Here is a 115,343-nt window from a genome sequence, read left to right on the forward strand (position 1 = left end):
AATCGCTGGAATTGTTCATTATTTTTTCGGGTTAAGATGATTCGGTTAAAACCATCTTAATGCGAGATCTTTAGGTTTAAAAATCTCGCGGGTCACGCTACTCTATATGTTTTCAAAGATCTTTTAAAGATCCCCAAAGGAACTCTCTCTCCCGAGTCGTTCTCCTTCAGGCGTAAAAACCACATTAATTACGTCACTCAACCGGTCAAATAACTTTTGTATTTATTTCTCTGAGTTTTTCCCTTTTTTTCGAACTTTTTATTCTTAGTTTTTAGGTGTAAATAGCCTGAATATAAGGTGAAAAGCTCTAAAAGATGAACTCACTTTTTCTCCAGCTTATGACCATTCTTCTGTCGCATAAATAGATTTCCAAGAGATGATGATTTTATTATTTTAGAATTATAAAGAGAAGTTTGCTGGATTGGGAAAGTATTCTACGGACTTAAAGATAGGAGAATTCAATTGGGACCGGCAAAAGAATACATAGATCAATATTTAAAAGAAAACATTCTGCAATCGGAAACGATTCATAGAATGAAACATGTGATCCGTGAATTTAGTTTAAGAACTCCTAAAGTATTAGTTACTAAGTGTATAGATGGAAGAGTTCATGGAAGTAAATTAAAGGGATATCCTGTCACTACTATACGTTTTGGTAGAACGGATGGAAACATTGTTTCTACTAACTTAAATAACTTTTGGTTCTGGAATCGCATCGATAGAGTCGTAAACGATGCGTTATGCAATACTCCGGGAATGCCTGCATTGTTTATCGCATACATGCATAGATCCGATATTCCAGGGCTTGGTTGTGCTGCTCACGGCGGAAATGAAGAAGCCGCACGCGCAGCAATTAAAAGTCAGACACAAGCTGTTAGAAAAGTTTTTCCGAAAGAACAACTTTATGTGATCGAGGGGATTACAAATACGGACTTGATGTCTGAAACTTTAATCTTTGATGATGGAACTATTATTGATTCTCAGGAAATAGTCGCAAACTTCGGATTTAATGAACCTTCTGAAATCTTTCATTCTGCTTTTTTAAAATACCAAATTAAGGATCCTGCAATTTCCAAAAATGTGGGGTTTAAAACACCTGAAGAATTATTTTCAGGAAAAGTTCCTGATTTTTATGCAGATTTCCAGACTTCTCTTTCTCTTAAGTCATTCTTGATTCGAGAGATTTCTGCGATCATTTCCGCTGGAGAAATAGAAATCCAGAAATTGATTCAACCGGATCTATTTCATGCTGTTTATCAGAAGCTTTCTGGGATCAAAGATTTGCCTTCTACACTTCTTCCCAGCTTATTATACCAGATCATCTGGAACGTGGCTTATTCTTTAAATCAAAAACGTAAACTTTCCAAATTAGCTGCGGAGGAACGTTGGAAACATTTGGATCATGCAGAAGAACTGATCTGCTACGGCGAAGGTTTTGAACTTTTACAAAGAAATAAAGCAGTTCTTGTAAAAACGGGAAGAGGTGACGACACAGATGCACTTCTCGTTGCCAAAAAAGTTTTGGATAAAAATAGGCAGAATGATCCTAAACCCTACCCTTCTATTGTTCATTTGAATGTGGAAATCTCGGGAGAGCTTCGGACTTGGGAAGATTTTAATGAAAACGTATCTTCTCGCGTAAATACAATGGTCCGTAATTTAGAAGCGGTCTTTCAAAACCAAGAAGTGGTGATCTTGACCACATATTCTTATTTGGATCAAAAAAGATTTTATCCGATCCATACAAAATTAGATCCAAGGATTTCTTATCCTACAGATGTGATTTCCGATATAAACGGAGAAGATAAATTTTCAGGAATTGGTTTAAAAACGAAGGAAGCGTTTTACGCAGGTGAAATGATCACTATTACGTAAAAGCTTCCTGATGAGATTAGGATTTAGAGCGTCGTTCTGCAATGAATTTAGAGAGTTCTTCCCTGAAGGAGAACTTCTTCTTGCCCATCAAATAACGGAACGCGCTTACGATTACGTCAGGTCTTGGAGGGTCTCCTCCAATAAATAGGTCCGGCTCTTTTGGTAATTTTCCCCTTTGGAATAATCCACCAGAAACGGCTTCAGTTCCGCAGGCGATCAGTGCCTTCGGTCCTGGAGTTGTATCCCATGCAACTTGAAGGGGAATTTCCATATTTGGTCCAACTGGACCAGCGAATACAACTGCATCTGAGTGTTTGGGAGAAGCAACCACTCGTACCATACTTGCTTCGCTATCAAAGACGGCATTAAAACTCGCATTGATTTCAGCTTCTGTTGCATTATTCCCACTTGCAGCAACTTCTCTGTATTGAAAGCCGGTGTTTTTGGTAATTTTGCGGAATTGTTTTATGTTTTCGGATACTTCTTCCTCGTAAGATGCTGGAATTCCATCTATATAACGTACTTTTAATGCTTCTCTGTCTACGGAATATACGTGAATAAATCCTGAATTTTCTAATTGTCCTGCAGAAGCTTCTACACAATGACCACATTGCAGGCAAGCTCCGTAATCAAATGTAATATCTTTTGATGAGGATACTTTTAATCCTCCAGTCGGGCAAACCTTCTCAATTGATTTATCTAAATGGAATCCTTTCTTAGAAGAAGGAACAGGTATACCTCTCGCATTTGGATTAGTGGGACCCATTTTTTCGAAATTTAGATTTTTTGCCGGACGGAATATATTGATGATTTCTTGGATTTGTTTCATAGATCCACTCCCACATAACTGAGGTTGAAAGATTTATTATTCAGAGGAAAATCTCCGATATTCTCCCCTCTTACCGCGAGTTCCAAGGCATGCCAGTTTAGAACGGAGGGATCTCTCACATATGCTTCTGAAATATCTCCGGAAGAATTTAAGGAGAAAGACGCTAAAACTGGACCTCTCCATCCTTCTGCAGCACCGAAATATATTCCCGATTTCGCTTTAGAAACTTTCGTTTTTTCTAAACTTTCATAAGCTTTATGAAAGTTTTTTAATGATGGGATTGCTTTAGTTAGCCAGCGCCCGCTATTTTTCAATTCTTCATAACGAAGATAAAATCTTGCCCAGGCATCTCCCTTCATTTGGCCTGCATCCAGACCCAAATTGATGGACTCTCCTGCGAGAGAATAACTGGAATCATGGTGGCGAAGATCTCTAGAATGGCCTGTACATTTTTCTACCATTCCAACAAAGCCCAAGTCCTTGAGTTGTTTATGCGTGATTACCCCGCAGATCTGCAACCTTTCTCTGTTTGTAGATTTGTTTGCAGCTCTTTCGAAATGTCCTGCTACATCGGATGTAACGTCCTGGATCCTTTTCGATAGATCGTCTAAGAATGATTCAGTGAGTTCTTTTTTGAGCCTTACTTTGCCAGGACTTAAGGTCCCTCTTCCAAAGCGAGAACCTGTTAGTGCTTCCATGACTCCGAGAGGAACCCCTCTTTGCATTGCGCATACACCTTGGAGTGGATAATAACCTACGTCACCAGCAATTGCTCCCATGTCTCCTATATGTATTGCGATCCTTTCTATTTCTAAAAGTACAGTTCTTGCGAAATTTACCTCTTCAGGAACTTGAATGCCGTGGGCCTCTTCGAATGCTTTACTGAATGCAATTGCATAAGCGATTGTAGAATCTCCTGAAATTGCTTCCGCATAAGGAGAAATCGAGTCCTTGTTCTGACCTTTCATTTTTTCAAGGAGGCCTCTTTTTTGAAAACCTAGACGAATATCCAAATTTTGGATCTCTTCTCCTTCTACAATAAAACGAAAATGCCCAGGTTCGATTACTCCTGCATGGATTGGTCCTACTGCATGTGAATAAAAAGAATTTGGAACTGGAACATTGATCCCTCTATAAACTAGGTCTTTGATACCGGATTTGGTCAGGAATTTTTCGAGAAGATGTTTTCTATCTTGAGATAGATATCTCTCGTAATCCATGGAAGAGTAATCTTCAGCTCCTTGGTCCGTACCGAGGCTATGCCTGAGGACCCAGATTGGATTGGAATGATCCTCATATAAACGTTTTTCTGCGGATTTAGTAAGAGTTTCTTTCTCTATTCCATCCCGAGTTAGCCAGAAACGATGAGTTTGTTTCGTTTCCGAAGTGTGAAAAATTCCGGTAACGTTTTTCATAATGCACCTTGTAATAACAGGTAAAATCCCCAGCAGCCCGTGCTGAGAAGAAGTAGAAGTAGGAAAAATCCGTTAGTCATTCTGATTCTGAGAATGGTAGAAAGATCTTTTGAAAATGGTCGTCCTTTAATATTCAGTAAAGGTGCGAGTTTATACAGCATTACTCCAAAGAATACGATTCCTAAAATTGGAACTAGTATCACGAATGATTTTCCGCCTATTTGGCCAGCTTTGATCAATATTATATCTGTAACGAAGATTGGTGATCCGGGCATAACGAAGGCTAAAAAGAGAGCTAAGATGAATAGAGATAAAGCCGGTTTGTTTATAGAATCTGCTTGGATAATCTTATGGAGTTCTCTTTTTCCCGCATCCATTCTCACAATTCCCATGCTGATGAATAAAAGTGACTTCACTACTAAGTTAGTGGCCATCATGAATAGGAAAGCTGTATCACTTAAATCCATCCAAAGGAAAACAGCCAAGGCTCCAGTATGAAAAAGAGCGACTTTCGCTGAAATCCTTCTGATATCGTCACGATCGTATACTGCAAAAATACTTAAGAAAATCGTTAATATTCCTAATACTAGCAAGCCATCCGCACCACTGAATGTATGTGGGAAAAGTTGATGATCTAAATGTACAAAAGGTCTAAGCGCAAAACAAACCGAAACAGGAATGAATGACGAAAGTAAAGAGGAAACTTGTGTAGGACTTTCTCCATATGTATCTTCTATCCACACGTGATTTGGAAAAAGTCCTAACTTTGCAGTATATCCAAAAATCGCAAGCCATAGGCCGATCTCCACCCAAATGATCTCCGGATGAGAAGCGGAATTTGCCGCCAAAAATTCGATAGGTTGATTGATCACATGCAAAGAAGAGCGGATGAGTATGATGCCTAAGAATGCGATACCTAAACCGAATGAGTTTATCAGCAAAAATTTCCAAGCGATCGGAAAGGATTTAACTGTCCTGCTTGAAGAGATGAGTAACGCACCTACGAATGTGGTTGCTTCTATCAAAACCCATTGTAGCGTAGTGCCTTCTTCATTCCAATCTCGTATAATCCAGACTGCAAAGTTGATCGCTGCGCAAATAATAAGTAATACTGACCAAAATAATAAGTTGGTCTGGTTCTTTGTAGGAGCTAAAACATAGGTCAGAAAAATTAGGACAAAAACTCCCGCTCCGATCCCTAAAAGAATATCGAAGTTCATCTAGTTATTTCCCCCTTATATTGCTCACTGTTGATTCTAAGAGCTGCACCTGCTCCAATGATCAAAACAGCATCCAAAAAGGATCCGAATTCGCTTCCTATTGGAACTCCTGATTTTAGAAGTAGAGTAAGTAAGAATGTCCCGTTCTCAAAGATGCTGAAACATGCGATTACACCTATCCAGTTCCTTCTAACTACAAATCCGATCACTCCAATGTATATTAAAAGAAGCACATATAGTAATCCATACTGATGTGATTTCCCAAAGAATGCCGAAACTATATCCATGAAGATGTAACATGCTGCCGCACCTGCAAATAAAAGTGCAAGTGTTGGAAGATATCCTACTTTAGGAAAAGTTGATTCTGGTGAATGTATCCTTCTCGCGGTCCAAAAAAGAATAATAGGAGTTAATATTCCTTTGAAAACGATTACCATTCCTGCTAAAAATATAGAATGGAAACCGTCTCCGCTTTCTTCCTGGTACAACGGTAGAAGTAAAAGAAAACCTTGGATCCCCAAAAGGATGACTACCCTTTTGAGTCTGTTTTCTAAAAGAATGACCACTCCGGTCAGTAGTATAATGAGATAACTAACGTCTGCGCTCATATTTATTTACCTAGTTTCAGAAGAATTCCCAAGATCAGCATGAAAATAAAATTCAAGCCGAGTAATTCAGGGATCCAAATCCATTTTCGTCGAGTGCTGTTTGCTTCCCAATATCCGATTAACGCGGAGAGAAGAATGGCTCCTCCAAACGAAGCTAATTCTTTCCAAATAGGAACGGAAGAAACTCCTAAGAATACTTCTACGTGTTCCAATCCTAATTTGGTAAGAAGTAAGAACAAAGAAGCAGTTTTAAATTGGTGGGCTAACTCAAAGAATGCCCTCGTTCTTCCGGAGGCTTCTAATAACATTGCTTCGTGAACCATTGTGAGCTCTAAGTGAGTTCTTGGATCGTCAAATGGCGGTTTGGCGAGTTCAGAAAGGACAATCAATGTCGCTCCCAGGAAGAATAATATCGCAAAAGAAATATGTGCGAAGTTTTCATGGAAAACTACGTTTGATTCCAATACCACAAGAACCAGGATCAGGATCGGTTCACCGAATATGAAAAGAAGAGTTTCTCTTGCTGCTCCCATTCCACCAAAAGAAGTTCCGTTTTCCACTGCGTAAGCCACAGTAGCGAATCGGATCATTCCTATTAAAAATGGGATCAGTAATAAGGAGGCCCATTCAAAAGAAACCAGAGACCAAAGAACTAATCCGAAAGCAAAAGCGAATATCGCAGAACTTTCTGAGAAAAATCCAGAGAAAGGACCATCTATCGGACTTTTTCTGATCATTCGGATTGTGTCATATAGGATCTGCAGAACGGGTGCACCTCTTCTGCCTTGGGCATAAGCCCTGATCTTTTGGAGAACGCCTCCGCATAAGAAAGGAAGAGATATAAAGGCTAAAATCTGGATCAGAATGCCCAATAAGAAAGTAGCTGTGACCATATGTCTCCCTCCGCAAGACGAACGATGATGATTACGATCAAAATTGTTAATACAGTAAAAGAAGAATAAGTTAAGTCTACAGAGATGGATTCATCATCCGCTCCTCTGATCTTAGCTTTCAAAGAGGAAAGTATTCTTAATAAAATCTTAATGAACCCTTTGTCTAATCTGGAATTGCCCGCTTCATCAGCAAAATATCTGCCTAAAGGAGCGGCTAGCGGATCGGAAAGAGCCGAACTCGTGATCGCTACCTCCGATCCGCCGAATAAGCCGCCGCAATCCCACAGTTTTCTCTCTTTGATCTTATGTCTGAGTCCTAACAACCCTACACTTAACAGTATCACAAGGCCAATTACGTTCAAGATCCCGATCCCTCTGAACCAGGAAAAATCCAACCATTCTACCCTCACTGCATAATAGTTTGTGAAGCTAAGAATGATCAAAGGTGAGATCAATACCAAGGCGCCGGTTAAGAATAAGGAAACGCTGATAGTCGTATTCTTTCCATGGTCTTCGAAATTTGTTCGAGGTCTGGAAAGAACAAGTCCTAGGAATAGTTTTAAATGAGCGGCTGCTCCCACAGCTAAACCTGTACAGACTAAAATTAGAAGCGGAAGAACAAGTGCCGCACTAGTATCGGCAACTTCTAAAACCGCGGATAATAATTTGATAAATGTGGATTCTGATAAGAAACCGGTAGTTCCAGGAATGGCAAGAAAACTCATAGTTCCGATTGCGGCGAGGAATGTAGGAATTCCACTGATCCTTCCTATCCCCGTGTTTTCATCTGCTCCGGATCTACCGGATAATTTAGTTAGATATCCGAAAAATAAGAATTGGAATGTTTTGCTAATGCTGTGGTGAACCAAAGAGATCAGGAAAAGGACCGCAAATGCCTTGCTCAGCATCCTTAAACTTTCCTGTTCGCTATCTTGCCAATAAGCTGAGAGAAGTAAGCTCAACCATAAGAAGTTCATATTCTCAACCGTGCTATAAGCAATGGATTTTTTGACTTCTCTACTGAATAGTGCAGTAATACCTGCCCATAATACTCCAATTCCGGCTAATGGTATAAGGATGGCTGCATAATGGGTTCCGAGTAAAAGTGGAAGAGCAAATTTAGAAAATAATACAAGAGGTAGATTGACTAATAATCCGGAGTAAGCTGCAGAAGCGTGAGCAGGTGCACCCGCGTGAGCTTCCGGTAACCAAAAATGAACGCCGAAAAATGCTGATTTGATCAAAAGTCCCAAGATCAGGAAAAATAATCCGGATCTTGGATCGTTCGAAAAGATCCAGAACGTAAAACAGAAGGCCCCGATCCCGCCTGCAGCAACTAATGCCACGAAACTTCGGATGGAGGCATCATTCCATTTGCCTCCGATATAAAGAAGAAAGGCGCTTATTGTGGACAGCTCCCAGAAAAGAACCAGCCACAAACTTTTTCCTACCAGGTAACAAATCCCTGTGCTTAGAAAAAAAATGGCGTAACCAAAAATGACCAACGCCTTTCTTTCTTTTTCATAACCGTATACATATACGGCTATAAAACTGCCTAGTATCGCTTGGAGAGATAACCCAAGACCGATCGAACTATCTTTCCCGAAAAAATCTACTCCGAGCACATTCCCTATTAGGAAAGGTGCCAGCAGAGAAGTTATGACGGATAGATAAGCCAATACTGTCATACGTATTCCTTTTTTAGAAGCCCGCGTTTACTTGGAAGAAGAACATATGAGCCTGAGAGGCTGTTCCGTTCGCTCCTGTCGCAACTCCTGTGTTTAAATGAAGCCCTACGGATTCTGTTCCGACAGGCTGAAGATTGTAATGATAGAGAGCATTTCTCTGATTTTTAACGGCATTACCTGCTGTAAGGATACCACCACCGATCCAAATGGAAACGTAATCGTTAACAACGTACATCCATGTCAGGTCGAACTCATTGTAAATATTTTTACCTGTTCCACCTACAGAGATAGTGGTTTGTCCAACACCATTACTTTCAGTAGAAGCACCTGTATTCGCGCTACCATTAATTGCATACCAAGCATCCTGGGTTTGGACCTTGTTATTGATTATATAAGCCGCGTAGAATGTTCCGTAATGATCAGTCTTGTAAGAGAAATTGAAATTATAAGAACTTAAGTTTTTAGTATCAATATTCTCAGAAAGACCTGCTACGTTATTCCAATAAGGAAATACTCCAAATCTTGGGTTAGTAAGAGTTTGGAAAGTTCCGTTACTCCCGTCTGTGCGATTATTATCTCCAGAAGCGTAAGTATATTGGAACCCTGCTCTTAATTTTTCAAAGAAAGTGTAACCAGTTTGCAGAATATGCATTGATCCGGAATATCTTTGAGCTTGTGTGCCGTAACTTTGTCCAGACCCGGAAATACCCGGAACATTCTGCTGAACATAAGAATCCAAAAGAGGATCTTTTACGTTTCTCTGTCCAGTTGCACCGCTTTGCCACGCACTTTCAATTGCCCAATCCCAAGCTCCCCAAAGACCATCTTTAGGAAGATTATTATTTGCGGTTCTGTTGGTGATCCTGAAGCCAGTTGTAATCAAATCACTTTGCTGTTTTGCCCAAGAGTTATTATAAAGATCTAGGTCAGATTTAGCTCCTGCAATCGCAGTCTTTTTGGTCAAAAGTCCAATGGAGTAAACGTCTAGAGTAAACCAATCCTTTGCAGTTACGGAGTTATACGTACCAACAATATACTGATCCGGTTGTCCAGGATTCACTACAGTCGTCTTTTTTGTAACTGGATCCGTAATGCTTACAGGTGCGTTAGCCGAAACTACTCCGTTAACACCATTCTGATTGGCTGCAATTTTAGTTCCAAAGAAATGGATCTTGTAATTGTCCTGATCGAACATAATACGTGCTCCATCGTAAGACAAACCGTTCATGGTCCAGTTAGCGCCACCAAGTAGTCTCTGATCTCCATAAGCCAAAATTTGTCTACCTACCTGGACTTTAGCATCCAATGGAAGTTTCTTTAAGATAATAAAAGCTTCACGAAGAGTTGTTTGGCTCGGGATGGTAGTTCCTGATCCTGCAGCAGGGTTACTAGTTGTAGTCGCTCCTGCTCCGTCGAAAACATTTGCACGAACATCACCAACGCTAGCTGGTGTTTCCCCTCCCCATACTCTTGCATCTTGGAAGGTAACTTTTGCAGAGAAGTAAGGACTAGGATCGATTATAAAAAATACCTGAGAGGTCTGCATTGCTCTGGAGGTATAACCTTTATTCGATTTATCAAATCCTAGGTTGTATCTGTCCTCATATCTAGGGCGAACATAGGCACCTATTCTGATCCAGTCGTTCAACCATGCTTTTTTATGGTTCGCGACTTTTTTTCCCAATTCGGGTTCAAAAAAAGTACTTCTAGTAAAATCAGGGGTTAAACCGCTAGTTTTCATCGGAGAAACATAGCTGTCTTCTTCCTCTGCCATAGACTTTTGAGGTGCGGAAACTGTGGCCGGTGCAGGTGTACTCGGTGCTGTTACAGTTTCCTTGTTTGCGGGTTGAGAAAATACGCTTTGAGATCCGACCGCCAAAAACAACAAAATAAAGCTGATTTTGCGAATCGATCGAATTTGATAGATTATCTTTAGTTTCATATGGGTTCTCCGCGTTTTATTTGTCCCAAATATTAGAAATTCATTCTAAAATTTAAAACCGGATACAAAATCCCCAGATTTTGGGGACTGTCCAAAGAATTTTACGTTTTTTTATATTAAGCAAAAATAATCCCTCCGAGATTTCGTCCCGGAGGGGAAAAATACCCTACATGATAGCTTTAACTAAGTAGTGATACAATGGAATCCCGAGGATAATGTTTATCGGGAATACGATGGATAATGCCACCGTAAGATAGATGCTCGGATTTGCTTCCGGGATCATATCCTTCATTGCCGCAGGAACCGCAATATAAGATGCGGAAGCGCAAAGAACTACAAACATTAGCGCATCTCCCTCTGGCATATGAATTACTTTAGTGAGAAGTAATCCTACGCTCGCGTTGATCACCATTAATAAAATCGCTGCAGCGATTAGGAAGAAACCAACGTGAGTAAGTTCTTTGAATCTTTTTGCTGCAGAGATTCCCATATCCAAAAGGAAGAATGTTAAGATTCCTTTAAATAAGTCCTCAGTAAACGGTTTCTCAGCGTTCCAGCCGCTGTCCCCGGTCAAGTAACCTACTATCAAAGCACCTACTAAGAGATAGATAGAAGATCCGAATAGCGCTTCGTGAAGAAGAGCTTTCCAGTTGATAGATCCGCCACCGTTTGCCTTGTTCTTAGAAAGTCTGTCCAGGATAACCGCGATAACGATTGCAGGAGATTCCATAAGAGCCATACCAGCTACGATAAAACCGCCGTATTCAATATTCAAATTATGAAGATAAGCACCAGCAGTTACAAACGTTACTGCGCTAATTGATCCAAAGGATCCCGCCAAGGCGGCGGCGTTATGTTTCTCTAATTTGATTTTTAGAATATAATATGCATAGATTGGCACCAGGGTTGCCATGATACTACATGCTAATAGAGTTAATGCATGTTCGGAGCTAAAAGGGGTCTTGTAAAGCTCATGGCCTCCCTTGAATCCGATTGCGAAAAGTAGATACATCGAAAAGAATTTCGATAAAGCTTCAGGGATCACCAAATCCGATTTGAAGATGATGACTCCCATTCCTAAAAAGAAGAACAGTACCGGTGGGTTAAGTATGTTCTGTATAATCGCCGAATCTGCCATTTGGTTTTTTCTCCTCGGGTTTTGTTGTCCAGGTTTCCCGACTTTTTTAGTTCCTTCCTGAGTAGAAGACGAACTTATTTAATACAAGACCTTCCAAACTTATAAAATTGGACACTAAAAAATTCTGATTTAGGAAAAATTTTCTAAGATTTATACCTTTGGACAATTCGTGCTGAAATAATGAGCAGAAGATTTGAAATATGTGGAGTTAATGACAACCCGGCATCATACTTTAGGCCTAGTTTAAGGATATAAATGTAATTAGTTTTATTTATTGGAATTTTAGAGGAAGGAGGTCAAAATTTTTCTTACGAATACCTTTTCACACTTCGAGGCGATTAGTTTTAATTGTATGGTTCCAAAATTCCAAGATTATAAATTTAGATAGGTTGGTTTAGGTTTTTGGAATTTCTTATAATTTTGAACAATATTCGACCTAAGTATCAATTTGGGCAAAAAATAAGATGACTGCGGAAAAATACCTGGTATCCTACCTGGAAAAGGATTCACTGGTATTAGGCTTAAATGAAACAATCCCGATCAAGAATCCGAAATACTTTCTTCACAAATATCTATTTTCGATTCTTGATCTTGTTCTTCCTAGGTATCATTGGAGCAAATTTTTTAATTGCAGCCCCCACTCTTCCAAACGCGGAGATCATTCGATTAAATCCTTCTTCCCCTGTTGAAAATATTAGCTCTAAAATGGAATACAGGTATAGAGGATACCAGTTCCGACATTGTAAGCCCGAAACAATTTCTTCTCTCCATCAGTTGGAATGGCATCATAATGCGGGAAATGTATTACGTTTGAAAAGAAGCCAATCAGGAAATTGGCTTAGGTTTAAACTTGCGAATGACGGAACGGAACAACTTTACCGGACCTTGGTACTACTTTGGCTGAACGTTCCCGATGCGGAACTTTGTTCAGTTGATTCCAGAGGGAAGTTCGAGGCAGGATTTGCCGGTTATGACCTGGATCCTATCTGGAACGATTTTATTTCTCCACTTCCTCACTTTAATATACGTTTGGAACCTAAGGAAGAAAGGACCTTCTACCTTTACGTTCTGTCCAATGAGGACATTAACTTTCCGGTTCGATTATTATCAGAAGACGATTATATGGTGATCGTTAGATTGAGATCTGTTCTGTTCTTAAGTGTTGGATTTGTGCTGTTCTTAGCATTCGCTTATAATTTATACTTATACTATAAATCAAAAAAGGCTTTGTTTTTGGCCTTACCTCTTCATTTGCTCTCAGTAGGGGCCACTCTCTATTTTTTACATGGAAAAGAATTTGCGTCGATCGTAGGAAATGAGAACAACCTATTTCGTCATAATTACTTCCTGTTTCTAGGGATCACTCATATTGCTTTCTTCTTCTATTTGGCTGCATGGAATAAGGAAAATGCAGGTATAGTTTATAGATCTCCATTTTTCTGGCTGGTTTGTTTTGCAGGGGTTTTATATCCGCTTATTCCACTCTATCAATTCTGGTACGATCATAGAATATTAGTTTTAGTGCTGAATTACGGATGTATGTTATTTTATTTTGGAAAGACTCATATTTCTTCCATTCGAAATAATACGGTCTATGAAATGTTCTTTATCTCTGTCTGGGGAATCTTTCTACTTCTGGATTTGTACAAAACAATTTTCCATTTCGACTTCTATCCTTATAACAGAATGGCGGTTTATGGAGTATTGTATTACCTGCCCCCTTTAACTGTATTCGTGTCTTTACTATCCAGAGAAATATTGAGAAGAAAAGAAGACGAAGGTTCTAATCGTAAAACCCACCTTTCTTCCTTGGATGTAAAGGACTTTGTAGTTAAGATAGAATCATTACTGGAAAAGGAAAAAATTTATCTTACCAAGTCTTTAAAAGAAGAACATATGGCCAAAGAACTTGGGATTACGATCCATCAACTTTCAGAGTTGATTAATACCGAATTCAAAACGAATTTTCCATCTTTGATCAATCAATACAGGGTAGAAGAAGCTAAAGTATTGTTAAATGAGTTCCCGGATGAGAACACAACTGAGATTGGTGCGAAGGCCGGATTTAGTTCCAGATCAGCGTTCTATCTGGAATTCAAAAAGTTAACTGGAACTAATCCTAATTCTTATCGGAAAGAAAGTAGTGGAAGAGGTGCTTAAGCGTTTACTCTAAAGAAAATAACATCTCCGTCTTGGACGATATATTCTTTTCCTTCGATTCTTAATTTACCTTCTTCTTTAACTTTGTTCGGGCTTCCTGTTCTATCCAGGTCTTCGAACTTCATAACTTCTGCGCGAACAAATCCTTTTTCGAAGTCTGAATGGATTACCGATGCCGCGATCGGTCCTGTACTTCCAACACCTGTGGTCCAGGCTCTCGCTTCCACTTCTCCGGCCGTGAAGAATGTTACAAGTCCCAGAAGTTTATAGGCAGCTTGGATCATTCTATCCAATCCACTGCTTGTTTCTCCGATTTCGCTTAAGAACTCTAATTGTTCTTCTTTGCTTAGGCCTGAAATTTCTTCTTCGAACTTTCCGCAGAGAGTAACTACTTCTGCTCCTTCTGCTTGGGCCATTTTTTTTACCGACTCTACAATCGGGTTATCTTTTGCGATCGCTGCTTTGTCTGTAATATTCGCAACATAAAGAACTGGTTTAGAAGTGATTAGGTTGAATGTTTTGACTAATTTTTGCTCTTCCGGTTTGATATCAGCGAGTCTTGCCGGTTTTCCTTCTTTCAAAACTGCCATGATCTTGTCTAAAAGTGCTGTAGCTTCTTGAGCTTCTTTATTTCCGGCCTTAGCGTTTCTGGAAATTTTTTGATATTGTTTTTCTACGGATTCTAAGTCCGCAAATATCAATTCCATTGTAACTACTTGCGCGTCTTCTACTGGATCAATTTTGCCGTGGACGTGTGTAATATTTTCGTCCTCGAAAGCACGAACTACATGGCAGATCGCGTCCACTTCACGGATATGGGAAAGAAATTTATTTCCAAGACCTTCTCCTTGGCTTGCACCTTTTACAAGTCCTGCGATATCCACGAATTCCATGATAGCTGGGACTTTCTTTTGGGGTTTATAAATTTCTACGAGCCTGTCCAGTCTTGTGTCTGGAACTTCCACAATTCCTTTGTTTGGTTCGATTGTACAAAACGGATAGTTTTGCATTTCGGCACCGGCCTTAGTCAATGCGTTAAATATGGTTGATTTTCCTACGTTTGGAAGTCCTACGATCCCGCAATTCAAGCTCATACAGTCAATTTTTGGAAGAAAGAGAATCTGTAAATTCGTTTAGATTTAGATACTGAAATAAGAAGTTCTTATTCTAAGATCCAGGATTTGTTTGATTCTTTAGAATTTAAGGTTTGGACTTCTTCATTAATCCGGATCAATCTTCCATTTCTAAAAAATAACTCTAAAATGCTGATCTTTAAGGAACCAGGAGTCGCCCCGCATCCAAAACTATATTCTCCATTAAAGAAACGCAAAGCTCTTGGAGAAGATAAAAGAACGATAGAAGGTAAACTATCCGAAAGTTCTAATTTGAAATTAGACAAACCTACCGCAATAGGATTCAGATCCTCGTTCGGTTTTTCACTCGGGTCCTGTGCGAGTAAAAAGTGGAATATCTGAGATTCGAAAGTTTTTGAGAACTGGCTTTTAAAATCTGCAATCCAAGGAGACGGATTTTTTTCGTCGTTTTGGATTGATTCTGGAGAAGGAGAATAGAATACAAAGTTCATTCCGCCTTCTTCCTTAACCGTTAAAATTCCTGGTGGGATCACCGGCTGTTTTTTAGCAGAAATTTTAGGTACTTTCTTTTTGCTTTTTTTCTTCTTAGAAACTTTTGCTTTGGTTTCAGAAGTCTGCTCCTTAGGTTTACTTTCGGAGGTTTCTTCTATCGGCTTAGGATCTTCCGGTTTCCTCGGAGTTAACTTTTCTGGCTGTTCAGGATTTGGATTTGTTTCCTTGGACGCAGGTTTCTTTTTCTTTTTTAAAACCTTCTTCTTTTTTACCTTTTTCGAAGGTTCAGTAGTTTCCTTTTTGGGAAGTACAGAATGATGACCGGTGAAGATGATCTCAGCGCCAAGATTTTTTTTCAGTCTTTCGATTTCCTCTGAGGTTTTAGGCAAATAAGGAGCAGAGACGAGTAAGATTGCTCCTCCACCTTCATTGATCTTTTGTTGTTTATACCTTTTGTACCATAGACCTAAGGTTCTTTCGAAATCAAATGGAGTTTCTTTTTCCGACTGCAAAGGACAGTAAACCACGAGTCCGATAGGAGAATCTTTTCTTTCGGCCGAAGAAGATTGGGTTTGGAGAGAAGGTCCTAAAAGAACTAGGCCTGCTAAAAGAATCAGCGCGCCTAATTTTTTGATCTCGAATTTTGGAAAAAAATTCATTTGGATGAAGAGTATTGAAAAACTTCTTTTCTTAAATTTTGAAAGTACTTTTGGAAAAGTTTTTCTTCTTTTTCTCTAAATTCTAATGTTCTGGACTCGAATTTAGGGTCCATTTCGGAAAGTTTAGAATCCATTTCGGATAGATGTGATTCTTCTTCTTTGATGATCCCTTTTACGGAGATTCCAACATTTTTTTGATCTATAATCTGGTCATAAGTCTCGTAGACTAAACCAGCTCTTTCTTCTATTAATTTTGTTACATACAGATAGCAGAGGAACGATTTCGTATGTTTTGGAAAATTTTCCGCTCCGAATGATCTTTCTACGGAAAGATCCAATTTTTGGAAATAGGAAACTGCAGAAAATCCGCAGAGTAAGGAATCCTTTTCGAAGTTTTGAGTTCCGTCGGGTTTAACTTTTAATGCTAATTTTTTAAAATAAGCTGCGTGTCTTGCCTCTTCGGAAGCATGTCTTAAAACCATTTCGGAGAGTAACGGTCCAGATTGGCTTGTATGAATTTTACGAGAACCGATATGTTCCAAAAGAGAAAGAGTATTTAACCATTTAAAATGTAGTTCGGTAGAAGATACGATCTCTGTTAACAGAGAATCAATTTCCTCGGAAGAAACGTTTGGATTTGGCTTGGTATCCGTGTTTTGGATCATAGATACGATGATTTCTCCGGGAGGTCAAAAAATCATCCATTTTCGTTTTGGTTCTAAAAAATCTGCTTTCTAACTAACAGTATTCTATAAGACTTCCTCTGATGGCTTCCAATACTCTTGCTGCTCTAGGTAAATACGGTCGTTTTATAAAATTCTCCCATACTTTATTCGCTCTTCCATTTGCTGGGATCGCATTTGTTCTCGCGATCTTACAAGAGCCAAGTCTTTCTCTTTCTGCTATGGGTCAAAAATTGTTTTGGATCTTGGTCTGTATGGTTGGTGCAAGAAGTGCTGCTATGGGATTTAATAGATGGGCGGATAGCAAGATTGACGCTAAAAATCCAAGGACTGCAAATAGAGAAATTCCTAGTGGTCAAATCTCAGATTTTATGGCAGTGATATTTATCGTAGGATCTGCTCTTGTGTTTTTTATGGGGAGTTGGTTCTTAAATTCACTTTCGTTTTATCTTTCCTTCCCTACCCTATTTCTTTTATTAACTTATTCTTATACAAAACGTTTTACTTTTTTATGCCATTTTTATCTGGGTGTAACGATTGGTCTTGCTCCTCTTGCAACTTGGATTGCTATAAGAGAAGAGTTCTCTTGGATTGCAGGATTTTGGACCCTAGGGCTCGCTTTCAATCTGGCAGGATTTGATATTTTGTATGCTTTACAAGATAGAGAATTCGATAAAAAAGAAGGGCTACATTCTGTTCCCGCTCGTTTCGGGGAAAAAAATTCGTTTATAATATCAAGAATTTCTCATATTCTATCTATTTCTTTTCTGGCCGTTGCTGCATGGTATTCTGGTTTTCAAGGTGCTTTCTGGGTATTTTTAATAGTTGTAGCATATTTACTATTTAGGGAGCAAAAGATCGCATCTGAGAACAAGGACGGAAATTTTCCACCAGGTTTTTATCAAATCCATTCTTGGATCTCTCTTGTTATCTTTTTGGGGATTTTGGCAGAAACCGGTCCTCAGCTCGTTTCTCTATTTTCCAGGTTTTAAAATGAGTGAAGAAAGATCATTGAGACTAGTACTCGCAATGGCTGGAGCAAGCGGCTCCATCTATGCTGCCAGGTTTTTAAGAGCACTTATGGAAATTCCAGGAGAGACTTGGTTTGTTCCTAGCCCTGCTTCTATCCGAGTCTTTAGGGAGGAATACGAGGCAAATGTCCAAACGGGAGAAGACGTCCTAGAGCTTGTGCGTAAAAAATGGAATCCTAAACAAATTCATAAATTTCATCTTCGTAAATTCGAAGATATCGGCGCCGATATTGCCTCCGGTTCAAACATTTGGGACGGGATGGTTGTAGTTCCATGTTCTATGAAAACCGTTGCGGCCATTCGCACCGGTATCACTGAAAATTTAATTGAAAGAGCAGCTGACGTATCTCTTAAAGAAAGAAGAAAGCTCATCCTAGTTCCTAGAGAAACTCCTTATAATCGGATCCATCTAGAGAATATGTTAGCTCTTCATGACGCAGGTGCAATCATTGCTCCTGCGTCTCCTGGTTTTTACCAAATGCCTAAAAGTTTAGAAGACCTGGGAGATTTTATGGCTACTAGGATTTTCAGACTATTAGGAAGAGAGATAGATCTTTATCCGCGTTGGAGCCCTTAAATAAATTTAAGTTCGGGTTTTTAATCCGGACAAACCTTTTGCTTCTTGATCTGCGTTTGTAAGAAGATCCAATAGATCTTTCGGGATCGGCATCGGTTGCATGATAGGTACATTTGCCCCACCAGTGTTTCCTACTGGAATTCGATTCAACCAAGAACCCAACCAACCCAAGGAAACTCTCAAAAGTTGTCCTAAAATTTCCTTTCTATCTTTTTGTTCGATCGCAAATAATAACATCCTGAAATGGCTCCCTGTATGTGGTGCCGGATAATATTGCCCGATCAAGTGTGCCCTTTCCAAATGCCTCCAAGATTCATTTAGATTTCCTTCTTCTTTATATTTTTTAGAAAGATCTAGTTCTTGTTTGTATCTTATCTTCCAATCTTTAGGCATTATCCAATTCATTTCATTCTCTCCGGGGTGATAAGAAGAAGGTAACGTATTTCTGGAATGATATCTTGAATTTAGGGGCTAGTCCGGAAAAAAACGAGGAGCGAAATTTTCTTCTTTTTGAAAAAAATCAGAGGGTCTTAACCCGAATGAATTTTTAAAGATGCGTGTAAAATGTGCCTGGTCTGCAAACCCGCCTTCGAGCGCTGCTTGTACCAATTGGGGCTGAGTTGATAAATACAAGACGGCCTTTCTAATCTTTGTCCAAATTTTATATTCGGAAAAAGTAATACCAGTTTCCTCTCGAAATAAATGCCTAAATCTACTCTGGGATAATCCGAAACCCTTTGCAATTTCAATGAGATTACTTTCTTCTAAACCAATTTTGGGCAAAGAATTTTGGATTCTTGAGTCCATCACTTTTGGTTTCTGAGAAGATCTTACTGAATTTAAAAGTTCTAAAATACGCATTCGGATTCGAGTTGGATTTTCTTCTTTAAATGAATCTCGGATCTCCTGCGCAGGAATTTGATCTCCAACTTCTATCCCTGGTTCTCCCATTTCTATTTTCTGATTTCGGAATATACCTTCTCCAATTCCTAAGGGATCGACCAAGAGTATGATGAATTTTTCAGACGTTTGTTCTGTTCTATGAGATATTCTGGAAGGTACGAATACAGTTTTATATTTTCTCCATTCTCCGTTACCCCCTTGGAGACGGACTTGTCCTTCGTTTAGTGAACAGCAGATCTGGGAGAAAAAATGGCTATGCCTGATTGTAGAAAAGGATTCTCCACAATATACACCTAGATCAGGCCAGATAAAGAATTCTTTTCCCATAGGAAATTATAAGAAGTAGAACACTAAGGAATGGCAAGTAACAAATAAAAGGAAATACTCGGGACCGAACGGTCCCGGATTTTTTAAGGGTTAAACTGATTCTATTGCTTGGATCTTTTTATTCAGATCGGAAGCATCTTCGTATCTTTCGTAAGAGATAGCATTGAATTTTTGCAGATATAATCCAACTAACTCTTCTCCGGTTTGGCCTGGAACTTCCAGAGCCTTGCGGAAATTATGAAGATCGAACTCAGGGTGTTTTCCGGAAAATGTTTCTACTAGTCTCTCCATATGAAGAAGAGAAGCTTCTCTTGCGATCCCGCTAGAACGTCTTACTTTTAAAGAAAGATTTGCTAGGGCATCCAGATAATCTCTAACACCTTCTGGTTCTTTTTCCTGAACAGGGAAAGATCCACCTTCTCTATTCTTACATAGTTCTACATATCGAATTACAACGTTTTCAAAATGATCCATTCTTTCTTTTATATAAGAATTGGAGTCCTCTTGGCCTGCTGGCATCTCGAAGTCCTTAATCTTTACCACATCATACTTGTCATAATGATCTGTGATGATCCTTTTTAGGTCTTCGTAACTGTCTAGAGAAACGGGAGGAAATGTTACAACAGGAAAGTTTTCTCCAATTCGGAGGAAACTAACCACTACGTTGGAAGCGATAATCTTGCCGCCCGGAAATAGCGGATTTTCTCCAACAACATTGCAATATACTATGAGGTTTCCGGATGGATTCTTCTCTGTGCCTTTTTCGAACTTCACGGTTTGCCTCCCTCTGTACTAACTGACTGGCCCCAGAGTATTATTCCCACTTTTTTATCTCTTCAGCCAGATTTTGGAGTATGTTTTTATAGGATTTTGCGATAATTCCCTCAGGTTCTTGAAAAACCAAAGGTTTTCCTGCTTCTCCTGCACTCATTACATCCATAGTAAGTGGGACCCCTCCCAGGAATTTTGTATCGGCAGAATCAGCTAATTTTTGACCTCCGCCCTTTGAAAAAATTGCAGAAGCATGTCCACAATTTGGACACACAAATTCACTCATATTCTCCACTACACCTAGTATCGGTACTTTGACTTGTTGGAACATAGATGCTGCTCTATTTGCATCTAAAAGTGCGACTGTTTGTGGTGTGGTTACCAAAATTGCTCCGTCTAAATCTATGAGTTGGGCAAGAGACAATTGTACATCTCCTGTTCCCGGTGGAAGATCTATAAATAAGAAGTCTAGTTCTCCCCAGACGATATCATACAGAAATTGTTCTACCGCCTTTCCTAACATTGGACCCCGCCACACTACAGGTTGTTTCTCTTCTATTAAAAAAGAGAAAGAGATGATCTTCAGTCCGTCTTTTTCTAATGGATAAATTTTATCTTCTTCTGCTTTGAGCGCGACCTTACCGTTGACTCCGAACATTTTTCCGATAGAAGGTCCATAGATATCTGCATCCATCACTCCCACTTTATATCCCATCGCAGCTGCTGCAGATGCAAGGTTTACTGTGACTGTGGATTTTCCGACCCCACCTTTTCCGGAACCGATCGCGATTACCTTTTTGACTCCAAGGATCTTATTGGAATCGTCCAAGGTCATTTTAGGATCTACTTCGAACTTGATCTTTACTTTTCCGACTCCTTCTTTTTTAGAAAGTGTCTGACGGATTTGTGCTTCTAACCCGATTTGTACCCTTCTGTCTTGGCTAGGGGTTTTTACTATGATACTTGTTTCTTCTTCTCCGATTTCAAGAGAGCCGATCATTCCTAGAGAGACTATGTCTTTTTTTAGCTCCGGATGTTTGATCTTTGTGAGTTCTCTTTGGATATCGATTGGTTGGAGTTTACCGGCCATTTGTTTCCTTTTCTTGGTATGAGATCATTTGTGTTTCTGTGAATTCACCTTCTTCATTGGAAAAAGAGAATCTTTTAATATTTAATTCTGTTTCGTTCCATTCCATCAGATGGAAACCACTTTGGTGTCTCTGGTCTGAGATTCTGGTACTGGATGCGGAATTGATCACATAGTATGGTTTTTCTGGATCCGGATATTTGACCCAGTTCGTATGTACATGACCATGCAAGTAGGCTAAAGGTGGCCTTTTTTTCAGAAGTTCCGCAATTTCTTCCCTATTTTTCATTTTATGACCGGAGCTTTCCTGGCGTTCCGGCGGATTCCAGATTGGATGATGGCAGATTAGAATATACTGATCCAGTTTTTCTTTTTCCAAATATTCCAGCGTAGAATGTACTATCTCTTTTCCCACATATCCATACGCGTTTAGAACGGAGAGCGGCATATTAGAGTCCCAGCCAACGAGTGCTAGTTTTCCTATTTTTTTGATCCGAAGATATCCGTTTTGTAGAGAGACACTTTCTCCCATCCAGGGAGAGAAAAATTTTTCGTAATATGGCAGATCGGATCCTTTTTTTCCTGCAGCTACATGAGTATATCGATCATGATTTCCAGGGATCATGAATGTTTTGTCCCCGAGTACAGGAGTTAGGATTCTTTTAGATTCTTCGTATTCTTTCCAATGAGAGACGTTTGTGATATCTCCGGAGATAATGATCACATCCGGATCTATAGATTGCACTTTTCGAACGATCGCATCCCAGAGATAGAGAGGATACTTTCTCATACGCCGAAAGGTATAGTTCATATATCCCGGGATCATCTTACCCTTCAATGTCATGAAAGGAAGTATTACGGGAAAATGCAGGTCCGATAGATGGACCAATTTCACTCGGAAACTTTCCTCCGGATCATTCCCAAAATTTCTCCTTTTTTGATGACGGAACCTTTCTCTCTGTCGATTCTCGCTAATATTCCGTTAATCGGAGATTCCATCGGGAAGGAAGCTTTGTCCGTGACTAGTTCGCAGACTTCTGACCCTTCATTAATTTGATCTCCCAACTGAAAATTCCATCGAACTAGTTCAATTTTATCGGTGTCTCCCAAATCTGGAGTTATTAGTTCGAAATCTTCGGTTTTTGATGCCATCTCTCTAAAACCAGCTTGCCGTATAGAGTCCACAAGCCAACGTGTACTAAATTTTCTAAGTTCCCTCCTATGGCAAACCAGAAATCTGTTCTCAAAGGGGCTCAAATCCTCCAAAATATAGAAGAACTCAAACAGAGAAGATTCTTCCATTTAGAACTGAAAGGTCTAACTAAACCTACTAGAGATATTCTTTCCGAACTCGTTAACGGTCTTTTAGAAGAGATCGGTGCCAACCCTCTCGCTGCATTTCATCTTTTCAGCGGACTTATGGAGGCATTATTAAACGCGATCAAAGGAAATATCCGCCATATTATTTTCAGAGATGAGCTCCTGAAAAAAATAGAAAGGCTTGGTGAGACTCAAGAAGAAGCAGAAGAACTACTTGAGATCATCATGGATACTTCTCCTCTTCGCGACGCGATGCATCGATATGTGGTTCCTGATAAGATTAAAAAACAGGTTCAGAGCATTCTTCAATTAGAAGATAGGATCCGCGCTAAAAAACAGATCTTAAAAGACGAAGAGAAAGAATTCCTCACGGATATACGTTTTAAACTTAAGAAAAACAGAATGCGAATTTCTGTTAAGATCAAGATCACCAAAGACGAACTGAATTTCAGGATTCGTAATGATTCTCCGATCCATAATATGGATTTTGGAAGAATAGAAGAATCCCGTATTCGCCATAAAGAATTATTCGACCAAGGAAATTCTGCAGATTTCTTCCGTCCTGAATTTTTGGACGAAAAAGAAAGTGCGGGTTTTGGTATCGCGATGATCGACGAAGGTTATTATACTATGGGTTTGAATCCTTTGGATCTTCTGACCATTACATCAGGTAGTCGTACTACCACTGTGTATATGAGATATCCTTTAACTGCACTTCGCGAAATGGCGTTTTAAGGCGCAGAGTTTTCGCACAGAGTTCGCTAAGAACACAGAGATTTTTTCACGCAGATACGCGCAGTCGCAGAGTCTTCTTACCTCTTTAACTCAGTGCTCTCTGTGAACTCCGTGCGAAACTTATAACCTATAAGATATAACGGCTTAGGTCTTTGTCCTCTACGATGCCTTTGAGTTTGGATTCGACAGCTTTTTGATCTATAGTCAGGCTTCTTTGGTTTTCAGGTAAGTCTGGACCTTCGAAGCTAAGATCTTCTAAAAGTCTTTCCATGATCGTGTTTAATCTACGAGCGCCTATGTTTTCATGTTTTTCATTCATTTCATAGGCCATCTTTGCGATCTCTTTGATTCCATCCGGTGCGAAGTCTATTTTGATCCCATCTGTTTCGAGTAAAGCTTGGTATTGTTTTACGAGAGAAGATCTAGGAGCAGTTAAGATCTTTTCAAAATCTTCCATGGATAATTTTTCGAGTTCTACTCTGATCGGAAAACGTCCCTGTAATTCTGGTATAAGATCAGAAGGTTTAGACATATGGAATGCACCTGCTGCAATAAACAAAATATGATCTGTTACGATTGGACCGATCTTGGTGTTTACTGTTGCACCTTCTACAATTGGAAGTAAGTCTCTTTGTACCCCTTCTCTGGAAACATCCGCGCCTGCTCTTCCTTCTCTGCTTGCGATCTTATCGATCTCGTCTAAGAATACAATACCCATTTCTTCTACACGTTTTTGGGCTTCTCTTTGTAATTTGTCCGGATCTAAAAGTTTTTCTGCTTCTGCTTCTTCTAAAATTTTAAGGGCTTCAGGAATCGGTAGTTTTCTTTTTTTCTGTTTTTTAGGCATTAGATCGCCTAAAACATTTTGAATATGATTATCTAGATCTTCCATGTTCCCAGCTCCGAATACTTGCAGCATCGGAAGTCCTTGAGGACCTGCTTGTGGAATATCTATCTCTATAATTTGTTCGTTAAGTTTTCCCGCCTTGAGCTTTTTTCTCATGGTCTCTCTTGTCTCGGAAAATCTTTTCTCTCTTTCTTCTTCGGCTTCGTTTGTGGAAAATCCAATGGAAGGTGGATGAGGATCTGCGATCGAGGTTTTAGCGGGGAAAGGAAGTAGGATATCCAACAGAGCATCTTCTGCCCTTTCTTTTGCTTTAGCTTCTACTTCCTTTCTGAATTCTTGTTTAACTAGATTCAGAGAAACCATTGCAAGATCTCTAATAATACTTTCTACATCTCGGCCTACATAACCTACTTCTGTAAATTTTGTACTTTCTACTTTTAAGAAAGGAGCTCCACATAGTTTAGAAAGCCTTCTCGCGATTTCTGTTTTTCCCACTCCTGTGGGTCCGATCATTATTATATTTTTAGGATAAATTTCTTCTCTTAGTTCAGGATCTAATTTTCTGCGTCTAGTTCTGTTACGAAGAGCAATCGCCACAGCTTTTTTGGCGTTTTTTTGGCCAATGATATGCTCGTCTAGTTTGGAAACGATTTGCCTCGGAGTGAGTTCATCGTCTCCTAATTTACTTTCGCTGGTTGGTGGAAGAAACTCGCTCATTGTCCAATTTCCTCTACGATTATATTATGATTAGTATATATACAAATATCTGCGGCTATGTTCATTGCTTCTTTTACTATGGAGGAAGGTTCTAAATTTGTATGGTGATAGAGCGCCCTGGCTGCTGATAATGCGTAATTTCCACCGGAACCAATTGCTAAAATTCCGTCATCAGGCGAGATTACATCTCCAGTTCCGGAAACTAAAAAGGATTCATCTTTATCGGCTACGATAAGCATCGCTTCTAATCTTCTAAGCGCTCTGTCGGATCTCCATTCTCTGGCAAGTTCGACTGCCGATCTGGAAAGACTTCCTCCGAATTCTTGCACTTTTTTTTCGAATAATTCGAATAAGGTGAAAGCGTCTGCCGCAGAACCTGCGAAGCCAGATACAATTTTGTCAGAGTAAAGTTTACGAACTTTTCTTGCCGTGTTTTTCATGACGGTGTTTCCGAAAGAAACCTGTCCGTCACCTGCGATCGCTACTTTACCGCCTTTGCGGACGCAAAGTATCGTTGTTGCATGTATTTTATTTGGATTTATCGAGTCTTGCATGTGGGTGAGCCTTTCGGTAGACCTCTTTGATCTTTTCCTTACTCACGCTCAGGTAAACCTGGGTGGTGGATAGAGAGGAATGCCCCAATAGCTCTTGGACTGCACGGATATCCGCGCCGGCATCGAGTAAGTCCGTTGCGAACGTATGACGGAATTTATGGGGGGTAATGGGTTTATCCCATCCCATTCGTTTCCTTCTCTCGTTCAAAATATAACGAACCCCTCTGGTCGTCAGTTTATTTCCCTTTTGATTCAGAAAAATTTCATCAGATCTGGGACGGAATCTCGGACGCACATCTAAGTATTCATTTAGACTTTTGATGGCTTCTTTTCCTAAATATACGAATCGTTCCTTTCTTCTTTTACCTAAGACCTTTAAGATAGTATGATCTGCAGATAATTGAACTAGAGTCGCGTCAACTAACTCGAAAACCCTGAGACCAGAAGAATATAGAACTTCTAAGATTGCCTTATCTCTGATGTTTAGGATTTCAGATGCGTTTTCATTTTCGTATTCGTAATCTAAAATACTTTCGGTTTCTTCTATTCTGAAATTTTTAGGGACTTGTTTTCTAGTTTTAGGAAAACTCACAGAAAGGATAGGATTTCCTGGCACTAAATTATCTTTTAATAATACTTTGTAGAATGTTCTAAGGCTGGAAAGTTTTCGGCTCTGGGTCCTTCTGTCCAAACCTTGGTTTTTTGAAAGGAATGCAAAATAAGAACGAACATCAACAGATTCTAATTGGTAAATTTCGATCTGTTCTTGTAGGCAAAATTCGAAGAATGATTTCAGGTCTAGGAGATAAGCGTTGAGAGTATTTTGGGAATAGTTTTTTTCCACTCTCAAATATTCATAAAAACGGGAAGCGGCAGAATTCAGGATTTCAGAAGGAAATTGGGGAAGTTTGACCGCGTATTCGCTCACAGGTTTCTCCGGAGTAAAATCCCCGGAGCGTTTCAACTATCCGGGATAGTTTATTTATCGGAGGCTTTCGAAAAAATGATCTGTCTTTCCCGGACCCAATCTTTTATTTTTTGTTTTGCCTGGTCGAATAATTCGGGTAATTTACTCATTTCTTCCTGGTTAAAATTGGATAGAACATGTCCTGCGGTGAGGGCGCTGTCTCCAGGTTTTCCCACTCCGAATCTAAGCCTGAAAAAATCGGGCGATCCTAATTTTTCAGCGATGTCTTTGATCCCATTATGACCACCGTTCCCGCCGCTCTGTTTGAATTTGAGTTTGGAGAATGGAAAGTCCACTTCGTCATGAATGACTAAGATATTTTCAGGAGGAATCCCATTTTTGCGGGAAAGTTCTGAGACTGCTTTTCCGGAAAGATTCATGTATTCCAAAGGTTTTAGGAAATAATAAGAAACTCCTTCCTTATCCATTTTTCCTTTTTCTTCTTTAGTAGAATGATTTAGGTCCACTCCCCAATCTTTTGCAAGATCGTCGAGGACCAGAAAGCCAATATTATGGCGGTTTCTTTCGTATTTTTGGCCCGGATTGCCCAGACCAACAATCATCAGTTTTAAGTTTGCCATGTAGGAAGAATTAAGTTCAGCATTTTTTCGGTAGCTAGAACTGCAGCTACTGTTTGGTCGCAGTGAATCCCCATGGTCTTGAAATTTTCTTCTTCATGATTTTCCTGTGCTTTATTCCAGGTGATCATTGTTTCTACGAGTGCATCCGTTTTTCCACCGGGTGGGATTCTAACTTCGTAATCTACTAATCTTGGAATAGAAAGTCCAGCTTTGGAAGCGATGCTTGTGAGAGCAGACATGAATGCATCGTAACCACCGTCACCTTCTCCTTCCTCAGAATACTTTTTACCATGATATTCTAATTCTAAACTTGCTTTTGGGCGAATTCCGATTCCTGAGTTAATCTTACAGCCTAGTATCTTGATCGCTTGTACACTTGAATTTCCAGAAACATCTGCGATGATAAATGGAAGATCTTCAGGTGTAATAGTCTTGTTCTGGTCGCCTAGCTCGATTACCTTTTCCAAAACCTTTTTTTCAATCTCTGGAGAAAGTACTAACCCAAGTTGTTTTAGGTTTTCGGAGATGCTTGCTTTTCCTGCAAGTTTACCTAAGGCATAACTTCTTTTTCTACCGAAACGCTCTGGCAGGATTGGATTTGCATATAAATTCCCTTTTTTGTCCCCGTCGGCATGGACTCCTGCAGTTTGGGTGAATACATCTTCTCCCACTACTGGACGGTTTGCAGAGATCCTTTTTCCACTAAAAACTTCTACTAAACGGCTTGCTTCAGAGATTGATTTTTCGTCCACATCTGTGCATACACCCACTTTATCGTGTAATGCAGTGATCACTGCCTCGAGTGGAGAATTTCCTGCTCTTTCTCCAAGTCCATTTACGCTAACGTGTAAACCTTTTGCACCTGCTTTAACTGCAAATAAACAGTTTGCGACGGAAAGATCATAATCGTTATGTCCGTGGAATTCGAAATGTAATTCAGGGTGTTTTTGTGTGAGAAGAGAAATTCCAGAGAATGTTTCGTCAGGAGAAAGAACTCCTAATGTATCTGGTAAGAAAATTTTGCCTAATGGTTCTTTAGAAAGATGAGAAACAAAATCCAAAACATATTCTTTACTGTTTAAGTATCCATTGGACCAATCTTCCAAATAAATATTCACTTCCAGTCCATTCTTCTTAGCATAATGAACGGTTTCGGAAACTTCTTCAAAATGTTCTTTAGGAGTTTTTTTGAGCTGCCCCTCTAGATGTTTTAGGGAACCTTTTGTGAGTAAATTTAAAGTTTTGGCTCCAGAAGCAAGGATCCAATCCACACTTTTATGAGAATCTACGAATCCCAAGATCTCGATCCGTTTTTCCAGACCTTCAGAAGCTGCCCAGGACATGATCCCGCGTACACTTTCCAATTCTCCCTGAGAAACTCGGGCAGATGCAATCTCCACTCGATCTACTTTCAGATTTTGTAATAGAAATTTTGCAATATTTAGTTTTTCGGAAGCTGAGAAACTTACACCTCTGGTCTGCTCTCCGTCTCTGAGAGTCACATCCAGGATTTGGACTTTCGGTCTTGTATTTCCCATTATTTTAAATACTTTTTTAGATCTTCCGAGGAAGGACCCATGATCTCCACAAGTGTGGAACCAGGGTTATTTGCTAGGTGAAGTCCACCATCTTCCAAAATTTTTAGAAAGGAATGTTCTCGGATATAGTCATCGGTCATTTTTTTCAAAATCCCCTCGCCTATCCCATGTACAACTTCTACCAGGGTTTCTCCCTTCATGAATGCGGCTTGGATTTCCCGGTCCAAGAGCCGATACGCCTCTTCATATCTCATTTTACGGATATAAATCGACTTGGGGCCTTTTCGGTTCCCGTCCGAATGTTTCCCTCTCGCCATTCTAAGACCATCCTAGGCGGACCTTTTCTCTCGAAAACAAAGAAATTGGATTTTTGCTTTCCCTTTAGAAGCCCCATGTTAGAGTTTTCCTTTCCCAAAATGTTAAAAAGGAATCCTGCAAGCTTGTGACGGAAGAAACAGAACGCAAAATTTCCAAGAATACGGAAAAACGTAGGGCCGCGATTTGCGGAGGAACTCTCGGAAGAGAAAACCGTTATTATATCCGAGGCCAAGTAGTGGATATCTCGGTCAGCGAAGAAATGACGGATCCTAAAAAATGGGATCTCCTTACCGGCTTATTCCAAGGACAAGAAAAAGAGATCACTCCGTTTTTAGACTACGGACTTGAGTCAGTGCGTAAGCCTATCCTTGTAGCAGAAATAGTGGACCAGTCTGGAAAAGTGTTACATCGTTCTCCCGAGATCAGAGGGGACGAAAGTGGATTTTTCTTCCATGAGTTTACTTTTCCTTTAGCTCCAGGAAATTATACATTTCATATTCATTTCTTAAAACCTGATTCATATAGACAGTTTGGAAAAGATTTAGCTTATTTAAATACTCCCGGTAAACATGAGTTAGTCTCTCAGAGTTTGATCGGAATGGGTGCTTTACGTATTTTATCTGAAGAGTATACAGGGATAGTAACTACTTCTGATATTGATCAGACCTATCTAGCCACGGATATTCATTCAAATAAGGGAAAAATTTCTACATTATTCGAAACACCTGAGCAGAAGTTACCTTTACCGGGTATGCCTACTTTATTCAAGGAATTGAGAGAAGCCACGACAGACTCACCTCTTTGTTTTATTTCCGCAAGTCCTCATTTTTTCAGACGGACCTTACTTTCTACATTCAGAACACAAGGCGTAAAAACTGAATCACTTCACTTAAAGTATTTAGAAGGTACTTTAAAAGGAATGGTAGATAAGTTTTGGGACACTCTTTCTCATCCTACTAGGTTTTTGACAGAAGGTCTTTGGGGAGCAGTAGAGAGGGTTCGTAAATTTGCTGGATCTTCCTTTCAAAGTTTATTCGATCAATTGGCTTATAAACTTACGATCCTTCTCAGAGATAGGATTTATCTTCCTACAAACTCGAAAGAGATTTTGCTTGGGGATAATACTGAAAGTGATTATTTGATCTTTATTTTGTACCAATTTATTCTAACTGGAGCATTGCAAGGTAAAGAATTAGAAGATTATCTATACAAGCTCAACTTTTTAGGAAGAGACGCGATTACACGAGATAATGCAAAACTGATCAGAGAACTTGCAGAAGAAAATCGCAGGACACACGGTGATATCAATCCTGTTCAATTGGTCCTTATCAATAAAACTGAACTCGGGCCCCCTTCTGATGAAATGAAATGGAATGTGAGAAGTGCTCTTCCTACAGGTTTAGATCCTTGGAAAACGGAAGGAATTGAACCTTATATTCCTACAGATGGTGCTTTAGGATTTGCACTTGTTATGGTAGAAAGGGATATTTTAGATCTTTCTTCCGTTCTAAAAATTTCAGGAGATATGGCTGGTCAATGGTTCGAAGGGAAAGTAATAGATCCGAATGTTCTATTGGACCTTGCTAAAAAATTAGAACTTCCTAAAGAAACGGATGCTATTCATAAAAAGTTTGTAAAAACTTTAAAAGAAGTTTTGGAAGCCTAGGCTTCCTTTTTTCTTTCGAAAAACTTTTTGTAGATTATAAATCCTAAAACTACGGTTACGAAAAAGCCTGTAAAAATTTTATTATACAGAGCTAAAAATTCCAGTAACTTCTCCCAATGAGATCCTAGATAAAAGCCTCCGTAGATCAAGATCCCACACCAGATAGTGACTGCCAAAGTAAATGCAGAGAAGAACCAAAGGGGTCTCATCTCTACCATTCCCGCAACTATAGAAACGAAAAATCGTATTCCTGCGGAGAATCTTGAGAAGATCACGACAACGAGGCCGTTTCTGGAAAACCAATCCAAGGTTTTTTGGATGGACTCTTCGTTATATAGTTCTGATTTGAATGGGAAGTTTTTATTCTTCAGCCAATCGAGTAGTTTATGGCCGAATGCATACATCACCCAGGCGCCTGCAAGATTTCCAACTAAAGTGCTTGAGACCAGCTCCCAAAAATTTAAGGCCCCCCTTGCGAGTAAAAAACCACCGAATGCGGTAACAGTATCACCAGGCCAAGGTGGAAAAACGTTTTCTGTAAAATTGGAAAATGCGAAAAAAAACCAGACTAAGGCGCTAGGCAGACCGGATACCCAATCTAATAGAGTTTGGATATAAAAATCGAATCCGGCGAATTGCATCTAGAAAAGGATTGTCAAGGGGGAAGCGTTAGATTCAACTAAATTTCGTGGAAGGCCGTAGTTTCTCGCAAGTCCTCGGTTCGGTTCTAGTATTTTTACTGATCGGGAATCTTTCTCTTTTTGCTCAGGATACCAAATTGCCCGATTTGATGAGTCCTGATCCTGTAAAAACCAAAAAGGTTAAAGACAGACCTAAAATTTTTAGGCATAACCAACTAACCATAGTGGAAAAACCGTATAAGGCACCTTCTTCCATTCCAAGTAATTTTGTTCCGGATGATTCCGAGGTATTGTTTTTTACTGAATTAAAGGCCGATCGTCTTTTGGATAATAAGGAAGCTGTTGTAATTTTTAAAACCCCTCTTCCAAAAACCACGATGGAGAGATATTACGAATATCTGATCTCCAGTTTTGGTCATAAAATATTGCAAAGTCAAAAATCTGAGGAGAAAAGTTTGTATCTGGTGGATGTTCTTAGGCATAAGATACTCGCGATCACTATTCATCCTGAAGAAAAGGGAAGTATTGTAAAAATATTCCAGAAAACCACAAACGGAGGATTTTAATGTCCCCGAAAGAAGGACAGGAAACTAACAGAAAACTTTTTAACCTGATCCTAGGCATTTTTTGTATCGGGACGGGATTTCTACTCTTTGTAGTTTTAAGGCCTTATTTTTATTCCGCACTTGTTGCCTTGATCCTTTACTTAGCAACGCGTAAACAATACAAACAGTTGAGAAGATTGGTAGGTCCAAAGTTTGAGCCATTGGCTCCATGGATCATGATCGGTTCTGTTTGTATGATCGTAATTTTACCTTCTTATTTTATGATCCGAACTTTGATCGACGAATCTCTTTCTATTCTATTTAAGATCAGGATCTCCCTCTCGGAAGATAAGATCATTGATACGATCATGAGTTTGAATATTCTCACCGATCTTTTTACGGATAATCCATTCTTCTGGGTAAAACTTCCTGAAATTTACGGAGATTTTGCTAAAAATTATATAGATATCTTGAACTTGGACAGCTTATACGCCGTTTTAAGTAATGCTTCTTCTTTTATCCTAGGTTCTATCGATCTTCCTGCAGGGATCATCATGAATCTATTCTTCTCTCTTTTACTTTTGTTCTTCTTTTATCAGGACGGAAAAAAAATAGAAAGATTCATTTTGGACAATTTGCCTTTTTCTACAGAGGTAGAAGAACAAGTAGGAAGAAAAATTGCATCTGCTGTGCAGACTGTATTTAAAGGAAATCTAATTGTTTCTATTATGCAGGGAGCTGGAGTTTATATTCTTCTTTTATTTGCGAAAATTTCCAATCCTTTCTTGTATGCAAGTCTTGCGGCATTTTTCTCTTTGATCCCAGTGATTGGAACTTCCGTAGTTTGGTTGCCAATTGGACTTTATTTGATGTTTATTGAGAATAATATCATTGGTGCGAGCTTATTCATGGTAATGGGTCTGACTTTGTATATCGTTCTGGAAAATGTTGTAAAACCTAAGATGTTGGATAAAAAACTTAGGATCCATCCTTTGCTAATCTTCTTATCATTGATCGGAGGGATCCAAGAATTTGGGATCATGGGACTGGTGCTCGGACCAGTTGCAGTCACGATGGTTGTGATCCTTTGGGACTTCTGGAAATTGTACAGAAAAGATTTTTTTGCTAGTTAATTTCGGATGGAAGAAACCAAAACATATTCCGTTTCGGAAATTAACTCTATCGTTAAACAACTTCTAACTGGACCGGACATACTTCGAAATATTTGGATCCAAGGGGAAATTTCAAATTATTCCAAGTCTCACCAAGGTCATATTTATTTTAACTTAAAAGATCCAAAATCTTTAATAGCCTGCACTTTTTTCTCTTATAGTAATGGAAGATATAAGGGAAAACCTTTGGAAAATGGAATGGAGATTAAGGCATTCGGTGCTGTTTCCGTTTACGAACCCAGAGGACAATATAATTTAAATATTTCCAAAATTGAAGAGTTAGGACAAGGGGATCTTTTACTCCAAATAGAAGAACTAAAAAGAAAACTTGCTGCTCAAGGGTTGTTTGACCCGGATAGAAAGAGAAAACTACCTGCATTTCCTTGGAGAATTGGTGTTGCCACTTCGCCTACCGGCGCGGCAATCGAGGATATTATCCGTATTTCTAAACAAAGATTTCCAAATATAGATATTCTTATCTCTCCTTGTCTTGTACAGGGAGATGGAGCTCCAGATTCTATTGTTTCTGCAATCAAAGAATTAAATGATCCTAAGTGGGATGTGGATCTGATCATTGCAGGCCGAGGTGGTGGAAGCACAGAAGACCTCATGGCATTTAATGACGAAAAAGTAGTTCTCGCATTTGCACAAAGTCGCGTTCCAATTATTTCAGCGGTTGGCCACCAGATTGATTCTGTTCTTTCTGATTTGGCAGCAGACCATTTTGCCCCTACCCCTACAGCTGCTGCAGAAATGGCTGTACCTGAAATGGAACTTGTAGAATCAGGACTTGCAGAATTTGAAATTCGACTTAGAACAGCTTTAAAAAATCAATCAAACAATCTAAAAGAGAAGCTTAGGATACTTACTAATAAAAAAGCATTTTTAGATCCAAGATCAATGCTGAACGATAGGATTTTACAGTTGGATGAGATTAATTCCAGAATACATTTATTGGGTAAAAATTATCTAATGAGTGCCCAGAATAAATTTAATCCTGTGTCGACTGGACTACTTACTTCTTTTAAAACACAATTGGAAAGAAAGAAGAAGGAGTTCCAGCTTCTCTCCGGAAAGTTGGAAGGTTTTTCTCCTTTGGGAACCTTAAAAAGAGGATACTCTGTAGTTCGTAAGAAAGGAAAAAAAGTCGTTACATCTCCAACACAATTGGAGAAAGAGGAAGAACTAGAGGTTATATTGGCGGAAGGTAGGATTCGGGTTTCTTACCAAGGTGAAATACAATGAGCAAAAAAACAGAAATCAGTTTTGAACAGGCCTTAACCGAATTAGAGCAGATCGCTGAAAATTTGGAAAGAGGACAATTGACCTTAGAAGAATCGATTAAATCTTATGAAAGAGGAATGGAACTTAGAACTCTCTGCCAATCTATCTTAGCGGAAGCAGAAGGGAAAATTGAATATCTTTCCAAATCAGGCAGTAATGAAACCCAAAAGAAAACTGCAAGCCCTAAGTCTGAAACTTCTGCAAGGGCTGCTACCCCACCCGCAAACGATGATGATGAGTTGTTTTAGATAAAAAATTTTGCTAATCTGTAAAAAGGCGCCGGATCCGGCGCCTTTTTTTATTGGAATTATAATCCAGCTTCTTTAGCCAAAGTGCTATATATATATCCATTAGAAGAGATAACAATCGGTACGAAAGTTACGTAAACCACAAAGAATATTAAATAAGTTAAATATGGACTGATTAAACCTGCTATATAGCCGAGAATAAAAGTCGCAAGGGCTAAACTAATTACTAACGCTACTGTGCCTAAGAATATAGTCCATTTTTTGCCATAAGTGATCTCGTTACTCTTTTTGATGGCTTGGATTGGATCATAACCTTTATCAAATAATAAAAAGGTTGCCTGTCCCCATGCTACTGCAATTACAAATGCTGGAATTATAAAAAATAGAACTCCTGCGTAAAATCCTAAGATTACAAAGCCAGTAGTGAGAAAAAACTCTCCTATGTATTTTCTGTTTTCTTTGTTAAAAATATCAGTAGGTGAAAAAGATTCCCCTTTTCCGATTTTTATGGGAATCAACCAAAAAAGCCCGATGGAAGTTCCTACATTTAGATAAGGGATCCATATTGTTAATACCCAAAGTATGAATGCAATAAACAGGGGTATAAAATTCTTTAATCCCAATTCAATGCTATTTTTGATGATACCTACTATACTTAGTGGTTCGCTTGTTGACATCCGTTTTTGCTCCTAAATGGATTCTGGGAACGGAAAGATATGGTTGGGAATGAGTTTGTCAATTATTTATTAAAAGACTATTGAGAATCACTGAATCGACAAAGTAATCGTTCCAGCATTTGTGACTGGAATCACCAAACAACGGGTGGAACCGTTAGTAGTATTTACTCCTGAATAGGATTCGGTTCCAATATTCTCACTCCTAACTTCTACCTGACTAAAATCCGTTGGGATCAATACAGAGTTTTCTGTTCCGATCCACAAGTCGGCTTCCCCACTTGTAAAACTAACGTTGAAGGTATTTGTTGCGCCGTTTCCGGTAAAAGAATAAAAATAATAGTGATAACTGGCTCCGGAGAAAGTCGCGGTACCTCCTGTTACTATTGTTGGAACTGCTGAGTCTGCACATCCCCCGATCGGAACAGGAGTAAAACTGGCTCCATAAGCGGAATACAATAGACTCGCAGCAGTATCGTCAGTAGAATCTGTGTCCCCGTTGGAACATGCTGCCGTAAATAAAAGGAGTAAGGATATTAAAGTTTTAGGGTTTAATAAAAGCCGCATGTAAAATAAGCTCTTTTTATCTTAGAACCTATTCTTCACTTTTAGTTCCAAAGGCCAAACTTTTTCTTTTGCGGGAAATCGATACAAAAAGGCCCGCTTGGTGGCGGGCCTTGGTTCAATTACTGAATGCTACCGCTCCTATTTACCGCGTTCTGCCACATTGTTGTGAAGAAGTCAGCAGATCTATAGACCGGCTCCAGATCGGAACGTTTCAATCCTTGTTGTCTTAAGTCTTCAAAGAAGTCAGGCATTAACCCTATATGGGACGCACCTTCCGTATTGAAATCGAATGTCCTATTTCCGAAGGAGTATTTACCAAGAGAAGGAGAAGCAGCAAGAGTTGCGGCTAATCTAATGGAAGAATCCGGGGAGAAAGGATATCCTACTTTAGAAGCTTCTGGCTGTGCAATGACTGAAGTTCCTCCAGGACAAGCACGAGTTCCAAAACGAGGTCCAGGCATATGAGCAAATCCGTTAAAATCTGTTCCGATAGCTATCCTTCCATCGTAGGCAGGATCACCTATTAGATTTTTGAGATATTGGTAAGACTGAGCGAATGTTTGGCTGGTTCCACCGCAAGCATGTGCGATATAAGAGCCGTCACTATTCTGTCTCCACTCACCTATTTCTTCCAGATTTCCTTGGCCAGTGATAAGCCCGATCATTCCACCTAAGGTACTGATACGTTTAAGAGCAACTCCAGTTGGGTTTGCTTCATGACGATTTCCCTTATTCGCCATATCATATACACCTGTGTGACCAGTTACGATACCAGGATATGATTGTTGCTCAGCGAAGGTGATAGCTCCATCCAGAGATTTTGCGGACATATGACCCACATCGATGATCATTCCTTTTTTCATCAACTCTCTCAAGACTTTTTGCCCGTAAGTAGTTAAACCAGCAGTGTTACAATCTTGTCCGTAGTGCTTACAGTCGTATTTCGTTCCACTTCCAAGGATATTATAGAGACCTGCTCCACCAAATCCGTTGGTTTTTAAGTGAATTGGGAATACATAACGTAAACCTAAATCATACAACTCTTGTACACCTTGGGTGATCATAGAATCGTTACAGTTACTACCAGTACAATCTACTAAATAGTCTACTTCTGCACCTAAAACCACTGCAAGTTTTCCGCCAGAAATTACACTCTGTGCTTCTGCAGGAGTTTTTACGATACGGAACCAACCTTGTCCTGGGCCCCCACTTTGCGCATCGATCCAAGCTTGCATATCATACACTGCTTGGGTCTGACGACGTAAAGTGTTCATATCATTTAGGTCGTAAACTGGATCGGTTGCGATCGCAATTCCTTTGATAATGTCAGGAAGTCCGTTATCAGTAGCACCGAACATATAGTCACCATTGACCGCAAGTACTACCATGGCTCTCATTCCGCCTTCATAAGCGCGTTTGATCCATTCGTAATACATTGTTTGGTGAGTGTAACTATTATTAGCTGGCCAATAAGGGAAGCCTGCATAACCTCTATTGTCGTGTCGTGCAGTGCCTAATAAGGCCCCTATAATATCATCTTGAACGATAGCTTCTACCCTAGAGTGTCCTGCCGAATGTCCTTCGTCTGAAGTGCTAGGACAATCAGCTAATGCAGTTGTAGCTGGTCCGAATGGAGATCCATGGAAGATAACTCCACCAAAACCTAAATTTGCCATCGGGTGAGTATGAAGATCCACATAACCAGAAAGAGTTCCAGTTCTCTTAAGAGAATCGTTAGCTCCTCTATTATAAGCCTGTGGAGCAGCTTCACAACTTGAATCTGCAACGTACCATTCTCCCCACATTCCAGTGGCTCCACCTGTGTTCACACATCTATGAGGTGTAGTATATGTTTTACCTGCGATTGTGATTGGCATTTTAGCACATGCTTCTTCCCAGCTCAGACCAACTATATTCCATAAACGTGAAGAATACTTTCTTTTGCCTGCGTAAGTACCTGAGGATTGGCAACCATCATTTTTATGAGTGTAGTTATAGATCCCACCTTCGTCAGGAGCAGACCAGTTCGCTTCGCAAGAATCATCGATTAGATCGAATTCTCCCCACATATTGAATCCGGTGTTTTTGCAACGACTTGGCTTAGTAAATACTTGGCCATTGATAGTTGCTCCCATATTGGCACATGTTGTTTCCCAACTCTGCCCAGATGGGATCCCGTAAAGGATCGATGAATATTGACGTTTGCCAGGAAAAATTGCAGTGCAACTGTCCTTCTTAAATGTTCCCCAATATGGATCGCCGAAAACGGACGTACTCGTAGCGAAAACGGCTAGGAATACGACGACTAACGCAGGAGCTCGAAAAGACCGAGTTTTCATACGTTTCTCTCCCTACTTACTATTTTGTATGTTTTTTGTATTCTTCGGTTACGTTTTTCAGCTTTTGGCCGTACAATTCTTTGCCGGCTAGAATCATTCTGCGTTTTTCGTCATCAATGCGCTCTGGATATCTTTCTTCCATTAAGCGCAATAACTCCAGTTGGTCTTCCTGAAGTTTTATCTGTGCTTTATAATATTCATCGATTTCTTTGCGGGTTGCTTTTCCGGAATAAATTTTTCCGTACAATGTAGCCCAACTTTCTAATAGTTCTTCTTGTGCTTTTTTTTCCCCAGCATCTTGGGGAGTAGCAACTGCCACCCAGTATAGATTGTCTGGAGTTTCACTCTTTAAAAGAGAAGCAGATACTACTGCGTTATCTTCGTTATAGGTAGAAGAAGTTCTGGAACCGATAAATCCGGAGAAGATTGAAAACCCTTCCGAAAAAATATTTTTGGAAGAAGATTGAGAAGCTCCGGACTGACTTCTCGTAAAAATAAAAATGAGAACAACTACAACAAAAGCAGAAGAAATCAGTAATGCGTTTTTCTTAGATAGCATCGGCCGAACAGTATATTACATTATGCTCCTTTATGCAAATTCTTTGTAACGATTTATTAGAAAAATGTTATAAATATTTGAAAACATGCTCTAGTAATTTTTGCAAAGCAAAAGAAGAAGTAAAATCAGTACTTAAGTCATAAAATTATAAACTAGAACGAGTAGTGATATGATAATTGCTTGTATTCTTGGAGATAAGTACATTCTTTTTTCTGGAATTTATGGCTTTTCTAATTCATCTTTTTGACAAAGTTTTTTCACTAGTTTTCCTAAATCGAATGATTGGACAAAAAAGGGAGTTTTTTAAAAGGGAAAGGGATAAATTTGGAAATATGCAGGCGTTACTTAGGTTTCTTTTCGGGCTCAATTATCGTTTTGCACTTAGGCAGTATAGAAAAGCAAAGATACTTTCTTCCGTTAATTTTGCTCCTGTATTTACCCGAAATGCATACCTAGAAATTCTAATCGTACTTAGATATGTTTATTTGATCCTGCCGATCATCATTCTACCCTTTGCATTTTATGATTTGGTAGATGCATTTTCTGATGCTAAAGACAATTCATTCGTTCTATTTGATCTTGTATTTTATTCAGTTTTTCTCACGATGAATGTACTTTTGAATTCAGGCCGTCTGCATAGAGCGGATTTGGATCGGATCAAATTGTTTTGTAGGATTGGAGTGCTTCTTCTTTCCCTGACAGGAACATGTATCACAGTTGTGGTATTTCCTCGGCTTCCTGAGATCTCCCTTTTCTCTACTGCAATGTTCAGCGTTGCGATCATGTTCAGATTTCCGGACCATACTAAATATTTTATCTATGCTATCAATTACGCCATCCTTTACAGTTTTATTTATTATAGTGGGAACAGAGAGCCTGTACTAATACAAAATCCCCTTGTGACCTTGTTTTTGATCTTAATTTTTGATCGTGTATCTTTTTTAACTTTGGCGAATACTTATCTCAAAACCCAAAGGATCATTCGTTTGAATGAAAGGTTAAGAGAAGAAGATACGAATAAAAGTGATATGATCAGCATTGCTGTCCATGATCTTAAAAGTCCACTTTCAGGGATCATGAGTATCAGTACGATCCTGCGTAAGAACCTAAAATCATTTTCGGACAAGGAGAAGAAGGAGATCCTTACTGATATAGAAAGTTCATCCAGAAAAATTTTGGGGCATATTGACGATCTTGTTGGGATCGCTGCTTCCGGTTTTGAGAATATTAAAATAGATTATGATATTTTTAATATTAATTCGTATATACGATCAACGATTCAAAATTTTGATTATCAAGCTTCGCTAAAACGTATTCAATTTCATACTCAATTTGACAAAGAGGATCTAAAGATACGCTCCGACAGAAAAGCGGTCGCTAGTATTTTGGATAATTTGGTTTCAAATGCGGTGAAATATTCACCACCGGGTGGTTCAATATTCATTCATTCTAAATTGATAAAAGATAATGGTGATTTTATACAGATCCAAATCAGGGACGAAGGAAAAGGATTCACAGACGATGATAAAAAACTTCTTTTTTCCAGGTTCACTCGTCTTTCAGCTAAACCTACCGGTAATGAACCTTCCACTGGCGTTGGGCTTTATGCAGTTCATAGATTGGTTGAACTATTGAATGCAAAGATCAGCTTAGAAAGTATCCCAGGAAAAGGTGCTACATTCACACTTCTGTTTAATAGAATGAAAATTTCAGATTGACCATTTTAGAATTTTTTATAGAAATCGCTAAGCATGGTGAGAGCTGTTCTAGTCGAAGACGACAAATTGATGGCAAGGACCATTCAGCATTATTGCAGAGAGGCATTCGGTAAAAGTTTAACTTCTCTTAAGACATTCGATGAATTAATTCCTGCTCTCTATAGTATTAAGGAAAACCCGATAGACCTTTTACTTTTGGATATCAATCTGAAAGGACAATCAGGCTACGAGATACTGAAGCTCCCTGAAAAGGATTCATTTTATACAATTGTGATTTCTTCTGACAAACAAAATGCAGTAAGTGCATTTGATTTTGGTGTTTTGGATTTCGTGGCTAAACCATTCACAAGAGAAAGATTTATTGCAGCGATAGATCGTATGAAGTCTGCCTCCGCTTCTAAAGCGGATTCTATGCGCAAAAATAGTATATCCTTAAAGAAAGATGGGATGATAGAAGTGATTCGATTCCAAGACATTCTATACTTAGAAGCTTCAGGTAATTTTACTGAGATCCATCTTAAATCAGGTCGAAAAGAACTGATACGTAAAACAATGGAATCTGTTCTAACTGAACTCAACTCCGACTTCTTTCGTTCTCATAGATCCTTTATTATCAATCTATCCGAAGTAAAGAAGATCCTACATGGAAAAGGAAATCATTTTAAAGTTCTTTTAGGAGATTCTGCAGAAGTTTCGTTATCCAGATCAAATTATAATACTCTAAAAGATTTATTGGGTTGAAAGTCCCCGAAATAGCCTGCGCCGATTTACAATTTTAATTAGGTAAAAAAAAGCCCGCAGGGTTTGGCGGGCTTAAGAAAAATCTATTTCGTTAGATTTCTTTACTGGATACTCGCACCTCTTGTGACTGCGTTCTGCCACATAGTAGTGAAGAAGTCAGCAGAACGATAGACTGGTTCCAAATCAGAACGTTTGAGTCCTTGCTGTCTTAAATCTTCAAAGAAGTCAGGCATAAGCCCAATATGAGAAGCTCCTTCCGTATTAAAGTCGAATGTCCTATTCCCGAATGTATACTTTCCAAGAGAAGGAAGAGCTGAAAGAGTTGCAGCCTTTCTAATGGATGCATCCGGAGCAAATGGATATCCTACTTTTGCGGAATCAGGCTGAGCGATTGTTGACACTCCTCCTGGACAAGCTCTGGTTCCGTAACGAGGTCCAGGCATATGAGCAAATCCGTTAAAGTCGGTTCCGACAGAAATTCTTCCATCATACGCTTGGTCACCGATCAGATTTCTAAGATACTGATAGGATTGAGCAAATGTTTGAGTAGTTCCTCCACAAGCGTGAGAGATATAAGAACCATCAGAATTTTGTCTCCATTCTCCTACTTCGTCTAAGTTTCCTTGTCCTGGGATAAGTCCGATCATTCCACCGAGTGCAATGATACGTTTAAGAGCAGCCCCAGTAGGATTTGCTTCATGACGATTTGCTTTATTCGCCATATCATATACGCCAGTGTGACCAGTTACGATACCTGGATAGGACTGTTGTTCTGCGTAAGTTAGAGCTCCATCCAAGGATCTTGCAGACATATGACCAACATCTATGATCATCCCTTTTTTCATAAGGGCTTTCATGATCTTAGGTCCGTAAGAAGTTAAACCTGCAACGTTACAATCTTGTCCGTAGTGTTTACAATCATACTTGGTCCCACTTCCAAGAATATTATAGAGTCCAGCTCCACCAAATCCGTTGGTTTTTAAGTGGATCGGGAAGATATAACGTAACCCTGCGTCGTACATTTCTTGAACACCTTGGGTGATCATCGTGTCAGTACAAGTTGTAGCTGTACAATCTACGAGGTAATCTACTTCCGCACCTAAAACCACTGCAAGTTTACCAGCAGCGATCACACTTTGTGCTTCAGAAGGAGATTTTACAATCCTGAACCATCCAAGACCCGCTCCCCCACTTTTCTGGTCGATCCAAGTTTGCATATCATATACTGCTTGGGTCTGACGACGTAAAGTGTTCATATCATTTAGATCGTAAATAGGATCAGTTGCGATTGCGATACCTTTGATAATATCCGGAAGACCATTGTCTGTCGCTCCGAACATATAATCACCGTTCACAGCGAGTACAACCATAGTTCTCAAACCACCCTCATAGGCGCGTTTGACCCACTCATAATACATTGTTTGGTGAGTGTAACTATTGTTTGCCGGCCAATAAGGGAAACTTGCGTATCCTCTATTATCATGTTTTGCGGTAGAAAGCAGAGCTCCGATAATATCGTCTTGAACGATTGCTTCTACTCTGGAGTGTCCTGCAGAGTGGCCTTCGTTAGACATACTAGGGCAATCTGCAAGTGCAGTTGCTGGTTCTCCATAAGGCGCACCATGGAAGATCACTCCACCAAAACCTAAATGAGCCATTGGGTGAGTATGAAGATCCACATAACCAGAAAGAGTTCCTGTTCTTTTGAGAGAATCTTGAGCACCTCTTGCATACGCTTTTGGAGCGGACTCACAACTTGAATCTGCAACATACCATTCTCCCCACATTCCTGTGGTCCCGGTGTTTACACATTTAGTCGGAGTAGTATAAGTTTTACCTGCGATTGTGATAGGCAATTGAGCACATGCAGCTTCCCAGGTGATACCTACTACGTTCCAAATACGGGAAGAATATTTTCTTTTGCCCGCATACGTTCCAGAAGTCTGGCAACCGTCATTTTTATGAGTCCAGTTATATCCTCCGCCGTCATCTGTAGCCGACCAGTTTGCTTCGCAAGAATCATCGAGTACATCGAATTCTCCCCACATATTTAAACCGGTGTTCTTACAACGACTAGGCTTAGTAAATACTTGGCCGTTAATGGTTGCTCCCATATTCGCGCAGGTAGTTTCCCAACTCTGGCCCGAAGGGATCCCGTAAAGGATTGCTGAATACTGACGTTTTCCAGGGAAAATCGACGTACAGCTATCCTTCTTGAATGTTCCCCAATAAGGATCCGCAAACACGGATACACTTCCTGCGAAAAACATCGTACATACTACGAAGCTGAATACAGACCTTCGTACTGACCGATAATTCATAATTCTCTCCAAATCTATTTTTGGTTTATGTGTTTTTCATATTCATCTTTTACGTTTTTTAACTTTTTAGCATATAATTCTTTGCCTGCCAGGATCATTCTTCTCGAATCGTCGTTCAAACGTTCCGGATAACGATCCTCCATGATCTTCAATAACTCTAATTGATCTTCATGTAGTTTGATTTGAGCTGAAAAATACTCATCTATCTCTTTGCGAGTCGCTTTGTTAGAGTAGATCTTTCCGTAAAGAGCCGCCCAATCTTCTCTTAGCTCATTTTGGGCTTTCATTTCTGCGGCATCTCTAGGAGTTGCTACAGCCACCCAATATAAATTATCAGGAGTTTCGTTTCTCAAAAGAGAAGCAGGTATAAGTCCCTCTTCATCATTGGATGCGGAGAAGGAACCTTGTTTAAATATATTCGAAATGGATGATAAACCTTCGGAGAAAACATTTTTCTCTGAATTAGAAACGGCAGCATTCTTGGAAGAAGAAGGTACCAATAATAAGAGTAATACACCTGCGATAAGAAGTGATGAAACCAAGATGGTTATTTTCTTAAATGACATAGAAAGGAAAATACTAGGTTTCCTGCCCCCATGCAATGAGTTTGGGATGAAAGTGTATCTAGGTATGATGAACGGAAAAATTCTTATCGGACCCTTATATAAGGGAGATCTTTATATTCTATCCGTTGTTATATAAAAAACCCTGCCTTTTTATCTGAAAAACTAGCGGGTTTCACTCGTTTGCTCCGCGCCTTTGCGCCTCTGCGTGCAAATCTGTAGCTATTTCAATTTTTGACTCACGCAGAGACGCGAAGCCGCAGAGGGAAGTTTGGAAATCATGCAAGAAAACTCTGTGGGCTCCGTGCTCTCGGTGTGAAAGTTTCGAGTCATTTTTGGTTCGCACAGAGAACCAAAGATCACGGAGTTTCTAGATAAAAGAATCTTAAAATGTAGTATCTTCTACACTTAGCGACAGTGATGCGAAGGGCTTTAGTCCGAGCTCTGCTCGGATGAGCGCAAATGCGCGAACCCGCAGCAGCACGTTCCGCAGGAGTCGCCCACCCGTTCTTTGGATTTTCTAAAAATAACGAGAATTCTACTAAAATGACTAAACAAATGTGGATCTACAGGGTCTATTAAGAAGATCGTAAATACATCGAAATATGTTAAGATTGGAAGAAAAGGAAAAGAATGGCTCCCCCTGCAGGGCTCGAACCTGCGACCCAGTGATTAACAGTCACTTGCTCTACCGACTGAGCTAAAGGGGAGTGTCTGGTAGCAGAATCCAGTTTTTAGAAATGAGGCAGGCTGGCAATGAAAAATCTTCGAGACATAGGTATTTTCTGATCAGATCTACATACAATTTTCCGGCGAAAACCGAACAGCTTTTGGAAAAAGTACTATGGGAAAATTTGAAAGCTATAGTAGCGTGACATAATCCAAAAACGCACTATATTTTGCCGGAGTTTCATAAGGAGAATGCTATGAAGCTAAATAAACATTTCACTTCACCTGAAAAGGGATTTTCTAAGGACCTAAACTGGGTTAAGAGGAATTCTAAAATTTCTAACCCAGACGGATCCGTTGTTTTCGAAGCTAAGGACATTCTTGTTCCGGACCAATGGTCTCAAGTTGCAGTAGATATTCTTGCCCAGAAGTATTTCAGACGCAAAGGAGTGCCAAAATACTTAAAAAAAGTAGATGAAAAAGGCATTCCAGAATGGTTACAGCGCTCTGAACCAGACACCGAAAAACTTTCTTCTTTAAAAGCAGAAGATCGTTTCGGTGGAGAGGCTTCTGCACAGGAAGTTTTCCACCGTTTAGCGGGCTGTTGGACCTATTGGGGATATAAATACGGTTATTTTTCAGACGAAGAAAGTGCTAAAACTTTCTATGAAGAAGTTTCTTTCATGCTGGCTTCTCAAATGTCCGCCCCTAACTCCCCTCAATGGTTCAATACTGGATTACATTGGGCGTATGGGATCGATGGTAAATCCCAAGGGCATTTCTATGTGGATCCTACCAGTGGAAAATTGCTAAAATCTGCTTCCGCATATGAACATCCACAACCTCATGCATGTTTTATTCAAAGTGTAGACGATGATTTAGTGAATGAAGGTGGTATCATGGATCTTTGGGTCCGTGAGGCTCGCCTATTCAAATATGGTTCTGGAACAGGAACCAACTTCTCCAACCTGAGAGCGGAAAATGAATCCCTTTCCGGTGGAGGAAAAAGTTCCGGTTTAATGAGTTTCTTAAAGATCGGAGACCGTGCTGCTGGTGCGATCAAATCTGGAGGAACCACTCGTCGTGCTGCTAAGATGGTATGTTTGGATGTAGATCATCCGGATATCGATCGTTTCGTAGATTGGAAAGTGGAAGAAGAGAAGAAAGTAGCCTCTCTTGTGACCGGATCCATTCTGAACAACAGACATCTAAATGCGATCATGAAAGCTTGTTACGAAATGGAGGGAGAGGATCGTTTCGAACCTAAAAAGAACTCTGCTCTTAAAAAAACCATCGTAGAAGCTAAGAAAGTTTTAATCCCGGATAATTATATCAAGAGAGTGATCGACCTTGCGAGACAAGGTTATAAAGAACTCATTTTCGAAGAATTGACCACAGATTGGCAATCAGAAGCTTATAATACAGTTTCTGGACAGAACAGCAATAACTCGGTTCGTCTTCCGAATGAGTTTATGACTGCAGTGGAACAAGATCTTCCTTGGCATTTATATAATAGAACTGAAAAGGAAAAAGCTCTCAAAGAAAAAAGAGCCGCTAAACCTGCAAAAACGATCAGAGCAAGAGATCTTTGGGATAGAATTTCTTTTGCTGCTTGGTCTTCAGCGGACCCAGGAACACAATATCATACTACCATCAACGAATGGCATACTTGCCCTGAGGATGGAAACATCAATGCTTCCAACCCATGTTCAGAATACATGTTCTTGGACAATACAGCATGTAACCTGGCTTCTGCGAACTTACAGAAATTTGTAGATCCAGAAACTCTGGTTTTTGACGTAGAAAGTTTCCGTTATCTTTGCCGTCTTTGGACAATCATCCTCGAGATTTCCGTGACCATGGCTCAATTCCCTTCCAGAGAGATTGCAGAACTTTCTTATAAGTTCAGAACTCTTGGTCTTGGATATGCAAACCTTGGTTCCGCATTGATGATCATGGGAATTCCTTATGATTCTAAAGAAGCTATGGCGATTACCGGTGCTATTACTTCTATCATGCATATGACCGCTTACGCTACTTCTGCGGAAATGGCGAAAGAACTCGGACCTTTCCCTGGTTATGAAAAGAATAAAAAGCATATGCTTAGAGTTCTTAGAAACCATAAGAGAGCGGCATATAATGTTCCTTCTGAAGATTACGAAGGACTGACTATTACTCCTGTTGGTATTGATCCTGCATACTGCCCTTCTTATCTTTTGAAAGCAGCTCAGGAAGATTCTGATAACGCGGTTGTATTGGGAGAAGCTCACGGATACAGAAACGCACAAGTTACAGTGATCGCTCCTACTGGAACTATCGGCCTTGTAATGGATTGTGATACTACTGGTATCGAGCCTGATTTCGCTCTGGTGAAATTCAAAAAATTAGCGGGTGGTGGTTATTTCAAAATTATCAACCAATCCGTTCCTTTGGCTCTTCGCAAATTGGGATACTCTCCTTCTGAAATCGAATCTATCGTGAACTATTGTAAAGGACATGCTACCTTAAACGGAGCTCCTGTAATCAATACTCAAAGCCTGAAAGAAAAAGGTTTCACGAATGAAATTTTGGAAAAAGTAGAATCTTCTCTTCCTTATGCGTTTGATATTAATTTTGCATTTAACAAGTTCAATTTAGGTGAGAATTTCTTACAAAAGAACTTAGGGATCGCAAAAGAAACATACGATTCTTTCACATTCAATTTGCTCGAACATTTAGGTTTCTCTAAAGATGAAATCAATAAAGCAAACGATTATGTTTGTGGAACAATGACCATCGAGAACGCTCCTTACTTAAAGGAGAAAGATTATCCTGTATTCGATTGCGCAAACAAATGTGGTAAATACGGAAAACGTTATCTTTCCTATGAGTCCCATATCCGCACTATGGCTGCAGCTCAGCCATTCATCAGCGGTGCGATCTCTAAAACGATCAACCTTCCAGAAGATGCGACTATAGAAGATATCAAAAACGCATACTATATCTCTTGGAAGATGATGGTAAAAGCGAATGCTCTTTACCGCGACGGGTCTAAACTTTCTCAGCCTCTAAACTCTGTATTGGAACTTCTAAACGGAATCGAGTTGGAAGAACAAGAAGAGATAGCGGAAGCTGCGGTTGCTAAAGATCCTTCTCAATTTGCTGAAAAGATCGTTTATAAATATATCTCTCATAGACGTAAACTTCCTAACAGAAGAGCTGGATATACCCAAAAAGCAGTCGTTGGCGGTCACAAAGTTTATTTAAGAACTGGTGAATACGAAGACGGACAACTCGGAGAGATCTTCGTAGATATGCACAAAGAAGGTGCAGCGTTCAGAAGTTTGATGAACGCATTTGCAATCTCTGTATCTTTGGGCTTACAACATGGGGTTCCATTGGAAGAGTTTGTTGATGCATTCACATTCTTCAAATTCGAGCCGAATGGTATCGTAACCGGAAACAAACATATCAAAATGAGTACTTCCGTAATTGATTTCATCTTCAGAGAGTTGGCAATCACCTACCTCGGAAGATACGATCTTGGCCAAGTTGCTCCGGAAGATCTAAGAGGAGACGAGATCGGATCCAGAAAATCTTCTGAATCTATCCAACCTAAGGCAGAGGTTCAACCTGTGGCTTCTACAGTAGTAGAAACTGCTCCTGCTTCTGAGCCGGAGACAATTTCCTACTCTCAAATGATGAGGACGGAGAAGCCTACCTCAGGGATTGCTCTTATGGAAGAGATCAAAATGGCTAGGATCAAAGGATATACCGGAGATTCCTGCACAGAATGCGGATCTTTCGAAATGGTAAGAAATGGCTCCTGCTTGAAATGTATGTCCTGTGGGGCGACGACTGGATGCTCTTGATCTAAGAGTTTCTAAGACCAAGCGCTCGCGCAGATAATAAAAAACCTCGGGTGGATTCACTCGAGGTTTTTTTATGTCATTAGAGAAAACTAATATTAAGGAACGGGGCTTCCTGGTGGACCTGCAGGAGCATTCAAACCAGGGATCTTAAATTCAGGTCTTTGAAAAGATCCGGTAATTGGGATACATTTCCCACTCCCTCCTTTTTCTAAAAGATCCAATGCTCCAACGATGATTTGGTTTTCTGCTGCGGAGGCAAAATTCCTTTCTAACTCGAAACAAACTCTTAGATTCAATTGAGAACTTGGGAAAGAATCTGAAAGCCGAATATTTCCGTGAAGATCCAATCTTGCAACGGATGTATCAATAATAAATTCTTCGAACTCCACCATTCCTTGGTCGATTCTGGAAGTGATTACTACCTTATTTACGAAAAAGTTTTCTATTTTTCCTATAAAAGGAATTTCAGGAAGATTAGGGAATGATCCAAATTTTCCTTCTGGCATTTTAAGAGAGAATGCTCCAGCAAATCTGCTGGCAGGCACAGATAAAGAATCCAATTGAAGGTGGCCTTCTAACTCCCCTATGTTTCCTAAAGTTTGGCCATCATAATCTACTTCTAAATCATCGACTTCGAAATCGCCGTTTACTTTTTTTCTCAATAAGGAGAAAAGACCTGCTTTGATCTGAGCGTTTTTGGACCTAACTTTAAATGTCTGGCCCATGATCTCCATAGATTCTACGGAAACTTTTCCTAGGAGAACTGAGACTGATAACTCATTAAAAAATATACTACTGGGTTGTCCCGAAGAAGAATTCATTAGCTGTCGGACAATATTTTCGTAAGGGAATAATAGGATCAAAAAAAGAAGAAAGGAACTGAGTCCACTTCCGAGTAAGATTAACTTTTGTTTGATAGAAAATCTGGGAGTATCTTCCTCCTCTAATCCATCTGGAGGTACTTCCTCCAATTCCATCGTGAGGAATTCTTCTTCCTCATTGGAGACTAATTCGTCCTCTTCTTCTATTTCTATCTTTTTTGGGCGTGCCATCTTACTTTCCGGGAGCGACACTATATGCCGCAATTTTCATGTTCACGTCGTAGGTATTTCTATCTTGATAAGGTTTATTGGTCTGGAAATATTCTACCCTTGCATTTACCTTATTACCCTTATCTATATCATATAATAAGGCCATAACGTTTTCGAGAGGAACGCCACGTAAATTTACTTCGAAAACAATTACTTGGTATTTTCCTTTGTCGATCGCCTTTGCAGGGATAGGTCTCATTGATGAAATTCTATCCTTTACCCCATTATCAGAAAAGATCCTTTCTAATTTTGCTGCGAAAGCACTCTGATCGTTTTCGCCTGTATTCACATTCTCTAAGGATCTGAAAAATAAATAATCGGAGATTGTTTTGTCTAACTGCGCCGCAAGTCCGGGTGTATTATTTACTGTTTCAGAAAGATCTGTTCTGAGCCTGTAAATTTTACGGACTACTAGGAATACCAACAGAACCAAAATAAGTCCCGCAGCGATCAGTAATAAAAGTTTTTCCCTAGGTTGTAATTTTTGCCACATAGACGATCCCTCTTAATCGTTCTCTTCGATTTTTGAGGTCACCTCCATTTTGATTACAAAGGAAACTTTAAATGTTTTGAGTCCGAAATTCGGACGGTTACTATCTAATTTTACGTTTTTGAACATTGGAGAACGTGCTAATGAATCTTGTACTTTTCCGATTTCAGAAATTTCGTTTACTGCTCCTTGGATAGAAACAGAACCATTATCATAAGTCACACTTTGGAATAAGAACGGTTGCATTCCTGGATCTGGAAATTTTAAGGAAATCTCATGTAATACGTCTAACACACTTGGCTTGGATAGATACTTTCTATAAAGTTCCGTTTTTCTCTCAGCGCCATCTCTTAGGCTTTTCGCAAATTCTATCGGATCCCTGTTGGACGGGACACTGGACCCAGTGCTGGATTTTACTTTTTCGGCTAAAATTTTATTTGCGGCTGCAAGCTTTCTTTTATCTGAAATAATTCCTAAGAAAAATACCCCGATCAAAAGTACGAATGAAACTGAACTTAAAATGATATGAGGTTTAAATATGCTTATATCGAATAAGTTCTTATTTAACCTTTTCACATAAGCAGTTTCTAAAAAATCTATTTTGGTCTTTTTAGATTGGATCAGATGGTAAGCCATCCCATAGCAGGTAGCAAATCTGTCCGGGTCTGCGCTTAAGAAATCATATCGTCTAGCTTGGATTCCAAGATTTTCTCCTAAAAAGGACTCTAAATCTCGAACCTTACTTCCCTCGCCGGAAAGATATATCGCTTCTGGTCTTTCGGTTTCTTCTAAAGAAAGGAAACTTCTACGGACTTCTTCGCTTAAGGAAGTGAAAAATTCCTGAGTAATAACAAATGCCTTTTTAATATCTGCAACTTTGAGTTTGTATTCTTTCGCGAATAAGTTTAATCCATCTTCAGGAGTATGAAATGGTTCGAATTGAATACTTGTTTTTAAAGCTTCTGCCTTATCTTTAGGGATCTTTAATCCCTTGGAAATTTCTTCTGTTAAAGTATCCCCACCAACAGATAGAAAGCGTGTATGAGCTATCTTTCCATCCTTTAATACGTTCAGGATGGATTTTTTGCCGCCAATATCCAGCTGGGCCACATTTGTGAATTGAATCTCTTTATGTAAATGTTTGGAAATAACAGATCCTAAACATACTGAATCTACGAAGATCCCTCTGAATACAAGGCTGGATTCTAAAAAAGGAGAAGCTAATGTATCAAACTCTGAATGATGAGAAGTATAAGTAATTACATCTGATTTTTCTTGATCGATTCTCCAAACGGAGCCCAATACTTCCACCGTTTCCATTGGGAAAGGAACTCTACTTTCTATCTCGAAAGGAATTACTTCTCTTACTGCTTTTTCAGTGGTTAACGGAATGGAGATTTCTCTTACGAAAAGTTTATCTAAAGAAATAGAAAGTACGAGCGCATGTTCTTCCGCGAAATAAGTGTTTATAAAACGAAGTATATTCGTTTCGTACTCCTTTTCTTCCATTCTGGAGATGGGCATGGTCTCTGCTCTGAGCAGAGTTAGGTTTCCTGCCACTCGTTGGAACAGAACACCTTTTACAGAATTTGTACCGTAATCTACGGTTAAAAACTTTTCGTATAAGAACATTAATCTTCTCTATAATATAGCATCAGGTTATTGGTTAGGTCAAAAATTCCGGTGATTCTACGAACTATCTTGGGCCCTGTCATAACATCGGAACTTTTTTTACTATTATAGTTTCTTTCTACTTCCCCGACTGCACTGATCCGAAATATTTCGCCCTTTGTTTTGATCCTTCCACCGGAGACATCGGTTCCTTCTCCTGCTAATTCTTTGTAGAGGGAAAGTCCTCCTACCGAGGGGACCTGAAATTCTGGGATAGTTTCTAAATCCTTAATTTCCTTTAGGTAACCACCTTTTTTGATCTTCATTTTCATGATCTGAAGAACAGACTGGCGGTTCATAAAATCGGATAGAGACATTAAAACGAAGTACGGTGCGGCGTTCAAGTTGATTCTATCGTCGTAGTTTCTCTGGAATGGAACAAATGCGGTCAGATTATTTGCCAGAACGAAATCGGACTCCCCGATCAGACTTTTTTCTTCGTCCGACATAAAATCTTTGGAATACTTTTGCTCATAGTCAGGAGGCTTTTGAGATCCATAGACTATTTTAGGATCGAAACCTTTAACGGAGGTAAGCTCTGAAAGAGAATACATATATGCATTTTTGATCTTTCGAGGAGGAGTCAGTTTTTCATAATATGAAATTTCGAAATTCCCTTGGCTATCGTCGTCCAACCAGTCTACAACTGGGTTGAAAAGATCCCTTTTCATTCCCAGACGTTCCAGAAGTCTTTGGGCCATTTCTTGGTTTCTTAAATTCAACTCTTTCGTATCCGCATTGAAGATAGAATTTATATTAATTTTTCCATCTTCTCCTTGGATCTTATAATAGATCCAACCCCCACCCATTGGAACTGGAGGTGGATTCAAACCAATACCAGATTGGTATAATTGTTCTTCTGGAATTTTTCTGAGCGCTGCTAATGCTCCTTGGAATCCTGCTTTTGCTAAAAGAGAGGCCTTGAATCCGGACATTTCTCCCTGAGAAATTTTGTATTCTGCCATCGACCTTTCGGCAAAATCTAAAGTGGTGGTTAGAGCAGCAACACCAATGCCCCCAACCAAGAGCATTACGATTGCTCCCCTTCTTCTGGAAAACCTTCTGCCTTTTAGACCAAGACCTGAATTCACTTTAGAAGCATCCCTGGGAAAGCAAGAGTTTCAAAACGTCTTTCTTTATTTCCCATATTTGCGATGATCTCTATTCTGATAAGACGAGGGATACTTTTTCTTTGAAAGGAATCCCATTCTTCTTCCCATTCTTTTCCTGTTTTGGAAAATTTAAAAGAGAGAGATTTTACATTATCTAATAACTCGTATTCTTGTCCGCCTACGAAAGGATAACGATCGACTATTTCGTCTTCTCTTCTCATTAACCTAAAGTAATCAGTACCATCTTTTTGTTTTAAGTAATATTCTACTTCTCTAACTTCCGGAAGTGCAACTTCTTCCGAGTTTGGATGAACTGCTGCGAATACTATAAAATGATCTTTAGTACTTTCTCCAGGATGTCTGGGCCCATCTTCTGATTTGCGTGATTTTCTGCTTACGAAGACTAGATTCTTTTCTGTTTGGAAGTAGTAAGCCATAGTTAAAGTGCTTCGGATATTTTCGATAACAGAAATTGCTTTTTCTCTATCCACACCGTCAGAGCCGGAAGTAGGTCGAGTGACTTTTAAGATTGTAGCATAGGTTCCAAAAACCATTCCGAGTAGAACTCCAAGTAATGCTGCTACAATCGTTAATTCTATCAGTGTAAACCCGGACCTTCTTCTTTTACGAAGATACTTTAGATATTTGGAATGGAGAGGAGATATTCTCATCTCAGTTCATCCTCGCCTTATATGTCTCGATAGTGTATTGTTCTTTTACTGGAATTCCTTGGTTATTTCTTCCGCCTGTTGGATATTCTATCGTTACATAAATGTGAAATACTGCGATGAGTCCGCCTGTAGCAGAACCTTGGTTATTACCAGTTCTCTTTGCGATGAGTTGGTTCATGCTAGAGTTCGTCCCACCCAGTAAATCCTCAGGTTTTTTACCGGTCTCTTTTCCTGCCATTTTAAGAAGATCTAAATTCTCTTCTTTGATGATTGTGGTAAATCTCCAGTCTGGGTAACCTGGAATATCGCCAGAACTAGTATCTGCTTGCAGAATGGTGGCAGAATCTATCTGGGCCATTTTAATTTTTGCTAAATGAGTTGCTTCCATTTGAAGTGCCGCAACTTTTTTGAGTCGAATTCCTTCCGAAACAACCATAAGTACATATAGAAGCCAGCCTGCAGCTAATGCGAAAGCCAAGGTCATTTCTAAAATAGTAAAACCCTGTCTCTTCCTAAGAGGGTTTCTTCTTTTAAAACTTACTCGTGCCATATTGCTCGCTACGTTTGTATTCTTCCAATTGCTCCTTGGAAACTACAACTTCACCATCTTCTATATCAGATTTCCCGCCATAACGTTTGATGATCAGCGTTCTCTTGATTTCAGGATCAGGACCTAAATGGATATAAAAATCTTCCGAAACTGCCATAGGAGAAAATGGAATTCGGATCTTTCCTGTATTATATCTATAACCTCTTCCATCCATCACATCTACGATTGAAGAAGAGCTGGGAAGTTCCCTATCTTTGAATATAGGAACTTCCTTCATACCAGTCTCATCTCTTTCAATGTCTATAATGGTGTATGTTTCAGTATCTACGTTTAACTGAAGATAAACTGTCCTCTGATTAATCTTTGCCCTTCTAAAACAGAAGTTTACAACATCATGCAATAACATTGCTTCTTCTTGGGCACCAGGTGTGAATAGACTAGCTAGGGAAGGAAGCACAAGAGCGAACATTACACCAATTAGGAACACTGCGACTCCCAATTCGATCAATGTGAAGCCGGAACGGATCCGGCCTTTCGCTCTCGGGCCCATTGGATTTATTTTTTTGTGCCGGCAGAAGTGAATTGAGCAGGATACTGTTCTTCTTTAGTAATATCGAAGTCTGAGTTCAAACCTTCTCCACCTTCTACTTTATCTTGGCCAAAAGTGATGATCTGAATCTCGCCTGCGCCGTCGTATCTAAGTTTGTATGGATTCTTCCAAGGATCATTGATAGCATCTTTACTATTCATCATTGGGGTCCAAGTCTCAGGAATATCTCCAGTAGTCGGTTTTTCCACTAACGCGTCTAAACCTTGCTCTTCGCTAGGATAAGTTCCAAATTTAGAAGCATATCTTTCTAAATGCATTCTAAGTTCCTGTCTGTCTTTTTTGATCTTCATCTTCGCGGTTTCGTTAGTTACAGTGCCGAAATCTACGTTCACTAGGATGATCGCCATAAGCGCTCCTAAAATGGCGACTACGATCGCTAATTCGATAAGAGTGAATCCTTTTCTCCGTTTGTTTCCCGTTTTCAAAGTCGGTTCTCCTATTTCTATTGTTATATACCTTGCAAGTTTTGGGTCAAGCTGAACATCGGAACGATGATCGCTGCCATAATGATACCGATCGCAAATCCCATAAAAACAAGCATTAATGGTTCGATTGCTTGGGTTGCATTTTTAAGAGATGAATCCACTTCTTGGTCGTAGATTTCCGCCAGTTTATTCAACATCTCAGGTACTCTATCCGAAACTTCTCCAGCGGACAACATACCTAAAACAAGCTGGGGCAATATTTCTGACCCAGTGAATGCAGCGGAAAGTTTCTCTCCTTCTCTAATTCTATCGCACGCATTTCTGATTTCTTGTCCGAAAACGGTATGATCAACGATTTGTTCTACGATTTGGAGGGAAATAATGAGAGGTACTCTATTAGTAAGAAGTATTCCTAGGTTCCTCGCGAAATTAGATATAAGTACTTTTTTATTGAGAGTTCGGATGATTGGGATTCTAAGAACGAATTTCTCCCATTTTTCCTTACCTTCCGGAGTGGACTTATAATAGAAGAAGCCCACGATTCCGCTAGCTATCATTGGGAAGATCAAGAACCAATATCCTGTCAGAAGTCTGGAACTTCCGATTACGATCTGAGTGATCATAGGAAGTGTAGCATTAAATTCTATGAATAAATGTTCAATCTGGGGAACTACCGTGGTAAGTAGGAATATGATTACGATCTGTAAGAGACAGAAAATAATTCCAGGATAAACAAGTGCCGTGGTTACTTTACTTTTTAACTGCATGTTTTTTTCTTCCATCTCAGCAAGACGCATCAGTGCAGTTTCGTAATCTCCCGTTCTTTCTCCTACAGAGACAAGAGATGGATACTGATTTGGAAAAATATCCGGATGTTTTCTCATCGAATCGGATAAGGAAGTTCCTTCGGTAATGTCCGCCTGCATAGCGATCACTACTTTTCTAAAAACTTCATGATCAGTTTGTTCAATGATACTAGAAAGTGATTTGTCTAGAGGAATACCAGCGCCCAAAAGAGTTCCTAATTGTCTGGAAAAAAGACCTATGATCTTTTTAGGAACTCTATAAAGAAGTTTAGCTAAGAACGGAAAAAGTTCTCTATCCTTTCTTTCCGCGTCTTCGGAAATTTGGCGAACGTAAAGACCTTTTCCTTTAAGTTTTGCTCTTGCGGATTGGATATTCGGGGCATCGATAATCCCCTTCTCTTCCTTTCCTTTTTTGTTAAATGCAATATAAGTATAAAGTGCCATGGAAGGAAAACTTAAGTAACCCTTAGAACTTCGTCCGGTGTGGTGATTCCATCCAATACTTTTCGAATGCCATAATCTCTCATTGTGGCAAATCCATTTTCTAAGGCGATATCATTGATCTTATTCGTATCCGATCCAGCTAAGATCGCATTTTTGATCGGAGTGCTGATGATCAGAAGTTCGTAAACCCCTGTTCTTCCTTTAAACCCGGTGTTCATACAATGAGAACAACCTTTTCCCTTGTATAAAACTCCACCTTTCAATTCCTTTTTAGAAATACCTATGGATTCTAATTCCTGAGGAGTCGGTTTATAAGAAATTTTACATTCTTTGCATATAGTTCTAACAAGTCGTTGGGCCATAAATCCCAACACAGTAGAAGTAATTAAATAAGGTTCAATTCCCATATCCACAAGTCTTGTTGCAGCGGAGGCAGCATCATTCGTATGCAAAGTGGAAAATACTAAGTGACCTGTTAGAGAGGCTTGGATTGCGATCCTTGCGGTTTCTTCATCCCGGATCTCCCCAACCATGATGACGTCCGGGTCCTGACGTAAGATTGCTCTTAGTCCTGTTGCAAATGTGAGTCCAATCTTTTCCTGCATCTGCATTTGCGAAACACCATCAATCTGATATTCCACTGGGTCTTCGCAGGTGATGATATTTCTTTCTTCAGTATTTAGCTCAGTCAGAGCGGAGTATAATGTGGTGGATTTTCCAGATCCTGTAGGACCGGTTACTAAGATAATACCATGCGGTTCATATATAAGGGTACGAAGTGTTTTAACAAGGTCCGGATAAAATCCCATTGTCTCCAAGGAATATTTCTGGTCAGTTTTGTTCAAGAGACGCATAACGATACGTTCTCCGAACTGACAAGGAATTGTAGAAACCCGGATGTCCACATCCTTCCCAGCAAGCCTCAGTTTGATCCTACCATCTTGAGGTAATCTGTTCTCCGCAATGTTCAAATTGGACATGATCTTAATACGAGAAGTAATCCCGGCGTGATAAGATTTAGGAGGGGTTAATACATTATGAAGAATACCATCTATCCTATATCGTACCACTAGGCTTTTTTCGTAAGGTTCTACGTGAATATCCGAAGCTCTTTCATTTACGGCCTGAGAAAGTATCACGTTCACCATCTTAATGATAGGAGCGTCGTCGGAAAGATCGATCGTTTCGTTATCGAAACCCTCTGCAAGTTCCGAAAAACTACCTTCCATTTCATTCAACATATCTTTCGCGGCGGCGGAAGTATTGTCGAACTGGGAGTGGATAAGCCTCATCACTTCCGGTTCTGGGGCGAGTATGAATTCTATTTTAAATTCTTTTAATGCAGTACGAACGTCGTCCATTGGGTGAAGATCCGTTGGATCAGAAACCGCAATCTTAACGTTCTTCTTATTTAGTTCAAAAGGAACTATTTTACTTTTTTGGATGAGTTTAAGAGGGATACGGTCGTAAACTTCTTCCATTCCCTTGAAATCCAGTTTTTCCCGGAATTCCATTTTATATAGTCGGGCCATCGCTTTGAGAACGTCAACTTCTCCAGCGATCCCTTTTTTCTGAAGAATATGCCCTAGGGGTAAATGATTCTTTTTTTGTAGTTTGAGAGAGTCTTCTAGATCCTTGGCGGATATGACCCCGTCTTCTACGAGAATATCACCTAGAGTTTTCACTGTTATTATTCTCCGCGTTCCTTGATGGTGGCTTCCTTGTTTAGGACCCTTTCCCTTTCAATTTCATATCTTTCTTGCTGTAACTTCTTCTTAACTGTCATCTTATCAGCAAGTTCACGATTATCCAAGATATGTGGAGTGATAAAAACCATCAAATTGGTCTTTTTTAATTGTTCGGTAGTTCTACGGAAGATCCAACCCAAATAAGGAATATCTCCAAGTAATGGGATCTTGATTAGACGCTTTTGTTTATCGTTAGAGATTAATCCACCGATTACTATCGTTTGTCTGTTATCTATAGTAATTGTAGTTTTCACTTCCCTCCTGTTGAAGGTAGGGTTTCCGCCTGCAAGTGCGATGGAGGCGATGTTTTTGATCTCTTGCAAAAGATCTAAAGTGATTCGATTATTCTTATTCACGTGAGGCGTGAATTTTAACTTAATACCAGTCGGACGATATTCGTAGTTGTCCACAGTAACGGCGTTTGCACCACCCAAACCAGCGTTACGACTTTGGGTCCTAACGGGAACGTCTTGTCCTACGTTGATCTCAGCTTCTTGGTTATCTAATGTGAGAACCTGAGGAGCGGATAATACGTTAAAGTTCTCATTTCCTTGGTTCGCGCTTAAAATTCCTAAGATCTGTTGAGCACCAGCCTGGACGAAACCAAGAGAGAAGCCGGATAATGTGTTTAGGTTCGGGTTGATCCTACCACTGGAGTTGATGATATTTCCTTCTTTTGCAAGACCTGAGTTGAACTGGCTATAAGGACCTTGCCCTTGGAATCTCCAGTCAATACCGAAGTCATTTGTATCTGTGGAAGAAAGTTCTACGATTAATACTTCTAATAAAACCTGCTTTCTTGCAGAGTCCAGAACTCGGATAATTTTACGGATCTCATTCCATTCTGCTTCAGTTGCAGTTACGATCACTGAGTTGGATTCTTTATGAGCAACTGCCTTAATCTTTTCTACCTTAGGAGCTGGAGGAGGAGGTGCACCGGGTTGGCCGCTTGGAAGTGGTTGGTCCCCCACAACAGGATTATCTAACTTAATCAGAGTAGCCGCAATCTTCTCCGCTTCATTAAACTCTAATGTATAAATATGAACGTCACCCGCAGAAGAAACTGCTCCAGGTGTGGATTCATCCGGTCTTACATCTAACTCGTTTACTAAAGTTAGAAGTTTATTGATGTCAGCTGTAGAACCGGAAAGTACGATCGTATTCGTATTTCTATAAACGATAATATCAGTATTTGGAGATGTTAACCTTTTTAAGATAGGTTCCAATTCTTCCGGTTTTACATTTTCTACTGGAATAATTTGAGTGATGATTCGATTATCTAATGCTTCTGTTTCTGGAATTGGTTCCTTACCTACTCTTACATAAGGAGATCTGGCAAGTGCATCCTTTAATTTTACGATAGTGATCAAATCCACTTCTTCTACGATTGCAAATCCCATGGATTCCAAAACTGCCTTCATAAAAGGAAATGCGTTTTTGATCGGGATCTCTTTTTGGGAGATGATAGTGATCTTCTTACCTTTTAAACTTTCATCTAAAAGGATGTTTTTCTTTAGGATCGCGCTCATCCCTTTTAGAAAATCATTAAGTTCAGTATCTCTCCAGTTTGCATAAAAGGTCTTTTCTTTAGTGTCTTCAGCTGTCGGAGTGGTTGTACTTCTTTTACTTCCTTTTTTGCCCTGAGACATTAAGCTCTCGTTCACCGAAAGAAGAAGTAAAAACGCAAATGCTGCGTTTCTTAAATATCTGGATCGTAAATCTGTTTTGCGCATTTAATCTCTAATTCCGGATGATGAATTCATAGGACAATACCTTGCCCATTCTCTCTACGTCTACGGATACTTTATCGGCCGTTTTTAAGGAATTCCATATCTCCATCATTTTCACCGTATCGTTTAAGGGCATTCCGTTTACCCGTCGCACCACATCCCCGGTTCTAGCTCCCAGAGAATAAAAAATATGATCGCTTCCAATGCTGTATATTTTGTAACCCGCGATCGTGTTATTTTCCAAATAAGGACCGAATTTTCCCTTATAAAGTTCTGCTACGTTAGCTAATTTTCTATTCACGTCCTGTCTGGACAGAATTTTACGAACTGTATCAGCTGCAGGTGGCCCTCCGGGAACATCTGCCTGAGCACCTAATTTGGCTCTGGCTTCTCCTGGTGTTTGGCCTATCTCCACTTTGAGAGATTGGCCCCCTTTTTCCAGAACCACATGGTTCAGAAGAATGGACTTTACTTTGTATCCGCCCACAACTTCTCCCATCGCGAATTCTTCCGCGCTTTGTTTCCCTTTTTCTAAAATAGTAACACGAGCAAAACTCCAGTGACCGCTTAAGGTTCCGGTCACTCTCATTTCTTCACCTTCTCCAGTATCTGGAGGAGCTCCAGGAGTTCCATCCACTCCTGCAGGGGTTTCTCCAGGAGGCGGAGCTAAACTTCCCCTAAATAAAGAACCGGTAACCATCTCTTTGGACATTTCTATTGTAATAGAGTTTTCTGCGATTGGTCTTCTGGGGGCAGCAGTTGAGGAACCTGTTTGCACATTCGGGGTCAGAAAAAGTAAAAGTATCCCTCTACAAAGATAAGCTAGAGAGAAGGAAAAAAATATCACGACAGGGATCAGAACATAGAATGTATGTTTTCTGAATTCGATAAAAATTGCGTTCATTGCGCCCTTCGGATAGTTTCACGGAATCATTCTAAAAAAGCCGGATCCAAATAGAATGGTCCCGGCTTTTGAAAAGATGATCGTTTAAAGTTTTGCTACTTTGCCTGGGTCCAGGTTGGTAACAATTTTTAAGGTCTTCCTAAGTGCCACCTCAGGATTGATCCTTTTTCCGTTATAGAACACCTCGAAATGGAGATGGGAACCTGTGGCGGAGCCTGTACGACCTACGGCACCTATGACCGTGCCAGCTTTCACTTTCGTTCCCTCTTCCACCGTAATTTTAGCGCAATGCGCGTACATGGTTCTATAACCGTTTGGATGATCTACTATGACTGAGTTTCCGTAACCGCCATTTACTCCGGCAAAACTTACCACACCGTCTGCAGAAGCTAAGATGGGTGCTCCTTGAGGGCCAGCCATATCTATTCCAGTATGGTAACCCCCTCCACCTGTGTGGAATGGATCTTTTCTTTTACCATATCTGGAAGAAAATCTAGCACCTAAGACTGGAGTGATGAATACTCTTTTGTACTCTATCTTTTGGCGGGAAGCATTTCCTACTTTTACAGGAACGCTTAAGCTTTGCCCTACTTTAAGAACGGAACCTTTATTTAAACCATTAGCTTCCGAAATTTTAGCAGCAGTTGTCTTTAAGGATTTAGCGATCCTGAATAAAGTATCCTTAGGTTTTACAATATAGGATTTTATAATGAATCCGCTTTGGCTTACTATCTTCGAGGAAACGATTGGATTGATACTTATAAAAGAAGGAAGTTCCAGATTGGACTTATCTTTATGATAACTAAGAGAAGAATATTTATCTTCTTCCCATTCTTCCGGGGATTGGGAGAATAATTGTTTGATCTTACGTTCTTCCTTATCTGTAAAGAAAGAAGAGTCCTTATTCGCGTAATCGTTGATTGCGTTTTCGTAATTTTTGAGCGGGTCGGCCGATAAAGCCGAAGCCACCATGGCGGATATAATGGGAAGGCAAAGAATCGTCCGTTTCACATATTTAATATCGGCCGCATCAGGATGCCTTCTTGAACCTAGGGGGGAACGACGGCTACTTTTTCTTTTTATATTCCGTGAGCTCATTTGCAACGATCTTATCCAAATCCTCTATACTGATGGTCTTTTTCTCTAAATCATCGTTTACCTGATAGGCGATCAGCCTGCCGATAGCATGTTCCCTTTTCTGGTCCGCAGGGAAACATTTTATCTTAATCAAGGAAGGAGTTGATTCGACATAGATTCGGACCAACATACCCTTCTTAAAAGTTTCAGTCGTAGAGACTTTTGTGTCTTTTTTAAGGCTATATATCTTATCTTGGTAGTGTTCGTTGATCTCGAATAACTTCTCTTTTTTGATCAACCTGGCCCCACACTGTATGGTAAATAGAGCCAGTAAAAAAGCGAAGAATCGCACCATTTCATGCATAACTTACTGAAGGTCCGGAAGTGATAAACTAGTTTTTAGAAAAAAAGCGCGAGGCCCGAATTTTTCCGCACCTGTCCAGGTTATGGAGACATGTAAACTGACCAAATTTTGGGGGGCTTCCCTGGAGGGAATACTTCCCTTTCCGGTATCCGTAGAGATCAATATCAAAAGAGGGATTCCAAGATTCCTGATCACAGGACTTCCAAGCCCCTCTATCAAAGAATCTTCGGACAGGATTCGTATCGCAATTGAGAACAGTGGATTCGAATATTCTCTCCAGAATATCTTGGTCCATCTCGCTCCTGCGGGCAGAAAAAAAGAAGGGACATACTTAGATCTCCCGATTGCTGCCGGGATTTTATACTTAACGGAACAATTACCTTCTTCTGAAAAATTAGAACGATTTCTTTTCTTGGGAGAATTAGGTTTAGATGGTTCTGTAAAACCCGTAAAAGGAATTCTTCCCATACTTTCCAGACTGGAAAATGCAGGTTTTATTGCAGCTATTGTGCCTTTTGAAAATAGAAAGGAGGCTTCTATCCTCGGAAAATTTCCGGTCTATGCAATCTCTCATCTAAAAGATTTAGTCTCTTTGGCTAAAGGAGAGATTAAGCCTGAACCAAAAGGTGAAATAAAAATCAGAACAGAAATTCTTCCATGGAAATCCGAGTTTCATAAAAGCCAATTGCCAGCCATACGAGCGATTCAGATCGCAAGCGCTGGATTTCATCATTGTTTATTGTCTGGTCCACCGGGTGCAGGAAAAACAATGCTCGCAAAGTTGGCTCACGGATTTCTTCCCAAGATCCAAGATAAAGAAGGAATAGAGTTATTAGGTATAAGTTCCTTACAAGAGGTACTTTCTGAAACAGAAGTAGAAAGACCCTTCCGAAGTCCTCATCACACTGTTTCCGATATTGCATTGGTTGGGGGTTCAACAAATTTAAGAATGGGAGAAGTTTCTCTAGCAGGAAATGGAATATTATTTTTAGATGAACTCTCTGAATTCCATTCCAGAAATTTACAAGCTCTAAGAGAGCCAATGGAAGAAGGTAGAATTACTATTTCCAGGATCAGAGGTTCAATCACCTACCCTGCTTCTTTCTTATTTATTGGAGCCACCAATCCATGTCCTTGCGGATATTACCAGACTTTAATAAAAGAATGCACCTGTAGTGTTGCAAGCATCCGAAATTACCAGTCTCCATTTAACGGACCCTTTTTGGACCGGATCGAAATATTCTTTCATATAGGCTTTTTAGGAAGTACTGATGGAGAAAAAGTTTCTATAAATCTCAAATCCATTCGAGATTCAATACAATCTGCGGCAGATATGCAGCGTCGAAGATTATTTAGGGAAACAGGAAAACTTTACAACGGAAGATTACGCGGAGAAGAAGTGGAAAGAATGATCCCTCTTTCCAAAGAATGCGAAACTTATTTTTGGGAAGCGATCCACAAACAAAAGTTCAGTATTCGTAAAGCAGCTCATTTTAGAAAAGTGGCAAGGACGATTGCAGATCTGGAAGGTTTGGAGGATGTTATTTTGAGGAATTTGGAAGAGGCCCTTGTTTTCCTGAATTCCGGATGGTCTCCGGAAAACAGGGCCGTAACCTAACTTGTTCTTTCGACGGTTTTATTTTTGTGGTTACTTTGACAGGAAATGCGAGAGTTCCATAGCGATCTTATCGATTGCGAAATCAATGTAGTTTTCGTCCTCGATCTTCTTCTTATAGTCCTCGAATTTCCGCTTCTTGATTGGAACTCCTCGTTTTCTCAGAATCACTGGGTCCGGTCCGAACGGGTCGGACCCGGCCAAGTTGCCGAGAATTTGGATGCTTTTCATAGTTACTTCCTTGTAACGATTTAAGGTCCTCATCCTTGAGAACCCGCAGACAATTCGAAAATCGACTCGTTTTTCAAATCGCTTAACGATTGTTTTAGAATAGATTAAGATAATATTTCAGTTCCCTTTTTTCAGTAATTAAGGCTAGGGAGAAGGAGACAAAATGATCTTTAAAGGAAACGTTTCTGCTCAAATAATATTTAGCTGCCGTTTTCATTCTAAGGATCTTTCGAGGAGTGAATACTTCCAGAGGGTGAATCGGAGAATTTTTTGCCCAATACTTAACTTCCGTAAAATACAGGACGTATTCTTTTTCGCTGATTATGTCAATTTCCCCCGTTTTGATCCGGAAGTTTCTTTCTAATATGCGATGACCTTTATTGAACAGAAGTTCTATTGCAATATTCTCTCCTTCTTTTCCTTTCAGCACTTTTCGTTTGGAGTCAGATCCCATAAAAGGACATGTCTTGGAAAAGAAAAATGGAAAGTACTTTTTGGATCTAAAAGTTTAGATTCAAAAGACTAAGAATTAATTGTAGCTTCTTGCAGATCGAGAGCTTTAACGATGAACAAGTGATTCTCTTTTACAAGGTCCACTAGAACTAAGTTTCTAACAAAAGTACCATATTCGTCTTTTATAATCCGAATGGAAGGTCGTAGAGGTTTGTCTGCATTTGCGGCAAGAACGATACCTACCCTTTTGTCTGAAAGTTCTACGCAAGAACCCACAGGATATAAGGAAACTTGGTTCAAGAAGGTTCTTACGATTTTCAGGTCAAACTTTCCTACATCCATACTGATCATGGACTTAATAGCTTCGTGAGGAAGTACTCTTTGTCTATGAGGTCTGTTCGTAATAAGTGCGGAGAAATTATCCGCGATTGCGTAAATTCTAGCGTTCTCTTCGATTGCAGTTGCTGCAATCTTCTGAGGATAACCCTTTCCATCAAAACGTTCATGATGCTGTAAGGCAACAACTGCCAAACTATTCTTAATTTTGATCTTTTGGGTCAGAACCTGATAGCCTATGATTGTATGCTTTAAGATCGATTTGTACTCTTCGTCGGTAAGTTGGTCTGTTTTTTCAGAGATGGTTGCTGGAACTTTTGTCATTCCTACATCTGCTACTAAACAAGATATTGCAAGATCGACCATTTTAGGACGAGAGAAGTCTAAAAGTTTTCCTATGATTAGCGCATAGAATGTAGAAGTAGTAATCTGGTTATATAAATAATATCCTGGATTATTCATGCCAAGGATCAGATAAGAAAGATTATTATGAGTCCTTACAAAGTCAGAAAGCGCCTCTGCCTGCTCTCGAACTGGACCAAAATCAAAAACCTTATCGTCCGCAACTTTTCTATAAACGTCTTGGACTAATGCGAAAGTGTTTTTATATAGATTGGAAAATTGTACCTTAATACGGTTTAGGTTATCGTAGATCCCTTTCAAAGGAAGAAGGTCCTCGTCTACGATTGTAGAGATGATAAAATCCTCTAATTGGGTTTCCAATCTTTCAGGATCCACATCTATGACTAGGATATCGCCGTGAGTTAGCACTTCGGTGATCCCGAATCTTTTCAAACGTTCTAAATCCGAATCAGTGATCGGAGTATTAGAAGTGATGAATAGATTTTCTTTGTCCAGATATACGGGCTTTGTAAATCTCATACCCGGCTTCAATTCGGACACGTTCAATTTTTTCATTTTTCAAATTCCCTTGTTGCTTCCGCTTTTTGGCTGAGTACGAAAGCAAAAACACCCGCAACCGCTCTGTATAAATTTTCCGGAATTTCTTGCCCCACCGGTATCGGAGAGAGTGCTTCGGCCAAAGGAGCATCCTCCACTATTGGAACGCCGTGTCTCTTAGCCACACCCTTGATCTTTTCACCTAATAGACCTTCTCCCTTGGCTAGGATTTTAGGGCCTTTATTTTCGTTCGGTGTAAACTTTAGGGCAATTCCGAATTTCACGCAGTCCATTCCCTTCTCTGTAAAGAGGGCTTATATTGTATCCTGAGTTCCTGGAATCTAACTCCCGATTCTTCCAAGAACTGCATAAATTTTTTACGATTCCGACCTATATGCAAGTACAATTTAGAACTAGTATAAATAGCAGTTAGAATTAGGTCCGACGCATCTTCTTTTTTCCAATGAAACCTGTACAGGCTTGGACCGTCCTCTTTAGTCTCCATAAAGAGGACAAATATTCTTCCCGGATCCGTTTCGCCTAAATATCCTTCTGCATTTCCTTCTTCCCATTCCCACTCGAAATAGGGAGTCTCTGATTTCCATTCGAAATGAGGAAAATAACTTTTTAAGAAGGCCAAAATATTATCTTCGGAGACTGGACCTTCGTCCTTATGCAGTACCTTCTCTAAAACTCCTGTGAGTCCTTTTTCCAAAGGAGAAAATATTTTGGAGTCGTCTTCTTCTAACGTTAGTTTCCTTTCTTGTATTTTCCATTCCGAAATGTTTCCGGATAAGGTTCGAGATAAAAGTAATTGTTCTCCCGTAAGAAGACTCGTCTTAGTTTGAGCTTCTAATGTTTCTCCTTTCCAAAGGAGTTTCACCCTTCCGTCCTTTGTCCCTTCTTTCACCCAGACCCGAAAGAATGGAGCGTCTTTGGACTCTCCTTCGAAAGTTTCTGGATTGAGGATCTTAGTAGAGGAATTGACTACTAAGGAAATTTGATGTGATTCCGGGACCCTATCTGTTTTTCGGACCTGAGGATTTTGGTTTTTATCAATCGGATTGGGAGGAGGAATCGGAAACATTAAATTTTTTAGTGAAAGACCTTCTGTGGATTCTTGCTAGTCCCAGATTCCGGATTGCTTCTTCATGTCCCGCACTGCCATATCCTTTATGCGCTTCGAATCCGTAGCCTGGAAACTTGGAAGCAATCGCTTTCATAAAACGGTCCCGTTTTACTTTTGCGATAATGGATGCTGCCGCGATACTCGCGATCCTGGAATCCCCTTTTGTATAATAGTAAGACTGGCGTTTGACCTCTTCCGATTCCTTGTATTTGGAAAAATTATAATTTCCGTCAATGAGTAGCAGAAGTTTTCTTCCTGTACTTTCTATCGGTGCTTCGGAGCCCTTTCTATAACATTTCAGTATACCTTCTAATATTGCTCTGTTAATTCCATAACGATCTATATAGATATGAGATAAGAATGCATGAGCGATTTTGTGAGCAGTTTCTTGTATTTCTTGGAACAAAGATTCACGCTTGGACTCGGTCAATTTTTTAGAATCGTTCAACCCCCGTAAGATCTTTCCGGAATAGATCCTTTCCAGGACTTCCGGGGTGAAAGAGACCATTCCTACGGATAAGGGACCTGCATAAGGACCTCTTCCTGCTTCGTCTATCCCGCAAGGAAGGAACTCGGAAAAGAATTTCAATTCTTCCGGTTCGAAATTTGCGAGAGGCATTGATTTTAAGGGAGAAGGTTAAAAAGGAGAAGAGAAAGAGAGAATATGCGGTGGAGAAGTCCACCGCAATCATTAAAGGTTTTTATTCCGCGGAGGAAGCAGGAGCAGCAGCTTTTGCTTCTTCTGCAGTTTGGCGTTTTCTGTCTTCTGCTACTAAGATTTTTCCGCCTTTCAACTCGCGAATACGAGCAGATTTTCCGGAACGTTCTCTTAAGAAGAACAGTTTAGAACGACGAACCTTACCTTTACGTACTAGTTCAATTTTAGCGATACGAGGAGAATAAAGTGGGAATACTCTTTCAACACCTACATCGTAAGAGATCCTACGAACGGTGAAAGATTTTCCGTTTCCGCCATTAGAGATGGAGATCACAACTCCTTCGTAAACCTGGACCCTTTCTTTACCGGATTCTTGGATTTTATAATGGACCTTTACAGTATCCCCAACATTGAAGTTTAAGGTACGATTTGCTTCTGTAGGAAGTCCGGCTTTTATAAGTTCTTTCATAAATTCCTCGTAATATCAGGGTCGACTTTCTTTCGATTGGCATTGCGCCAAGATTCGATCGCCGCGTGGTTTCCGCCCAAGAGAATTTCAGGAACCTTCCAGCCATTGTACTCGGAAGGTTTCGTATATTGTGGATATTCTAAAACATCCCTTTCGTTATGAGATTCTTCTTCCAGGCTCTCTCGGTCGCCTAAAAAGCCGGGCAAAAGCCTGGACACAGCATCTGTTATACAGAGGCTAGCCAAATCTCCGGCTGAAATTACATAATTTCCAAGGGACAGTTCTATGTCAACAAGATGCTCTGTTACCCTGTGATCCACTCCTTCATAATATCCTGATATAAGAGTGATTGGTTTTTCGAGCTTAGAAAGTTTCTCTGCAACGTTCTGATCAAATGGAATTCCGGATGGAGTTGTAAGAATTACAAGTCCTCTATCATCTCCCAATGACTTTAAGGCGAGATCTATAGGCTCTACTTTTAAGAGCATTCCTGGACCACCGCCGTATGGAGTGTCGTCTACCTTTAGATGTTTATTATTGGAGAAGTCCCTGAGATGTACAATATTAACAGAGAATACTCCTTTTTGGATCGCCTTCTCCTGTAGCCCTTCTGAAAAGTAAGCCTGGATTTTAGTGGGGAATAAGGTAATAAAATTAAATTTCATTCCAATCCTCAGGGCTTATTAAAACGATCTTACCTTCTTCTAAGGATACTTTTCCCACATGTTTTTCAACATAAGGAACCAAGACTTCAGAATCTTCTGTTTGAAAGACTAGGATAGAATGTGCTGGATTTTCAAGAATATCTACTAATTCCCATCCCAGTTCTTTTCCATCGTCTGAGATAGCTTTCAGACCTTTTAATTCGAATAGATAATATTCTTCGTTTTTAGATTTGGGAAAATGAGAACGATCTATATAGAGCTTTCCCCCGGTTAAGGAAGATGCTTCTTCCGGGGAATTGATACCTTCCAACTGTAAAAGTATCTTTCCTGATTGTATGGTCGATTTAAGGATCTTTATAAGGACAGGTTCTCTAGAAGGAAATTCTAAACTAGCTTGGATGGGAAATTTGAGTTCCGGAACAGAACTATCCTCTGCAACCAATCGGACAAAACCCTTCAATCCGAAGGGTTTTCCTAAATGTCCGGTTAGGATACGAGTCTCAGTCAATAATTTCTAAGGAGAAATTTCTTCCGGCTTTGATGGATGCTGCGGTTAAGATCGCTCTTAATGACTTTGCGATCCTACCATTCTTACCGATCACTTTCCCCACATCCTTCGGGGAAACCCGGAGTTCTAGGACGGTTTGTTCGTCGCCCTCGATTTCACGTACTGAAATCTCCTCCGGATGATCTACTAGAGAAGTAACGATATAGCGAATCAGCTCTTCCATTACTTCTTCAGAGATTGTTTATATTCCGCCCAGATTCCCTCGTGTTTAATGAGGTTCAGAACGGTTCCGGTAGGTTGAGCACCTTTGCTGAGCCAGCCTAAAATTTTGTCTTTATCCAGGACGGTTCCACTTTTCACCTCTGCTGGGTGATAGTGTCCGAGGATATCAATAAATTTACCGTCTCTAGGGGAACGGCTGTCAGCAGCCACTACCCGATAGTGAGGGTTGTTTTTGGCTCCGGTTCTTTGTAGTCTGATCTTAACCAAAGTAAAATTCCTTCGAATAAATAAGGATGGCTAACCGTATGGTTCGCCCTAATACGCCATAATTCCCTGGAACTCTCGGCTGTCAATATTTAATAAAAGGCTTACTTTGCTAGGCCTTTTAAGCGGATTCCGTTCTCGCTTGGATCTCCGGATTTAAATAAACCGGCACCTACAACGCAGATATCCACACCAGCTTGAGAGAGTTCTTTGATATTTGTATCATTGACTCCCCCATCTACTTCCAGCTCGATCGGATAATTGGAGATGAGTGACTTGACTTTTTTGATCTTGTCCATTCCTCCATCTACAAACTTCTGTCCGTAGAATCCAGGCTCCACAGTCATTATGAGTACCAGATCAATATAAGGTAGAAGAGTTTCTAATGCAGAAACTGGAGTCCCAGGATTCAAAGAAACTCCCACTTTAGGTCCATTCTTCTTTATTTCCTGAGCTAAACGAATTGGGAAACGTGTAGTTTCTGCATGGAAAGTAATGCAGTAAGGATTCAATTCATAATATTTCGGAACGTGATTCTCAGGCTTCTCCACCATTAGATGAACATCCAGAGGGATCTGGGTCATTGCTTTGATCTCTTTATTGACCGCTTCTCCGAAGCTGATCTGAGGCACAAAATTACCGTCCATCACATCCATATGGACTAGGTCTATTCCTTCTTTTTTAAAATTAGGAACTGTATTTGCAAGTGCTGTGAGTTGGGTGGCTAAAATAGAAGCGGAGATTTTCAAAATTCGTTCTCGTAGTCTTTGGATTTTACTTTCGAACCTTTATCGTCCAAAAGAACCAGCGTCACGTCTCCCGTTCTGTAAAAGACTGTCTGGATTTTTTCTCCCTCTTGGTAGGTTGTGGGAGCACTGATTTCAGTTTGTTTGGTTTCGTCATTTTGGTCTTTTACGATTAAGGAATAAGTTCCATTTTCAGGAGCCTCATACACGAAACTTTCATATCCACTTTCTACCCTATCTTCTGGTTCGAAATAAAATACCTTAAACTTGTATTCATTTCCCACTTTTTGGACAGATTCAATTTTTCCATTATCAGGACGAAATTTAGTAACTACCACTTCTGCCTTGGAAGAAATTTTTGCTCTTACAAGTGCTCTTTGAGCGAATGCAAAAGAATCACCTGGTTTAAAATCTAACCCAGCTTGGGGCTCTCCTTCTTTTTTCTTGGTAGAAGGCTTAGTGACCAGCAAGAATACTTTTTCACCAGCAGTGATATTTTTACCGGCTTCTGGAATTTGATCCACTACAGTGTCAGGTTGTTCTCCTTCTTTCACTTCCACATAGGTGATCCCACCCAATGTTAGAGAAACGTAAGTCTCTCCTGATAGAACCTTCTCCATGGAGTTTTTAGCAGAGACCAAACTTTGCCCTTTTAAGTTAGGCATGTCGATTCGATCTAATCCAATATTGACGGTAAGAGAAACTTTGGAACCTGCTTCCACTTCTCTTCCTGGGCGAATGGATTGGTAGATAATAATTCCATCTGTTTTGTCCGGATAACGTTTGGACTCCAATCTGACTTTCAATTGGAGACGCATTAGCTCGTTATGGACTTCGTTGTACGGTTTGCCTACCACATCAGGCATGACTACCATTGTGGAGCTTTTAGTCCGAACGAATACAACTAAGAAGGCGGCTATGAAAAAAACTACTAAGCCGAATGCGATGAAAAAAAAGTAACCCCCGATAGGGAGATATTTAGAGCGGAGTTCTTCCTTGGTCACTCGAAACGATCCTCGTCCGAAATACGGAAACCGTTCATGAAATCTGCCACAGTCATTCTGTTTTTATTTTCCGGTTGAACGGAAAGGATTTCTAAAAAACGGCCATCTCCACACTGTAAAAGAAGGGCCTTTTTGTCCATTCGTTTCAATTTGCCCGGTTGGATTGACGTTTCAGAAAAATCTGCTGGTCTTGTTTTCCATAGAACCATTCGTTTTTCTCTAAAATGGCAATACCCGCCTAGATCTGGACTTAAAGCACGAATTCGATTATGTATTTCCATGGCAGAAAGTTTTAGATCCAAAACTCTATCTTCTGCCAGGATTTTAGTACAATAAGTTGCCTTGGAATGGTCTTGAGGAGTTGCCTCGAAAGGAGAAGTTCTCGGGCCCTTCAAAAGTGGGATCAGACTTTGGATCCCTGCCTCGGTGATCTTTTCCATAAGGGATCCGGTATCATCTTCTAAGTCCACATCTACTTCTTGGATCCGGATAATATCACCCTCGTCCATTTTTTCACCTAGATACTGGATACTAATCCCTGATTTAGTATAACCTTTCCAAAGAGAAGTTTGGACTGGAGAAGCTCCTCTTAAGTCAGGAAGAATAGAACCATGTAAATTGATAGAACCGAATCTTGGATAAGAAAAAATTTCCTTAGGTAGAATAGACCCATAAGCAAATACAACATAAAGTTCCGCATCGAACTTAGAAAGATCTGCGATAGCCGAATCCTTCTCCTTCTTTATAGATTCATATTGAAAGACTGGAAGATTAGCAGAAAGTGCAATTTCTTTCACCGGACTCGGAACTGGGGTTTTACTTCTTCCTTTAGGACGATCTGGATTTGTGACTACGAATTGTACTTCGATCTCAGGCTCTTTTAGTAAAGCCTGCAAAAGTTTGGCAGAAGGTTCTGGGGTTCCAAAAAATGCGATTTTCATCAGACAAGATCCAATGGATCAAAATCCAATTCCAGGTAAACGTTTTTAGAAATTTTAAGAGGTCTGATCTCTTTTTTTAGGATCTCTCTCCATTTGTTCTGTACAGTCGTCTTAATCAGTATATGATTTCTGAAGTTTGCATCTATTTTATAAAAAGGACAAGGAGCTGGACCTAAAACTACCGTGTTTGGTTCGGGAAGATGTTTTTTCAAAACCTGATGAACCTCTTCAATAGTTTTGAGTGAAAGACTTTCATCCTTGGATCTGGATAAGATACGAACAAGTCGAGAAAATGGTGGGTAAAAAAGTTCTTCTCTTGTTTTGATCTCCGAATCATAAAATCGAATATAGTCTTGGTCTAGTGCCATTCGAATGATGGGATGATCCACAGTATTTGTTTCGATTAAAACCTCTCCTGCAAGATCGGATCTACCCGCTCTTCCCGCTACTTGTGTCAAAAGAGAAAATACTCTTTCCCCTGCTCTGAAATCAGGAAGTCCTAAACCGATCCCAGCATTTAAAACTCCAACAAGAGTGACTCGAGCGGCATCTAAACCTTTAGAGATCATTTGGGTCCCGGTAAGAATATCTATCTCTCCGTCGACAAGTCTTCCTATCACATCTGTCAAAACACTTTTATCTTGGATGGAATCTTGGTCTAGACGCTCTACCTTTGCGCCTGGAAAAGTTTCTAAAAGAAATTCTTCTAGTTTTTGGGTGCCTGTTCCCATCATGACCAGTTTTTCTCCCAGTTTGTTTTCCAATCTTTGGAGAGAATCCGAAAACCCACACAGGTGACAGATAACGGTACCTTTTTTGTGATAGCATAAGTGAGATGTACAGTTTGGACAAGGGATATAGGTTTTTTCTTTTTCTGAATAGATAAGAGGGCTGTACCCTCTTCTATTTAAAAGAAGGATGACCTGTTCATTTTTATCTAATCTTTGTTTAATTGCAAATGTAAGTTCTGAACCGATTAATCTTGCATCTTTTTTGTTTTCTTCGATCCTTACTGTTGGTGGTTTTGCTGTTCCAGGTCTTTTGGTCAGAACTTGTAGTCCGATCTTCCCTGTTTTTGCAAGATGATATACTTCTAAAGAAGGTGTAGCTGATCCTAAAACTAATACTGCTTTATTCTGCCTACATCTTTGTAATGCCACTTGTCTTGCATGGTATCTTGGAGTAGAATGTTCTTTAAAAGACCCATCATGCTCTTCATCTATGATGACTAATCCCAAATTTGCAATGGGCGCGAATACTGCGGATCTTGTTCCTACAGCGATCCTTTTTTTGCCTTGGAGAAGGTCCGTATATGCTTTGAATCTTTCTGATACTTTTAAAGCAGAATGTAATAAAGCGATCTGTCCTGGAAAGACGGCTTCTAATTTTCGAATGATATGATAGGTCAAACCAATCTCCGGAACTAAAAGTAAAACTCCTTTGTTTGAGTTTTGAAGAATATCCCGGATCAAGTGAAGATATACTTCTGTTTTTCCACTTCCAGTAATTCCGAATAGAAGATGGATAGAATCTTTTCCAAAATCTGCCTTGATATTTTGGTAAGCTCTTTCTTGCTCTTCGTTCAATTTGAAAGGTTCGGAAGCAGTGATATTCTCGTTCAGTTTTACTTTGGAATGTCTTCTGCCGGAAGGGATCATCTTGTGGATGCATTCCCCAAGAGAAGCAAGGTATTGTTCTTTTACCCAATATGCGAGCTGGATCTGTTCTTCGTTGATGACTGGAGTTTTGTCTATGACCCGATCTACTTGTAAAACCTCGTAGCTCGGTTCATTATGGTGTAAGGATAATACGATCCCTTCTTCTTTTCTTCCCCTGAGTTTTGCCTCTACCCTCATTCCGACTTGTGTGCCGGTCGGTACCTCGTAAGTGAATGTGTCTTCTAAGATAGGAAGATCGAAGGCTAATTCTGCGTATTGGATCAAATTTTCTCTTTAATCTCCTGATGAAAAATTCCAAGCTGAGATAGGATACTTTCTTTGACTTCTATTTCTTTCTTCTTGGCTTCTTGGAATTCGGGTGAAGCTGCCTTGCTTGATTTTCTTTTTTGTTCGGCTGCCAAAATCGCTTCAGGAGAACGGAGAACAACCATCGGAGTCCCAGGTTGGAACTCTAAAGTTTTTCCCATTTGTTTGAGAGCTTCCTCTTTTCCGAAGTATAAAGTTGCTGCGGCGCCTAAAAGTATAATGCCCTGGATTCCTTCTTCTTGGATGGTCTCCTGCACTTGGACCTTACAGTTTTGCGTTCTTCTTTTCCAATCTTCTTCGTTGGATCTATCTTGAGAAAATAAACATCCCGGAAATTCTTGAAAATAGAATTCCTTCATTGTAAATCCGAATACTTTTTGGATCATTCTATCGAATAGATCCTCTGCTTCACTTGTGCGAAAAATTTTCAAAGGAGAAGTTTTTACGTAAGATTCTTTTCCGGATATTGTTTCGCCTGTATAATGTAATACTAATATTTTCTTTCTGCCTCGGATAATGAAATGGCGAACTGCGCTCAATCTGTCCGAGCAAAGTTTACAAGAGAAGTTTCGATCTTCTTTTTTAAGAGGGACTCTCATTTGGATCCCAGGGACTGAAGTTTCCCTTGCTTTTTTGGATCCGATGGAAGACCAGGACCAAAAGTCTTTCCATTCAAGATCCAAATCTTGAGGATCTTTTTCTCCTTGCCTTCTGATGATCGGGAATTCTCCATTTTGGACTAAAAATTTAAAGTCCTGAAGAATTCCTTTTAATTCCTGAAATATTCCAGGCTTAGTCATGGATATCCTCCGCCTGTATTCCTAGAGATTTCATTTTTCTGTATAAATGAGATCTCTCTATTCCAAGTGCCTTGGAAGTTTTGGAGACATTTCCTTCGTTTGTCTGCAGCGTTTTCAAAATATATTGTTTCTCGAATTCTTCTTTTGCTTTTTTGAAATCCCCTTTTTCGACCAAATCGTTTGCTTTTACAAAACCGGTCATAGAGTCTTTCACATCTTGAGCACGGATAATATCGCTTACAGTCATGATACAAAGTCTTTCAATAACGTTCTTTAGTTCTCTGATATTCCCTGGCCAGAAATGATTTTCCAAGATAGAAACGGCTTCTTTTTCAATGATCTTAGGAGTAAGGTTATTTTCTGCAATCGTTTGTCTTACATAATGATCTACAAGTAATGGGATATCCGACTTACGATCTCTTAATGGAGGGATTACGATCGGGATTACATTTAATCTGTAATATAGATCTTCTCTGAACTTTCCCTCTTTGATTGCTTCTTCCACAGGGATATTTGTCGCAGCAATAATCCTGACATCTACAGAAACTTGTTCTGTGCTTCCCAATTTTTCGAACCTTTGTTCTTGTAAGATCCTAAGTACTTTTGCCTGGGTAGATAAGGACATATCACAAATCTCATCTAAAAACAGGGTACCTCCATTAGCAGCCTCGAATTTTCCGATCCTGGTATCTGTGGCACCTGTGAATGCACCTTTTACATAACCAAATAACTCTGATTCTATTAATTCTTCTGGAAGTGCAGCACAGTTGACTTCTACGAATGGTTGGTCTTTTCTTTTAGAGTTTTTGAATATAGTTCTAGCTACTAATTCTTTTCCAGTTCCATTTTCTCCGTAGATAAAGACCCTTGCGTTTGTAGCAGCCGCCTGTGCGATAGAAAATTTCACTTTTTGGATGGCAGGAGAATTTCCCAAAATCTCATCTGATTCCAATTTAATTTCAGGTGATTCCCATTTTTCTGAGTATACTAACGCTTCTTCTACCGCTTCTAAAACTTTAGCGATAGATAATGGTTTTTCTAAAAAGTTAAGAGCGCCTTTCTTGGTTGCTTGAACAGCGAGTTCAATTGTTCCATGTCCGGAGATCATGACTACTGGAACGGTAGGATAAATTTTTTTAATCTCGTCTAGGATACTAAGACCGTCTTCTTTTCCAAGCCAGACATCCAGCAAGACCAAACTTGGCCTTTCAATTTTAAGATGTTTTAGGAAGTTTTTGCCGGATGAGAATTGTTCCGCTTCATAATTTTCATCTCCCAAAATATCTTGGAGAGATTTGCGGATTTCCGGTTCATCGTCTACTATGAATATTCTCATCTATGCTACCGGAAGTTCTATCCTAAATTTACATCCGCCTAATTCGGAAGAATCTACAGAAATATGACCATTATGATCGATCACTGTTTTTTGTACGATTGCAAGTCCTATCCCGGAAACATGTTCTTCCTTGGTGGAATAATATGGTTCGAAAACTTTAGACCTGTATTCAGGAGTAATTCCAATCCCGTTATCTTCTATAAATAAAACCACTGAACGTCTCATGATCCTTTTTTCTAGCACGGTAGAAATACGAATTTTTCCGGCCAGAAATTTGGACTCACCTTTTTGCCTTCTTTTCTCTATTGCTTCCACCGCATTTTTGAAAAGATTGTTCATGATTCCCAAAAACAATTTTTTATCCAAAAAGATTTCCGGCAAATTTTTTGCGAAGTTGAGTTCTATTTGGATCCCAGGCGTATGCTCGAAAAGTTTTGCGCTTTCTAAGACAACAGGTTCCAAATGTTGGTTGATAAGCCTAGGTGCAGGCATTCTAGCAAACTCGGAGAACTCATTTACCAGATGTTCTAAAATTTTCACCTGACCGACTATAGTTTCACTTCCTTTGGTCACGATCTCTTGAAATTCTTCCGGAACCTCTGAGTTTAATTTTCTACGTATTCTTTCTGCGGAGAGTTGGATTGGGGTAAGTGGATTTTTAATTTCGTGGGCCATTCTCTGTGCCACTTCTTTCCAAGCCGCAATCCTTTGTGTATGCATCAGCTCATCATTTTTGGATTTTAGATCTTTTACCATTTGATTAAAAGACTCTACTAATGCGCCAATCTCCCCTCCTTCTGTAAGTGGAAGATTAATGTCCGTATCGCCTAGTGAAACTTTTTGTGTAGCATTTGCGAGGTCTATGATTGGTCTTGAAATTTTCCGGGCGAATACAAGTGAGAAGAATATGGAAAGTAAAAATGCAAATACAGTCAACAATGTGATAGTGAGCCTGACCTCATAAGGAAGTTTTTCTTTTGCTAAGTCGGCGTTTATATAATTTTTCCTAGTATTAATAAAAGAGTAAGCCCTGGATTCTTCTCCCACAAAAACACGTTTTCCTAATATAAGAAAATTTTTAGGATTGGGTGAATCTATTTTAAGTAGATAAAATCCTAAACTCTGACTTAAAGCCAGTTTATCGGAAATACCTTCTTCTGTTCCAAGATTTGTAAACTCCTCCGGAGAAATGGTTAATTTTAAAGATCTATTTTCAAGTGTTGGGATATTATTTTCATACCAACCTACATAATAATTCGGGTTAGAAATTAGATCTAATTCATTCGCCCGATTTGTAAGTAAGTTCGGATTTGGATTTTGTCTTTGCACAAGATTTCGGAATAATTTAGCTTTTTCCAATAGATTGGTCTTCTCAAGATCTAATTCCTTTCGAACAAAATGATCCCCTGCTTCCAAAGCCTGGGCAATATCCAAACCGTAAAATCCTTCGAATACTCTTCCAATTACATTAGAAGTGAGTAAAAATACTGGAAAAGAAGGAAGGATCGCAATGAACAAAAATGAGAGAGAAAGTCTGTAACGGATAGAACTTTTGAGTCGTCCTGTTTCTAAATTCCTGCGGTTCCTATAAAAATAGGATATAATCAGAAATAGTACGACTAATGGAACTGTATAATATACATAGATCAGTATTCGGTCTACTATATCTATATTTTCTGAATTTCTAAAATGGATTAGTTCAGCCGCAAGGATTGATAGAGAGATCACTCCGGATAAAATCAGAAGATCTCGAAGATAGTATCGATTCTCCTCCTCTATCCGGAATGGAAACCATTTCATATCGCAAAATCGCCTTCCACTAATTTGGCTAAAGCATCCGCTGCTTCTTCTTCCTGAGCGCCTTCTGTCTTGATGGAAAATTCCGCACCAGGAGCTAACGCTAACATCATGAGTCCCATGATACTTTTACCGTTTACTTCAACTCCGTCTTTGGAAACCAGAACTTCGCAGGAGTATTTAGCCGCGCAATTCACAAAGACAGAGGCGGGACGGGCGTGCATCCCTGCGCCGTTTTCGTTAATTTTGAGGTGGATTTCTTTCAACTTTTCCTTGCTGCAGATAAATATTTAGTTTTTGGCTGAATTCCGCCGCTGCATTCTTTCCTAGTTTTTTTAATCTTTGGTTCATTGCAGCGGTTTCTACGATGATTGGAATATTTCTACCTGGTCTAACTGGTAGTTTGATCAAAGGTATATTAACACCTAGAACTTCTTCCGTTCTATTTTCAAGACCAGTACGATCGAATTCTTTTTCTTCTGTCCACTCTTCTAAATGGATGATGAGTTCTATAAGTTTATGATCTCTCACTGACCCAATTCCGAATATATCTTTTATATTCAGAATTCCTAATCCTCTGATTTCCATATGATGGCGAAGAAGGTCCGAACATGTCCCTATCAGATAACTTTCAGAAAGTCTTCTGATCTCCACCATATCATCTGCAACTAAACGGTGTCCTCTTTCAATGAGTTCGAGTGCAGTCTCACTTTTTCCTACGCCACTTTTTCCGGAGAGAAGTATTCCAATTCCGAATACTTCTATTAAAACTCCGTGTCTCATGGTCCTAGGTGCAAGACTTCTATCTAAAATCTGAGAGATAAGTGTAATAAATTTATGAGTAGAAACATCCGAACCCAAGAGTGGAATATTCAGACGATCGCAATATTCTACAAAGATAGGCGGAGGGACATTCCCGTGTGTGAATATGATACAATTCAAATGAAAATGGAAAAAATCAGCGGCGAGTTTTTCCATATCCTCACCTTCTTTAGAGGTAATGTATGCCCATTCCCCTTTCCCAAAAATTTGGATACGATCATGGGCAAAACTTTCATAAAAACCAGTGAGTGAAAGGCCTGGTCTATTGATCTCTGAGCTATGAATGCGATTTTGGAGTCCATTTTCTCCTGCGATTAGTTTTAAACCTAATTCAGGATGGTCTTTTAGAATATTAGATACATTGATTCCTGGAACGGACATGAGTTACCTTGCTTCCAGAGATTTTACTTTTTTTCTTTGGTTGGATGGTAAAATTTTCAAAATTTTACGGTATTTTGCGACAGTTCTTCTCGCAATTTCGATCCCTTTACTTTCTATTTTTTCCACTATGTCCTGGTCAGAGAGCGGATTTTCGGGATCTTCTTCTTTTACTAGGTTACGTATAATATCATGTATGGTTTTAGAAGATTCCATTCCACCTTCTGAACTTTTGGATTTTAATCCGGAGGAGAAGAACCATTTCAATTCTAAAATTCCCCATGAAGTTTGCACATACTTATTGGAAGTAATCCGGGAAACGGTGGATTCATGAAGATCTAATCTTTCTGCGATATCTTTTAATGTGAGAGGTTTTAAAAATCTAACACCTTTGCGAAAAAATTCAGTCTGGAGTTCTATAATTGCAGAGACTACTCTATACAAGGTTTGTCGTCTTTGGTTTACGGAGCGGATCAACCATTCTGCGGAATTTAGTTTTGTCGAAATATATTCCTTGTCGGAATCTTTAGCACCGGCTCCTTTTTTGAGCATTCCCTTATATTCTTTATTAATTTTTAATTTAGGGAGCCATTCATCATTCAATAGAATACTGAATTCACCTTCTATCTCTCGAATGATTACATCCGGAACTACATAATCAGGCTTTTGAGGAGTATATAATGTAGCAGGGAAAGGTTCTAACTTTTTGATCTCAGCTGCCATGGACTCTATGGATTCAACAGGGAGGCCCATCTTCTTGGAAATTCCTTTATAATCCAGTTTTTCCAGGTCTTTAAGATAGTTTTGGATAAGATCGTGTAAGTTTTTATCTTCAGGTTTTAGGATCTTTGCCTGAATATATAATGTTTCTTGAATGCTTCCTGCTCCAATACCAAGTGGATCTAATTGATGGATCTGTTCCAAAACTTTTTTGATCGTTTTAGCAGAAACTCCAATTTCAGTAGCTAACTCAGCTTGAGTTTGTGAAATAAACCCTCTATCATCTAACATGGAGATTAAGATTTCTGCAATCTCCATTTCCTTTCCCTTTAAGGAAGAGATTCTGAGTTGCCAAAGTAAATGATCAGAAAGGGATTGTGCGTTAGGAGATGATTCAATGTATTTTTGGTTTCGATCAGACGCGTCGGTTCCTCTATACTGAGGTTTGTCTAAGCTGAATGAATCCTGCCAGCCTTGGTCTGAATTTTTCAGAAAGTCATTCTTCTCTTTTCGTTTTAGATCATCTACAGAATAGAGTTCAGGGCTTTTACTTCTTTCGGAGCCCGGTTCCTCTTCCAGCATCGGATTTTCAATCAGTTCGGCACTAATCCTATCAGCGAGTTCCAGAGTTGACAAAGGCAAAAGCTCTATCGACTGACGCAAATCCTGCGTCATGACAAGCTTCTGTGTCTGTTTCTGTACTAACTGATGATTCAGATTCACAGCTTGAAGTCCTCTCCTAGATACATTCTCTTTGCTTCTTTATCATTCACGAGTTCTTTTGGAGTTCCCGCGATCAAGATCCGACCACTATGCATTATATATGCTCTATCCGTGATCTTTAATGTTTCTCTAACATTATGGTCGGTGATTAAGATGCCTAGTCCTTTCTTCTTTAAACTATTTATAACAGTTTGAATATCTTTTACAGCTATAGGGTCAACCCCTGCAAACGGCTCGTCAAGAAGGATAAAGTCTGGATTTGTTACCAAGGCTCTAGCGATTTCGCATCTTCTTCTTTCCCCACCCGAAAGAGTAAAACCTTTTTGGTTAGCGACTCGCATAATTTGTAATTCTAACAGCAGTTCATCTCTTCTGCGAATAATTTCCGATCTAGGAATATCGAGAGTTTCTAAGATGGCTTCTAAATTTTCCGCGACTGTAAGTTTACGAAAAATAGAAGCCTCTTGGGCTAGATAACCAACTCCTAGTTTGGCTCTAGTATGCATAGGAGCGTCTGTCACATCTTGGTCATCTATATATACATGACCTGAATCCGGTTTTACGAAACCAACAGACATATAGAAGGAAGTAGTTTTTCCTGCACCGTTTGGACCTAGTAGACCTACTACTTCTCCCTTTCGAACATCGAAACTGACTCCGTCTACAACCTTACGCTTATTGTATATTTTGACTAAGTTTTGGCACCGGATCCTTTGTCCCATTATGCAAGCCTAATTTCCTAAATGGACTCCTTCTGTCAGAATTGATCTTCCTTCTCTTGGATAAAAGACGATTTTTCCTGCTCTCAGGATCTTACCACTTCGATTAATCCTAGGATTTCCTTCTAAAAGTACGGATTCGTCGTTTTCAAAATAAGTGGCATACTCACCTTGCGCCTCTGTGGACTTAGATTTGATCCAGATATTTCCTCTGATCACTGTTTCTTTTTGATCCAAGAAACGTTCGAATTCTTGCGCAGTGATAGTACTTGTTACTTGATTAGAACTTTTGTCTAAAAATTCCATTTTACCTTCGTCAGTAAGGTGAAGGTAGTTTTCATTTCTGAAATAATCAAATACGTTACCCGAAAGAAGGAGATTATTTTCTCGATCATGAACTTTGATATTTTTTCGGGCCTTGATGATATGTGAATCTTTTCCTACTGACTCAATATTATCCGAAGTGATCTTCATATCCTTTCTCAAAACCGTTGCATTTCCGCTGATTAGAACTGTACGATCATTTTCTTCGTTTGGACGGCTTTCTATCTTATCTCCTTTTAGGATTGTGAGAATAGTTTGTTTTTTTTCATTTGCTTCCGGATCTTTTTTGGTTTCTTCAGATGACTGGAATAGAACCGTATTCTCTTCTAAAAGTATTCTACTTTCATTTGTGTAGAAAGATAACTTTTTACCGCTTAGATATCTGTTCTTGGAAATTAGGATCGGATTTGGATCAGTAGTTATCAAATGTTCCGATTCTTTAAATACTGCTTCTGCACAAAAGATAGTAACTTCCGGATGATTTACGATAACTCCACCATGTAATTTAGTGATCTTAGTGTTTAATTCTCGATCTATTTGCTTTGCGGAAATGACTGTAGTTTTACCGGTTTTATCTCGAAAGCTAAGTCTTGGTCTTTCTTTGATATAGACCATTTCGGAGTATTTATCATATTCTCCGATTCCCGCTCTCATTACTGTCCCGTTTTCCTGGTCTTCTATATGCACTCCATTTTTTAAAAAAGCCTTATATGCTTCTTTTCCAAAAACCTCTATACGATTTGCACCCAATTTCACTTTTTTATGTTGGATCCAGGCTCCACCTTCCAAACTGAAGATTGTTACTTTAAGTCCTTGGACTTCTCTATCCTCTTGGGTAAGTGCATTTGCTCCCCAGAAAGTAGGAAAACTTTCCTTACGTTTTGGATCTACTTCTCCTATTCCTTGGAAACTTTTTGGATCTAAGGTCTCTGCTGAAAATAAAAGTGGAGGTCTCGAGTGAGATCCCAAATGTGAAGGGAGAAAGAATAATAAATAAAGTAAAACTAGGATACGTTTCATTTTTCTTTCGGGGAAGAAGAAAGTGGATTTGCCCCACCTTGTGTAATCGCACTTGGTCTTAAAATTGTGAACTTATTCAGATCTTTGTCCGCTCTAAGCCCCACCCCTCGGATATGAGTTCCGTTTGCATCTATCACCACTTCTTCGTTCGAGGTAAGTTCTTTGGTTTCGTCGTTATAATCGAGTGATTTTGCTCTGAGAGTTCTATGTTCTTCCGTTTTAAGAAGGATATTCCCAGTGAGTTTCATCAGCTTTGTGATTTGGTTAATCTCGCCCTTTTCTCCTGTGAGTTTGGACTTGAACTTTCCATTTTCATATTGGTCGAAATCGATCCCATATAAAACATATCTTTTTTCGTCGGCGTAAAGATATGCTTCTTTCGCTTTCAATTTCCATAATATAGTTCCGTTGCCGTCATATTGGTCTTTTGCAAAATTCCGGAAGGAAACAGTGGAACCTTTTTCTTTTTCTTCCTCGACGCGTGTGTATTTTGCATCCGATTTTCCGCCGGAGTAGAAGAAAAGAATTAAGAATAAAATTCCAAGTCCTACTGCTAGGCCCGGTCCATATTTCCTAGCGGTTTCCGGGTCTATTTTGAGTAGGGTAAGTATGCGGGAATACAAGGCTCTTATCGATTAGCGGTTTAGGATTTCCTGTTTAACGTAACGGTCTAAACCGACTAATTCCTTTAATAAGGATTTAATTTCAGAAAGAGGATACTGGGTTGTTGCATCTGAAAGTGCCTTTGCAGGATCAGGGTGCACTTCCATAAAGATACCTTCTATCCCAAGAGCAACAGCGCTTCTTGTCATACTTGGGATATATTCTCTCTGTCCTCCGGTAATATTTCCGGCTGCCCCAGGCAATTGTGCGGAGTGTGTTGCGTCGAATACTACTGGAATATCATAACTATGTAATATAGGAACGGTTCTTCCGTCGAATACCAAATTTCCGTAACCGAATGTGGTACCTCTTTCCGTAACCATGTACTTTTCGGAACCCGATTCCTGGATTTTTGTTTTGATATGTCTACAATCAGAAGGAGCTAAAAATTGTCCTTTTTTGACGTTTACCCATTTTCCAGTTTTTGCGGATTCCGCGATCAGATCAGTTTGTCTGCTTAAGAATGCAGGGATCTGGTACATATCGATCACATCTTTGAGTGGTCCTACCTGAGAAGTTTCATGGATATCTGTTAGAACTGGAACATTAAATTTTTTCTTAATATGTTCTAGGTGTTTGATCCCTTCTGTGAGTCCTGGACCTCTATAGGAAGTAACGGAAGAACGATTTGCTTTATCAAAACTACTTTTAAAAACATAAGGGATACCAAGTTCTGTGGTGATCTCTAACATTTCGGCACAGACTTTTTCGAGTAAGTCTCTGTTTTCCATCACACAAGGACCCGCGATCAGGAAGAACGGATTCTTTCCGCCTATCTTTTTACCGCTTAAAAAATCCCTTTCTTGGGCAGTTTTATCGCTCATTATGCCTTCCTTGCAAATTTGACCGCAGCTCGGATGAATCCGGCAAATAATGGATGCGGTTTTGTAGGTTTTCCAGTAAATTCAGGATGGAACTGAACTCCTATAAACCAAGGATGATCTGGAATTTCTACGATTTCAATCAGGTTTTCATCTGGAGAAATGCCTGAAAGGATCATTCCTTTCTCTTCAAATCTTTGTTTGTATTTGTTGGTAAACTCGAATCTATGTCTATGTCTCTCATAGATCAGCTCTTGTTTGTATTCATTGAATGCTAAGGTGTTTTTCTTGATCTTACATGGATAAGAACCTAAACGCATTGTTCCACCCATTTGATCAATATCCATCTGCTCTTCAATAAGAGAGATTACTGGATCTGGAGAATCAGGTCTGAACTCAGTGGAGTTCGCATCTTTCATTCCCAATACGTTTCTCGCGTATTCGATCACTGCACACTGCATTCCTAAACAAATCCCAAAGAATGGAATTCCTTTGGTTCTAGCATATTGGATTGCTGCGATTTTACCTTCGATTCCTCTGTCTCCGAATCCTCCTGGAACTAAAACACCATGCACGGATTTTAAAACATCCTTTACATTTGTTTTATCCAGTTTTTCAGGATCTACTTTGATAAATTCTACGTTTGCTTCGTTTGCGATTCCACCATGAGATAAACTTTCATAAACGGAACGATACGCATCATGAAGAGAAATGTATTTTCCAACAACTGCAATCTGCACCGTATGTTTTGCGGATTGAAGGCTTTTTATGATCTTCTCCCATTCTGTAAAATTGGATTTTCCAAGTTCTAATCCTAATGTTTTTAGAACTACTTGATCTAATTTTTCTTCCTTATACATTTTAGGAATTTCGTAAATAGAAGTGCTGATATCCGAAGCGGAGATCACATTTTCTTCTTTTACGTTACAGAAGGCGGAAATTTTTCCTTTCATCTCTTTTGGCATCGGCTGGTTCACACGACAGATCAAAATATCTGGCTGGATCCCGAGTGCCAAAAGTTCTTTTACTGAGTGTTGAGTAGGTTTTGTTTTTGCTTCACCAGCTACTGTGATGGTAGGAACTAAAGTAACATGGATAAATAAAACTTGAGAAGGACTGTGTTCGTATCTCATCTGGCGAATTGCTTCTAAGAATGGGATGGACTCAATGTCCCCCACCGTTCCGCCGATCTCTACGATCACAAAGTCAGTTGCATTTTCTCTTGCAAGAGTATAGATCCTGTTACGGATCTCGTTAGTGATATGAGGAACAACCTGAACTGTTCGTCCCAAATAATCACCTTTTCTTTCTCTTTGGATTACAGTATTATAAATTTGTCCCGTAGATACAGAGTTCTTACGAGTGAACTTAGATTTAGTAAATCTTTCGTAATAACCAAGATCTAAATCGGTTTCCGCACCATCCTCAGTTACATAAACTTCGCCGTGCTGGTACGGGCTCATGGTTCCAGGATCGATATTGATATAAGGATCCATTTTTTGCAGAGAAACGGAATAACCCCTACTCTCCAAAAGGCATCCAAGGGCTGCAGCGGATACACCCTTACCAAGGGAGGAACAAACACCTCCGGTCACGAAAATAAATTTAGTTTTGGACAAACCGAACTCCTACCTGGTGAACAGAGTTTTCTTCAGTCTCGGAAAATCCAACTCGGAATTTCGTAGAATTGGGAAGTAAATCTAGGGTTTTTGGCGAATGCGTCGGATCAGATCCGTACTGGAAAATCCAGGAACAAAGGGTAGAATTTTCACTTCTCCGCCCAATTTGCGAACAAGTGGAGTCTCAGGAAGAGCTTCTAGATCATAATCTCCCCCTTTTACGTGAATATGAGGCGCTACTTGAGAGATCAGTTCTAAAGGAGTGTCTTCTGTAAACACGGTGATATAATCCACAAAGGAAAGGCAGGAAAGAAGAAGTGCCCGATCTTCTTCAGGATTCACAGGACGTTCCGGACCTTTTAGTCTTTTGACAGAAGAATCAGAATTGATCCCGACCCAAAGAACATCGCCTAAGTCTCTTGCTTGGGAAAGATAGGTCAAATGACCTTTATGAACCAGATCGAATACGCCATTTGTAAAAACGATTTTTTGATTGAAGCGGACCTTCTCTGAAACATTTTTAGCTTCATCGAAAGGAATAATTTTCTCTATACAAGAAGAGAAAGAAGCCTTCACTGAAAACTTCCTCTTTTCTCCAGAGCTTCTAAAAGTTCTTCTAAAGAAACAGTTTCAGCACCTAATTTTCCTACCACCACACCTGCTGCAGCGTTGGAGACGATTGCCGCTTCCAACTCACCTAAACCAGCCGCTAAGAAAGAAGTATAAACTGAGATCACAGTATCCCCTGCTCCTGTGACATCGAATACTTCTTTTGCCACAGTGGGAATATGGTAGGTTTTTGATTCGGAAGAAATATAAAGACTCATTCCTTTTTCCCCACGAGTGATCATCATCGACGGAGAATTTAGATTTTCCGCGATCTTTTTGGCTGCTTCTTCTACTTCTAAGTTTGTTTCTAATTTTTTACCTAAAGCCTTCCCTGCTTCATGATGATTGGGAGTCATGACTGTTGCTTTTTCGTATTGGAAGAAATGAGAGACTTGAGGATCTACAGTTACGATCTTTTTGTGTTGAACTGCGATATCGATCGATTTGCGAATAAGACTCGCGGTCAAAGTTCCCTTATCATAATCGGAAAGAACAACCGCATCAGCTTCTTGGATGATCTTAGAAAAACTTTCCAGAAGTTGTTTTTCTTCCGCGTCAGCGAGAGGAAATGTTTCTTCTCTATCTATACGACAAACTTGTTGGTGACCGGCAATTACTCTTGTCTTTAGAATGGTTGGAACTTTTTCAGAACGTATAATTGTATTCTTTGAAGGGCTTGTGTTTTCTGTAGAAAGAAGATCATCCAAAGTTTTAGCAGCAGCATCGTTTCCGGCTCTACCAAGCACGAAAGATTGAACTCCTAACCGAGAAAGATTTTTAACGACATTCCCTGCTCCACCCAAAGTGGTCTTTTCGTTCCTTACCCAGACCACAGGAACAGGAGCTTCTGGAGAAATTCGGTTCACTTCTCCGATCAAATACTCATCCAGGATGAGATCTCCGATGACTATAATTTTAGTGGTTTTTAATTTAGAAGCCGCTTCCAAATATCGCTTTTTATCTAAGTAGTACAATTTTAAACCGGTCTTACAATTTGATTTGCGTTTTCACTTCAACAGGTTAGGATAAATCCTAGGTGTCAAGAACTACAATTCCGATCTTTCCTCTTCCTGAAGTCATCTTATTTCCAGGCACATTTCTTCCTCTTCATATTTTCGAGCCTAGATATAGAATGATGCTAGATTATTGTTCCGAGTCCGGCGAAGAAATGGCAATCGCTCCTATCAAAATGGAGCCAGGCAATTTAAAAAATCCTCAACCTGAGATCGAAACTATTTTCGGTTGGGGAACAATTGTTCGTAAAGATCCTCTTCCCGACGGAAGATCGAATATACTTTTAGAAGGCAAAGGTATCGCAAAATTGGAATCTTACGATACAATGGAACCTTTCCGTATCGGCATTGTGGAAAAATTAGAACCTGATTCCAACTATATAGAAGATAAAATATTCGTAGAGATCTTCGATCGGATCTTATATCTCACCAAACGAATTTTGCTTTCAGAAGGTGCAAAAGAAGAATTGATCTTAAGAATGAATGACCTTTGGTCTCATCCTTTCCCAGTAGATTTTATTTCTTCTATCTTAAATTTTAATTTTAAGAAGAAGCAGGAGATTCTTGCGAGCACAGATCAGGTCGCCAAGGCACAATTGCTCGTTGGCATTGTAGAAGAAATGAATTTGGGGGAATGAGAGGGAGCAGAGACTCGGAGTAAGTAACTCACGCAGAGACGCAAAGTCGCGGAGTTATGTGATTTGATAAACTAAAAACCCTCTGTGTCTCAGCGCCTCTGCGTGCCCAAAAAGCTGCGCCTCTTAACACTCTGCGGCTCAATTCACTACTTTTTTAAATACTCGCCTGGACATTACAAAACGATCTATCCACCATTTCATTCGGATCTTATCTATAACCACTCCGCGTGTAGAAGAAGCATGTGCAAAATCCTCTCCATTTAGGACCATTCCTACATGAGTAACCTTAGATTGGTTGGGAGAAGCCGAGAAGAAGATCAAATCTCCAGATCTCATTTCACTATGAGAAACTCCAGTGCCCATTTTAGTTTGAGCGCTGGAGGCACGAGACACCATTTTTTCCGGAACACCGATACGACCGTCTGTTAAAACTCTAAAAGTAAATCCAGAACAGTCAGTTCCTGTCTTGGCAGCATTTGCCCATTTATAAGGAGTTCCTACCCATTCTTTCGCAACCTTTTGTAATATAGGTGCTGATAAGGTTTCCCAACTTTCTTTAGCAGGTTTGTCTGGTTCGGTTGGTTCTCCGGGTTCAGGCAAATTCGGAACTAAAGGCGGATCAGGCAGGGGCTCGATGCGAGGTCTATCTCCAATAACGATCCCACCTACTTCTTCCAAAGAAGTTTCCACTGCTCGCGCGGAAGCATATTTTTGAGCGGATGCTACCTTCTCCCCTTCATGCAATTTTTTTAAATTGGATAGAAGGATATAAGATGCTCCATCCATCTTGGAGTCGAGCACCGCTTTAAAAGTAGTTTCTGTTTTCGCAAAAGAGATACTTCTTCCTTTAGCAGGAAACTGAGTTAGAATTTTAGAAGCCAATCTATTCTCCGGAAAATCCACTAGCTTCCCTGCAATGAGTGCCCTTCCACCTGCGAGTACAGAAAAACCATCCCATTTTTTTTCCATGGCGGCTTCTACAAAACGATTTCGAACTTCTTCTCTGATGCCTGCCTTTTTGGTTTCTTTAAAGTATAAACCTATATAACTGAAATCTTCTTTCGAAATTTCTCTTTTGGAAACAACTGGAATTGCGTCTTCTGCTTCTTCGAACGTAAGACCTTCTTTGACCGCGAAGTCCAGATTTACTATAAGCTCGGCTGTTTTTTCAGGGCTCACTCCTTCTAAGATTGCCCAAGGAATCGCATTTTTAGTGATCTTTAACACTTCTTTGCTTCCTGCTCTTTGTCCTAATTTTTGAAAAACAGAGTTTTTGATGAGAAGTGTTTGGGATTTATCCCAATCAGATTTGAGCAAGTCCTCGAAAGGATCTGCAAATATGGAAGAAGAGAATAAAAGAAGAAGGCCAACAACTAAGATACGATCTCTCATTTTACACCATGCATCCAAGATTCTAATTTTTTACGAAATGAAAATAAGCCGATCGCTGTGATCGTTGGCAAAAAGAAGAAGATCAGGAAAAATCCTGATAAGGATTCCCTTCCTCCCATAAATCTAGTCAATTCTCCAGCCAGAACATGAGCGAAGAAGTTTGCCAAAAACCAAAATCCCATCATCATTGAGGCAACTTTTATTGGAGCTAATTTTGTAACTAAAGACAGACCAACAGGAGATAAAAATAATTCCCCAATCGTTAAAAGTAAAATAGAAAGAAAGATCCAAATAGAGGAAAACTTTTCACTCGATCCAAAAGTTACTAAGGAAAGAAGAAGATATCCTATTCCTAAAATAATCAGTCCTAAGCAGAACTTAGTCACTGTAGAAATATGTTTGCCTGACTCTTCAAATTTTTTCCACATCCACGAAACAACCAAAGCCAAACTTACTACAAAAAGTGGATTTAAAGATTGGTAATTTGCAGCAGGGACTTCCCATCCTAAAATATTTCTGTCCACATACCTATCGATGATCAAACTTAAAGAGGAGCCTATTTGTTCGTAGGAAGCCCAGAATGTGATCGTAACTGCAGAGAAAACCATGATCGCAAATATTCTTTCTCTATTTTGTTTGGGATCTTCTCCATCCGAAACTAACGACCCTTGATTTCCATTTGCTAAGAAAGCGTCCGGATTCACTCTTCTTCCTAAAAATCCGAAGATGATCAGACCGATTAACATTCCAACAGCTGCGATCCCAAATCCGTAATGCCAACCTTTATATTCCGCAAGATTTGCACATGCCCATGTACCTAAAATTGCACCCAAGTTGATTCCAAAATAGAATATAGTAAAACCTGAATCTTTTAGTTCAGGTTTACCTTCTAATTCGTAAATTCTTCCTACAACTGTGGAGATACAAGGTTTGAAAAAACCATTCCCCGCGATTAAAAGTCCAAGCCCTAAATAAAAAGTCCAAAGACCATTGAATGCCAAAGAAAGATGACCGAACATCATAAGCACCCCACCTAAGAAGATGGAACGTTTGTATCCTAACACTCTATCAGCAAGTAAACCTCCTAAAATGGGGGTCAGATACACGAATCCATTATAAAATCCGTATATTCTACCCGCTTGGGCATCTTGCATTAAAAGTTCTTTGGTCAAAAACAGAACAAGAAGCGCTCTCATTCCGTAAAACGAAAATCTCTCCCACATTTCCACGAAGAAGAGAACGTATAAACCTCTAGGATGGGTTATTTGCCTTTGGCTCTGGATTTCCATTCTGGTTCCGGGATTTTAGATTCAAAATTTGCGTATCTTGCGGCTACAAACAAATGATCAGAAAGTCTGTTTAGGAATCTAAGGTTTTCTGGGAAGACTTCATGACCTTCTTCTTTATATCCAACTAGATCTCTTTCTAATCTTCTGGCTAGGGTTCTAGCAACATGCAAAAAGGAAGAAGCAGATGATCCGCCTGGAAGTATAAAATTTTTTAAAGGAAGAAGTGAATCTTGCCAAAGATCTATTTCCTTTTCCAATTCGGAAATATCGTCTTCTAGGATACAAGAAGAATCATCCTTCTTCTTATAACCTGCAAGCTCTGATCCCAATTCAAAAAGTAAATTTTGGATCCTTTCTAAGGGATCCTTTAATTTAGAATTTTCTGTAAGAAAAGAAATTGCGACCCCGATTGCGGAATTCAATTCGTCTGCGGTTCCGTATAATTCTACTCTCGGATCCGATTTGGAGACCCTTGTCCCGGAAGCCAAGGATGTGGTTCCGGAGTCTCCCTTTTTGGTATAAATTTTCATGATTAGGCCTGAATTTAGGGGACAGAATCCTAAAAACTTCTGAAAATTCCCGCAAGAAAAGCAGTTTTAACGGAAAAAAAGTTGCGAAATAGGTAAAGTGAATGGTAGAATGAGAGTAGATTTTTCCTCTTTTGGATTATCGTCGATTGCGACTTTAGTCTTTAGGAAAAAATCTAAAAAATCTCCCCAGATATATATAAGGGAGTGAAATTCGCAGTGGATATCCGGGTTGCCCGGGAGGTTGTCACCTCCTAAAAGCCCGGCCTCATGGTTCGGACGGATCCGAACTCTAGCTACAGGGAGGTTGTTGATGATTATCAATCACAACATCAGTGCTCTTCGTGCAAATAATGTATTGAAGACAGTCAATAACGAGCTGGACAAAACCACAGAAAAATTATCAACCGGGATGAGGATCAATCGTGCCGGTGATGATGCATTGGGATTTGCAGTTTCCGAAAGGATGCGCACCCAAATTCGCGGTCTTGCCCAAGCTGAAAGAAACGTAATGGATGGAGTTTCCTTTATTCAAGTTACCGAAGGAAACTTGGAACAAGTGAATAATATTCTCCAAAGATTGAGAGAATTATCCATCCAAACTTCCAACGGGATTTACTCGGATGACGATCGTAAACTTGTACAATTGGAAGTAGACCAGCTTATCGAAGAAGTAGACCGTCTGGGTAAATCAGCCGAGTTTAATAAAATTCGTCCATTAAGCGGAGCCTACTCTAAGGATTCCAAAAATCCAATCCAATTGCATGTGGGACCGAATCAAAACGAGAAGCTGGAAATTTTCGTGGACGCCATGAATGCAGGCGCTCTTCAATTGGAAACGAATGGGAAGAAACAAACTCTGTCTACTCCTGCTTCTTCTAATGCGATGATCGGTATTCTGGATAACGCGATCCAAAAGGTAAATAAACAAAGATCCGATTTAGGAGCTTATTATAACCGTTTGGAAATTACAGCAGAGGGTTTGCAGTCAAACTATATCAATATGGTTTCTGCAGAAAGCCGAGTAAGGGACGCGGATATGGCAGAACATATCGTGGACTATACCAAAAATCAGATTTTAACTAAAAGTGGTGTCGCAATGCTTGCTCAAGCAAACATGAGACCGGAACAAGTGGTAAAACTTCTGAGTGAAAGATTCGGATAAGAAAAACAGATTTTCTGAAAATTCGAAGAGACCCGTCCGAGAGGACGGGTTTTTTATTATAAGAGTGTAATGTGATTTAGAATTTGTCTGCTTGTGCCTTGTAAGCTGCCGCTTCTTTGTCGCAATGATCAGCAAGTTTTTCATATTTTTTCTTTTCTGCTGCGTCTGCGGTAGCTTTTCCTCCATGAGATTGGCCTGCTAAAGATTTATATTTATCAGCCAAATCCTTATGGTCTTTTGCCTTTTTCGTAAAGTATTCCTTTGCGATCTTTTTTAGATCCGGGGTGGTTGCTTCCGCGATAAGCAGATTGTCAAGCTCGGTAAACGCCGAGAGATTTCCTGCTAAGATCAGGGAAAATAGAATGGTTGCTATGGTCTTTTTCATACGAACTCCTAATATGTGCCCGCTAAGATTACGGGCACCATGCTTCATAGTCAATATTAAATTGATAGAATTTATATTAACATTAAGTGAAATGCGAATTGATTTTTATCGTTAAAATTAGGACTTTTTGAATATTCCCTTTTTTGTATCGCATTCTTTTTTCGTTAAGGAGATCCATCCCTTCCCTTTGCATGAGTTTTGTCCTGAGCAGGAACTTCCTTGTGAATGGCAGTCACTTTTCCCCTTGCAGGAATTGACACCGTGACATTCTCCTTTTACATTATCTGAGCCTGCTTCTTGTTTTTCGGAAAAAACCTCTCCAGATAGAAATAACCCGGAAATTGCAGCTCCTATGATCAGTCTTTTGGTAGTGTTATTCATTTATTTGTTCCCTATTAATTTAAATGGATTTCGTTTTTCTTTTCTTAATTTGAGGAAGGATTGGTAGTATTTCTCCTAGTTTTCCTTCTTTCCAAAGCATGTAAATAGGAGGATATACTAAAAGTTCCAGAATAAAACTGGTCACAAGTCCTCCTACCATGGGTGCTGCGATCCTCTTCATTACGTCTGAACCTGTGCTTTCTGACCACATGATAGGCAAAAGCCCCATCATTGCAGCGAGAACAGTCATGATCTTAGGACGGATCCTGTGCACAGCACCGTGGATGATCGCTTCTATCAGATCTTCCTTGTTTCGGAGTCTTCCTTTTCTCTTTGCGTCCTCGTAGGAAAGATCCAGATACAAGAGCATGAATACTCCAGTTTCAGCATCCAATCCCATGAGTGCGATCATTCCGACCCAGACTGCAACTGAGATCTGATAATCTAAGATATAAAGAAGTCCAATTGCTCCAATCAGAGAAAAAGGCACTGCAAGGAGCACAATCGTAGTCTTGATATAAGATTTAGTATTGAAGTACAATAACAAAAATATAATGAAGATTGTCAAAGGAAGAATATACATCATTCTTTCCCGGACACGTATCATATTCTCATATTGACCACTCCAAACAATGGAATAACCTGGAGGAAGAAGAATGGATTCTGAAACTTTTTTCTTTGCATTGTCCACAAAACCTCCTATATCCGATGTAGAAGGATCAACATACACATAACCAGCCAAAAATCCGTTTTCGTCCCGGATCATAGAAGGGCCAGTTTTTGCACCTATACTTGCAATTTCTGAAATCGGGACATGTCCGAATTCTTTTGTTGGAACTAAGATTGTTTTGATTTTCTCCAAGGAATCCCGTAACTCTCGAGGATAGCGCACATTAACGGAGAAACGTTCCCTACCTTCTATGGTTTGGGTAATTGGTTCTCCCCCTATAGCTGCTACAATGATCTGTTGTGCGGTCTCTACTGAAATATTATATCTTGCTAATTTTTCTCTTCTTAAATTCAAATCTAGGAAATATCCGCCTGCTGTTCTTTCTGCGAATACACTTCTAATATTTTTATCTGTTTTAAGTAGTGCTTCGATTTTGATCCCTATCGATTCGATTTCTTCCAAAGAAGATCCCAGGATCTTGATTCCGATCGGAGTTCTCATACCTGTGCTAAGCATATCAATTCGTGTTTTGATCGGCATGGTCCATGCATTTGTGGCTCCAGGAAATTGCATCTCCTTGTTCATCTTCTCCACTAACTCGTCTTTTGTAAGTCTTTCAGACACAAAAGGAAGAAATGGATATTGGAAGATCCTCGGCCAATTTGAAAAGAATCGATCCGCTTTTCTCCATTGGTCTTGGGGTTTAAGAAGTATCACAGTTTCCATCATGGAGAATGGTGCTGGATCTGTTGCTGTATCTGAACGTCCTGCTTTTCCAAAAACTCGTTTCACTTCCGGAAAACTTTTCAGTTTTTTATCCATAGCGATCATTAGTTTTTCTGCCTCTGCCACTGAGATCCCGGGCAAAGTAGTCGGCATATACAGAAAGGATTCCTCATAGAGTTGAGGCATAAATTCAGAACCTAAACTGAAATAAACTGGGATTGTTAGGATCACCAAGGTGAATGCGGAAGCTATAATCGTCTTTGGTCTGTGAAGAACATAACGACAAGCAGGTTCATAAAATCTGAATAATATCTTACTGACTGGATGTTTTTCTTCCGGATAATATTTTCCGACAAGCATCGTAGTTGCGATTTTGGAAAAAAATACATTCTTAAATTGAAATGGCTCCATTCGAGTGAATAACATTCTAACGGCAGGATCCAATGTGATCGCTAAGAATGCAGCTACTGCCATAGCTATATTTTTAGAATATGCTAGTGGACGGAATAACCTTCCCTCTTGGTCCACAAGTGTGAATATTGGAAAGAAGGCTACAGCAATCACGAGTAAAGAGAAAAATACGGAAGGCCCCACCTCGAGAAGTGCTTCTAATCGAACTGAATGGTAGTCTCCGATCCTTCCTCCTGATTCCCACTCTTCCAATTTTTTGTAAGCATTTTCTACTTCAACAATTGCTCCATCCACTAGCACTCCAATGGAGATAGCCATTCCTGCTAAGGACATGATATTGGCATTGATATCCAATAGATTCATTGGGATGAATGCGATGATCACTGAAATTGGGATTGTAAGTATCGGAATAATGGCAGAAGGAAAATGCCATAAGAAAATAAGAATCACGATAGAAACTATGATCATTTCTTCTATCAATTTGAATTTCAAATTGCTAATCGCATGCTCTATCAGTTCGGATCTATCATACGTAGTGATTAGTTCTGCACCTTTTGGAAGATTCTTTTTTATTTCTTCTAATTTGGATTTCACTCTTTCTATTACGGAAAGTGCATTTTCTCCATGTCGCATTACAATTGTGCCAGCGACAACATCCCCTTCTCCATCTAGGTCAGCAATCCCTCTCCTGATATCTGGTCCGAATTGGACCGAGGCCACATTTTTCAGAAGCACAGGAGTTCCGTTCGCATCCGTAGAGAGTGGAATATTTTCTATATCGGTTAAGGAAGAAAGATAACCTCTCCCTCTCACCATATATTCGGCCCCAGAAATCTCGAGAAGTCGCCCTCCGGTTTCCTGGTTACTTTCTCTGACCTTTTGGATAACAGTTTCAAAATCCACATTATAGGATCTTAATGCATTCGGATGGATTGTAATTTGGTATTGTTTTTTAAATCCTCCTATTCCTGCGACTTCTGAAACACCTGGGACAGAATTTAATAGATAACGTAAGTGAAAATCTTGGTAGGTTCTTAGGTCTACTAGGGAATTATTTCCAGTTTGATCGATTAATGCGTATTGGTATACCCAACCAACTGCACTTGCATCTGGTCCTAATTCGGTTTTCACTCCAGCAGGAAGTAAAGGTTGTATCCTAGAAAGATATTCCAAAACTCTGGATCTTGCCCAGTAGATGTCTGTTCCATCTTGAAAGATTACATATACATAAGAAAAACCGAAATCAGAAAATCCTCGGACCACCTTTATTTTAGGAGCACCTAAAAGAGAAGTGATGATTGGATAAGTGACTTGGTCCTCCATGATATCAGGGCTTCTATCCCAACGAGAATATACAATTACCTGGGTGTCTGAAAGATCAGGGATCGCATCTAATGGAATAGTTTTCATGGACACATAAGATGCGACTAGTATAGCCAAAGTAACTAGAAGAACTAAAAATTTATTTTCTGCGGAAAAACGAATAATGGATTGGATCATACTTCGTTTCCTTAATGTGTATGAGAGTCTGAACCGAATCTGATCTTGGCTTCCGAATCGATCAGAAAAGTGGACTCAGTTACAACTCTTTGTTCTTCTTTCAAACCAGATAAAATTTCCACCCAAGGCTCTATATTCTTTCCGATCTGGACGGACACTGCTTGGAATCTGTCCGGAGCAGTTTGCATGTAAGCTATCTTTTGTTTTCCGGTATCCAAAATTGCGGAACTAGGAACGGATAGAATTTTGGGAAGAGAGACTTCTATTATAGCATCTCCGAACATTTGGGGTTTTAAGAGTTGGCCTGGATCTGAAACCTCACTTCTCAGCCTGAGCGTGCGATTATTCTTATCCAAGATCACATCTATACTTTTGATCTTACCTACAAATTCTTTCTCAGGATAAACATCCGTTTTGAATTTAATAGGAAGTCCGACTTTAGCTGTAGTAAAATCGGACTCATAGATCTGAGAATAGATATGCGCCCTCCCCGATTTTCCTCCTAAGATTAACTCAGATGGATCTCTCCCTCCGGATGTCCAAACTTTAATTTGATCTGGACTCAAACCCAATTGTCTAAGTCTTAGTTGCAGATTTCGAATGATTTCTGGAGAAAGGAATTCAGAAGAACGAACTGCTTCTTTGTATTCACTCAGTGCAGAATATAACTCAGGATCATATGCGACACTAGAGTATGCATTAATCCTTTTGACTAAGTTTCTTCTGCTCACTAATTCAGTTTTAATTCCAATGGACTGTTGTTTTTCGAAAGAAAGGATTAGTTCCTTAGAATTTTTTTCAGATGTTTCAGAAAGATGGGAAGAGTGATCTTCACTTGATGTAGACCCGGTTACTTCTAAAGAATTGTTTACGTTCGTATGATCCTTATGATCAGAAGTGTCTTCTTTTTTGACCAAATCCATATTGCAGATGGGACAATTTCCCGGACGATCCGAAGTATAATGAGGATGCATCGGGCAATAGTAGATGTCTTTTTTAGAAGAACAGTCTAATACCAAAGCCAAAACTAGCAAGAAGAGTAAAAGTTTTCCGGTCCATTTTACAAAATGTGAAGAGTAAAGATCATTTGGCTTCATGAATGATCTCCCCGCAATTTTTCATCTTAGAATCGTATGGGTTTTTGATTTCCTTGCCAGAAGCTAACCATTTTTTCTTAAGCATTGGGCAATAAAAAACGGAAACTCCGGATCTATCATGGTGTCCAACGATCGATTCCAATTCTATGGATAATCGTTCGAATAATTCTCTCTTTTTAGAAAGGTCCGAAGTTTTACCTAACTCTTCAGCAATGGGAACTGCTTTGATAAATTTTTCAGTGTCCTTCTTATGATCCGCCTTTTCCTTGAGAAGTTGAACTAGTTTTTGAACATCTATATTTCCTGGAGTTTCAGAATAAATGGAAGAGTGGATTTTTGCAATTTCTCTTAAAACGAATGTTTCTTTTCCTTCATGGGAGAATAGATTCACTGTAGTTAAGGCTAGAATTGGAAATAGATAATATAATTTCTTCATTGGCGTATCCTCAGTTATGTTTATCATGTTCTGGAGTTTTATTGTTTTTATAAATAAAACTCAGTAGCTTTAATGTATTCAGAATGGATTCGTTTTTACGTTCTTTCAGATCTTCTAAGCGTATTTTAGTATTTAGAATTTCAGTCTGTGCAAGAAGTGTATCCTGTATATTTACTTTCCCGGAAGCATATTGGAAAGAACCGGCTCTAGCTGCTTTTTCTAATTCAGGGATCAGTCTTTTTTCAACCAAACGGATCTGGTTGGACACACCTTTGATAAACGACAAATTTCTATTTAATTCGGAGAGCATTTGCACTCTTGTTTTTTCAACAGAATCCTTTCCTACTTCTGCTAGGTGTTCCGTTTCTCCAGTGATTGAATTCCATTTGAAAGCGGACCAAACTGGAACTCTCATATTCACTCCGAAACTGAAAAGATCGCCTCTATATTCGGTCGTGTCCATAAGTCCGTAATTCAAAGGCCCTTGGTCCAGAGCGAAAGTTTGGGATCTACGTTTCATATAGGAGAAAAAGACTTCCGTCTGAGGTGCGAGACTATATTTAGTAAGTTTTGCCTGCTCCTTTAAACGTTTTTCTTCCTCTGCTTGGATCTTATATTCTGGAGAATCTTCAATCAATTGGGTTTGTGCTGAAATCAAAGCTTCCAGTTCATCGTTTTTACTTTCCAAAAAAGAATCCAAATCAATAGAATATAGATCTGAGAAAGTTATTTTATCCGAAATCTGATAATATTCGAGCTGGGATTTCAGATCTTTTAGTTGAGTACTATATTCAGTTTCCTTTTCTATTGCTTCCGTTTTTGCTACTGTTGCCTTTAATACTCCGGATAATGTATTTTCTCCATAAGAATATGAATTTTCGCTAATGGACTTTTGAGCGCCAAGAAGAGTTAATATTCTTTCGTTTATTGCTTTTTTCTTTTCGCTAGATTTGTATTTGTTCAAGCGACTGAAAAAATCTCCCAAGATACGATTCACACCTGCGATATAGGCAAAGTTTGACTCAGTCTCCATTAGTTTGGAGATCCTTTTTTCGGTACTCAATTTTCCAGGAAAAGGAAATTCTTGGGACACGGATAATTCTATTCCTGTCATTGTAGGTGTATCCAACGCTCTGTCAGAAGTGGAATAACCCCCTCGAGTAGGATAATTTCTAAAAGCCACTCCTATTTTAGGATCAGGTAATATACCCGTTGCCTCGGAATGAGATTTATGAGCCTGGGAAAGTCCAGCCAATGATTTAAACTCTGGATGTTCCTTTACTAAAACATCCAATATCTCTTGCTGCCCTTTCTTTTCCGCATACGCTGCGGATGAAATTAAAATATATATAGGTATTAAGACAATAAGTCTCGCGTTCATATTTCCTCCTAAAGATCAAAAAGAGAAAATATGGATTAAATCAAGAAAACTTGGAGAGTGCTTAAGCTAAGAGAATGAGATGAGGGGATTGGAATATAAGAATCGTCCAAAATGACGTTCTCTAATACAATTTGCGGAGAGTTAAGCTCTGAAACAAACAGGAAAATTAAGAATTTATGTAATCCTAATTTCTCCCAATCTAAAAGTTTAGAAAGATCTAAAGAAGCAACGCTATTTTCTTTAGGACAACATTCATTTGAAGAAGATTCTTTTTTTTGCTCAGATTTTTCAGATTTATGACAGGGAGGAATATTGGAAGTTTCTTTCTGTTTTTCGAGATAGGAAATACGAACAGGGCAATTTCCGGTAAGGCTATAAATGGACACACAAGCAATTTGGAGAAGAAACCCGATTGCTAATACAGAACCGATTGCCTTTTTAGATCCTAAGCGCATGACCTTTCTTAATCTGACTCTTCAATTTCTATAAAAGTCAAGAAAAAACTAGGGCTTCTGGAAGAATGGATTACTTAGAATGATTGCGGTAGGATAGACAATTTGCAATCGAACATATAGATCGGTAGGTTTTAATCTATATGAGCCTTTCTTTTGGTAAGAAGTATGCGAAAGAATTTCTGAATTTTTACCGATGAAATCTACGCTGATCGGAATGTCCTCAAAATCAAAAAGGATCTCATTTTCAGAATTTAATCCGATAGGTCCAAGCTTTGGTTCTGCTAAACTTCTTTCCATCTTGCGAACACAAAGATAATTTCCTTCCTTTAAGGACAGAAGAACTTCTTTCTCGTCCAGACTATCAGTGTTTATGAGGAGATATCTCATCAATGATTCTCCTTCTTGTTTGTAAATCTCTGAACTTAGGTCCCTCCAATTCGGAATTCCAGAAGTCCTGACTCTTAAGTATTCATCTCTTGGAAGATAATGTAAATCATCCGATGCCATGCAGAAGGATGGATGTTTCTCGCTTAATAGTTTGTCCCAAAATTTAGGAATGTCCCCGAATGGACTCATCACTTCCAATGCATCATAATCTTTAAGTTGTGATAGAAGTTTAAGTGGAAATGCTTCATTTAAAAGTGGGTGATTAATAATTACAAAACCATTCTTTGCTTCCAATTTATCAATTGCCCACTGTAGATTTTCTGGATCTGCATATAAAGGAAAAAGATCGTAACTTGCTTCATCCAAACCTAAAACGCTAAAATGTCTTTTTCTAAGATTGGTTCCCCATTCGAATCCTTTGATTTGCGCAAGTTTTGGTGAATCTGGGCTTGTTACCCTTTCATAATCAGTAAAACCTATAATTTTATAACCATTCGCAGCATATACAGTTTCGATCTCTTCTGGAGTATTCCTGCCTGGCGTAAACCAGGTACGGTTCGTATGCAAATGGATTCCGGTTTTTTGGAGTTTAAGTTTGGTATTTCTTTTATATGGATTAGAATATTTCTCCCAATCGACAGAAGACCTAAAAGTATCTGCCCTAAAAATCGCCCAAGTGAAAAGATTACCGAGTAAAACTGTCCCAAGGAAGATAGAAACTAAGAAGATTATCCTACTTCTTTTCATTCTATCGCTAGTACATAAATTAGGCTTTAAGCGAAAACTAGAATTCTGCTTTTTGAATGTTACAACTTGTATACGATTTTAAAATACTGAATATTTCGGATTCACGGATCTGTAACAAAGAAGAGCCAAATTATAGATGATTCTTTATAAACGCTTAAACGAACTCTATTTTATAATGAAACCCTTTCCTCTCGCACTAGTTATTCCGGCATATAATGAAGAGCTTACTATTAAAAAAACCGTTCTGGAATTTTATAGAGAAATACCAAATGCATATTTTGTAATAGTAGATAATAATTCCAAGGACAGAACCTCAGAGATCTCGAAAAATGTTTTAGTTGAACATTCTATCTTGGGAGAGGTTATCTTTGAGCCAAGGCAAGGGAAGGCAAATGCAGTTCGATCTGCATTTGCAAAGATTGATGCCGAAATTTTTATTATATGTGATGCCGATCTGACTTATCCTGCTTCCAAGATCCACTTAATGATCCAAACCTTAAAGGAAAAGAATTTAGATATGCTTGTTGGAGATCGTTTGAGTGAGGGAGATTATGGAAGAGAGAATAAGAGGAGATTTCATTCTACTGGAAACAAACTTGTTCTTACTCTGATTAATTTTCTATTTGGAACAAAACTTAAAGACCCTATGAGCGGATATAGAGTATTTTCTCGTAGATTCGTAAAAAACTATCCGATCCTATCTTCGGGTTTTGAAATAGAAATAGAAATGACCTTACATGCATTAGACAAAAGGTTTAGAATAGAAGAAATTTCAGTTCCTTATAAAGACAGACCCGTTGGAAGTTTTTCTAAACTGAATACAATTCGAGATGGATACAAGGTAGTAAAAAATATATTATGGATCTTTAAAGACTATAAGCCGATGCATTTTTTTGGATTTTTTTCTGTGGTTTCGGGGATTTTATCTTTGGTCGCAGGAACTCCTCCCGTTATAGATTATATAGAATATAGATACGTATATCATGTTCCATTGGCAGTACTTGCAACAGGACTCATGTTATTTTCTTGGATACAAATTGCGATCGGGCTTGTTCTGCATACAGTGTGTAAAATTCAAAGGACCAATTTTGAATTGAGATTGATCCAGTTTGGAATGGAGGCTTCAACTCGGGAGCAAATGATCATTCCGACAATCCCGCAACAATCTGTTAGAAGCGAGAAGACGATCTCGACCGGGAATATCTAAATTTTTGTAGGAGCTCCTACAGAGAGAAGGATCGCCCCCACCCTGAATCTTGGGTGGTGGGGAGTGGCCCGTGGGAGAGCTCGCATCTTATATCACAAAATATGCTTTATTGCAATCTAAATCCTATGTTTTAATTTTTGGAACACAGATTCCAAATTCCGTCTTACAATTTTCGCTAAGAATTGCCATTTAAACTAGTTTGGAGAAGAATCCAATAGTATAACTCCATTTTCAGCTGAAATTTCCTTAAAATTTCTATCAGGATACGTTAATACTAATTCCAATACGCTGTTTCGATTACAGATGATGGAAAGTCTTTCTTTGGAATTTAATATGAATGTCTCGTCTTTAAATTTATAACTTCCTATCAGATGGATTTTCTTTTCTCTGTAAAACATAGGATAGAAAGAAAGATATTTATAATATACGATTTGATTCCCTGACTTCTCCGCTTTATCATAAAGTCTAAGATTCCCATCTTGCAAGAATGAAATGATCTTAGGAGTGATTGTGTATGATAAAACTCCTATAAAAATCATCATAGAAACCCAGATAGAAGTTATAAAAAAATTTTCTCCATCTTCCTTTCCTCTTTTGAATAATTGTAAGCTTATAAATCCGATAAGAATTCCTGTAATAAGTATAAGTCCAGAAGAAGAGTCCCAAAAATTAAATGTCGGTAATAGTTCCTTCTCAACTCCCATGAATGAGCTGGAGTATTCTAAGATCTGAGGAAGAAGTAAGAAGATTAAACTGACAACCAATCCAATTCCTAAAATGGAGAATGAGAAAATGTTTGATCTCAAGATCTCTGGTTTTTCTAAGATCAAGTATGCCGCAAAGAAAGATAAGGGAAGATATATAGAAGAAGAATAATGCGGAAGTTTGGTTTGCACAATCGAAAAGATGAGTAAAATAATACCTATCCAAATTAGGAAATATCGGGAAATCCTGGAGATTTTAGGGTCAGTAAATATTTTCCAGTTCTTTGCGCTTGGAATTAATAAGACAGTCCAAGGGAAAAACCCAATGAACATTACGATAAAATGATAAAACCAAGGTCCAGTATGAGATTCCAAGGACTTGGTCAGAAGTTTCTTCTGAAAATCAAAAAATTGAACTAAGAATTCATTTCCATATAAAATTAAATTTGTGAGATAATGAAAACTTAATACTATAATTGATACGGCAATAAATAGAATTAAATCTAAAACCCGGATCTTAAAGTTTTTATCAAAGATTCGATTTAATCCAAAAATAGAAAGCGGGACACTCAAACCTAATGGGCCTTTTGTCAAAACTGCAATTCCACCAAAGAATGCCGCAGAAAAGATCCATATTGCTCTTGAACGAAAGTCCCCCTTTTCCTTTGATTCATACAGATACAATGATAGTACGGAAGCTAAAATGAATGTATTAAATAAATGGTCGATATAAGCCGTTCTGGAAAGAAGCAGAGGCAAAAGAGATGCGGAATATAAGAATGCCCACACATATCCGAACTTTTTAGAATGTAATAAAGTTCCGAATTGAACTAAGATCAAAAAAGAAACGATTCCGCTAAATACGGATGGAAGTCTGGTTGAAAATTCTGAAAGTCCGAATATTTTATAAAATAGATTCGCTAACCAAAAATAGAATGGAGGCTTTTCGCTAAATGGTTGTCCATTAACCTGTATTCTGAAATATTCTCCGGTTTCGAACATTGACTTGGAAGCTGCTCCGTAAATATTCTCGTCCCAATCGATTAAAGAGAAACTTCCTAGTCCAAATAGTAATAACAAAAGATAAACTAAGAGTGTAATCGGTAATTGTAAGTCTCGCATATGAGCTGAAGCTTCCTTTTAGAGAAGAGTCATTCTTCTCCCCTTCCAGAAACGTGAAGAGTCCTATGCTCGCATTCTAAAACTGATCTTTATATTTTGGATTTGGTTACAAAACGAATAAATTTCGTGTTAGGTATGAAACTTTCGGGGACTAGAGTTTAGCAAAGATTAAAGTTCAGTATAAAACTTTCTGATCGTTTCTTCTAAAACTAAGAAGACAAAAAAAAGCCTAACTTTCGCTTACGAGAAGTTAGGCTTCAGAGTCGTACGGCGATTTATAATAAATATAAATCCGTGGTCCCGTCGAAAGAACCAACATTAGCTTAAAGCCAGCTCCCCTGCCGGAATACTACTAAAGTCAAACCGGCAGGTTAGCTATTGAATTACTTCAATAGCTGGAGCACGGTTTGAGGTTTCATGTTCGCCTGAGCGAGCATCGCAGTAGCAGCTTGAGTCAGAATTTGATATCTGGTAAAGCTGGTCATTTGCTCAGCCATATCAGTATCACGAATTCTTGATTCAGCCGCTTGGATGTTCTCATAAGCGTTCATGAGTCCCTTAGCAGCATGTTCCAGACGGTTGTAATAAGCTCCTAAGTCTGCTCTTTGTTTAGAAATTAATCTAAGAGCATCGTCAGCGAGACCAATTACGGAGTTCGCTTTTCCCGCCGTAGAAAGAGAGATGAAAGTCAGAACGGTTGGGTTTCTTAATCCCAAAGCCGCAGTGTTCATCGTTTCGATATACACTCTTTCTCTTTGGTGCATGTTAGCACCCATATGGAACCACATACTTGCGGTTGGGTTCAAACGAGCGAAAGCTCCTGTAAGGAGTTTCATTTTGTTGAACTCAGCCTGAGAAGCAATCCTGTCGATCTCGTCAACCAACTGAGATACTTCTACTTGTATTTGTTGACGGTCTTCTTCGGTATAAATACCGTTCGCAGCTTGCACAGCAAGCACGCGGATCCTTTGAACAACTTCATGGGTTTCTTGCAGATACCCTTCCGCTGTTTGGATCAAAGACATACCGTCTTCAGTGTTTTGTTCCGCCCTGCGCAAACCTCCGACCTGTGTCCTCATTTTTTCAGACACGGCCAAACCGGATGCATCATCACCTGCACGGTTGATTCTCATACCGGAAGACAACTTTTCGATGTCTTTGTTCATGCTTTCGCTATTGAACTTCAAAGTTCTGTGAGCGAAGATGGCACTGATATTGTGGTTAATAATCATTCGGTTCCTCCTTGAATCCGAATCTCTCCGAAGAGAGAGTTTGATTTTCCTAGAGGTCTTCCTTGACCTCTTCCCCTTGAAAATCGGGAAGATTCTGAAATTGGAAGAGATACTTTTTTCTGCTCAAGGTAGATAAAAGATCCCTTCCTCCTGAATATGTATATGTCGCTTGGAAAGGATTTGGACGCCTTTTTGCGTAAATACGCAAAAACCGAGCTGCTTTGGGTTCGGGCTTTGCCCTCATCCCGACTTCGTCGGGACTGACGCCCTTCGCATCTCTGGCGCTAAAATGCTTGCCTCTTTCGGGAGGCGCCAGAGTCTGAAAGCAGATGCTTGAAAAAATCTATCTCGCGAATCCCCGCGGTTTCTGTGCCGGAGTCAAATACGCAATTTCCTACGTGGAACAGGTCCAATCCAATTCCGAGGAACAAATCTATGTTCGCAAAGAAATCGTTCACAACCGAAGAGTTGTGGAAGATATGAAAAAAAGAGGCATCAAGTTTATTAACGAACTAGGCGAGGCTCCCGACGGATCCACAGTAGTATTTTCAGCTCATGGAGTTTCTCCAGAAGTAGTAGAAGAAGCAAAACGTCGAGGAATGAAGATTGGAGATGCAACCTGCCCCTTAGTGACTAGAGTTCACAGAAAAGCACGCAGATATAAGGACTCTCACCAAATCATCTATATAGGTCACCAAGGACATGATGAGGCGATAGGAACCATGGGAGAAGCCCAGATGTTCCTTGTAGAATCACCTGAAGACGTCCAAAAACTTGTTGGAAGATTGGATATAAATAAACCAATCACCTATCTTATGCAAACTACCTTATCGGTAGCGGACACTAAGCTTGTGGTGGAGAAGATTGCAGAATTATTTCCTAGTGTAGAACATCCGGCCAAGGACGATATCTGCTACGCGACTACTGAAAGACAAGAAGCAGTTTCCTCCATGATGGATGGGATAGATGCGATGATGGTGATCGGTGCAGACAATAGCTCAAATTCACTTCGGCTTCTACAATTGGCTCAAAAATCCAAACCATCCTCTTTCAAAGTAAGTTCCTTAGAAGAATTAAATAAAGATTATATAGCTAACTCTGAGATTAAAATTCTAGGTATCACGGCTGGAGCTTCTACCCCACAGATCTTGGTAGATGAGATCATTTCTAAACTTATGCAATTTTACCCGAATGCTATTTTGGATCTTTTCCCCGGTTCTCGAGAGGATTCCATGAGTTTTAAATTGCCTGCTAATCTATTGTTGTAGTCACTTCGACAATAGATTATGTCTCACTTCTTGCAAATTTGAGTAAATCGCATCATAATAAGTCAATTTTGTGGAATTTTCCCCTAAAATGGTTGAATTAAGTTTATTTTCACGTAAATTTACTGGCCTATATGGTCGGGGAAGATCTGCGGTTCGACACAGAAATCGGACTTTTTCAAATTATCGTTTCCCAAACTTCGGACGCAATTCTCGTTACAGACGCTGTTCTAGATGAGAATGGGCCTTCTATTGTTTTCGTAAATCCAGCATTCTGTGAACTGACTGGATACAGAGCAGAGGAGCTAATCGGAGGTTCTCCGACCGTTCTATTTGGAAAAGAAACCGACAAAAGAATATTATATAACCTTAAAAATAGTCTATTACGAGGAGATTCTTACTCCTCCTCTACGATTAATTATAAAAAAGACGGAACAAAATATCATTCGGAATGGAAAGTTTCTCCCGTAAAGGACCGAGATGGTAATATTACAAATTTATTATCTATCCAAAGGGATATTAGCGAAAAGATTCTACGAGAAGAACTCACCGCAAAAAGACTCAGGTCAGAAATGGGGCTTACTGCCGCTTCTCAGATCCTATTAAACACTACTCATGAAAGTTTTACAATAGAAAGAGCGATTGAACATTTTTTGGTTTTGGTAGAAGCAGAAAGGATCTACTTATACAAAAAAACTGCTAACCCAGATGTATTAGCTTTACAAGCAGAGATCAAAAGTCCTTTTTCCAGTGCTACTCTTGCAGAAACACATCCGGAAATCTCACTCTCCACTAAATTTGCCAGATGGAAACCTTACTTACTTAGAAATGATATAATCGAGTTTCACGCTTCCGATCTTTTGGATTCTGAAAAGTCATTTTACCAAGGAAGGCGGACTGATACATTTTTTCTATTTCCGATCAGAATGTCCGGAGAATGGTTCGGATTTTTGGGAATGGAATTCTTCAAACGTGAATCCGGTCCAGAAGAAAAATTTACCTTTCGAACATTTGTAGATCTTCTTGGTTTCTATCTGGAAAGAATGTCCATATTAGAAGAACTAAAGATCCATAAAGAAAACCTGGAAGAAACGGTAGTCAAAAGGACTAAAGAACTTTCTATCCAAAAAGAAAAGGCAGAGGCAGCGAGCACAGCTAAAAGTGATTTTCTCGCAAATATGAGCCATGAGCTTCGCACTCCTTTAAATGCGATCATTGGACTTTCAAAATTAATCAAGATAGAAGATGAAAGTTCTAACGACAAAAGATATTTAGATCTAATCCATAAATCGGGATTACATCTATTAGGTTTAATTAATGATATTCTCGAACTTTCTAAACTAAACGCAGGAAAGTCTTCTTTCTATTTTTCAGAAATGGATATAAGAAAGGAATTGGAACAGGTAGTAGAATTTTTAGAACCCGAACTCATTAGAAAACATATTCATTTAACTTGGGATAATCCGGAAGAATTTATATCCATGATCTGGGGCGATCCAAAGCGAATTCGCCAGATCTTTTTGAACCTTGTCGGAAACGCTGTGAAATTTACCGCAGAGCAAGGTTCCATCTATCTTTCTATCAAAAGATCAGGAAAAGATTGGGTTATCGAGATCACAGACACTGGGATTGGCATCCCAGACATTGAACAGAAAAAGATTTTTGATGCGTTTTATCAGGTTAGAAATTCCAAATCCAAAGACACTGAAGGAACAGGACTTGGTCTTTCTATCGTTCGAAAGTTAGTGGAAGCACATGGGGGTAGTATCCAAGTCAAAAGCCAACAAGGACTGGGAACTACTTTTTATATAAATTTGCCAGTATTGGAACAAACTACTAAACAATTCAAACCTAGGAAAAACTTTGCGGGGGCCTATCCCGACAAATTAAAAAATTTCTGCTTTATACAATTAGAATTATCTAATCAGAAAAATGCTGAACTTCTTACTCATTTTTTCAAAAAACAAAATCAGCCTTTATTAAAAGAACTTCGAAAGGACAAGCGAATCGTTCTATTCCAAGATTCTAATTCTCCTTTAAAAGAAAGAATATCAGAAATTTGGAAAACAGTTCTTATCCTTCCGGAAGAAACTCAAGATTTTGAAAAAAAATACTCCAAGGAAAATTTTGATTTCGTTCTTTCTCAACCCATCTCCTTGGACGAACTAAAATTAGTATTAGAAGAATTGGCGGAACAAATCAATGACTAACTCTACGAATCCATTATTCAAAAATAAACAAGAGAGAAAGAGTATAGTCAGAGATCCTATACTTATAGTCGAGGACAAATTAGAAAATACTCTAATGCTCGAAGCGCTTTGCGATGAGTTCGGGATACAATATCAATCTGCCTCCAATGGAGAAGAAGCATTAGAGATGGCGAAAGCCAATAAATATTCTTTTTATATAGTCGATCTTATGATGCCTGTGATGGATGGCCCTACTTTCATTCAGAAATTGAAGGAATTCCAACCAGATGCAACGGTTCTTGTCCAGACTGCATTAGATTCCACTGATACTGTAATAGAAGTAATGAAGTTAGGTGTATTTGATTACATAATCAAACCAATCCTTCCTGATCAATTTCATAAGGCATTGAATAAGGCTGTAGAGTATCGTTTCTTAAAAGCTAGCGAGACTGCGATTTTAGAAGCGGAAAGTCTTAAATTAAGAAACCAATTGGAATGGCTAACGTATAAGGAGACTAGAAGAAAGGCAGGAGATGAATCTTGGGAGAAATCGTCGATACATTCTTTGCAAACTTCTCTGTCTCAAGGGTCAGGGATTGGGGCGATCATTAGTCTTTTGGACATGATCAAATTCGAAATGAAGGAGGATGGAGATAACTATATAATAAATAAAAGTATGATGAACCTGGTAATAGAGAACCAGGAGATCACTAAAAATTTACTCGGTGGTCTTACACAACTATTGGAAATTATTAATCGAAATCTAGAAAAGAAAAAGATTAAGGCTTCCGAACTTGTAGAGCAGATTAAACATTCTGTTGAGTTTATTTTGCCTCATCTTGAAAAAAAAAGACTCAGGCTTGCTCTACCAATTCTGAAAAAAGAAGTAGAACTGGATATAGAACCGGATCTGTTCCTTCTCGCCTTGGAAGAAGTGATTTTAAATGCGTACAAGTATTGTGCACCCAAGACTTCTATAGAGATATTCACCAGCATTAATCAAGGCTATTTCTGCGTTGTGGTAAAAAACATCGTAGATGAAAAACCTTACGGAGGTGTGGATGAGAAACATGAAAATCTTGTTCTTCAGCCATTCTTTCGTATCCACCCACCAGTAGAAAGTGTTTCCCAATTAGAAAAATTTGGGCTCGGCTTAGGACTTACCGCTGTTGATCAAATCCTTAGAAAACATAATGGTTTATTCTTTATTCATAATGCAATGGATCACACAGGCGAACAAGTCAGACTTTGTGTTATGAGCGAATTATTATTACCCATTCAGTGAGAATGACAAAGAAGGAGAATATGAAAAAAATCTTAATCGTGGATGACTCAGCTGTATTTCGAAAGATACTTACCCTCCATCTTTCTCAAGCTTCCTTTTCCGTAGTAGAGGCTGAAGATGGGTTACAGGGTTTGGAGAAGTTGAAAGAAGGCAAAGTGGATCTAGTAGTTAGTGATATGAATATGCCAAATATGAATGGGATATCTTTCGTAAAGGCGATCAAGGAAGATTCGAATCATAAATTTGTTCCGATTATCATGTTAACTACTGAGTCTCAAGACGAGTTGAAGAACGAAGGTTTAAAAGCAGGTGCTAAGGCATGGCTTACTAAGCCGTTCTCTCCGGAAGAACTTTTGAAAACGATACAGGTTTTACTCGTATAAATCGGGAAATTTTTATGTCTTTGGAAATTAAAGTATCTGAATTAGGCCAAAGGAATTCCAGACCGATCTTTCATTTGGATCTTTCTGGGGAAGCTTCTATCTATTTTGTTTCCGATTGGAAATCAAAATTACAATCTCTATTGGATAAAAACCCAATTCGGATAGAGATTGATACATCTGCTATAGAAAAAGTGGATTCTAGTTTTGTTCAATCCTTAATTTTACTTAAGAAAGATTCACAATATAAATCCTGGGACCTAGCCATACTAAATCATTCAAATTGTTTATTAGAATTTTATGATCTATACGGTCTGATCGGATTTTTCCAAGATCGTATTCGAATTTCTAAAAAAGATTCTTCTTCCTTTAAGTTTTCCTACGGTTTGGAGAAGGTATAATGGACCTCTCAGAAATCAAGGAGGCATTTATCCAGGAGTCTCTGGAGTTATTATCCGGAGCGGAATTGTATCTTTTACGTATGGAAAAAGGAGAATTCGACGAAGAGGCAATTCATTCAATGTTCCGTTCTGTTCATACTGTAAAAGGAACTGCTGGAATGTTCGGCTACGAATCTATCGAAGAATGTTCTCACGAATTAGAGACCCTACTTGATCTGGCTAGATCAGGAAAAACTGAATTAGATCCGGCTAAAATAGACTTTTTATTAAGAGCGATAGATCATTTAAAACGAATCGTGGAAGACCCAATCCCTGGAAAAGATCTAAACGATGAATTAAAAGCGGAGCAAATAAAAATTCTCAAAGAAGCCCAAGCATTTACAGGCAAATCCTCTGAGAAAAAAGAAATTAAAAATGCTCAAAGTGATTCTGATCTAAGTAAGGATAAACCACAGACACAAGGGACTATTAACTCAGATTGGCAGATTACCTTCTTCCCCGGAGAAAATATTTTTAAGGATGGAATGGACCCATTCTCTTTTTTGAAATATTTGAGAACGATCGGAGAGATCCAATATTTATACGTTTATAAAACAAAACTCCCGGATTGGAGTATTTGGGATTCAGAAAATTGTTATTTAGGTTACGAAGTCCAACTCAGATCAACCTCTGAGAAGAAGGATCTGGAATCCGTTTTCTCTTTTGTAAAGGATTCTTCTTTTTTAAGAATAGTTCCGCCAAATTCTTCTGAAGAAGTATTTCATACAATCGCAGCTGAGATTCCTTGCGAAAAAGAAGAATATTATAAGGCATTAGAGCTACAGGGTTTACACCTTCAAGCCCCAATTTCAATTCGATCTTCTGAAACATCCAAGGAACAGATATCATCTAAAAAATCCGAATCAGAAAAAACTCAAACTAATCAAATCGTTCCTAAATTAATACGTATTGATTCCGCAAAAGTAGATCAGTTAGTAAATCTTGTAGGAGAGCTGATCATTTCAGAAGCGAGTCTCGGTCGTTTGCTTAGCGACAAAGAAGATTCCGACCTAAACGAGTCAGCAGAAATATTGTCCAGACTAGTAGGAGAAATACGAGAAACGGCAATGGCACTAAGAATGGTGCCTATCGGAGAACTTTTTGAAAAGTATAGAAGAACTGTTAGAGATATTTCCCTGGAACTTGGAAAGGAAGTCGATTTTGAAATTTTGGGTGGGGAAACAGAGCTAGACCGCTCAGTTATCGAAAAAATAAACGATCCTATCGTTCATATATTAAGAAATGCTTTAGATCATGGAATCGAGCCAAGCCAAGAAAGAGCAAATGTTGGAAAATCCCAAAGAGGCAAATTAAAAATACAAGCATCTCATTCCACAGGAAGTATTTCAATTGAGATCTCTGATGATGGAAAAGGGATCAATCATGAAAAAATCAGACAAAAGGCAATCGAAAAAGGCCTGATAGACGCTGCTCAAGTATTAAACGAACAAGAAATATTTAATCTTATCTTCCAACCGGGGTTTTCTACAGCCGAATCCGTTACGAGTCTTTCGGGTAGAGGTGTAGGAATGGATGTAGTGCTTCGTAATATAGAATCTCTTAGAGGATCAGTGAACGTACAATCAGAATTTGGAAAAGGTTGTGTATTCTCTATCCGTCTTCCACTTACTCTCGCAATAATAGACGGATTCCTTGTTAGAGCTTGTGATTCATACTTTGTAGTGCCAATGGATTGGGTGAGGGAGACGATGGAGTCAGAACTCCAACTTCTCCCTGAGGAAATCGCAGGTTCTATCAACTTACGTGGAGAAGTTCTTCCAATTCTGCATTTAGGCAGATTTTTAGGCCTACCAGATCCAGATGATGGAAGAAAGAACGTTCTCGTATTAGAACACGACGGCAGAAATTTTGGGATCCTAGTAAATGATCTTTTAGGAGAGATCCAATCAGTGATCAAACCTTTGAATGAAATTTTCAAGGGAATACAATGTATCAGTGGAACTTCTGTTTTAGGAACAGGGAAAATCGCATTCATTCTGGATGTACCAGGCCTTCATTCACTTCTAAAAATCCAAAGAACTAATTTGAGAGATAAGACATTCGCACGCTAAGCGACATGATGATAATGAAAATAATTAATTAATAGCATAGGTAAATCGTATGGGACAGGGTAAATTAAAATTAAGTGTACTTGTTTGGTCTTTGTTGTTAGGAATAATTCTTACATTTGGATCAGCTGGTTGGAGCTATTTGTATGAGCACAGGTTCGTAACTGGATCCACTGAAAAAATTTCAGTCTCATCTGAGACTATATATTCAGAGCTAAAAGATTATGAATCTGGTTTATATTCTTTATTTCTTCCTGGCCAAAACAAAGAATCCCTTTCTTCTAAATTGGAAAATCTGAAAACTATTCAAGGTTCGATTTCATCTAACTTAAAAGGATTTTCTTCAGTCTCAAAGGATGCCGAAGGAATTTTACAATTCCAAAAGGATCTAGAATCTCTTCAAGAAAGTGTTCTGGCGGCGAAAGGGATTTTAGGAATACAAGCTAAGGATACCAGAGAAAATTTTCTAAATCAAGTTTCAGAAAATTCATTACCTAAATTAGAGAAATTAAAATCCGATTGGGAGAGATCGAAATCTTCCATTGCTCTCCCTGTCCAAAAAGAAGGCTCCCTATATTATCATTTCCTATTTGCTATGTTCGGGACCATTCTCTTGCCAGCTTTGGTGATTTTCCTAAAACCTTTTTCTTCGGGAAGTATTGTTACTAACGGTAAATCCGATTCTGAGGAATTTATTCGGATTAAAACTGCCTTAGACAATGTTACCACAAATATTATGATGGCGGACCAAAACTTAAAGGTCACGTATATGAATAAATCTATTCGTAAGATGTTTGGAAATGCGGAAGAAGATATTAAAAAACAACTCACTCAATTTAGAATGGAATCTTTGATGGGTTCGAATATTGATAGCTATCATAAGAACCCTGCTCACCAAAGAAATATTTTAAAAGATCTAAATCAAACATTTCGTTCCACTATAGAGATCGGAGGCAGAAGTTTTGACCTAATCGCAAATCCAATTCTAACTGAATCCGGAGAAAGACTTGGCGCCGTAGTTGAATGGGCTGATGTTACTGAGCAAAAGAAAATGTTGGAGGTCCGACGTCAGGAGAATGAGGAGCTAACCCGCATTAAGGTGGCTTTAGATAATACTAGTACAAATATCATGATTGCTGATACTCATTTGAATATCAAATATATGAACAAATCAATTGTGAAGATGTTCGAGATAGGTGAAACGGATATCAGAAAACAACTTACTAACTTTCATCTTAATAAACTGCTCGGTTCAAATATAGACTCTTATCACAAAAATCCTGCTCACCAAAGGGGAATACTTGGCTCTTTCACTAATACTTTCAAATCAAGTATTGAGATTGGCGGAAGAACATTCGATCTAATCGCAAACCCTATTCTCACAGAAAACGGAGATAGATTGGGTGCAGTTGTTGAATGGTCCGACGTTACTGAGCAGAAAAAAGTCGCCGAAGCTCGTAAACTTGAGAATGACGAGTTAACTCGCATAAAGGTGGCTCTGGATAACGCATCCACCAATGTGATGATCGCTGATAATGACTTTAACATCAAATATATGAATAAAGCAGTATATAAGATGTTCCGAAACAGTGAAGTAGATATTAGAAAACAATTAACCTCTTTCAATCTGCAAAGTTTACTTGGAACGAATATTGACACATTCCATAAGAACCCTGCTCACCAAAGAAATTTACTAGCGAATTTGACTAACACCTATGAATCTTCGATCACTATCGGGGGAAGGTCTTTCAACTTGATAGCAAATCCTATCTTAAGCTCGGAAGGACAAAGATTAGGAGCGGTAGTAGAATGGTCCGACGTTACTGCGGAACTTGCTGTCCAAAAGGAGATCGAAGAGATAGTAGGCTCCGCTGCAAAAGGTGACTTTAAAACTAGAGTAAGATTAGAAGGAAAAGACGGTTTCTTTAGAAGTTTAGGAGAAGGTATCAACTCTTTCCTACAAGTCAGCGAAACTGGCTTGAACGAAGTAGTCGACGCATTGGAAAGATTGGCAAATGGAGATCTTACTTCTAAAATAGAGAACGAATATTTCGGAACATTCGGTAAACTGAAAGAGTATGGAAATACTACAGTAGATAAACTGAACGAGATCATGGGTGATATCGTAATGAAGGCAGGAAGTTTAGTAGGTT

Annotated in this window: 108 protein-coding genes, 1 tRNA gene and 1 pseudogene (1 of these 110 running past the window's edge); 24 read left to right on the forward strand and 86 right to left on the reverse strand. The window is 39.3% G+C overall.

Going from position 1 to position 115,343, the window contains the following annotated elements; all coding sequences use genetic code 11:
* The first annotated feature begins 462 nt into the window (after nucleotides 1-462).
* Nucleotides 463-1,875, forward strand: coding sequence for a hypothetical protein (locus B1C82_RS16200; RefSeq protein WP_086448644.1), 1,413 nt, complete (start codon nucleotides 463-465; stop codon nucleotides 1,873-1,875).
* Nucleotides 1,876-1,891: 16 nt separating this feature from the next.
* Here B1C82_RS16200 and B1C82_RS16205 read toward each other — a convergent pair whose 3' ends face one another.
* The 8 genes from B1C82_RS16205 to B1C82_RS16240 form a co-directional block, all read right to left on the reverse strand.
* The gene (locus B1C82_RS16205; protein ID WP_086448645.1) at nucleotides 1,892-2,704 is read right to left on the reverse strand and encodes an NADH-quinone oxidoreductase subunit B family protein; all 813 of its coding nucleotides are present in this window, start codon (nucleotides 2,702-2,704) and stop codon (nucleotides 1,892-1,894) included.
* On the reverse strand, nucleotides 2,701-4,119 hold the full coding sequence (locus tag B1C82_RS16210; protein WP_086448646.1) for a hydrogenase large subunit: 1,419 nt from the start codon (nucleotides 4,117-4,119) through the stop codon (nucleotides 2,701-2,703). Before B1C82_RS16210 ends, B1C82_RS16205 begins: the two co-directional genes overlap by 4 nt.
* The gene (locus B1C82_RS16215; RefSeq protein ID WP_086448647.1) at nucleotides 4,116-5,339 is read right to left on the reverse strand and encodes a proton-conducting transporter transmembrane domain-containing protein; all 1,224 of its coding nucleotides are present in this window, start codon (nucleotides 5,337-5,339) and stop codon (nucleotides 4,116-4,118) included. The genes B1C82_RS16210 and B1C82_RS16215 overlap by 4 nt, the downstream gene beginning before the upstream one ends.
* On the reverse strand, nucleotides 5,336-5,947 hold the full coding sequence (locus tag B1C82_RS16220; RefSeq protein ID WP_086448648.1) for a formate hydrogenase: 612 nt from the start codon (nucleotides 5,945-5,947) through the stop codon (nucleotides 5,336-5,338). Before B1C82_RS16220 ends, B1C82_RS16215 begins: the two co-directional genes overlap by 4 nt.
* Nucleotides 5,948-5,949: 2 nt before the next feature.
* The gene (locus B1C82_RS16225) at nucleotides 5,950-6,840 is read right to left on the reverse strand and encodes an NADH-quinone oxidoreductase subunit H (RefSeq protein WP_086448649.1); all 891 of its coding nucleotides are present in this window, start codon (nucleotides 6,838-6,840) and stop codon (nucleotides 5,950-5,952) included.
* Nucleotides 6,807-8,528, reverse strand: a complete 1,722-nt coding sequence (locus tag B1C82_RS16230; RefSeq protein WP_086448650.1) for a proton-conducting transporter transmembrane domain-containing protein — start codon at nucleotides 8,526-8,528, stop codon at nucleotides 6,807-6,809. The genes B1C82_RS16225 and B1C82_RS16230 overlap by 34 nt, the downstream gene beginning before the upstream one ends.
* Nucleotides 8,529-8,541: 13 nt before the next feature.
* The gene (locus B1C82_RS16235; RefSeq protein ID WP_086448651.1) at nucleotides 8,542-10,470 is read right to left on the reverse strand and encodes an alginate export family protein; all 1,929 of its coding nucleotides are present in this window, start codon (nucleotides 10,468-10,470) and stop codon (nucleotides 8,542-8,544) included.
* Between the two features lie 166 nt (nucleotides 10,471-10,636).
* The gene (locus tag B1C82_RS16240; protein WP_086448652.1) at nucleotides 10,637-11,608 is read right to left on the reverse strand and encodes a sodium-dependent bicarbonate transport family permease; all 972 of its coding nucleotides are present in this window, start codon (nucleotides 11,606-11,608) and stop codon (nucleotides 10,637-10,639) included.
* 525 nt (nucleotides 11,609-12,133) lie between these two features.
* Between B1C82_RS16240 and B1C82_RS16245 the strand changes: the two genes are divergently transcribed.
* Nucleotides 12,134-13,768, forward strand: coding sequence for a helix-turn-helix domain-containing protein (locus tag B1C82_RS16245; protein WP_086448653.1), 1,635 nt, complete (start codon nucleotides 12,134-12,136; stop codon nucleotides 13,766-13,768).
* Here B1C82_RS16245 and ychF read toward each other — a convergent pair.
* From ychF to B1C82_RS16260, 3 genes are all read right to left on the reverse strand, one after another.
* Complete coding sequence (gene ychF / locus B1C82_RS16250; RefSeq protein WP_086448654.1) at nucleotides 13,765-14,862, reverse strand: redox-regulated ATPase YchF; 1,098 nt, start codon at nucleotides 14,860-14,862, stop codon at nucleotides 13,765-13,767. The genes B1C82_RS16245 and ychF overlap by 4 nt on opposite strands.
* Before the next feature lie 68 nt (nucleotides 14,863-14,930).
* On the reverse strand, nucleotides 14,931-16,013 hold the full coding sequence (locus B1C82_RS16255; RefSeq protein ID WP_086448655.1) for an LIC11612 family fibronectin-binding protein: 1,083 nt from the start codon (nucleotides 16,011-16,013) through the stop codon (nucleotides 14,931-14,933).
* Entirely contained in the window at nucleotides 16,010-16,678 is a 669-nt protein-coding gene (locus B1C82_RS16260; protein WP_086448656.1) for a hypothetical protein, read from the reverse strand. Before B1C82_RS16260 ends, B1C82_RS16255 begins: the two co-directional genes overlap by 4 nt.
* Before the next feature lie 101 nt (nucleotides 16,679-16,779).
* Here B1C82_RS16260 and B1C82_RS16265 point away from each other — a divergent pair, with 101 nt between their 5' ends.
* Both B1C82_RS16265 and B1C82_RS16270 read left to right on the forward strand, forming a co-directional pair.
* Nucleotides 16,780-17,688 carry a UbiA-like polyprenyltransferase gene (locus tag B1C82_RS16265; RefSeq protein WP_086448657.1) on the forward strand — a complete coding sequence of 303 codons (909 nt, stop codon included), beginning with the start codon at nucleotides 16,780-16,782 and terminating at the stop codon, nucleotides 17,686-17,688.
* 19 nt (nucleotides 17,689-17,707) lie between these two features.
* The gene (locus tag B1C82_RS16270; RefSeq protein ID WP_167373780.1) at nucleotides 17,708-18,304 is read left to right on the forward strand and encodes a UbiX family flavin prenyltransferase; all 597 of its coding nucleotides are present in this window, start codon (nucleotides 17,708-17,710) and stop codon (nucleotides 18,302-18,304) included.
* A 6-nt stretch (nucleotides 18,305-18,310) separates the two neighbouring features.
* Here the strand turns inward: B1C82_RS16270 and B1C82_RS16275 are convergent, their stop codons facing one another.
* The 6 genes from B1C82_RS16275 to B1C82_RS16300 form a co-directional block, all read right to left on the reverse strand.
* Nucleotides 18,311-18,709 (reverse strand): DUF3703 domain-containing protein, encoded by a 399-nt coding sequence (locus B1C82_RS16275; protein WP_086448659.1) that lies wholly within the window; start codon nucleotides 18,707-18,709, stop codon nucleotides 18,311-18,313.
* Nucleotides 18,710-18,775: 66 nt separating this feature from the next.
* Nucleotides 18,776-19,534: a helix-turn-helix domain-containing protein gene (locus B1C82_RS16280; RefSeq protein WP_086448660.1), complete on the reverse strand. Its 759-nt coding sequence runs from the start codon at nucleotides 19,532-19,534 to the stop codon at nucleotides 18,776-18,778.
* A 90-nt stretch (nucleotides 19,535-19,624) separates the two neighbouring features.
* Nucleotides 19,625-20,308: a hypothetical protein gene (locus tag B1C82_RS16285; protein WP_086448661.1), complete on the reverse strand. Its 684-nt coding sequence runs from the start codon at nucleotides 20,306-20,308 to the stop codon at nucleotides 19,625-19,627.
* 40 nt (nucleotides 20,309-20,348) lie between these two features.
* Nucleotides 20,349-21,395 carry an Mrp/NBP35 family ATP-binding protein gene (locus tag B1C82_RS16290; RefSeq protein ID WP_086448662.1) on the reverse strand — a complete coding sequence of 349 codons (1,047 nt, stop codon included), beginning with the start codon at nucleotides 21,393-21,395 and terminating at the stop codon, nucleotides 20,349-20,351.
* Nucleotides 21,385-22,287: a metallophosphoesterase family protein gene (locus tag B1C82_RS16295; protein WP_086448663.1), complete on the reverse strand. Its 903-nt coding sequence runs from the start codon at nucleotides 22,285-22,287 to the stop codon at nucleotides 21,385-21,387. Before B1C82_RS16295 ends, B1C82_RS16290 begins: the two co-directional genes overlap by 11 nt.
* On the reverse strand, nucleotides 22,284-22,544 hold the full coding sequence (locus B1C82_RS16300) for a lipoyl domain-containing protein (protein WP_086448664.1): 261 nt from the start codon (nucleotides 22,542-22,544) through the stop codon (nucleotides 22,284-22,286). The genes B1C82_RS16295 and B1C82_RS16300 overlap by 4 nt, the downstream gene beginning before the upstream one ends.
* A gap of 69 nt (nucleotides 22,545-22,613) precedes the next feature.
* Here B1C82_RS16300 and B1C82_RS16305 point away from each other — a divergent pair, with 69 nt between their 5' ends.
* Nucleotides 22,614-23,447, forward strand: coding sequence for a hypothetical protein (locus tag B1C82_RS16305; RefSeq protein WP_086448665.1), 834 nt, complete (start codon nucleotides 22,614-22,616; stop codon nucleotides 23,445-23,447).
* Nucleotides 23,448-23,574: 127 nt separating this feature from the next.
* Here B1C82_RS16305 and hslU read toward each other — a convergent pair whose 3' ends face one another.
* Genes hslU through B1C82_RS16335 form a run of 6 tightly spaced genes read right to left on the reverse strand, consistent with a single transcriptional unit; the run spans nucleotide 23,575 to nucleotide 28,968 of the window.
* Nucleotides 23,575-25,011, reverse strand: a complete 1,437-nt coding sequence (gene hslU, locus B1C82_RS16310; RefSeq protein WP_086448666.1) for an ATP-dependent protease ATPase subunit HslU — start codon at nucleotides 25,009-25,011, stop codon at nucleotides 23,575-23,577.
* Nucleotides 25,008-25,565, reverse strand: a complete 558-nt coding sequence (hslV, locus tag B1C82_RS16315; protein WP_411550332.1) for an ATP-dependent protease subunit HslV — start codon at nucleotides 25,563-25,565, stop codon at nucleotides 25,008-25,010. The genes hslU and hslV overlap by 4 nt, the downstream gene beginning before the upstream one ends.
* On the reverse strand, nucleotides 25,540-26,493 hold the full coding sequence (locus B1C82_RS16320) for a tyrosine recombinase XerC (RefSeq protein ID WP_086449334.1): 954 nt from the start codon (nucleotides 26,491-26,493) through the stop codon (nucleotides 25,540-25,542). The genes hslV and B1C82_RS16320 overlap by 26 nt, the downstream gene beginning before the upstream one ends.
* 50 nt (nucleotides 26,494-26,543) lie before the next feature.
* Nucleotides 26,544-27,113 carry an aminoacyl-tRNA hydrolase gene (gene pth / locus B1C82_RS16325; protein WP_086448667.1) on the reverse strand — a complete coding sequence of 190 codons (570 nt, stop codon included), beginning with the start codon at nucleotides 27,111-27,113 and terminating at the stop codon, nucleotides 26,544-26,546.
* On the reverse strand, nucleotides 27,101-28,651 hold the full coding sequence (gene cimA / locus B1C82_RS16330) for a (R)-citramalate synthase CimA (protein WP_086448668.1): 1,551 nt from the start codon (nucleotides 28,649-28,651) through the stop codon (nucleotides 27,101-27,103). Before cimA ends, pth begins: the two co-directional genes overlap by 13 nt.
* Nucleotides 28,651-28,968, reverse strand: a complete 318-nt coding sequence (locus tag B1C82_RS16335) for a Smr/MutS family protein (protein ID WP_086448669.1) — start codon at nucleotides 28,966-28,968, stop codon at nucleotides 28,651-28,653. The genes cimA and B1C82_RS16335 overlap by 1 nt, the downstream gene beginning before the upstream one ends.
* A 125-nt stretch (nucleotides 28,969-29,093) precedes the next feature.
* Here B1C82_RS16335 and B1C82_RS16340 point away from each other — a divergent pair, with 125 nt between their 5' ends.
* On the forward strand, nucleotides 29,094-30,635 hold the full coding sequence (locus B1C82_RS16340; protein ID WP_086448670.1) for a phosphatase domain-containing protein: 1,542 nt from the start codon (nucleotides 29,094-29,096) through the stop codon (nucleotides 30,633-30,635).
* On the opposite strand, the gene B1C82_RS16345 is transcribed toward B1C82_RS16340, so the two are convergent.
* Nucleotides 30,632-31,276, reverse strand: a complete 645-nt coding sequence (locus B1C82_RS16345) for a DedA family protein (RefSeq protein WP_086448671.1) — start codon at nucleotides 31,274-31,276, stop codon at nucleotides 30,632-30,634. The two genes, B1C82_RS16340 and B1C82_RS16345, sit on opposite strands and share 4 nt — an antisense overlap.
* Before the next feature lie 137 nt (nucleotides 31,277-31,413).
* Here B1C82_RS16345 and B1C82_RS16350 point away from each other — a divergent pair, with 137 nt between their 5' ends.
* Genes B1C82_RS16350 through B1C82_RS16365 form a run of 4 tightly spaced genes read left to right on the forward strand, consistent with a single transcriptional unit; the run spans nucleotide 31,414 to nucleotide 34,525 of the window.
* The gene (locus tag B1C82_RS16350) at nucleotides 31,414-31,842 is read left to right on the forward strand and encodes a hypothetical protein (protein ID WP_234008387.1); all 429 of its coding nucleotides are present in this window, start codon (nucleotides 31,414-31,416) and stop codon (nucleotides 31,840-31,842) included.
* Nucleotides 31,842-32,954, forward strand: a complete 1,113-nt coding sequence (locus B1C82_RS16355; protein WP_086448673.1) for an AI-2E family transporter — start codon at nucleotides 31,842-31,844, stop codon at nucleotides 32,952-32,954. Before B1C82_RS16350 ends, B1C82_RS16355 begins: the two co-directional genes overlap by 1 nt.
* 6 nt (nucleotides 32,955-32,960) lie before the next feature.
* Nucleotides 32,961-34,238 carry an exodeoxyribonuclease VII large subunit gene (gene xseA / locus B1C82_RS16360; protein ID WP_086448674.1) on the forward strand — a complete coding sequence of 426 codons (1,278 nt, stop codon included), beginning with the start codon at nucleotides 32,961-32,963 and terminating at the stop codon, nucleotides 34,236-34,238.
* On the forward strand, nucleotides 34,235-34,525 hold the full coding sequence (locus B1C82_RS16365; protein WP_086448675.1) for an exodeoxyribonuclease VII small subunit: 291 nt from the start codon (nucleotides 34,235-34,237) through the stop codon (nucleotides 34,523-34,525). Before xseA ends, B1C82_RS16365 begins: the two co-directional genes overlap by 4 nt.
* Nucleotides 34,526-34,584: 59 nt before the next feature.
* Here the strand turns inward: B1C82_RS16365 and B1C82_RS16370 are convergent, their stop codons facing one another.
* The 4 genes from B1C82_RS16370 to B1C82_RS16385 form a co-directional block, all read right to left on the reverse strand.
* On the reverse strand, nucleotides 34,585-35,202 hold the full coding sequence (locus B1C82_RS16370) for a hypothetical protein (RefSeq protein ID WP_086448676.1): 618 nt from the start codon (nucleotides 35,200-35,202) through the stop codon (nucleotides 34,585-34,587).
* An 87-nt stretch (nucleotides 35,203-35,289) separates the two neighbouring features.
* The gene (locus B1C82_RS16375; RefSeq protein WP_086448677.1) at nucleotides 35,290-35,766 is read right to left on the reverse strand and encodes a hypothetical protein; all 477 of its coding nucleotides are present in this window, start codon (nucleotides 35,764-35,766) and stop codon (nucleotides 35,290-35,292) included.
* A gap of 119 nt (nucleotides 35,767-35,885) precedes the next feature.
* Nucleotides 35,886-38,105, reverse strand: a complete 2,220-nt coding sequence (locus B1C82_RS16380; protein ID WP_086448678.1) for a membrane dipeptidase — start codon at nucleotides 38,103-38,105, stop codon at nucleotides 35,886-35,888.
* Nucleotides 38,106-38,124: 19 nt separating this feature from the next.
* Nucleotides 38,125-38,664: a hypothetical protein gene (locus B1C82_RS16385; protein ID WP_086448679.1), complete on the reverse strand. Its 540-nt coding sequence runs from the start codon at nucleotides 38,662-38,664 to the stop codon at nucleotides 38,125-38,127.
* A 332-nt stretch (nucleotides 38,665-38,996) separates the two neighbouring features.
* Here B1C82_RS16385 and B1C82_RS16390 point away from each other — a divergent pair, with 332 nt between their 5' ends.
* A complete protein-coding gene (locus B1C82_RS16390) occupies nucleotides 38,997-40,382 on the forward strand; it encodes a sensor histidine kinase (RefSeq protein WP_234008386.1) in 1,386 nt (461 codons plus the stop codon).
* Between the two features lie 33 nt (nucleotides 40,383-40,415).
* Nucleotides 40,416-41,123, forward strand: coding sequence for a LytR/AlgR family response regulator transcription factor (locus tag B1C82_RS16395; RefSeq protein ID WP_086448681.1), 708 nt, complete (start codon nucleotides 40,416-40,418; stop codon nucleotides 41,121-41,123).
* Nucleotides 41,124-41,224: 101 nt separating this feature from the next.
* Here the strand turns inward: B1C82_RS16395 and B1C82_RS16400 are convergent, their stop codons facing one another.
* The 3 genes from B1C82_RS16400 to B1C82_RS16410 form a co-directional block, all read right to left on the reverse strand.
* The gene (locus B1C82_RS16400) at nucleotides 41,225-43,444 is read right to left on the reverse strand and encodes a membrane dipeptidase (RefSeq protein WP_086448682.1); all 2,220 of its coding nucleotides are present in this window, start codon (nucleotides 43,442-43,444) and stop codon (nucleotides 41,225-41,227) included.
* Nucleotides 43,445-43,458: 14 nt separating this feature from the next.
* The gene (locus tag B1C82_RS16405; protein ID WP_086448683.1) at nucleotides 43,459-44,010 is read right to left on the reverse strand and encodes a hypothetical protein; all 552 of its coding nucleotides are present in this window, start codon (nucleotides 44,008-44,010) and stop codon (nucleotides 43,459-43,461) included.
* A 631-nt stretch (nucleotides 44,011-44,641) separates the two neighbouring features.
* A tRNA-Asn gene (locus tag B1C82_RS16410) sits at nucleotides 44,642-44,717 on the reverse strand.
* A gap of 216 nt (nucleotides 44,718-44,933) precedes the next feature.
* Between B1C82_RS16410 and B1C82_RS16415 the strand changes: the two genes are divergently transcribed.
* A complete protein-coding gene (locus B1C82_RS16415; protein ID WP_086448684.1) occupies nucleotides 44,934-48,527 on the forward strand; it encodes a vitamin B12-dependent ribonucleotide reductase in 3,594 nt (1,197 codons plus the stop codon).
* Between the two features lie 95 nt (nucleotides 48,528-48,622).
* Here B1C82_RS16415 and gspN read toward each other — a convergent pair whose 3' ends face one another.
* The 14 genes from gspN to B1C82_RS16485 all read right to left on the reverse strand — a co-directional run bounded on the left by gspN (nucleotide 48,623) and on the right by B1C82_RS16485 (nucleotide 62,220).
* Complete coding sequence (gene gspN, locus B1C82_RS16420; RefSeq protein WP_086448685.1) at nucleotides 48,623-49,579, reverse strand: type II secretion system protein GspN; 957 nt, start codon at nucleotides 49,577-49,579, stop codon at nucleotides 48,623-48,625.
* 1 nt (nucleotide 49,580) lies between these two features.
* A complete protein-coding gene (locus tag B1C82_RS16425; protein WP_086448686.1) occupies nucleotides 49,581-50,111 on the reverse strand; it encodes a hypothetical protein in 531 nt (176 codons plus the stop codon).
* A gap of 12 nt (nucleotides 50,112-50,123) precedes the next feature.
* Nucleotides 50,124-51,740 carry a cell division FtsA domain-containing protein gene (locus B1C82_RS16430; protein ID WP_086448687.1) on the reverse strand — a complete coding sequence of 539 codons (1,617 nt, stop codon included), beginning with the start codon at nucleotides 51,738-51,740 and terminating at the stop codon, nucleotides 50,124-50,126.
* Nucleotides 51,740-52,810: a type II secretion system minor pseudopilin gene (locus B1C82_RS16435; protein ID WP_234008396.1), complete on the reverse strand. Its 1,071-nt coding sequence runs from the start codon at nucleotides 52,808-52,810 to the stop codon at nucleotides 51,740-51,742. The genes B1C82_RS16430 and B1C82_RS16435 overlap by 1 nt, the downstream gene beginning before the upstream one ends.
* A gap of 56 nt (nucleotides 52,811-52,866) precedes the next feature.
* Nucleotides 52,867-53,562: a type II secretion system protein GspJ gene (locus B1C82_RS16440; RefSeq protein WP_086448689.1), complete on the reverse strand. Its 696-nt coding sequence runs from the start codon at nucleotides 53,560-53,562 to the stop codon at nucleotides 52,867-52,869.
* Between the two features lies 1 nt (nucleotide 53,563).
* A complete protein-coding gene (locus tag B1C82_RS16445) occupies nucleotides 53,564-54,112 on the reverse strand; it encodes a prepilin-type cleavage/methylation domain-containing protein (RefSeq protein WP_086448690.1) in 549 nt (182 codons plus the stop codon).
* The gene (locus B1C82_RS16450) at nucleotides 54,093-54,662 is read right to left on the reverse strand and encodes a type II secretion system protein (protein ID WP_086448691.1); all 570 of its coding nucleotides are present in this window, start codon (nucleotides 54,660-54,662) and stop codon (nucleotides 54,093-54,095) included. Before B1C82_RS16450 ends, B1C82_RS16445 begins: the two co-directional genes overlap by 20 nt.
* 5 nt (nucleotides 54,663-54,667) lie before the next feature.
* Nucleotides 54,668-55,147 carry a type II secretion system major pseudopilin GspG gene (gspG, locus tag B1C82_RS16455; RefSeq protein WP_086448692.1) on the reverse strand — a complete coding sequence of 160 codons (480 nt, stop codon included), beginning with the start codon at nucleotides 55,145-55,147 and terminating at the stop codon, nucleotides 54,668-54,670.
* 23 nt (nucleotides 55,148-55,170) lie between these two features.
* Nucleotides 55,171-56,397: a type II secretion system F family protein gene (locus B1C82_RS16460; RefSeq protein ID WP_086448693.1), complete on the reverse strand. Its 1,227-nt coding sequence runs from the start codon at nucleotides 56,395-56,397 to the stop codon at nucleotides 55,171-55,173.
* Nucleotides 56,398-56,408: 11 nt separating this feature from the next.
* On the reverse strand, nucleotides 56,409-58,082 hold the full coding sequence (gspE, locus tag B1C82_RS16465) for a type II secretion system ATPase GspE (RefSeq protein ID WP_086448694.1): 1,674 nt from the start codon (nucleotides 58,080-58,082) through the stop codon (nucleotides 56,409-56,411).
* Between the two features lie 5 nt (nucleotides 58,083-58,087).
* Nucleotides 58,088-59,878: a type II secretion system secretin GspD gene (gspD, locus tag B1C82_RS16470; protein WP_086448695.1), complete on the reverse strand. Its 1,791-nt coding sequence runs from the start codon at nucleotides 59,876-59,878 to the stop codon at nucleotides 58,088-58,090.
* Between the two features lie 7 nt (nucleotides 59,879-59,885).
* Nucleotides 59,886-60,779 carry a general secretion pathway protein GspC gene (locus tag B1C82_RS16475; protein ID WP_086448696.1) on the reverse strand — a complete coding sequence of 298 codons (894 nt, stop codon included), beginning with the start codon at nucleotides 60,777-60,779 and terminating at the stop codon, nucleotides 59,886-59,888.
* Nucleotides 60,780-60,863: 84 nt separating this feature from the next.
* Complete coding sequence (locus B1C82_RS16480; protein ID WP_411550331.1) at nucleotides 60,864-61,877, reverse strand: M23 family metallopeptidase; 1,014 nt, start codon at nucleotides 61,875-61,877, stop codon at nucleotides 60,864-60,866.
* Nucleotides 61,846-62,220, reverse strand: a complete 375-nt coding sequence (locus tag B1C82_RS16485; protein WP_086448698.1) for a type II secretion system-associated lipoprotein — start codon at nucleotides 62,218-62,220, stop codon at nucleotides 61,846-61,848. Before B1C82_RS16485 ends, B1C82_RS16480 begins: the two co-directional genes overlap by 32 nt.
* An 82-nt stretch (nucleotides 62,221-62,302) precedes the next feature.
* Here B1C82_RS16485 and B1C82_RS16490 point away from each other — a divergent pair, with 82 nt between their 5' ends.
* Nucleotides 62,303-63,838, forward strand: coding sequence for a YifB family Mg chelatase-like AAA ATPase (locus B1C82_RS16490; protein WP_086448699.1), 1,536 nt, complete (start codon nucleotides 62,303-62,305; stop codon nucleotides 63,836-63,838).
* Between the two features lie 30 nt (nucleotides 63,839-63,868).
* On the opposite strand, the gene B1C82_RS16495 is transcribed toward B1C82_RS16490, so the two are convergent.
* The 28 genes from B1C82_RS16495 to rfaE1 form a co-directional block, all read right to left on the reverse strand.
* Entirely contained in the window at nucleotides 63,869-64,066 is a 198-nt protein-coding gene (locus tag B1C82_RS16495) for a hypothetical protein (RefSeq protein ID WP_008590301.1), read from the reverse strand.
* Nucleotides 64,067-64,160: 94 nt separating this feature from the next.
* Nucleotides 64,161-64,520: a YraN family protein gene (locus tag B1C82_RS16500; protein ID WP_086448700.1), complete on the reverse strand. Its 360-nt coding sequence runs from the start codon at nucleotides 64,518-64,520 to the stop codon at nucleotides 64,161-64,163.
* A gap of 68 nt (nucleotides 64,521-64,588) precedes the next feature.
* Nucleotides 64,589-65,773 carry an HD-GYP domain-containing protein gene (locus tag B1C82_RS16505; protein ID WP_086448701.1) on the reverse strand — a complete coding sequence of 395 codons (1,185 nt, stop codon included), beginning with the start codon at nucleotides 65,771-65,773 and terminating at the stop codon, nucleotides 64,589-64,591.
* Entirely contained in the window at nucleotides 65,770-66,048 is a 279-nt protein-coding gene (locus B1C82_RS16510; protein ID WP_199775792.1) for an EscU/YscU/HrcU family type III secretion system export apparatus switch protein, read from the reverse strand. Before B1C82_RS16510 ends, B1C82_RS16505 begins: the two co-directional genes overlap by 4 nt.
* Entirely contained in the window at nucleotides 66,036-66,842 is an 807-nt protein-coding gene (locus B1C82_RS16515; protein ID WP_086448702.1) for a hypothetical protein, read from the reverse strand. The genes B1C82_RS16510 and B1C82_RS16515 overlap by 13 nt, the downstream gene beginning before the upstream one ends.
* Nucleotides 66,811-67,503: a ribonuclease HII gene (locus B1C82_RS16520; protein WP_086448703.1), complete on the reverse strand. Its 693-nt coding sequence runs from the start codon at nucleotides 67,501-67,503 to the stop codon at nucleotides 66,811-66,813. The genes B1C82_RS16515 and B1C82_RS16520 overlap by 32 nt, the downstream gene beginning before the upstream one ends.
* 82 nt (nucleotides 67,504-67,585) lie before the next feature.
* Nucleotides 67,586-68,011 (reverse strand): 50S ribosomal protein L19, encoded by a 426-nt coding sequence (gene rplS, locus B1C82_RS16525; protein WP_086448704.1) that lies wholly within the window; start codon nucleotides 68,009-68,011, stop codon nucleotides 67,586-67,588.
* On the reverse strand, nucleotides 68,008-68,676 hold the full coding sequence (trmD, locus tag B1C82_RS16530) for a tRNA (guanosine(37)-N1)-methyltransferase TrmD (RefSeq protein WP_086448705.1): 669 nt from the start codon (nucleotides 68,674-68,676) through the stop codon (nucleotides 68,008-68,010). The genes rplS and trmD overlap by 4 nt, the downstream gene beginning before the upstream one ends.
* On the reverse strand, nucleotides 68,666-69,184 hold the full coding sequence (gene rimM, locus B1C82_RS16535) for a ribosome maturation factor RimM (RefSeq protein ID WP_086448706.1): 519 nt from the start codon (nucleotides 69,182-69,184) through the stop codon (nucleotides 68,666-68,668). The genes trmD and rimM overlap by 11 nt, the downstream gene beginning before the upstream one ends.
* Nucleotides 69,177-69,407: a KH domain-containing protein gene (locus B1C82_RS16540; RefSeq protein ID WP_086448707.1), complete on the reverse strand. Its 231-nt coding sequence runs from the start codon at nucleotides 69,405-69,407 to the stop codon at nucleotides 69,177-69,179. Before B1C82_RS16540 ends, rimM begins: the two co-directional genes overlap by 8 nt.
* A complete protein-coding gene (rpsP, locus tag B1C82_RS16545; protein ID WP_008590417.1) occupies nucleotides 69,407-69,673 on the reverse strand; it encodes a 30S ribosomal protein S16 in 267 nt (88 codons plus the stop codon). The genes B1C82_RS16540 and rpsP overlap by 1 nt, the downstream gene beginning before the upstream one ends.
* A 101-nt stretch (nucleotides 69,674-69,774) precedes the next feature.
* A complete protein-coding gene (rpe, locus tag B1C82_RS16550) occupies nucleotides 69,775-70,419 on the reverse strand; it encodes a ribulose-phosphate 3-epimerase (RefSeq protein ID WP_086448708.1) in 645 nt (214 codons plus the stop codon).
* Complete coding sequence (locus tag B1C82_RS16555) at nucleotides 70,416-71,420, reverse strand: PASTA domain-containing protein (RefSeq protein ID WP_086448709.1); 1,005 nt, start codon at nucleotides 71,418-71,420, stop codon at nucleotides 70,416-70,418. The genes rpe and B1C82_RS16555 overlap by 4 nt, the downstream gene beginning before the upstream one ends.
* Nucleotides 71,417-72,361, reverse strand: a complete 945-nt coding sequence (gene fmt, locus B1C82_RS16560) for a methionyl-tRNA formyltransferase (RefSeq protein WP_086448710.1) — start codon at nucleotides 72,359-72,361, stop codon at nucleotides 71,417-71,419. The genes B1C82_RS16555 and fmt overlap by 4 nt, the downstream gene beginning before the upstream one ends.
* Nucleotides 72,361-74,304, reverse strand: coding sequence for a replication restart helicase PriA (priA, locus tag B1C82_RS16565; protein WP_086448711.1), 1,944 nt, complete (start codon nucleotides 74,302-74,304; stop codon nucleotides 72,361-72,363). The genes fmt and priA overlap by 1 nt, the downstream gene beginning before the upstream one ends.
* The gene (locus B1C82_RS16570) at nucleotides 74,301-75,146 is read right to left on the reverse strand and encodes a hypothetical protein (protein ID WP_086448712.1); all 846 of its coding nucleotides are present in this window, start codon (nucleotides 75,144-75,146) and stop codon (nucleotides 74,301-74,303) included. The genes priA and B1C82_RS16570 overlap by 4 nt, the downstream gene beginning before the upstream one ends.
* A complete protein-coding gene (locus B1C82_RS16575) occupies nucleotides 75,139-76,482 on the reverse strand; it encodes a sigma-54-dependent transcriptional regulator (RefSeq protein WP_086448713.1) in 1,344 nt (447 codons plus the stop codon). Before B1C82_RS16575 ends, B1C82_RS16570 begins: the two co-directional genes overlap by 8 nt.
* Nucleotides 76,483-78,261, reverse strand: a complete 1,779-nt coding sequence (locus B1C82_RS16580) for an LIC_11548 family sensor histidine kinase (protein ID WP_199775799.1) — start codon at nucleotides 78,259-78,261, stop codon at nucleotides 76,483-76,485.
* A gap of 17 nt (nucleotides 78,262-78,278) precedes the next feature.
* Entirely contained in the window at nucleotides 78,279-78,545 is a 267-nt protein-coding gene (locus B1C82_RS16585) for an HPr family phosphocarrier protein (protein WP_199775791.1), read from the reverse strand.
* Nucleotides 78,520-79,482: an HPr(Ser) kinase/phosphatase gene (hprK, locus tag B1C82_RS16590; protein ID WP_086448715.1), complete on the reverse strand. Its 963-nt coding sequence runs from the start codon at nucleotides 79,480-79,482 to the stop codon at nucleotides 78,520-78,522. The genes B1C82_RS16585 and hprK overlap by 26 nt, the downstream gene beginning before the upstream one ends.
* Nucleotides 79,483-79,485: 3 nt before the next feature.
* Nucleotides 79,486-80,922 carry an RNA polymerase factor sigma-54 gene (gene rpoN / locus B1C82_RS16595; RefSeq protein ID WP_086448716.1) on the reverse strand — a complete coding sequence of 479 codons (1,437 nt, stop codon included), beginning with the start codon at nucleotides 80,920-80,922 and terminating at the stop codon, nucleotides 79,486-79,488.
* On the reverse strand, nucleotides 80,919-81,644 hold the full coding sequence (gene lptB, locus B1C82_RS16600; protein ID WP_086448717.1) for an LPS export ABC transporter ATP-binding protein: 726 nt from the start codon (nucleotides 81,642-81,644) through the stop codon (nucleotides 80,919-80,921). The genes rpoN and lptB overlap by 4 nt, the downstream gene beginning before the upstream one ends.
* A gap of 9 nt (nucleotides 81,645-81,653) precedes the next feature.
* Entirely contained in the window at nucleotides 81,654-82,985 is a 1,332-nt protein-coding gene (locus B1C82_RS16605; RefSeq protein WP_086448718.1) for an LptA/OstA family protein, read from the reverse strand.
* A complete protein-coding gene (lptC, locus tag B1C82_RS16610; RefSeq protein WP_411550337.1) occupies nucleotides 82,982-83,578 on the reverse strand; it encodes an LPS export ABC transporter periplasmic protein LptC in 597 nt (198 codons plus the stop codon). Before lptC ends, B1C82_RS16605 begins: the two co-directional genes overlap by 4 nt.
* Before the next feature lie 42 nt (nucleotides 83,579-83,620).
* Complete coding sequence (kdsA, locus tag B1C82_RS16615; RefSeq protein WP_086448720.1) at nucleotides 83,621-84,472, reverse strand: 3-deoxy-8-phosphooctulonate synthase; 852 nt, start codon at nucleotides 84,470-84,472, stop codon at nucleotides 83,621-83,623.
* Entirely contained in the window at nucleotides 84,472-86,088 is a 1,617-nt protein-coding gene (locus B1C82_RS16620; protein WP_086448721.1) for a CTP synthase, read from the reverse strand. Before B1C82_RS16620 ends, kdsA begins: the two co-directional genes overlap by 1 nt.
* 81 nt (nucleotides 86,089-86,169) lie before the next feature.
* Nucleotides 86,170-86,664, reverse strand: a complete 495-nt coding sequence (gene rfaE2 / locus B1C82_RS16625; RefSeq protein WP_086448722.1) for a D-glycero-beta-D-manno-heptose 1-phosphate adenylyltransferase — start codon at nucleotides 86,662-86,664, stop codon at nucleotides 86,170-86,172.
* Complete coding sequence (gene rfaE1, locus B1C82_RS16630; protein WP_162494899.1) at nucleotides 86,661-87,671, reverse strand: D-glycero-beta-D-manno-heptose-7-phosphate kinase; 1,011 nt, start codon at nucleotides 87,669-87,671, stop codon at nucleotides 86,661-86,663. Before rfaE1 ends, rfaE2 begins: the two co-directional genes overlap by 4 nt.
* A gap of 62 nt (nucleotides 87,672-87,733) precedes the next feature.
* Here rfaE1 and B1C82_RS16635 point away from each other — a divergent pair, with 62 nt between their 5' ends.
* The gene (locus B1C82_RS16635) at nucleotides 87,734-88,348 is read left to right on the forward strand and encodes an LON peptidase substrate-binding domain-containing protein (RefSeq protein WP_086448724.1); all 615 of its coding nucleotides are present in this window, start codon (nucleotides 87,734-87,736) and stop codon (nucleotides 88,346-88,348) included.
* 138 nt (nucleotides 88,349-88,486) lie between these two features.
* On the opposite strand, the gene B1C82_RS16640 is transcribed toward B1C82_RS16635, so the two are convergent.
* The 3 genes from B1C82_RS16640 to B1C82_RS16650 are packed head-to-tail and all read right to left on the reverse strand — an operon-like array spanning nucleotide 88,487 to nucleotide 91,559.
* Nucleotides 88,487-89,740, reverse strand: a complete 1,254-nt coding sequence (locus B1C82_RS16640) for a C40 family peptidase (RefSeq protein ID WP_086448725.1) — start codon at nucleotides 89,738-89,740, stop codon at nucleotides 88,487-88,489.
* Nucleotides 89,737-91,029 carry a peptide MFS transporter gene (locus tag B1C82_RS16645; RefSeq protein WP_086448726.1) on the reverse strand — a complete coding sequence of 431 codons (1,293 nt, stop codon included), beginning with the start codon at nucleotides 91,027-91,029 and terminating at the stop codon, nucleotides 89,737-89,739. The genes B1C82_RS16640 and B1C82_RS16645 overlap by 4 nt, the downstream gene beginning before the upstream one ends.
* Complete coding sequence (locus tag B1C82_RS16650) at nucleotides 91,002-91,559, reverse strand: cob(I)yrinic acid a,c-diamide adenosyltransferase (RefSeq protein ID WP_086448727.1); 558 nt, start codon at nucleotides 91,557-91,559, stop codon at nucleotides 91,002-91,004. Before B1C82_RS16650 ends, B1C82_RS16645 begins: the two co-directional genes overlap by 28 nt.
* A 310-nt stretch (nucleotides 91,560-91,869) precedes the next feature.
* Between B1C82_RS16650 and B1C82_RS16655 the strand changes: the two genes are divergently transcribed.
* Nucleotides 91,870-92,721, forward strand: a complete 852-nt coding sequence (locus tag B1C82_RS16655; RefSeq protein ID WP_086448728.1) for a flagellin N-terminal helical domain-containing protein — start codon at nucleotides 91,870-91,872, stop codon at nucleotides 92,719-92,721.
* A 76-nt stretch (nucleotides 92,722-92,797) separates the two neighbouring features.
* Here the strand turns inward: B1C82_RS16655 and B1C82_RS16660 are convergent, their stop codons facing one another.
* From B1C82_RS16660 to B1C82_RS16695, 8 genes are all read right to left on the reverse strand, one after another.
* A complete protein-coding gene (locus B1C82_RS16660) occupies nucleotides 92,798-93,106 on the reverse strand; it encodes an LIC_10421 family protein (protein WP_086448729.1) in 309 nt (102 codons plus the stop codon).
* A gap of 117 nt (nucleotides 93,107-93,223) precedes the next feature.
* The gene (gene bufA2 / locus B1C82_RS16665) at nucleotides 93,224-93,487 is read right to left on the reverse strand and encodes a BufA2 family periplasmic bufferin-type metallophore (protein WP_086448730.1); all 264 of its coding nucleotides are present in this window, start codon (nucleotides 93,485-93,487) and stop codon (nucleotides 93,224-93,226) included.
* Between the two features lie 19 nt (nucleotides 93,488-93,506).
* Nucleotides 93,507-96,794, reverse strand: a complete 3,288-nt coding sequence (locus B1C82_RS16670) for an efflux RND transporter permease subunit (RefSeq protein WP_086448731.1) — start codon at nucleotides 96,792-96,794, stop codon at nucleotides 93,507-93,509.
* Nucleotides 96,795-96,805: 11 nt separating this feature from the next.
* Nucleotides 96,806-97,891 carry a heavy metal-binding domain-containing protein gene (locus B1C82_RS16675; RefSeq protein ID WP_086448732.1) on the reverse strand — a complete coding sequence of 362 codons (1,086 nt, stop codon included), beginning with the start codon at nucleotides 97,889-97,891 and terminating at the stop codon, nucleotides 96,806-96,808.
* On the reverse strand, nucleotides 97,878-98,327 hold the full coding sequence (locus tag B1C82_RS16680) for an LIC13259/LIC11441 family protein (RefSeq protein ID WP_086448733.1): 450 nt from the start codon (nucleotides 98,325-98,327) through the stop codon (nucleotides 97,878-97,880). The genes B1C82_RS16675 and B1C82_RS16680 overlap by 14 nt, the downstream gene beginning before the upstream one ends.
* Before the next feature lie 10 nt (nucleotides 98,328-98,337).
* Nucleotides 98,338-99,708: a TolC family protein gene (locus B1C82_RS16685; RefSeq protein ID WP_086448734.1), complete on the reverse strand. Its 1,371-nt coding sequence runs from the start codon at nucleotides 99,706-99,708 to the stop codon at nucleotides 98,338-98,340.
* Nucleotides 99,709-99,743: 35 nt separating this feature from the next.
* On the reverse strand, nucleotides 99,744-100,163 hold the full coding sequence (locus B1C82_RS16690) for a hypothetical protein (RefSeq protein ID WP_086448735.1): 420 nt from the start codon (nucleotides 100,161-100,163) through the stop codon (nucleotides 99,744-99,746).
* A gap of 48 nt (nucleotides 100,164-100,211) precedes the next feature.
* A complete protein-coding gene (locus B1C82_RS16695) occupies nucleotides 100,212-101,297 on the reverse strand; it encodes a PHP domain-containing protein (RefSeq protein WP_086448736.1) in 1,086 nt (361 codons plus the stop codon).
* A 175-nt stretch (nucleotides 101,298-101,472) separates the two neighbouring features.
* Between B1C82_RS16695 and B1C82_RS16700 the strand changes: the two genes are divergently transcribed.
* On the forward strand, nucleotides 101,473-102,504 hold the full coding sequence (locus B1C82_RS16700) for a glycosyltransferase family 2 protein (protein WP_086449337.1): 1,032 nt from the start codon (nucleotides 101,473-101,475) through the stop codon (nucleotides 102,502-102,504).
* 194 nt (nucleotides 102,505-102,698) lie between these two features.
* On the opposite strand, the gene B1C82_RS16705 is transcribed toward B1C82_RS16700, so the two are convergent.
* Together B1C82_RS16705 and B1C82_RS16710 are read right to left on the reverse strand one after the other, a co-directional pair.
* Nucleotides 102,699-104,330: an ArnT family glycosyltransferase gene (locus tag B1C82_RS16705; protein WP_086448737.1), complete on the reverse strand. Its 1,632-nt coding sequence runs from the start codon at nucleotides 104,328-104,330 to the stop codon at nucleotides 102,699-102,701.
* Between the two features lie 383 nt (nucleotides 104,331-104,713).
* Nucleotides 104,714-105,562, reverse strand: coding sequence for a flagellin N-terminal helical domain-containing protein (locus tag B1C82_RS16710; RefSeq protein WP_010515586.1), 849 nt, complete (start codon nucleotides 105,560-105,562; stop codon nucleotides 104,714-104,716).
* 329 nt (nucleotides 105,563-105,891) lie between these two features.
* Here B1C82_RS16710 and ispH point away from each other — a divergent pair, with 329 nt between their 5' ends.
* The 7 genes and pseudogenes from ispH to B1C82_RS16750 form a co-directional block, all read left to right on the forward strand.
* Nucleotides 105,892-106,830 carry a 4-hydroxy-3-methylbut-2-enyl diphosphate reductase gene (gene ispH / locus B1C82_RS16720; protein ID WP_086448739.1) on the forward strand — a complete coding sequence of 313 codons (939 nt, stop codon included), beginning with the start codon at nucleotides 105,892-105,894 and terminating at the stop codon, nucleotides 106,828-106,830.
* Between the two features lie 131 nt (nucleotides 106,831-106,961).
* A complete protein-coding gene (locus tag B1C82_RS16725; RefSeq protein WP_086448740.1) occupies nucleotides 106,962-109,037 on the forward strand; it encodes a PAS domain-containing sensor histidine kinase in 2,076 nt (691 codons plus the stop codon).
* Nucleotides 109,030-110,301 carry a hybrid sensor histidine kinase/response regulator gene (locus tag B1C82_RS16730; protein WP_086448741.1) on the forward strand — a complete coding sequence of 424 codons (1,272 nt, stop codon included), beginning with the start codon at nucleotides 109,030-109,032 and terminating at the stop codon, nucleotides 110,299-110,301. Before B1C82_RS16725 ends, B1C82_RS16730 begins: the two co-directional genes overlap by 8 nt.
* Nucleotides 110,302-110,321: 20 nt before the next feature.
* Complete coding sequence (locus B1C82_RS16735) at nucleotides 110,322-110,684, forward strand: response regulator (RefSeq protein WP_086448742.1); 363 nt, start codon at nucleotides 110,322-110,324, stop codon at nucleotides 110,682-110,684.
* Between the two features lie 14 nt (nucleotides 110,685-110,698).
* The gene (locus B1C82_RS16740; protein ID WP_086448743.1) at nucleotides 110,699-111,082 is read left to right on the forward strand and encodes an STAS domain-containing protein; all 384 of its coding nucleotides are present in this window, start codon (nucleotides 110,699-110,701) and stop codon (nucleotides 111,080-111,082) included.
* Entirely contained in the window at nucleotides 111,082-113,193 is a 2,112-nt protein-coding gene (locus B1C82_RS16745; protein ID WP_086448744.1) for a chemotaxis protein CheA, read from the forward strand. The genes B1C82_RS16740 and B1C82_RS16745 overlap by 1 nt, the downstream gene beginning before the upstream one ends.
* A 178-nt stretch (nucleotides 113,194-113,371) precedes the next feature.
* Nucleotides 113,372-115,343: pseudogene (locus B1C82_RS16750) on the forward strand (methyl-accepting chemotaxis protein) (its annotated part continues 710 nt past the right edge of the window); the annotation flags it as partial.

Origin of the sequence: Leptospira venezuelensis (genome assembly GCF_002150035.1) — a bacterium.
Classification (GTDB): domain Bacteria; phylum Spirochaetota; class Leptospiria; order Leptospirales; family Leptospiraceae; genus Leptospira_B; species Leptospira_B venezuelensis.

Bases quoted from the DNA above. Each gene is read 5' to 3' on its own strand.
- B1C82_RS16205 (WP_086448645.1), bottom strand. From the start codon at position 2,704: ATGAAACAAATCCAAGAAATCATCAATATATTCCGTCCGGCAAAAAAT.
- B1C82_RS16210 (WP_086448646.1), bottom strand. From the start codon at position 4,119: ATGAAAAACGTTACCGGAATTTTTCACACTTCGGAAACGAAACAAACT.
- B1C82_RS16215 (WP_086448647.1), bottom strand. From the start codon at position 5,339: ATGAACTTCGATATTCTTTTAGGGATCGGAGCGGGAGTTTTTGTCCTA.
- B1C82_RS16220 (WP_086448648.1), bottom strand. From the start codon at position 5,947: ATGAGCGCAGACGTTAGTTATCTCATTATACTACTGACCGGAGTGGTC.
- B1C82_RS16225 (WP_086448649.1), bottom strand. From the start codon at position 6,840: ATGGTCACAGCTACTTTCTTATTGGGCATTCTGATCCAGATTTTAGCC.
- B1C82_RS16230 (WP_086448650.1), bottom strand. From the start codon at position 8,528: ATGACAGTATTGGCTTATCTATCCGTCATAACTTCTCTGCTGGCACCT.
- B1C82_RS16235 (WP_086448651.1), bottom strand. From the start codon at position 10,470: ATGAAACTAAAGATAATCTATCAAATTCGATCGATTCGCAAAATCAGC.
- B1C82_RS16240 (WP_086448652.1), bottom strand. From the start codon at position 11,608: ATGGCAGATTCGGCGATTATACAGAACATACTTAACCCACCGGTACTG.
- B1C82_RS16245 (WP_086448653.1), top strand. From the start codon at position 12,134: ATGAAACAATCCCGATCAAGAATCCGAAATACTTTCTTCACAAATATC.
- ychF (WP_086448654.1), bottom strand. From the start codon at position 14,862: ATGAGCTTGAATTGCGGGATCGTAGGACTTCCAAACGTAGGAAAATCA.
- B1C82_RS16255 (WP_086448655.1), bottom strand. From the start codon at position 16,013: ATGAATTTTTTTCCAAAATTCGAGATCAAAAAATTAGGCGCGCTGATT.
- B1C82_RS16260 (WP_086448656.1), bottom strand. From the start codon at position 16,678: ATGATCCAAAACACGGATACCAAGCCAAATCCAAACGTTTCTTCCGAG.
- B1C82_RS16265 (WP_086448657.1), top strand. From the start codon at position 16,780: ATGGCTTCCAATACTCTTGCTGCTCTAGGTAAATACGGTCGTTTTATA.
- B1C82_RS16275 (WP_086448659.1), bottom strand. From the start codon at position 18,709: ATGAATTGGATAATGCCTAAAGATTGGAAGATAAGATACAAACAAGAA.
- B1C82_RS16280 (WP_086448660.1), bottom strand. From the start codon at position 19,534: ATGGGAAAAGAATTCTTTATCTGGCCTGATCTAGGTGTATATTGTGGA.
- B1C82_RS16290 (WP_086448662.1), bottom strand. From the start codon at position 21,395: ATGGCCGGTAAACTCCAACCAATCGATATCCAAAGAGAACTCACAAAG.
- B1C82_RS16300 (WP_086448664.1), bottom strand. From the start codon at position 22,544: ATGGCATCAAAAACCGAAGATTTCGAACTAATAACTCCAGATTTGGGA.
- B1C82_RS16305 (WP_086448665.1), top strand. From the start codon at position 22,614: ATGGCAAACCAGAAATCTGTTCTCAAAGGGGCTCAAATCCTCCAAAAT.
- hslU (WP_086448666.1), bottom strand. From the start codon at position 25,011: ATGAGCGAGTTTCTTCCACCAACCAGCGAAAGTAAATTAGGAGACGAT.
- hslV (WP_411550332.1), bottom strand. From the start codon at position 25,565: ATGCAAGACTCGATAAATCCAAATAAAATACATGCAACAACGATACTT.
- pth (WP_086448667.1), bottom strand. From the start codon at position 27,113: ATGGCAAACTTAAAACTGATGATTGTTGGTCTGGGCAATCCGGGCCAA.
- cimA (WP_086448668.1), bottom strand. From the start codon at position 28,651: ATGGGAAATACAAGACCGAAAGTCCAAATCCTGGATGTGACTCTCAGA.
- B1C82_RS16335 (WP_086448669.1), bottom strand. From the start codon at position 28,968: ATGGCGAGAGGGAAACATTCGGACGGGAACCGAAAAGGCCCCAAGTCG.
- B1C82_RS16345 (WP_086448671.1), bottom strand. From the start codon at position 31,276: ATGCAATTCGCCGGATTCGATTTTTATATCCAAACTCTATTAGATTGG.
- B1C82_RS16355 (WP_086448673.1), top strand. From the start codon at position 31,842: ATGTCCCCGAAAGAAGGACAGGAAACTAACAGAAAACTTTTTAACCTG.
- xseA (WP_086448674.1), top strand. From the start codon at position 32,961: ATGGAAGAAACCAAAACATATTCCGTTTCGGAAATTAACTCTATCGTT.
- B1C82_RS16365 (WP_086448675.1), top strand. From the start codon at position 34,235: ATGAGCAAAAAAACAGAAATCAGTTTTGAACAGGCCTTAACCGAATTA.
- B1C82_RS16370 (WP_086448676.1), bottom strand. From the start codon at position 35,202: ATGTCAACAAGCGAACCACTAAGTATAGTAGGTATCATCAAAAATAGC.
- B1C82_RS16375 (WP_086448677.1), bottom strand. From the start codon at position 35,766: ATGCGGCTTTTATTAAACCCTAAAACTTTAATATCCTTACTCCTTTTA.
- B1C82_RS16380 (WP_086448678.1), bottom strand. From the start codon at position 38,105: ATGAAAACTCGGTCTTTTCGAGCTCCTGCGTTAGTCGTCGTATTCCTA.
- B1C82_RS16385 (WP_086448679.1), bottom strand. From the start codon at position 38,664: ATGCTATCTAAGAAAAACGCATTACTGATTTCTTCTGCTTTTGTTGTA.
- B1C82_RS16390 (WP_234008386.1), top strand. From the start codon at position 38,997: ATGCAGGCGTTACTTAGGTTTCTTTTCGGGCTCAATTATCGTTTTGCA.
- B1C82_RS16395 (WP_086448681.1), top strand. From the start codon at position 40,416: ATGGTGAGAGCTGTTCTAGTCGAAGACGACAAATTGATGGCAAGGACC.
- B1C82_RS16400 (WP_086448682.1), bottom strand. From the start codon at position 43,444: ATGAATTATCGGTCAGTACGAAGGTCTGTATTCAGCTTCGTAGTATGT.
- B1C82_RS16405 (WP_086448683.1), bottom strand. From the start codon at position 44,010: ATGTCATTTAAGAAAATAACCATCTTGGTTTCATCACTTCTTATCGCA.
- B1C82_RS16415 (WP_086448684.1), top strand. From the start codon at position 44,934: ATGAAGCTAAATAAACATTTCACTTCACCTGAAAAGGGATTTTCTAAG.
- gspN (WP_086448685.1), bottom strand. From the start codon at position 49,579: ATGGCACGCCCAAAAAAGATAGAAATAGAAGAAGAGGACGAATTAGTC.
- B1C82_RS16425 (WP_086448686.1), bottom strand. From the start codon at position 50,111: ATGTGGCAAAAATTACAACCTAGGGAAAAACTTTTATTACTGATCGCT.
- B1C82_RS16430 (WP_086448687.1), bottom strand. From the start codon at position 51,740: ATGTTCTTATACGAAAAGTTTTTAACCGTAGATTACGGTACAAATTCT.
- B1C82_RS16435 (WP_234008396.1), bottom strand. From the start codon at position 52,810: ATGCTCTTGGTTGGGGGCATTGGTGTTGCTGCTCTAACCACCACTTTA.
- B1C82_RS16440 (WP_086448689.1), bottom strand. From the start codon at position 53,562: ATGAGAATATCTCCTCTCCATTCCAAATATCTAAAGTATCTTCGTAAA.
- B1C82_RS16445 (WP_086448690.1), bottom strand. From the start codon at position 54,112: ATGGCACGAGTAAGTTTTAAAAGAAGAAACCCTCTTAGGAAGAGACAG.
- B1C82_RS16450 (WP_086448691.1), bottom strand. From the start codon at position 54,662: ATGGGCCCGAGAGCGAAAGGCCGGATCCGTTCCGGCTTCACATTGATC.
- B1C82_RS16460 (WP_086448693.1), bottom strand. From the start codon at position 56,397: ATGGCACTTTATACTTATATTGCATTTAACAAAAAAGGAAAGGAAGAG.
- gspD (WP_086448695.1), bottom strand. From the start codon at position 59,878: ATGCGCAAAACAGATTTACGATCCAGATATTTAAGAAACGCAGCATTT.
- B1C82_RS16475 (WP_086448696.1), bottom strand. From the start codon at position 60,779: ATGAACGCAATTTTTATCGAATTCAGAAAACATACATTCTATGTTCTG.
- B1C82_RS16480 (WP_411550331.1), bottom strand. From the start codon at position 61,877: ATGAGCTCACGGAATATAAAAAGAAAAAGTAGCCGTCGTTCCCCCCTA.
- B1C82_RS16485 (WP_086448698.1), bottom strand. From the start codon at position 62,220: ATGCATGAAATGGTGCGATTCTTCGCTTTTTTACTGGCTCTATTTACC.
- B1C82_RS16490 (WP_086448699.1), top strand. From the start codon at position 62,303: ATGGAGACATGTAAACTGACCAAATTTTGGGGGGCTTCCCTGGAGGGA.
- B1C82_RS16495 (WP_008590301.1), bottom strand. From the start codon at position 64,066: ATGAAAAGCATCCAAATTCTCGGCAACTTGGCCGGGTCCGACCCGTTC.
- B1C82_RS16500 (WP_086448700.1), bottom strand. From the start codon at position 64,520: ATGGGATCTGACTCCAAACGAAAAGTGCTGAAAGGAAAAGAAGGAGAG.
- B1C82_RS16505 (WP_086448701.1), bottom strand. From the start codon at position 65,773: ATGAAAAAATTGAACGTGTCCGAATTGAAGCCGGGTATGAGATTTACA.
- B1C82_RS16510 (WP_199775792.1), bottom strand. From the start codon at position 66,048: ATGGACTGCGTGAAATTCGGAATTGCCCTAAAGTTTACACCGAACGAA.
- B1C82_RS16515 (WP_086448702.1), bottom strand. From the start codon at position 66,842: ATGTTTCCGATTCCTCCTCCCAATCCGATTGATAAAAACCAAAATCCT.
- B1C82_RS16520 (WP_086448703.1), bottom strand. From the start codon at position 67,503: ATGCCTCTCGCAAATTTCGAACCGGAAGAATTGAAATTCTTTTCCGAG.
- rplS (WP_086448704.1), bottom strand. From the start codon at position 68,011: ATGAAAGAACTTATAAAAGCCGGACTTCCTACAGAAGCAAATCGTACC.
- trmD (WP_086448705.1), bottom strand. From the start codon at position 68,676: ATGAAATTTAATTTTATTACCTTATTCCCCACTAAAATCCAGGCTTAC.
- B1C82_RS16540 (WP_086448707.1), bottom strand. From the start codon at position 69,407: ATGGAAGAGCTGATTCGCTATATCGTTACTTCTCTAGTAGATCATCCG.
- fmt (WP_086448710.1), bottom strand. From the start codon at position 72,361: ATGAAAATCGCATTTTTTGGAACCCCAGAACCTTCTGCCAAACTTTTG.
- B1C82_RS16570 (WP_086448712.1), bottom strand. From the start codon at position 75,146: ATGACTAAGCCTGGAATATTTCAGGAATTAAAAGGAATTCTTCAGGAC.
- B1C82_RS16575 (WP_086448713.1), bottom strand. From the start codon at position 76,482: ATGAGAATATTCATAGTAGACGATGAACCGGAAATCCGCAAATCTCTC.
- hprK (WP_086448715.1), bottom strand. From the start codon at position 79,482: ATGTCCGTTCCAGGAATCAATGTATCTAATATTCTAAAAGACCATCCT.
- lptB (WP_086448717.1), bottom strand. From the start codon at position 81,644: ATGGGACAAAGGATCCGGTGCCAAAACTTAGTCAAAATATACAATAAG.
- B1C82_RS16605 (WP_086448718.1), bottom strand. From the start codon at position 82,985: ATGAAACGTATCCTAGTTTTACTTTATTTATTATTCTTTCTCCCTTCA.
- kdsA (WP_086448720.1), bottom strand. From the start codon at position 84,472: ATGAGCGATAAAACTGCCCAAGAAAGGGATTTTTTAAGCGGTAAAAAG.
- B1C82_RS16640 (WP_086448725.1), bottom strand. From the start codon at position 89,740: ATGAGAGATCGTATCTTAGTTGTTGGCCTTCTTCTTTTATTCTCTTCT.
- B1C82_RS16645 (WP_086448726.1), bottom strand. From the start codon at position 91,029: ATGGAAATCCAGAGCCAAAGGCAAATAACCCATCCTAGAGGTTTATAC.
- B1C82_RS16650 (WP_086448727.1), bottom strand. From the start codon at position 91,559: ATGAAAATTTATACCAAAAAGGGAGACTCCGGAACCACATCCTTGGCT.
- B1C82_RS16655 (WP_086448728.1), top strand. From the start codon at position 91,870: ATGATTATCAATCACAACATCAGTGCTCTTCGTGCAAATAATGTATTG.
- B1C82_RS16660 (WP_086448729.1), bottom strand. From the start codon at position 93,106: ATGAAAAAGACCATAGCAACCATTCTATTTTCCCTGATCTTAGCAGGA.
- bufA2 (WP_086448730.1), bottom strand. From the start codon at position 93,487: ATGAATAACACTACCAAAAGACTGATCATAGGAGCTGCAATTTCCGGG.
- B1C82_RS16670 (WP_086448731.1), bottom strand. From the start codon at position 96,794: ATGATCCAATCCATTATTCGTTTTTCCGCAGAAAATAAATTTTTAGTT.
- B1C82_RS16675 (WP_086448732.1), bottom strand. From the start codon at position 97,891: ATGAAGCCAAATGATCTTTACTCTTCACATTTTGTAAAATGGACCGGA.
- B1C82_RS16680 (WP_086448733.1), bottom strand. From the start codon at position 98,327: ATGAAGAAATTATATTATCTATTTCCAATTCTAGCCTTAACTACAGTG.
- B1C82_RS16685 (WP_086448734.1), bottom strand. From the start codon at position 99,708: ATGAACGCGAGACTTATTGTCTTAATACCTATATATATTTTAATTTCA.
- B1C82_RS16690 (WP_086448735.1), bottom strand. From the start codon at position 100,163: ATGCGCTTAGGATCTAAAAAGGCAATCGGTTCTGTATTAGCAATCGGG.
- B1C82_RS16695 (WP_086448736.1), bottom strand. From the start codon at position 101,297: ATGAAAAGAAGTAGGATAATCTTCTTAGTTTCTATCTTCCTTGGGACA.
- B1C82_RS16700 (WP_086449337.1), top strand. From the start codon at position 101,473: ATGAAACCCTTTCCTCTCGCACTAGTTATTCCGGCATATAATGAAGAG.
- B1C82_RS16705 (WP_086448737.1), bottom strand. From the start codon at position 104,330: ATGCGAGACTTACAATTACCGATTACACTCTTAGTTTATCTTTTGTTA.
- B1C82_RS16710 (WP_010515586.1), bottom strand. From the start codon at position 105,562: ATGATTATTAACCACAATATCAGTGCCATCTTCGCTCACAGAACTTTG.
- ispH (WP_086448739.1), top strand. From the start codon at position 105,892: ATGCTTGAAAAAATCTATCTCGCGAATCCCCGCGGTTTCTGTGCCGGA.
- B1C82_RS16725 (WP_086448740.1), top strand. From the start codon at position 106,962: ATGGTCGGGGAAGATCTGCGGTTCGACACAGAAATCGGACTTTTTCAA.
- B1C82_RS16730 (WP_086448741.1), top strand. From the start codon at position 109,030: ATGACTAACTCTACGAATCCATTATTCAAAAATAAACAAGAGAGAAAG.
- B1C82_RS16735 (WP_086448742.1), top strand. From the start codon at position 110,322: ATGAAAAAAATCTTAATCGTGGATGACTCAGCTGTATTTCGAAAGATA.
- B1C82_RS16740 (WP_086448743.1), top strand. From the start codon at position 110,699: ATGTCTTTGGAAATTAAAGTATCTGAATTAGGCCAAAGGAATTCCAGA.
- B1C82_RS16745 (WP_086448744.1), top strand. From the start codon at position 111,082: ATGGACCTCTCAGAAATCAAGGAGGCATTTATCCAGGAGTCTCTGGAG.